Annotated in this window: 109 protein-coding genes (2 of these 109 cut by a window edge); 54 read left to right on the forward strand and 55 right to left on the reverse strand. The window is 50.4% G+C overall.

The window, feature by feature from the left end:
• Both V7P87_RS06060 and V7P87_RS06065 read right to left on the reverse strand, forming a co-directional pair.
• Window positions 1-335 carry the start of a DEAD/DEAH box helicase gene (locus V7P87_RS06060; RefSeq protein WP_333796630.1) on the reverse strand. The gene continues 970 nt to the left of window position 1, outside the view, so the window shows 335 of its 1,305 coding nt (coding positions 1-335); it begins with the start codon at window positions 333-335; its stop codon lies off the left edge, out of view.
• Window positions 336-523: 188 nt separating this feature from the next.
• Window positions 524-835 carry a DUF6172 family protein gene (locus V7P87_RS06065; RefSeq protein WP_333796631.1) on the reverse strand — a complete coding sequence of 104 codons (312 nt, stop codon included), beginning with the start codon at window positions 833-835 and terminating at the stop codon, window positions 524-526.
• A gap of 226 nt (window positions 836-1,061) precedes the next feature.
• Between V7P87_RS06065 and V7P87_RS06070 the strand changes: the two genes are divergently transcribed.
• On the forward strand, window positions 1,062-1,490 hold the full coding sequence (locus V7P87_RS06070) for a CBS domain-containing protein (protein ID WP_333796632.1): 429 nt from the start codon (window positions 1,062-1,064) through the stop codon (window positions 1,488-1,490).
• A 208-nt stretch (window positions 1,491-1,698) separates the two neighbouring features.
• Window positions 1,699-2,103 carry a hypothetical protein gene (locus V7P87_RS06075; protein WP_333796633.1) on the forward strand — a complete coding sequence of 135 codons (405 nt, stop codon included), beginning with the start codon at window positions 1,699-1,701 and terminating at the stop codon, window positions 2,101-2,103.
• Between the two features lie 183 nt (window positions 2,104-2,286).
• Here V7P87_RS06075 and V7P87_RS06080 read toward each other — a convergent pair whose 3' ends face one another.
• From V7P87_RS06080 to V7P87_RS06095, 4 genes are all read right to left on the reverse strand, one after another.
• Window positions 2,287-3,471, reverse strand: coding sequence for an MFS transporter (locus V7P87_RS06080; RefSeq protein ID WP_333796634.1), 1,185 nt, complete (start codon window positions 3,469-3,471; stop codon window positions 2,287-2,289).
• A 581-nt stretch (window positions 3,472-4,052) separates the two neighbouring features.
• Window positions 4,053-4,607, reverse strand: a complete 555-nt coding sequence (locus V7P87_RS06085; protein ID WP_333796635.1) for a hypothetical protein — start codon at window positions 4,605-4,607, stop codon at window positions 4,053-4,055.
• 376 nt (window positions 4,608-4,983) lie between these two features.
• Window positions 4,984-5,199, reverse strand: coding sequence for a hypothetical protein (locus V7P87_RS06090; RefSeq protein ID WP_333796636.1), 216 nt, complete (start codon window positions 5,197-5,199; stop codon window positions 4,984-4,986).
• 6 nt (window positions 5,200-5,205) lie between these two features.
• Window positions 5,206-6,426: a mechanosensitive ion channel family protein gene (locus V7P87_RS06095; protein WP_333796637.1), complete on the reverse strand. Its 1,221-nt coding sequence runs from the start codon at window positions 6,424-6,426 to the stop codon at window positions 5,206-5,208.
• A 172-nt stretch (window positions 6,427-6,598) separates the two neighbouring features.
• Here V7P87_RS06095 and V7P87_RS06100 point away from each other — a divergent pair, with 172 nt between their 5' ends.
• Window positions 6,599-7,507 carry a hypothetical protein gene (locus tag V7P87_RS06100; RefSeq protein WP_333796638.1) on the forward strand — a complete coding sequence of 303 codons (909 nt, stop codon included), beginning with the start codon at window positions 6,599-6,601 and terminating at the stop codon, window positions 7,505-7,507.
• 148 nt (window positions 7,508-7,655) lie between these two features.
• Here the strand turns inward: V7P87_RS06100 and V7P87_RS06105 are convergent, their stop codons facing one another.
• Window positions 7,656-10,898: a DEAD/DEAH box helicase gene (locus tag V7P87_RS06105; RefSeq protein WP_333796639.1), complete on the reverse strand. Its 3,243-nt coding sequence runs from the start codon at window positions 10,896-10,898 to the stop codon at window positions 7,656-7,658.
• 237 nt (window positions 10,899-11,135) lie between these two features.
• On the opposite strand from V7P87_RS06105, the gene V7P87_RS06110 reads away from it, so the two are divergent.
• Entirely contained in the window at window positions 11,136-13,229 is a 2,094-nt protein-coding gene (locus tag V7P87_RS06110; protein ID WP_333796640.1) for an amidohydrolase family protein, read from the forward strand.
• Between the two features lie 113 nt (window positions 13,230-13,342).
• Here the strand turns inward: V7P87_RS06110 and V7P87_RS06115 are convergent, their stop codons facing one another.
• Window positions 13,343-13,963 (reverse strand): hypothetical protein, encoded by a 621-nt coding sequence (locus V7P87_RS06115; protein WP_333796641.1) that lies wholly within the window; start codon window positions 13,961-13,963, stop codon window positions 13,343-13,345.
• A gap of 430 nt (window positions 13,964-14,393) precedes the next feature.
• On the opposite strand from V7P87_RS06115, the gene V7P87_RS06120 reads away from it, so the two are divergent.
• Both V7P87_RS06120 and V7P87_RS06125 read left to right on the forward strand, forming a co-directional pair.
• Window positions 14,394-15,476: a M35 family metallo-endopeptidase gene (locus V7P87_RS06120; RefSeq protein ID WP_333796642.1), complete on the forward strand. Its 1,083-nt coding sequence runs from the start codon at window positions 14,394-14,396 to the stop codon at window positions 15,474-15,476.
• 145 nt (window positions 15,477-15,621) lie between these two features.
• Window positions 15,622-16,110: a hypothetical protein gene (locus V7P87_RS06125; RefSeq protein ID WP_333796643.1), complete on the forward strand. Its 489-nt coding sequence runs from the start codon at window positions 15,622-15,624 to the stop codon at window positions 16,108-16,110.
• Between the two features lie 56 nt (window positions 16,111-16,166).
• Here V7P87_RS06125 and msrA read toward each other — a convergent pair whose 3' ends face one another.
• The 4 genes from msrA to V7P87_RS06145 form a co-directional block, all read right to left on the reverse strand.
• Window positions 16,167-17,468: a peptide-methionine (S)-S-oxide reductase MsrA gene (msrA, locus tag V7P87_RS06130; RefSeq protein ID WP_333796644.1), complete on the reverse strand. Its 1,302-nt coding sequence runs from the start codon at window positions 17,466-17,468 to the stop codon at window positions 16,167-16,169.
• Window positions 17,469-17,541: 73 nt separating this feature from the next.
• Entirely contained in the window at window positions 17,542-17,961 is a 420-nt protein-coding gene (locus V7P87_RS06135) for a DUF3429 domain-containing protein (protein ID WP_333796645.1), read from the reverse strand.
• 148 nt (window positions 17,962-18,109) lie between these two features.
• Complete coding sequence (gene ubiA / locus V7P87_RS06140; protein WP_333796646.1) at window positions 18,110-18,979, reverse strand: 4-hydroxybenzoate octaprenyltransferase; 870 nt, start codon at window positions 18,977-18,979, stop codon at window positions 18,110-18,112.
• A complete protein-coding gene (locus tag V7P87_RS06145) occupies window positions 18,979-19,542 on the reverse strand; it encodes a chorismate--pyruvate lyase family protein (protein WP_333796647.1) in 564 nt (187 codons plus the stop codon). Before V7P87_RS06145 ends, ubiA begins: the two co-directional genes overlap by 1 nt.
• A 239-nt stretch (window positions 19,543-19,781) precedes the next feature.
• Between V7P87_RS06145 and V7P87_RS06150 the strand changes: the two genes are divergently transcribed.
• Entirely contained in the window at window positions 19,782-20,183 is a 402-nt protein-coding gene (locus V7P87_RS06150) for a flagellar basal body-associated protein FliL (protein WP_333796648.1), read from the forward strand.
• An 81-nt stretch (window positions 20,184-20,264) separates the two neighbouring features.
• On the opposite strand, the gene glpG is transcribed toward V7P87_RS06150, so the two are convergent.
• Window positions 20,265-21,113: a rhomboid family intramembrane serine protease GlpG gene (gene glpG, locus V7P87_RS06155; protein ID WP_333796649.1), complete on the reverse strand. Its 849-nt coding sequence runs from the start codon at window positions 21,111-21,113 to the stop codon at window positions 20,265-20,267.
• Between the two features lie 6 nt (window positions 21,114-21,119).
• Window positions 21,120-21,443 carry a thiosulfate sulfurtransferase GlpE gene (glpE, locus tag V7P87_RS06160; RefSeq protein WP_333796650.1) on the reverse strand — a complete coding sequence of 108 codons (324 nt, stop codon included), beginning with the start codon at window positions 21,441-21,443 and terminating at the stop codon, window positions 21,120-21,122.
• 208 nt (window positions 21,444-21,651) lie between these two features.
• Here glpE and V7P87_RS06165 point away from each other — a divergent pair, with 208 nt between their 5' ends.
• From V7P87_RS06165 to V7P87_RS06200, 8 genes are all read left to right on the forward strand, one after another.
• Complete coding sequence (locus V7P87_RS06165; protein WP_333796651.1) at window positions 21,652-22,242, forward strand: LemA family protein; 591 nt, start codon at window positions 21,652-21,654, stop codon at window positions 22,240-22,242.
• A gap of 5 nt (window positions 22,243-22,247) precedes the next feature.
• Window positions 22,248-24,134 (forward strand): M48 family metallopeptidase, encoded by a 1,887-nt coding sequence (locus tag V7P87_RS06170; RefSeq protein ID WP_333796652.1) that lies wholly within the window; start codon window positions 22,248-22,250, stop codon window positions 24,132-24,134.
• A gap of 119 nt (window positions 24,135-24,253) precedes the next feature.
• A complete protein-coding gene (locus V7P87_RS06175; RefSeq protein WP_260655246.1) occupies window positions 24,254-24,718 on the forward strand; it encodes a hypothetical protein in 465 nt (154 codons plus the stop codon).
• 94 nt (window positions 24,719-24,812) lie between these two features.
• Window positions 24,813-24,971: a DUF2256 domain-containing protein gene (locus V7P87_RS06180; protein WP_296297727.1), complete on the forward strand. Its 159-nt coding sequence runs from the start codon at window positions 24,813-24,815 to the stop codon at window positions 24,969-24,971.
• Window positions 24,972-25,042: 71 nt separating this feature from the next.
• Window positions 25,043-26,029 (forward strand): hypothetical protein, encoded by a 987-nt coding sequence (locus tag V7P87_RS06185; RefSeq protein ID WP_333796653.1) that lies wholly within the window; start codon window positions 25,043-25,045, stop codon window positions 26,027-26,029.
• Window positions 26,030-26,155: 126 nt separating this feature from the next.
• Window positions 26,156-27,028, forward strand: coding sequence for an HDOD domain-containing protein (locus V7P87_RS06190; protein WP_296297723.1), 873 nt, complete (start codon window positions 26,156-26,158; stop codon window positions 27,026-27,028).
• A 670-nt stretch (window positions 27,029-27,698) separates the two neighbouring features.
• A complete protein-coding gene (locus V7P87_RS06195; RefSeq protein ID WP_333796654.1) occupies window positions 27,699-29,195 on the forward strand; it encodes an MFS transporter in 1,497 nt (498 codons plus the stop codon).
• 37 nt (window positions 29,196-29,232) lie between these two features.
• Window positions 29,233-31,662 carry a glucan 1,4-alpha-glucosidase gene (locus V7P87_RS06200; RefSeq protein WP_333796655.1) on the forward strand — a complete coding sequence of 810 codons (2,430 nt, stop codon included), beginning with the start codon at window positions 29,233-29,235 and terminating at the stop codon, window positions 31,660-31,662.
• Window positions 31,663-31,824: 162 nt separating this feature from the next.
• Here V7P87_RS06200 and rlmF read toward each other — a convergent pair whose 3' ends face one another.
• The 3 genes from rlmF to V7P87_RS06215 all read right to left on the reverse strand — a co-directional run bounded on the left by rlmF (window position 31,825) and on the right by V7P87_RS06215 (window position 34,239).
• Entirely contained in the window at window positions 31,825-32,790 is a 966-nt protein-coding gene (gene rlmF, locus V7P87_RS06205) for a 23S rRNA (adenine(1618)-N(6))-methyltransferase RlmF (RefSeq protein WP_333796656.1), read from the reverse strand.
• Between the two features lie 11 nt (window positions 32,791-32,801).
• Window positions 32,802-33,842, reverse strand: a complete 1,041-nt coding sequence (locus V7P87_RS06210; RefSeq protein ID WP_333796657.1) for a LacI family DNA-binding transcriptional regulator — start codon at window positions 33,840-33,842, stop codon at window positions 32,802-32,804.
• A 184-nt stretch (window positions 33,843-34,026) separates the two neighbouring features.
• Complete coding sequence (locus V7P87_RS06215) at window positions 34,027-34,239, reverse strand: hypothetical protein (RefSeq protein WP_333796658.1); 213 nt, start codon at window positions 34,237-34,239, stop codon at window positions 34,027-34,029.
• Window positions 34,240-34,402: 163 nt separating this feature from the next.
• Here V7P87_RS06215 and V7P87_RS06220 point away from each other — a divergent pair, with 163 nt between their 5' ends.
• The 4 genes from V7P87_RS06220 to V7P87_RS06235 are packed head-to-tail and all read left to right on the forward strand — an operon-like array spanning window position 34,403 to window position 37,599.
• Window positions 34,403-35,263 carry a MipA/OmpV family protein gene (locus tag V7P87_RS06220; protein ID WP_333796659.1) on the forward strand — a complete coding sequence of 287 codons (861 nt, stop codon included), beginning with the start codon at window positions 34,403-34,405 and terminating at the stop codon, window positions 35,261-35,263.
• 20 nt (window positions 35,264-35,283) lie between these two features.
• Complete coding sequence (locus V7P87_RS06225) at window positions 35,284-35,652, forward strand: DUF3019 domain-containing protein (RefSeq protein ID WP_333796660.1); 369 nt, start codon at window positions 35,284-35,286, stop codon at window positions 35,650-35,652.
• Window positions 35,652-36,344 carry a response regulator transcription factor gene (locus tag V7P87_RS06230; RefSeq protein ID WP_333796661.1) on the forward strand — a complete coding sequence of 231 codons (693 nt, stop codon included), beginning with the start codon at window positions 35,652-35,654 and terminating at the stop codon, window positions 36,342-36,344. The genes V7P87_RS06225 and V7P87_RS06230 overlap by 1 nt, the downstream gene beginning before the upstream one ends.
• Before the next feature lies 1 nt (window position 36,345).
• Window positions 36,346-37,599: an ATP-binding protein gene (locus V7P87_RS06235; RefSeq protein ID WP_333796662.1), complete on the forward strand. Its 1,254-nt coding sequence runs from the start codon at window positions 36,346-36,348 to the stop codon at window positions 37,597-37,599.
• Between the two features lie 4 nt (window positions 37,600-37,603).
• On the opposite strand, the gene V7P87_RS06240 is transcribed toward V7P87_RS06235, so the two are convergent.
• Entirely contained in the window at window positions 37,604-38,278 is a 675-nt protein-coding gene (locus V7P87_RS06240) for a DUF3334 family protein (protein WP_333796663.1), read from the reverse strand.
• A 244-nt stretch (window positions 38,279-38,522) separates the two neighbouring features.
• On the opposite strand from V7P87_RS06240, the gene V7P87_RS06245 reads away from it, so the two are divergent.
• The 3 genes from V7P87_RS06245 (at window position 38,523) to V7P87_RS06255 (ending at window position 41,897) form a co-directional block, all read left to right on the forward strand.
• Entirely contained in the window at window positions 38,523-39,995 is a 1,473-nt protein-coding gene (locus tag V7P87_RS06245) for a hypothetical protein (protein ID WP_333796664.1), read from the forward strand.
• A gap of 17 nt (window positions 39,996-40,012) precedes the next feature.
• A complete protein-coding gene (locus V7P87_RS06250; protein WP_333796665.1) occupies window positions 40,013-40,567 on the forward strand; it encodes a sugar O-acetyltransferase in 555 nt (184 codons plus the stop codon).
• Window positions 40,568-40,706: 139 nt separating this feature from the next.
• Window positions 40,707-41,897 (forward strand): Bcr/CflA family multidrug efflux MFS transporter, encoded by a 1,191-nt coding sequence (locus tag V7P87_RS06255; RefSeq protein WP_333796666.1) that lies wholly within the window; start codon window positions 40,707-40,709, stop codon window positions 41,895-41,897.
• Here the strand turns inward: V7P87_RS06255 and dusC are convergent.
• Window positions 41,882-42,826, reverse strand: a complete 945-nt coding sequence (gene dusC / locus V7P87_RS06260; protein ID WP_333796667.1) for a tRNA dihydrouridine(16) synthase DusC — start codon at window positions 42,824-42,826, stop codon at window positions 41,882-41,884. The genes V7P87_RS06255 and dusC overlap by 16 nt on opposite strands.
• A 139-nt stretch (window positions 42,827-42,965) precedes the next feature.
• Here dusC and V7P87_RS06265 point away from each other — a divergent pair, with 139 nt between their 5' ends.
• Window positions 42,966-43,145 (forward strand): hypothetical protein, encoded by a 180-nt coding sequence (locus V7P87_RS06265; protein ID WP_333796668.1) that lies wholly within the window; start codon window positions 42,966-42,968, stop codon window positions 43,143-43,145.
• A 30-nt stretch (window positions 43,146-43,175) separates the two neighbouring features.
• Here the strand turns inward: V7P87_RS06265 and V7P87_RS06270 are convergent, their stop codons facing one another.
• Window positions 43,176-44,102, reverse strand: a complete 927-nt coding sequence (locus V7P87_RS06270; RefSeq protein ID WP_333796669.1) for an endonuclease/exonuclease/phosphatase family protein — start codon at window positions 44,100-44,102, stop codon at window positions 43,176-43,178.
• Window positions 44,099-44,950: an ion transporter gene (locus tag V7P87_RS06275; RefSeq protein WP_333796670.1), complete on the reverse strand. Its 852-nt coding sequence runs from the start codon at window positions 44,948-44,950 to the stop codon at window positions 44,099-44,101. The genes V7P87_RS06270 and V7P87_RS06275 overlap by 4 nt, the downstream gene beginning before the upstream one ends.
• Before the next feature lie 166 nt (window positions 44,951-45,116).
• Between V7P87_RS06275 and V7P87_RS06280 the strand changes: the two genes are divergently transcribed.
• Window positions 45,117-45,992 carry a matrixin family metalloprotease gene (locus V7P87_RS06280; protein ID WP_333796671.1) on the forward strand — a complete coding sequence of 292 codons (876 nt, stop codon included), beginning with the start codon at window positions 45,117-45,119 and terminating at the stop codon, window positions 45,990-45,992.
• Window positions 45,993-46,043: 51 nt separating this feature from the next.
• Here V7P87_RS06280 and V7P87_RS06285 read toward each other — a convergent pair whose 3' ends face one another.
• Window positions 46,044-46,277 carry a hypothetical protein gene (locus V7P87_RS06285; RefSeq protein WP_333796672.1) on the reverse strand — a complete coding sequence of 78 codons (234 nt, stop codon included), beginning with the start codon at window positions 46,275-46,277 and terminating at the stop codon, window positions 46,044-46,046.
• A gap of 310 nt (window positions 46,278-46,587) precedes the next feature.
• Here V7P87_RS06285 and V7P87_RS06290 point away from each other — a divergent pair, with 310 nt between their 5' ends.
• Window positions 46,588-47,133 (forward strand): DUF4256 domain-containing protein, encoded by a 546-nt coding sequence (locus V7P87_RS06290; protein WP_333796673.1) that lies wholly within the window; start codon window positions 46,588-46,590, stop codon window positions 47,131-47,133.
• A gap of 100 nt (window positions 47,134-47,233) precedes the next feature.
• Here the strand turns inward: V7P87_RS06290 and fusA are convergent, their stop codons facing one another.
• The 7 genes from fusA to V7P87_RS06325 all read right to left on the reverse strand — a co-directional run bounded on the left by fusA (window position 47,234) and on the right by V7P87_RS06325 (window position 62,696).
• Entirely contained in the window at window positions 47,234-49,336 is a 2,103-nt protein-coding gene (gene fusA, locus V7P87_RS06295; RefSeq protein ID WP_416354579.1) for an elongation factor G, read from the reverse strand.
• Between the two features lie 214 nt (window positions 49,337-49,550).
• Window positions 49,551-52,259: an alpha-amylase family glycosyl hydrolase gene (locus V7P87_RS06300; protein WP_333796674.1), complete on the reverse strand. Its 2,709-nt coding sequence runs from the start codon at window positions 52,257-52,259 to the stop codon at window positions 49,551-49,553.
• Between the two features lie 3 nt (window positions 52,260-52,262).
• Window positions 52,263-53,747, reverse strand: a complete 1,485-nt coding sequence (locus tag V7P87_RS06305) for a tryptophan halogenase family protein (protein WP_333796675.1) — start codon at window positions 53,745-53,747, stop codon at window positions 52,263-52,265.
• An 88-nt stretch (window positions 53,748-53,835) separates the two neighbouring features.
• Window positions 53,836-56,574, reverse strand: coding sequence for a TonB-dependent receptor (locus V7P87_RS06310; protein ID WP_333796676.1), 2,739 nt, complete (start codon window positions 56,572-56,574; stop codon window positions 53,836-53,838).
• A 593-nt stretch (window positions 56,575-57,167) separates the two neighbouring features.
• The gene (locus V7P87_RS06315) at window positions 57,168-58,622 is read right to left on the reverse strand and encodes a capsule assembly Wzi family protein (RefSeq protein ID WP_333796677.1); all 1,455 of its coding nucleotides are present in this window, start codon (window positions 58,620-58,622) and stop codon (window positions 57,168-57,170) included.
• A 185-nt stretch (window positions 58,623-58,807) separates the two neighbouring features.
• Window positions 58,808-60,874, reverse strand: coding sequence for a M13 family metallopeptidase (locus tag V7P87_RS06320; RefSeq protein ID WP_333796678.1), 2,067 nt, complete (start codon window positions 60,872-60,874; stop codon window positions 58,808-58,810).
• 196 nt (window positions 60,875-61,070) lie between these two features.
• Window positions 61,071-62,696: a methyl-accepting chemotaxis protein gene (locus tag V7P87_RS06325; RefSeq protein ID WP_333796679.1), complete on the reverse strand. Its 1,626-nt coding sequence runs from the start codon at window positions 62,694-62,696 to the stop codon at window positions 61,071-61,073.
• 217 nt (window positions 62,697-62,913) lie between these two features.
• On the opposite strand from V7P87_RS06325, the gene V7P87_RS06330 reads away from it, so the two are divergent.
• The 4 genes from V7P87_RS06330 (at window position 62,914) to argA (ending at window position 66,868) form a co-directional block, all read left to right on the forward strand.
• Window positions 62,914-63,327 (forward strand): DUF350 domain-containing protein, encoded by a 414-nt coding sequence (locus V7P87_RS06330; protein ID WP_260655215.1) that lies wholly within the window; start codon window positions 62,914-62,916, stop codon window positions 63,325-63,327.
• 9 nt (window positions 63,328-63,336) lie between these two features.
• A complete protein-coding gene (locus V7P87_RS06335) occupies window positions 63,337-63,978 on the forward strand; it encodes a DUF1190 domain-containing protein (protein WP_333796680.1) in 642 nt (213 codons plus the stop codon).
• A 6-nt stretch (window positions 63,979-63,984) separates the two neighbouring features.
• Window positions 63,985-65,139, forward strand: coding sequence for a glutathionylspermidine synthase family protein (locus V7P87_RS06340; protein WP_333796681.1), 1,155 nt, complete (start codon window positions 63,985-63,987; stop codon window positions 65,137-65,139).
• A 406-nt stretch (window positions 65,140-65,545) separates the two neighbouring features.
• Entirely contained in the window at window positions 65,546-66,868 is a 1,323-nt protein-coding gene (gene argA / locus V7P87_RS06345) for an amino-acid N-acetyltransferase (RefSeq protein WP_296297665.1), read from the forward strand.
• Between the two features lie 45 nt (window positions 66,869-66,913).
• Here the strand turns inward: argA and V7P87_RS06350 are convergent, their stop codons facing one another.
• The 3 genes from V7P87_RS06350 to V7P87_RS06360 form a co-directional block, all read right to left on the reverse strand.
• Window positions 66,914-67,300, reverse strand: coding sequence for a DUF6768 family protein (locus V7P87_RS06350; protein WP_333796682.1), 387 nt, complete (start codon window positions 67,298-67,300; stop codon window positions 66,914-66,916).
• Window positions 67,293-67,823, reverse strand: a complete 531-nt coding sequence (locus V7P87_RS06355; RefSeq protein WP_333796683.1) for an RNA polymerase sigma factor — start codon at window positions 67,821-67,823, stop codon at window positions 67,293-67,295. Before V7P87_RS06355 ends, V7P87_RS06350 begins: the two co-directional genes overlap by 8 nt.
• A 120-nt stretch (window positions 67,824-67,943) precedes the next feature.
• Window positions 67,944-69,029 carry a glycerol-3-phosphate dehydrogenase/oxidase gene (locus tag V7P87_RS06360; protein WP_333796684.1) on the reverse strand — a complete coding sequence of 362 codons (1,086 nt, stop codon included), beginning with the start codon at window positions 69,027-69,029 and terminating at the stop codon, window positions 67,944-67,946.
• A 222-nt stretch (window positions 69,030-69,251) separates the two neighbouring features.
• Here V7P87_RS06360 and V7P87_RS06365 point away from each other — a divergent pair, with 222 nt between their 5' ends.
• Both V7P87_RS06365 and V7P87_RS06370 read left to right on the forward strand, forming a co-directional pair.
• Window positions 69,252-70,703, forward strand: coding sequence for a hypothetical protein (locus V7P87_RS06365; RefSeq protein WP_333796685.1), 1,452 nt, complete (start codon window positions 69,252-69,254; stop codon window positions 70,701-70,703).
• 247 nt (window positions 70,704-70,950) lie between these two features.
• Window positions 70,951-71,697 (forward strand): DUF4336 domain-containing protein, encoded by a 747-nt coding sequence (locus V7P87_RS06370; protein WP_333796686.1) that lies wholly within the window; start codon window positions 70,951-70,953, stop codon window positions 71,695-71,697.
• Between the two features lie 21 nt (window positions 71,698-71,718).
• On the opposite strand, the gene V7P87_RS06375 is transcribed toward V7P87_RS06370, so the two are convergent.
• Window positions 71,719-72,780 carry a metal-dependent hydrolase gene (locus V7P87_RS06375; RefSeq protein ID WP_333796687.1) on the reverse strand — a complete coding sequence of 354 codons (1,062 nt, stop codon included), beginning with the start codon at window positions 72,778-72,780 and terminating at the stop codon, window positions 71,719-71,721.
• 171 nt (window positions 72,781-72,951) lie between these two features.
• Between V7P87_RS06375 and V7P87_RS06380 the strand changes: the two genes are divergently transcribed.
• The gene (locus tag V7P87_RS06380; protein ID WP_333796688.1) at window positions 72,952-73,635 is read left to right on the forward strand and encodes a hypothetical protein; all 684 of its coding nucleotides are present in this window, start codon (window positions 72,952-72,954) and stop codon (window positions 73,633-73,635) included.
• A 62-nt stretch (window positions 73,636-73,697) separates the two neighbouring features.
• Here V7P87_RS06380 and V7P87_RS06385 read toward each other — a convergent pair whose 3' ends face one another.
• Window positions 73,698-74,339 (reverse strand): hypothetical protein, encoded by a 642-nt coding sequence (locus V7P87_RS06385; protein ID WP_333796689.1) that lies wholly within the window; start codon window positions 74,337-74,339, stop codon window positions 73,698-73,700.
• A gap of 156 nt (window positions 74,340-74,495) precedes the next feature.
• Window positions 74,496-74,780: a hypothetical protein gene (locus V7P87_RS06390; RefSeq protein ID WP_333796690.1), complete on the reverse strand. Its 285-nt coding sequence runs from the start codon at window positions 74,778-74,780 to the stop codon at window positions 74,496-74,498.
• A 251-nt stretch (window positions 74,781-75,031) separates the two neighbouring features.
• Between V7P87_RS06390 and dgt the strand changes: the two genes are divergently transcribed.
• The gene (gene dgt / locus V7P87_RS06395) at window positions 75,032-76,531 is read left to right on the forward strand and encodes a dGTPase (RefSeq protein ID WP_333796691.1); all 1,500 of its coding nucleotides are present in this window, start codon (window positions 75,032-75,034) and stop codon (window positions 76,529-76,531) included.
• 30 nt (window positions 76,532-76,561) lie between these two features.
• On the opposite strand, the gene V7P87_RS06400 is transcribed toward dgt, so the two are convergent.
• Complete coding sequence (locus V7P87_RS06400; protein ID WP_333796692.1) at window positions 76,562-77,161, reverse strand: GNAT family N-acetyltransferase; 600 nt, start codon at window positions 77,159-77,161, stop codon at window positions 76,562-76,564.
• Between the two features lie 4 nt (window positions 77,162-77,165).
• Entirely contained in the window at window positions 77,166-77,531 is a 366-nt protein-coding gene (locus V7P87_RS06405; protein ID WP_333796693.1) for a hypothetical protein, read from the reverse strand.
• 198 nt (window positions 77,532-77,729) lie between these two features.
• Here V7P87_RS06405 and V7P87_RS06410 point away from each other — a divergent pair, with 198 nt between their 5' ends.
• From V7P87_RS06410 to V7P87_RS06435, 6 genes are all read left to right on the forward strand, one after another.
• A complete protein-coding gene (locus V7P87_RS06410; RefSeq protein ID WP_333796694.1) occupies window positions 77,730-79,805 on the forward strand; it encodes a carbon starvation CstA family protein in 2,076 nt (691 codons plus the stop codon).
• Window positions 79,805-80,032, forward strand: coding sequence for a YbdD/YjiX family protein (locus tag V7P87_RS06415; protein WP_333796695.1), 228 nt, complete (start codon window positions 79,805-79,807; stop codon window positions 80,030-80,032). The genes V7P87_RS06410 and V7P87_RS06415 overlap by 1 nt, the downstream gene beginning before the upstream one ends.
• A gap of 46 nt (window positions 80,033-80,078) precedes the next feature.
• Window positions 80,079-80,396 carry a hypothetical protein gene (locus V7P87_RS06420; protein WP_333796696.1) on the forward strand — a complete coding sequence of 106 codons (318 nt, stop codon included), beginning with the start codon at window positions 80,079-80,081 and terminating at the stop codon, window positions 80,394-80,396.
• Between the two features lie 91 nt (window positions 80,397-80,487).
• Window positions 80,488-81,153, forward strand: a complete 666-nt coding sequence (locus tag V7P87_RS06425; RefSeq protein WP_333796697.1) for a DsbA family oxidoreductase — start codon at window positions 80,488-80,490, stop codon at window positions 81,151-81,153.
• A gap of 25 nt (window positions 81,154-81,178) precedes the next feature.
• On the forward strand, window positions 81,179-82,132 hold the full coding sequence (locus V7P87_RS06430; protein ID WP_333796698.1) for a M14 family metallopeptidase: 954 nt from the start codon (window positions 81,179-81,181) through the stop codon (window positions 82,130-82,132).
• 235 nt (window positions 82,133-82,367) lie between these two features.
• On the forward strand, window positions 82,368-84,149 hold the full coding sequence (locus V7P87_RS06435; RefSeq protein ID WP_333796699.1) for an AsmA family protein: 1,782 nt from the start codon (window positions 82,368-82,370) through the stop codon (window positions 84,147-84,149).
• 85 nt (window positions 84,150-84,234) lie between these two features.
• On the opposite strand, the gene V7P87_RS06440 is transcribed toward V7P87_RS06435, so the two are convergent.
• A complete protein-coding gene (locus V7P87_RS06440; RefSeq protein ID WP_442967937.1) occupies window positions 84,235-84,573 on the reverse strand; it encodes an FKBP-type peptidyl-prolyl cis-trans isomerase in 339 nt (112 codons plus the stop codon).
• 299 nt (window positions 84,574-84,872) lie between these two features.
• Here V7P87_RS06440 and V7P87_RS06445 point away from each other — a divergent pair, with 299 nt between their 5' ends.
• Both V7P87_RS06445 and V7P87_RS06450 read left to right on the forward strand, forming a co-directional pair.
• Entirely contained in the window at window positions 84,873-85,763 is an 891-nt protein-coding gene (locus V7P87_RS06445) for a hypothetical protein (protein WP_333796701.1), read from the forward strand.
• A gap of 208 nt (window positions 85,764-85,971) precedes the next feature.
• Window positions 85,972-86,430: a hypothetical protein gene (locus V7P87_RS06450; protein WP_333796702.1), complete on the forward strand. Its 459-nt coding sequence runs from the start codon at window positions 85,972-85,974 to the stop codon at window positions 86,428-86,430.
• 49 nt (window positions 86,431-86,479) lie between these two features.
• On the opposite strand, the gene V7P87_RS06455 is transcribed toward V7P87_RS06450, so the two are convergent.
• The gene (locus V7P87_RS06455) at window positions 86,480-87,751 is read right to left on the reverse strand and encodes an acyltransferase family protein (RefSeq protein ID WP_333796703.1); all 1,272 of its coding nucleotides are present in this window, start codon (window positions 87,749-87,751) and stop codon (window positions 86,480-86,482) included.
• Window positions 87,752-87,857: 106 nt separating this feature from the next.
• Between V7P87_RS06455 and V7P87_RS06460 the strand changes: the two genes are divergently transcribed.
• Window positions 87,858-88,790, forward strand: a complete 933-nt coding sequence (locus V7P87_RS06460; protein WP_333796704.1) for a LytR/AlgR family response regulator transcription factor — start codon at window positions 87,858-87,860, stop codon at window positions 88,788-88,790.
• A gap of 3 nt (window positions 88,791-88,793) precedes the next feature.
• Here V7P87_RS06460 and V7P87_RS06465 read toward each other — a convergent pair whose 3' ends face one another.
• Complete coding sequence (locus V7P87_RS06465) at window positions 88,794-89,633, reverse strand: AraC family transcriptional regulator (protein ID WP_333796705.1); 840 nt, start codon at window positions 89,631-89,633, stop codon at window positions 88,794-88,796.
• A gap of 108 nt (window positions 89,634-89,741) precedes the next feature.
• On the opposite strand from V7P87_RS06465, the gene V7P87_RS06470 reads away from it, so the two are divergent.
• The 3 genes from V7P87_RS06470 (at window position 89,742) to bla (ending at window position 91,754) form a co-directional block, all read left to right on the forward strand.
• Complete coding sequence (locus V7P87_RS06470) at window positions 89,742-90,281, forward strand: acyloxyacyl hydrolase (RefSeq protein ID WP_333796706.1); 540 nt, start codon at window positions 89,742-89,744, stop codon at window positions 90,279-90,281.
• Window positions 90,282-90,292: 11 nt separating this feature from the next.
• Window positions 90,293-90,757 (forward strand): hypothetical protein, encoded by a 465-nt coding sequence (locus V7P87_RS06475; RefSeq protein ID WP_333796707.1) that lies wholly within the window; start codon window positions 90,293-90,295, stop codon window positions 90,755-90,757.
• A 214-nt stretch (window positions 90,758-90,971) separates the two neighbouring features.
• Window positions 90,972-91,754 (forward strand): subclass B1 metallo-beta-lactamase, encoded by a 783-nt coding sequence (gene bla, locus V7P87_RS06480; RefSeq protein ID WP_333796708.1) that lies wholly within the window; start codon window positions 90,972-90,974, stop codon window positions 91,752-91,754.
• Window positions 91,755-91,845: 91 nt separating this feature from the next.
• Here the strand turns inward: bla and V7P87_RS06485 are convergent, their stop codons facing one another.
• From V7P87_RS06485 to V7P87_RS06495, 3 genes are all read right to left on the reverse strand, one after another.
• A complete protein-coding gene (locus V7P87_RS06485; protein ID WP_333796709.1) occupies window positions 91,846-92,454 on the reverse strand; it encodes a response regulator transcription factor in 609 nt (202 codons plus the stop codon).
• A complete protein-coding gene (locus V7P87_RS06490) occupies window positions 92,451-93,524 on the reverse strand; it encodes a sensor histidine kinase (protein WP_333796710.1) in 1,074 nt (357 codons plus the stop codon). The genes V7P87_RS06485 and V7P87_RS06490 overlap by 4 nt, the downstream gene beginning before the upstream one ends.
• A 97-nt stretch (window positions 93,525-93,621) precedes the next feature.
• Complete coding sequence (locus V7P87_RS06495) at window positions 93,622-94,359, reverse strand: hypothetical protein (protein ID WP_333796711.1); 738 nt, start codon at window positions 94,357-94,359, stop codon at window positions 93,622-93,624.
• A 174-nt stretch (window positions 94,360-94,533) separates the two neighbouring features.
• On the opposite strand from V7P87_RS06495, the gene V7P87_RS06500 reads away from it, so the two are divergent.
• From V7P87_RS06500 to V7P87_RS06510, 3 genes are all read left to right on the forward strand, one after another.
• A complete protein-coding gene (locus V7P87_RS06500) occupies window positions 94,534-95,640 on the forward strand; it encodes a branched-chain amino acid aminotransferase (RefSeq protein WP_333796869.1) in 1,107 nt (368 codons plus the stop codon).
• A 196-nt stretch (window positions 95,641-95,836) separates the two neighbouring features.
• A complete protein-coding gene (locus V7P87_RS06505; protein ID WP_442967938.1) occupies window positions 95,837-96,310 on the forward strand; it encodes an FKBP-type peptidyl-prolyl cis-trans isomerase in 474 nt (157 codons plus the stop codon).
• Between the two features lie 271 nt (window positions 96,311-96,581).
• Window positions 96,582-97,235: a DedA family protein gene (locus V7P87_RS06510; RefSeq protein WP_333796712.1), complete on the forward strand. Its 654-nt coding sequence runs from the start codon at window positions 96,582-96,584 to the stop codon at window positions 97,233-97,235.
• Window positions 97,236-97,260: 25 nt separating this feature from the next.
• Here the strand turns inward: V7P87_RS06510 and V7P87_RS06515 are convergent, their stop codons facing one another.
• On the reverse strand, window positions 97,261-97,866 hold the full coding sequence (locus V7P87_RS06515; protein ID WP_333796713.1) for a hypothetical protein: 606 nt from the start codon (window positions 97,864-97,866) through the stop codon (window positions 97,261-97,263).
• Window positions 97,859-98,395: an RNA polymerase sigma factor gene (locus V7P87_RS06520; RefSeq protein ID WP_333796714.1), complete on the reverse strand. Its 537-nt coding sequence runs from the start codon at window positions 98,393-98,395 to the stop codon at window positions 97,859-97,861. The genes V7P87_RS06515 and V7P87_RS06520 overlap by 8 nt, the downstream gene beginning before the upstream one ends.
• Before the next feature lie 160 nt (window positions 98,396-98,555).
• Between V7P87_RS06520 and V7P87_RS06525 the strand changes: the two genes are divergently transcribed.
• Together V7P87_RS06525 and V7P87_RS06530 are read left to right on the forward strand one after the other, a co-directional pair.
• Entirely contained in the window at window positions 98,556-100,016 is a 1,461-nt protein-coding gene (locus V7P87_RS06525; protein ID WP_333796715.1) for an amidohydrolase family protein, read from the forward strand.
• 81 nt (window positions 100,017-100,097) lie between these two features.
• The gene (locus V7P87_RS06530; RefSeq protein WP_333796716.1) at window positions 100,098-100,376 is read left to right on the forward strand and encodes a superinfection immunity protein; all 279 of its coding nucleotides are present in this window, start codon (window positions 100,098-100,100) and stop codon (window positions 100,374-100,376) included.
• Window positions 100,377-100,510: 134 nt separating this feature from the next.
• Here the strand turns inward: V7P87_RS06530 and V7P87_RS06535 are convergent, their stop codons facing one another.
• Genes V7P87_RS06535 through V7P87_RS06545 form a run of 3 tightly spaced genes read right to left on the reverse strand, consistent with a single transcriptional unit; the run spans window position 100,511 to window position 102,209 of the window.
• Window positions 100,511-101,179, reverse strand: coding sequence for a DUF799 domain-containing protein (locus V7P87_RS06535; protein ID WP_333796717.1), 669 nt, complete (start codon window positions 101,177-101,179; stop codon window positions 100,511-100,513).
• Entirely contained in the window at window positions 101,176-101,553 is a 378-nt protein-coding gene (locus V7P87_RS06540; RefSeq protein WP_333796718.1) for a DUF4810 domain-containing protein, read from the reverse strand. Before V7P87_RS06540 ends, V7P87_RS06535 begins: the two co-directional genes overlap by 4 nt.
• The gene (locus V7P87_RS06545) at window positions 101,538-102,209 is read right to left on the reverse strand and encodes a CsgG/HfaB family protein (RefSeq protein WP_333796719.1); all 672 of its coding nucleotides are present in this window, start codon (window positions 102,207-102,209) and stop codon (window positions 101,538-101,540) included. The genes V7P87_RS06540 and V7P87_RS06545 overlap by 16 nt, the downstream gene beginning before the upstream one ends.
• A gap of 336 nt (window positions 102,210-102,545) precedes the next feature.
• Here V7P87_RS06545 and V7P87_RS06550 point away from each other — a divergent pair, with 336 nt between their 5' ends.
• On the forward strand, window positions 102,546-102,929 hold the full coding sequence (locus V7P87_RS06550) for a PA2779 family protein (RefSeq protein ID WP_333796720.1): 384 nt from the start codon (window positions 102,546-102,548) through the stop codon (window positions 102,927-102,929).
• Window positions 102,930-103,063: 134 nt separating this feature from the next.
• Window positions 103,064-104,014, forward strand: coding sequence for a PA2778 family cysteine peptidase (locus V7P87_RS06555; protein WP_333796721.1), 951 nt, complete (start codon window positions 103,064-103,066; stop codon window positions 104,012-104,014).
• Between the two features lie 59 nt (window positions 104,015-104,073).
• Here V7P87_RS06555 and V7P87_RS06560 read toward each other — a convergent pair whose 3' ends face one another.
• The 6 genes from V7P87_RS06560 to ilvG form a co-directional block, all read right to left on the reverse strand.
• A complete protein-coding gene (locus tag V7P87_RS06560) occupies window positions 104,074-104,334 on the reverse strand; it encodes a sporulation protein (RefSeq protein ID WP_333796722.1) in 261 nt (86 codons plus the stop codon).
• A gap of 112 nt (window positions 104,335-104,446) precedes the next feature.
• Window positions 104,447-105,130, reverse strand: coding sequence for a hypothetical protein (locus tag V7P87_RS06565; protein WP_333796723.1), 684 nt, complete (start codon window positions 105,128-105,130; stop codon window positions 104,447-104,449).
• A gap of 470 nt (window positions 105,131-105,600) precedes the next feature.
• Window positions 105,601-107,145, reverse strand: coding sequence for a threonine ammonia-lyase, biosynthetic (ilvA, locus tag V7P87_RS06570; RefSeq protein ID WP_333796870.1), 1,545 nt, complete (start codon window positions 107,143-107,145; stop codon window positions 105,601-105,603).
• A gap of 194 nt (window positions 107,146-107,339) precedes the next feature.
• A complete protein-coding gene (gene ilvD, locus V7P87_RS06575; RefSeq protein ID WP_333796724.1) occupies window positions 107,340-109,193 on the reverse strand; it encodes a dihydroxy-acid dehydratase in 1,854 nt (617 codons plus the stop codon).
• A 229-nt stretch (window positions 109,194-109,422) separates the two neighbouring features.
• Window positions 109,423-109,689, reverse strand: coding sequence for an acetolactate synthase 2 small subunit (gene ilvM / locus V7P87_RS06580; protein WP_296297569.1), 267 nt, complete (start codon window positions 109,687-109,689; stop codon window positions 109,423-109,425).
• Entirely contained in the window at window positions 109,686-111,356 is a 1,671-nt protein-coding gene (gene ilvG, locus V7P87_RS06585) for an acetolactate synthase 2 catalytic subunit (RefSeq protein WP_333796725.1), read from the reverse strand. Before ilvG ends, ilvM begins: the two co-directional genes overlap by 4 nt.
• A 539-nt stretch (window positions 111,357-111,895) precedes the next feature.
• On the opposite strand from ilvG, the gene V7P87_RS06590 reads away from it, so the two are divergent.
• Window positions 111,896-112,219 carry a DUF1289 domain-containing protein gene (locus V7P87_RS06590; protein ID WP_333796726.1) on the forward strand — a complete coding sequence of 108 codons (324 nt, stop codon included), beginning with the start codon at window positions 111,896-111,898 and terminating at the stop codon, window positions 112,217-112,219.
• Between the two features lie 161 nt (window positions 112,220-112,380).
• Entirely contained in the window at window positions 112,381-114,405 is a 2,025-nt protein-coding gene (locus V7P87_RS06595; RefSeq protein WP_333796727.1) for a PAS domain-containing sensor histidine kinase, read from the forward strand.
• Between the two features lie 10 nt (window positions 114,406-114,415).
• Here the strand turns inward: V7P87_RS06595 and V7P87_RS06600 are convergent, their stop codons facing one another.
• Window positions 114,416-115,343: the 3' portion of an alpha-amylase family glycosyl hydrolase gene (locus tag V7P87_RS06600; protein WP_333796728.1), read on the reverse strand. 815 nt of this gene lie beyond the right edge of the window; the window shows 928 of its 1,743 coding nt (coding positions 816-1,743); the start codon falls outside the window, past its right edge — the gene reads right to left on this strand; it ends in the stop codon at window positions 114,416-114,418.

Consider the following 115,343-nt stretch of genomic DNA (forward strand, 5'->3'; position numbering starts at 1 on the left):
ACGCCACCATATAAAGCAGTGACACTCAGTGGCAAATATTTGGCATAAGCCTTTACCGCTTCAGCAATTTGTTCAGCCAGTTCGCGGGTTGGCGTTAAAATCAGCGCCCGTGGCCGTTTTTCCACTGTGGCTTTGGGGTTATCTAACATCCGCTGTAACAGTGGCACGGCAAAAGCGGCGGTTTTACCTGTGCCGGTTTGGGCTGTTACCTGTAAATCTTTACCACGGCGCGCCGGCACTATGGCCTTTTCCTGCACCGGTGTCATGTCACTGTAGCCGCATTCTTGCAGCGCACGCTGTAAGTCTGATGCTAAATCTAAAGATGAAAATTGCATAAAAAATCCTCTGTAGAATGGCTACAGTCCAAAAAGTTGGGGGCGAAATATACAGCATTTTGCCGCTGGCGCAGAGTTTTGTTTTTACCTGCCGGCGTTTTGCCACAGGATAAAACTGCTAAGGCTTTGGCGGCTAAGTAAAAAATACCGGAAGTGTTATCAAAAAACACTGCCGTTTTTTTAAGCTGTTAAGCGTTGTTGTTGTTGTCACCACCAGCACGTGGCTGATGCTGGGCAGCACGGGCCAGAATTTCAATATAAAAAGACGGCCACTGTGCAGCGAGCGCTGCGTCGATATGTTTGTTAATTTCCGAGGTAAAAACTTTTTCTGCGACATCTTTTGACGCGCCAAAACGACAATCAAAGGTCCAGTAGTCTGTGCCTTGTGGCAAAGTTTTGCGCCGCTCGCGGTTCAGGTATTTTTTAATCTCATGTTTAATTAAATCCACCAAACGGGCAGGTTGATGTTTGTCGTGGCTTAAAGCGAAGGTTTTTTTCATCGGAATTCTCAGGAAATGGTGGCAAAGCACAAGCGGCTACAAGCGCGGCATTCTACATCATTCGCCACCCCACAGCGCCAATATTCTTAGTTTTTGGCAAAGAGGCTCAGCCTAAAGCCCAAAAACTCAGCTCCAACAGCATAGCTGCCGCAGGGCTGGCGTACAAAAAACCGTGGTTTTGTATTATGGTGCAATACAGAATGACTCAGGCTGAGCAGGGGCGCAGATGCTGACAGTAGCAAAATTAATGAGTACCAACCCGGTCTGTGTTTCACCCGACGACACCCTGGCAGTGGTCAAAAGTATTTTTGATAAGGTGAAATTTCACCATATTCTGGTGGTGGAACAAGGTGCGCTGGTGGGGGTGATTTCCGACCGTGATTTGTTTAAAGGCCTGAGCCCTCATATTGGCACTGCCGCCGAAACCAGCCGCGACTTAGCCACCTTAAATAAAAAAGTGCATCAGCTGATGCATCGCAAACCGCTGAGCTTAACTGCACAACACAGTGTGATGGATGCAGTGGCACTATTTAACCAACAAGGCGTGTCCTGTATTCCGGTGGTGAACGCCCGCTCCGCCCCCATCGGCATTTTAAGCTGGCGCGACATTATGCGCGCCCTGGATAAAAGCCAGAGTAAAGAAACCGGCGAGTGATAATTGCAGCTGCTGGTGGCTATTGCCGTAAAATTTACGCCTTTTGTTGCTTCTAAGTGGGGAGCATCAGGCGAAATACAGTACTATGGGCTGAGCTTTAGCTAACTTGCTTATTTTATTAGAAAAACGAGAACTAATTGGAACAGTTATTTAGATGAAATTCTGTTTGCAGAAGTCTTTTTTTTACTGGATGACCCAGAAGGGTCCGATGTTGTTGTTTCCATTGGCAACTCTTTATGCATATTTTCGTATATTTGTCTGGGGTCCTGCCGGGGATGGTGGCATATATAAAATGAATTATTTTATTTTGCTCGCTGGCAGCGCCGCCTGTATTTATATTTTATTTGATATGTTGGGATTTTTTCTGAAGAAGGCATCTTGTGAATTAGAACTACAAAAAGACTTTGCAATAATTAACGGTGAGAAGTTTTCATATGATGAAATCATCATAAAAAATAAAAGCTCCAGCTTTAAAATCTGCCTATCTTATAAAAACAACATTTTCTGGGTCTCTGGCTCAGGCTATAAAACTGAAAATAGCCTGGAAGACTTTATTGCCGATGCTTCTAAGCTGATTACAGTAAAAACAGAAAAAGATTCAGGAATTTTATAAATTTAAATCAAACTTAATAGCACCAAAAAAAATAATTATCCTTATTTATAAATACAACTTTTTAATTGAATAACCAAAGTGCATTGGTTATCAAAAGTTAAAGTCATCAACATGAGAGTAAAACGCAAGATGTGCCCCATTCTGTGTGTTCTTTGAAAGCGGGGAACGATGAAACAACGCCAGTTAAAATTTGCTCTGATAAAACTTTGGATTAAAACGGCTTGCCATACCCATCAACAGCACGGCCATAGCCGCCAGCAATAACCAGCTGATACTAAAGCTTTGGCTAAGATCGCGGATAAATCCGGCCAATAACGGCGAAAAAGCCGCCAGCGTATAACCTATGCCCTGTACAAAAGCGGTCAGGCTTGCCGCCGCAGTGGGCTGATACTGATGGTCCATCGCGACAATTAACGACAATGGAAAGAGCCCGCCTATCCCTAAACCTAATAAAGACGCCCATAACAACCCCATAGCCGGAGCCAGCACTAAACCGGTAAAACCCAGCGCCATCAGCACTAATAACCCCAGCAACACGGGACGACGGTCTGTATTACGGCTGGCAAGCCAGGGGCTGATAAAACCTGACACCACTTCCATACAAAGTAATAAACCCAGCAGCAAACCACTTTTTTGTTCAGTCCAGCCCTGCTCGACATAATAAGCAGGTAACCAGGCGAGTACGCAGGTAAAAGCACAGGTAACCAGACCGAAAAACAAAGCTAAAGTCCAGGAGCGGCCATAACGGCGAAAACTCAGCGGTTTTTGCTCAGTTTTTGCAACGGGTAAAGCGGCGATCTGCCCTTTTTGCAAACGCCAGCACATTAACGCCAATACAGACAACAACACCCAGCCGGATAACGCCAGCCGCCAGCTTTGTGCCCAGTCTGCCCAAAAGGCCGCTAACGACGCAGTGAAGGCGGCGCCGGCGATAATGGCAGAAATATACCAACCCATAATTAACGGCGCTTGGCTGGTAAACTTTTGTTTAATCACACCAGGCACCACGGCCTGCACCATCGCAATGCCTAAACCGGCCAGGATAGCGCTTAAGGTTAAATCCAAAGCGCCAACAGCCCAATAACGCTGCGCTGTGGCCGCAGCAATTGCCAGCGAAGCCCAGAAGATCACCCGGTAAACGCCAAAACGCACCACCAGCTGATGCGCAAAAAAGATGCCCAACCCCATCGCCAGCACCGGCAACATGGTTAATAACGACGCCTGCGTAAAAGATAAATGCAGTTCAGGTTGCATCAGCGGCAATAAAGGCCCGATAGATGCCATTGAAGGTCTTAACGTCAGGGCAATCAACATCAGGCTGAGCACTAACATCCAGCTTTGGGTTGATAAGGTTTGGCTTTTTGTCATCACACTACTCAATCTGCGGCATCCGCTGCTTGCACGGGTTCCAGCTACAGCATGCTAAAAAAGGCGCGCAGATTAACATAATTATCACGAAGCAGACGAATCATCAGGCGGAAAGGGCAGTACCCACGCCAAGCTATGCATATCGCCGCACATAAACGGCGACTTTGGCAAAACAAATGTGTGTGGCCAGTGGCAATGCCAGCGCTACAGAAAAAGAAAAAACCTTAGCATCAGGGGATGAAGGCCAGAGCTCGCAAAATGCAAAGCCTGACCCTGACGGTTCTGGTGATTGATGGCGATTTATCGTAAAAGGCAAAAAACGAGATGTCCCCCGGTTTATTGCCTGCAGACATTTTTAAAAGCACAAGGGTAGCATTCTGATTAATAATGAAATTTATATTCACTAAAACAAAAGCTCTGCACGAACGAACAAACCAACCACCGGCAACTACTGCGTTCGCCCGTTCGCGCCTCCCGCGCTCACTCTTGAATGCTCACTCCGCAGTTCCCGGTTGTTGGTTTTTGTTGTGATGATTGATGGCGATTTATCGTAAAGGCAAAATGCGAGATGTGACCCTATCCTACTTCTTTTGTCGGCTTTGCCACCAAAGTATCATCATTAAAATTAATAAAAGCGTCCCCCAAGGATAAAGATAATTTACGATCCAAGATTTTTCGAATTCAGGGAGGTTGTAGCCAAGAATAACGAAAGGACTTCCAATCATCGTAACACCTGCTAATGCAGAACCTTTACCCTTCGAAGTGGTAAGGAATATAAGTACAAGCAAAAGCGCCCATGGCGCGATTTGATATGATAGTCGTTCAAATTTGTAAGATGAAAATCCTGGCTGAAATTTGAACTCCATGGGGCTTTTCTCGGCTTCTACCATAAGCCTGTTAAAATACAATTTGCTCGGAGATTTTTCAGGAAGAGTTTCTATTTTCTTTTCTAACTCCACAATTTCGTTGATTATCTTAAGCTCGGTACTGATTCTGTTTAGCTTCAAATAACCTGTGTAGGATTCATATGTCAATAAACAGGCCGCAGCCAAGAGAAACGTCAGTACAATAAATGTCAGCCTTCCCCAGGTGAAGTTTTTAAATAAACTTTCAAAAAATCCAAAAATACTTTCCATGATTGACTATTACTCCTAACAACTTAATCAACGGGAAAAACTACAATTAAAAGCGTGGTTTTTCCGTCTTTCATTCCAATATGCATCAACGCTACAGAAAAGTATGATTCGCGACAAGTGGTTACAACAGCGGCAATTTTTGCATGGTATAAAAGCCTGGAAAACCCGCATAGCTGATTGGCAACGAATCAGTGACAATACAATAAGTAAACTGAGGCTATCGAAATAAAAGATACCCATCACCCTGCCAGCGCTTTCCCTCCCCGTTTAGCCGAGCCGATAAAAATTGAAAGTTTGAGGTTTTAAGACGCCAACTGTTTGAAGCGACCGACGCTAGCGGTCGCTGAGTTTTGGCGGCGCCTCAAACTTTTGATTTTTAGCGGGCTTTCGAAGGCTTACCGGGGTCGTTTTTTGCGTCACTTTTTGTCGATACAAAAAGTGACTCGCCCGCGGGGGCGAAACCCCGCTTCAACAGCGCCATCAGCTGCAAGCTGAAAAGCGTTCGCGCCATGCCGTTGGCATCAATTGCACCGCATTGGTGGTGCCAAACAAAGCCGCCATCCGGCACATTGCCTTCGGCTAGTAAGCCCATCAGTGGCTAACCCAGTTTTAACTGCCTTAAGTCATACCCCGAAGGCTGCTGATAAACCCGCAAATCAAACTCACTAATAACAGCAAAAATATGGTCAAAAATATCACCTTGCACCGCCTCATAGTGCAACCAGGCGGTATTGCTGCAAAACGCGTAAATTTCCAGCGGAATGCCGGTAGGGCCCGAAGGTAGCTGCCGTACCATGCGGGTCATATTTTTATGAATATCAGGGTGTTGTTGCAAAAACTCGGTGAGGTAAGCGCGCAAGGTGCCAAGGTTAGTTAAACGCCGCCCGTTCAGCACCGAACTCATATCACACTGGGCGTTATAAGCTGTGATTTCCGAGAGCTTTTTCTGTAGATAAGGCTGCAGCAAAGTCGAGCGTTGCAAGCGGTTGATATCTTCTTCTGTTAAAAACCGCACACTGCTGGCCTCAATAAAGACCGACCTTTTTATCCGGCGGCCACCCGACTCGCTCATGCCACGCCAGTTTTTAAAAGAGTCGGAAATCAGCGCATAAGCCGGAATACTGGTAATGGTATTGTCCCAGTTGCGCACTTTGACTGTGGTCAGGCTCATTTCTATTACTTCGCCGTCGGCACCATATTTAGGCATTTCCAGCCAGTCGCCTAAGGCGAGCATACGGTTGGCCGACAACTGAATACCGGCAACAAAACCTAAAATCGGGTCTTTAAATACCAGCAATAAAATGGCGGTCATGGCACCAAGGCCACTCAATAACAACAGCGGTGATTTACCCAGCAATAACGACAACGCCAGAATCAGCACCAATACCGACGTCAGTAGTTTCAGGCTCTGAAATAACCCCCGGATCGGCGCCTGTTTACCCAGCCCCTTTTGTTGTAACAAAGCTTCCAGCGTATTAAGCAGCGCAAAAAAACTGGCGGTACCAAAACCTAACACCCACAGCTGGGTCAGCAGGTTTAATAAATGCAGGGTTTCAGAGCCCGGCTCCAGCCAGAAGTTGGCCTGCCACATCAGCACCACACCCTGCAGCGTAAAGGCCAGCCGGCTTAATAAATGGCTTTGCCGCCACAAGGCCTGCGCACCTGATCTGGCGGCAATAACACGCAACAAACCATGGTGTAACAGCAGATGCAGCCCCAGCGACAACAACAGAATAAACAACAACACCAGGCCATAATAGGCCAGCAGCGGGTCCAGCCATGGTTGTTGGCCGGCAAAGGTCTGCAGCAAAGATTTCATAAGGCTCCAGCATTTTTCACAAAGAATTTCAGAACTTTAACTTGATCACAGCGATAAAAACAGCAATTGCTCAGGCACCAGGCACGCGCTATTTGTTCCCAACTCAGCAGCAGCTTGCGGCTGCTGTTGAGTCTTGTTATGTTAACCCCAGTCCTTTTTACGGAACACCCAAATGCGCCAGTTCTTCGCCATTTTGTTGTTGTTCACCACCAGCGCCAGTCTGGCGAATACCCCAACCACCATTCACTGGCTGATGGTGGATTTAGCGCCATTTCGGCTGATGCATGGCCCTGAACAAGGCAAAGGCTCCAGCGATCAGATGGAACAAATGTTGATCAAACTGTTGCCGCAATATCAGCATCAAAGCCGTTTTGTTAGTTTTGAACGACGGGAAGTGCTGCATGCCGACCCCTCCGCTTTATATTGCAGCTTTGGTGTATTGGCCAATGCCGATCGCAAAGCCAAGATGCAGTTGTCTATTCCGGCCGCAGTGGTGATGCATATTGCACTGGCCACAGTGCGCGGCAGCGCCCTTAGCCAGCAGCTACAACAGGGTGGCGTTGCCGACTTACAGCAGTTATTAAGCCAGGGCAAATTTACCGGTTTGTTGGAAAAAGGCCGCAGTTATGCACCTGTCATAGAGCAGGCACAGCAAAACTCCCGGGGTTTATTGGCCGAGCGCAGTTTTATGGAAAATAACCCGGTGGATTTATTGCTGGCTGGCCGTATTGATTTTTTAATTGATTACCCGCACCGCATCAGCTATCTGCAAAGCCGCTCACGCCAGCCGTTGCTGGATTTAGATTATTACCAGATAGCAGGCGCCGAAGGCCGTGCCGCCACTTATGTGGCCTGTAGTAAACACCCTAAAGCTGCTGAAGTCATTACAGCGGTGAATCAACAGCTGCTGCAATTATGGCCGGATCCGCTGTATCAAAAGCATATGCTGAGTTGGTATGACGATGAAAGTAAAAAACAGCTGCAACAACTGATTGGCCATATTCAGCAGCATTTAGTGGATGACACTGCCAAAACATCGGCACCGGCCGGCGATGCCAAAGCCAAAACACCAAGCCAATAAAGCTTTTATATTGTGAGCACCAGTTATTTAAAGTAAAAGTCGTTTAAGGTAAAAGTCGTGTGGGTTCAAAGTCGCCTGGAGGATTCGCCGCCAGAGGACAAATCATCTGCGGCAACCCCTGTTGCCGCAGGTCTCAGTGACAACCTGCTTAAGCCCTGGCGCCCGGTAAAGCTTTGGTGCCGGCTTCGGCCACCACCACTTCGGTTTCAGCAAAAAGCGACAATAAATCCTGTGCATTGCCCTGCCATAACTGGCCTTTACCACCGGCAAATAACTGGTCGGCCAAACCTTGCTTAAACTGCTGTAATTTTTGCACTTTTTCTTCAACAGTGTTGCGGGCTATCAGCTTATATACAAAGACTGCTTTGTCCTGACCAATACGGTGGGCGCGGTCTGTTGCCTGATTTTCCGCCGCCGGGTTCCACCAGGGGTCGTAGTGGATCACGGTATCAGCCGCCGTCAGGTTTAAGCCGGTCCCACCGGCTTTTAAGCTGATTAAAAACACCGATGTTTCACCGCGCTGGAAAGCGTCAATCTGATCCTGGCGTTTTTTAGTTTGGCCTGTCAGCTTACTGTATGAAATGCCCAGATATTCCAGCTCCTGTTCAATCAGATGCAACATGCTGGCAAACTGGCTGAATAACAGAATTTTGCGGCCTTCCTCCAGCATCTCCGGCAAATTGTCGCGTAACCACTGCAACTTGGCGTTATGTTTCACCGACTGCGCCTGCTCTATCGGCACCAGCCGGGCATCACAACAGGCCTGGCGCAGTTTTAACAAGGCATCCAAAAACTCAATCTGACTGGCCGCCACCCCTTTGCGCAGGAATAACTCCCGCACCTTGGTTTCCATCACCAACCTGATACTTTCATATAAATTGCGCTGGTCACTTTCCAGCTCCAGCAATTGCAGAATTTCGGTTTTATCCGGCAATTCGGTGGCCACCTGCGACTTGGTGCGGCGCAGCATAAAAGGCGCAATTTTTTGCTTTAGTGCATAAGCCCGTTCGCTGTCCCCTTGTTTTTCGATAGGACGACGGTACACCTGCAGGAAATGTTGTTCTGTGCCCAATAAACCCGGCAACACAAAATCAAATAAGGATTTGAGCTCGCCCAGATGGTTTTCCAAAGGGGTGCCGGACAGCGCTAAACGAAAATCGGCTTTTAACAACCGTACCGACTGCGCCGCCTGACTGCCGGCATTTTTAATATGCTGGGCTTCATCCAGAATCACAGCGCTAAAACGGCTTCGCTGGTAAAACGCAATATCACGCACCAGCAGCGGATAACTGGTCACAATAATGTTGTAGTGCGACAGCTGCTCAAATAAATGCTGACGTTTGGCGCCATAAAGCTGCAACACTCTCAGTTCAGGGGTAAAACGTGCCGCTTCCTGCTGCCAGTTCCCCAATAAACTGGTGGGGCATACGATCAGCACAGGCGCTGTTAACCGGCCGGCTTCCTTTTCGTTTTGTAAAAAGCTTAACGCTTGTAAGGTTTTACCCAGGCCCATATCGTCGGCCAGAATACCGCCCAAGCCATACTGACGTAAAAAGCTCAGCCAGTTCAGGCCCTGCTGCTGATAAGGCCGCAGTTCTGCCTGCAGGCCTTGGGGTTTAGCCACTTCGCTGATGCCGGCAAAATTATGCAGCTGACTGGTTAACCGCTCCAACCGGCCAGCGTTCAGATACTGAATTTCCGCAGCGCCAGGTGGCGGTAATAACGCTGCTTTAAAGTCGGGCAGCTCCAGCATTAACGGCGATTTGCTCAGATTCAGCAGTTCAATAATGGTATCAATCAAAGGCTGAATTAAACTAACCGGCAGCGCCAGCTTGCCCTGGGGTAAACTGAGCCAGATTTGCTGGCCTGCACTCGGCAAGCCATATTGGCGCAGCCATTGGGTAATAAGTGGCAGCAGCGGCACCTGCTGGCCGTCGATATCCACTGATATGCCCAGCTCAAAACCACCCTGCTTGCCGTCTTGCACCTGCAAATAGGGCTGAGCGGCCAGAATATCTAAATTAAAATCCGGTGCCTGACTCACCCGCCAACCCTGCGCTGTTAAATCGGGCACCGCCTGCAATAAGGGCTGCCACAACTCTGGGTTATCCGGGCCTTCACCAACACCAAACAACACCGGCTGCGCTTGTTCCGGTAAAGCCACCAGGCCATAACTTAACAACTGCTCCAGTGCCTGGGTTTCATCAGCACGGCTGCGTTTAATAAATACGGTGCGATGCGGCTCTTTCACTTCGTGCTGCGCCTGCTGTAAATCCAGCGGTAACACAAAGTCACCATAAGCAAAACCCAGTTGTGCTGTTGGTTTTTTCGCCCCGCCCTGCTGCGCCTGCATCAGTAGTTGCAGCACTGGCACAGGGCTTATTTCCAACCGCTCCAGCGCCACACCTTTGGGCACAGGCAAACTGACTTTATGGAATAATTTCTGCAGCTTAGTAACACTGTCCAGCACCACGTCATTGGGCACAGGCGGCATTTTTGCCAGCAGCTTTAACTCGCGGCCGGTCAGCTCGGTGTCCAGTAATCCAATGACAAAATGGGTGGTGTCCAGATAACAGGGCGGCGTGGTGTACACCACTTCCAGCTCGGCATCGTCGCCTAAATCCCACACCAGCTGATGACCGTTTTTGCCGGCCAGCCACTGCAGTTTTAACGGTCTGGGGGCACCTTGCTGCAGCTCGTGGCGGGCTTCACCAAAATAACAACGGCCCGTTGCCATAATTTGCTGCAGCAACTGATAACCCCACTCGTCTTCCAGCAACGACTGTTCGCGGATATTTTGTGAGCGGAACTGATTAATTAACCGAAAATCGGCTTCTTCTATCCAATAAGGCACTAAATAACCGGAAAATTCCTGCGCGCCTATGGTTTGGCCTTTGCTGTAACCGCCTTTTTTATTTTGTTTTACCCGGCGTGGATACAGCTGCAGCCCGGATTGGCCATAACTTAAGATATAAAGCACAACATCTTTGAGTTTTTCCAGGCTGGGGTCGGTTTTGGCCAGCCGTTCAACGTCGCTAAACCACTGACTCAGCTGACGTAGCGGCAGCTGCTGCAGGCCAAGTTGCTGCTGCTCATACACTTGTTTTAGTTTAAGCAGCACCGCCAGCACATGTTTGCAACGACCGCCCACAGGGCAGCTGCAGGAGTCCGTTAAACGCCATTCAGCACCATGGGGTTTCAGCGATAAAAACTGCCGGTACGGCGACAAAGCCTCGCCCCATACCTGAGCGCTGATTTGCGACAGATCTTCGCTGTATTCCAGTTTGATCACTTTGCCAGCCTGCCAATAAGCGCGGGCGCGCTGAAAAGTACCGGGATCAAACCAAAGTTGCAGCGTGGCTGCACTAACAGGAAACACCACTTCAGACATGCAAAAGTTCAATTATTTCAGGCAAAGGGGGCTTATGCTACCGCAAATCGGCCGCCGGCCAAAGTCTGACCTGCGTTGCCGGCACTTTTTTTGTGATGATCTGACACAGCAGCCAATCCGTTGCCAAAGAACGGGCTGTAGTCGCCCCCAGCAAACACAGCAGCTAAAGCTACATTGTGTTTTTGCCAGCGGCTTTGTTATTGTCGTGTTTTATGTCCGCAATTATTAAGGATTTTTATGCGTCTTCGTTACCTTGCAGCTCTGCTGCTGGCCAGTACAGCGCTGCAGAGCATGGCTGGCGAACAGCGCCGTTACACTATTCTGGTCGACAACGGCGTGAAAGCCGGGGAGCAAATTGTCGATGTGGCCGATAATGGCGAACTCAAAGTACGGTTTATTTTTAAAGACAATGGCCGCGGCCCTGAGCTCAACGAAAGCATCAAGCTGAACGCCGACGGCACCATTGCCAGCTACAGCGGTCAGGGCAAATCCACTTTTGGCTCTGTGATCAACGAAAAATTTGACCGCCAGGGCGACAATGCCAGCTGGAGCACTGGGGAGAAAAAAGGCCAGGCCAAAGTGACAGGCCCGGCCCTGTATTTACCGGTCGACGGCTCGCCTGAACTGAGTTCAGTGGCCATTGCTGCTATTGCCAAAACCGGCGGTAACAGCATTTCATTATTACCTTCCGGCACCCTGACCCAACAAAAGGTTGCGTCACTGATTGTGGAAAAAGACGGGGAAAAACAGCAGGTACAACTGCTGGTACAAACCGGCGTTGGGCTGGAACCCAATCTGGTGTGGGCCACCAGCGGGGAAAACCCACGTTTATTTGCCAGCATAGCGCCTGGTTATTTAACGCTGATTGAAGAAGGCTGGCAGCACAATGCCGACACAATGGCACAGCTGCAAAAACAAACCGAAACCAAGCTGTTATCCAGCCTGGCCACCGACATTCCAAAGGATTTACCTGGCCTGACGGTGCTGCGTAATGTGCGGCCTTTTGACAGCGTAACGGCACAACTAGGTGCGCCGTCGGATCTGTTTATGCTGCGGGGCAAAATTACTGCCATAGTGCCAACCGGCACTTTAGCCACCAAAGCGCAAAACAGCATCGACGGCAAAGGCCGTATTGTGCTGCCGGGTTTATTTGATATGCATGGCCACTTGTCACGCTGGGAAGGTCCACTACATTTAGCCGCCGGTGTCACCACTTTGCGTGATATGGGCAATGACAACGCCAGTATTCAGGCCATGATCAGCGAAACAGCCACCGGCGAGCTGCTGGCACCCACAGTGGTACCAACAGGGTTCCTCGAAGGCGAAAGCCCATATTCAGCACGCAACGGTTTTGTGATCAAAGACTTAGCCGGTGCTAAATCGGCCATCGACTGGTACGCTGCTCATGGTTACCCGCAGCTGAAAATTTATAACTCTTTTCCCAAAGCCATTTTAAAAGACACTGTGGCTTATGCCCATCAACGGGGTTTAAGGGTCAGTGGCCATGTGCCGGCCTTTTTAAAAGCGGAAGATGTCATAGCTGCAGGTTATGACGAAATTCAGCACATTAACCAGTTATTGCTGAACTTCCTGGTCAAACCCGACACCGACACCCGCACCCTGGAGCGGTTTTATTTACCGGCCAAACAGGTAGCCAGCCTGGATTTACAGGGCAAAGCGGTGCAGGACTATATCAAGCTGATGAAAAACAAAGGCATAGTGGTAGACCCAACTTTGGCGACCTTTGATTTTCTGAAAAAAGTGGATGGCACTGTCGGCGAGCCATGGCAAGCCATCGTTGATCATTTACCTCCTGATGTGCAGCGCAGATACGCCGCAGCCGAGCTGGATATTCCGGATGCGGCAACAGCAGCACTTTATGCCAAGTCTTACGCCAAAATGGTGGAGTTTGTGGGAATGATGTACAAAGCCGGCATTCCGGTGGTGGCTGGTACCGACGAGCTGGCCGGTTTTACCTTACAGGGTGAACTGGAACTGCTGGTGAAGGCGGGTTTAACCCCGGCGCAGGCGCTGCAGGTTGCCACCTTAAATGGTGCCCGTTACAGCAAGGTAGAAAGCACAAAAGGTCAGATTGCGGTTGGTAAAGACGCCGACTTATTGCTGGTGGACGGGGACCCAACCAAAAATATTGGTGATATCCGCAAGCTGGCGCTGGTGATCACCCAGGGCAAAGCCATGTATCCGGCTGATATTTATCAGGCCATGGGCATCAAACCTTTTGTCAGCGACAAACCTGTGATTGAACGTGCGCCAATGCCTCAGGGCACAGCCAGCAACAGCGCCAAACATGGCCACAGGCATATGCATTAAGGCTTTAAAACGCCCAATAAAAAAACCGCCTGCAGGCGGTTTTTTATTGGGGTAATTTTTTTAACTGTGCTTTATCTGTAAACAGGGCTTATCTGCAGTTGCAAATCAGTCGGTTAAACAGAACGACGACGACGCAGTGCCAGCAAGACCAAACCTAACGCCAGCACAGACAGAGTTGAGGCTTCATCCACTGTCACACTCTGCGGCTGCACCGGCGCAGCGCTCACCTGCACATCATCGAGGAAATTCCCCACTGTGCCGTTGTTTAATGAAGTAAAACGAATGGTACTCAGCAGGCTGTTAGCGGTAAAACTGCCGGTAAATTTCAGCCACTGGCCCAAAGAGTGGTTGTTCACTGTGGTTTTAATATCACCAATGCTGAACAAAAAGGCTTCTTTATTATTGGTACGGGCGCGGTACATAAATGAAAAGTCATAAGTTTTGCCCATTTCAGTGGCAAAATTCTGATAGATCTCCCAGGCACCTTTGTTGCTGCCGTCGGCATTTAACTCTGCATGCTGATTGCCTTCAGCGGCTTTGATGCCGTTTAAGCCGTGCCAGATTTCGATATTACTACCTTCCCAGCCAGCCACCTGGGTGGCACTAAAATACTTCCAGTTGTTTTTGGCCACCACGTTGGCTTCAAAACCACCGTTAATGATCAGCGTGGCCTGAGCGGCAACAGACCAGAGAGATAAACCAACAACCAAAAATGCGGTGGTTAAAAAATTCATGTGTGCTCCGTTTTTAACAGCATCAGGTGACAAGGGGCGCGCATTTTAAACGGTAGCAGCTGGTCTGAACAGTTCTTTTTTTAACCAAAAGCTAACATCAGTAAGGTACTGCAGTTAAGTTTCTGATTGCTCGAATAAAATAAATTTTATTTTTACAAAAATGCGCTGCTGCTTGCACAGTGAGATTTTGTGCCACAACCCAGCAATCCAGATAACCTCCAATCTACCAAACCACAATAACCAATTGAATATAAATAACATTACTCTCACCCCTCCAGCAACTGCACTTTGAATAGCGGTTTTTCTCTGTGCAATTTACAGAAAATTACAACTGTAAAAACCTTATTGAAGAATTTCGTTTATTAGCCTTTAATGGTTAAGCATTAAAAATGCAACATTACAATAAAATAGTTAATAAAAAGGGAACATGATGAAACACGCTCATTATTTGCTGGGTACCCTGCTGGTTGCCGGGCTGTTCAGCACTCAGGCGCTGGCTGATGGCATTCGCGCCAGCCTGGCATTAAGCAAAACCAATTTTACCTCGGCCGAAGACATTAAAGTTCAGGTGACGCTGACCAACGAAGAAGCGGTACCGGTACGGGTATTAAAATGGTACACCCCGGCTGAGGGGGTCGAAGAAGCTTTATTTAAAGTGTCGGTCAACGGTGTGGAAACCGACTATCTCGGTGCTCATTACAAAAGACCGGCCGCACAACAAAAAGACTATATCCAGCTGAAAAGTGGCCAAAGTGTCAGTTATGAAGTGGAATTGTCTTCCCTGTACGATTTAAGCAAAACCGGCCAGTATGAGATTAGCTACCATGCTGAATCTTATACCTTATTTACCAACAACCCTGGTCAGGACAAAAAGCTGGCTCGCCTTGGTATCACTGGTATCAGCTCAGCACCTGTCAGCTTTTATCTGGAAGCCAAACAAGGCAGCATCACCACCACAGCCAAGCCAGGTGATGGCGGCGGCACTACGGTCAATGGTGTGACTTTTACCGGCCGTTGCAGCAACACCCAGCAAACCTCCATTCTGGACGGTTTAGCTGCAGCTAAAACCATGTCAGCTGATGCCAAAAACTACCTGACCAGCTACTCAAGCCCAAGCAGCTCAGTGCGTTACAAAACCTGGTTTGGTAACTACGATGCTGGCCGCTGGAGCACAGTACGGGGTAACTTTAACAATATCGACAGTGCACTGAATACCCAGCCACTGACCTTCGACTGCAGCTGCAAAAAGTCTTATTTTGCTTATGTCTACCCAACCCAGCCGTACAAAGTGTATTTATGTAACGCCTTCTGGACTGCACCAACCAGCGGTACCGACTCTAAAGGCGGCACCATAGTGCACGAGATGAGCCACTTTAACGTGGTGGCTGGTACTGACGATCTGGCCTATGGCCACAGTGCAGCTAAATCGCTGGCAATCAGCGACCCGGCCAAAGCAGTGCAAAATGCTGACAGCCATGAATATTTTGCCGAAAATACACCGGCACAGAACTAACAGTGCTCTCAAGCACAACACCGGCCTGATGTGATGATCAGGCTGGTGCACGCAGCAGGAACGGGTTATGGTAAATACAAAATCATCACCCGTTTTTTTTCAGATGCCAAAATTCATTCTGTTCTGTGTATTGCTGGGAGTTTTTATGCCAAACACCGGCCAGGGCGCCCAAGACAGCCAACAGCTACCGCTGTACTGTAGCACCAGTGCCGGCAGCGAAGCCTGGCAGCTGCAGGTGCAAATTCAGAACAAAGACACAAATCCCTGGCTGATCCTGCGTTGGCACAGCCCATTGGACGCCTGGTTTAGTGAGTTTTTACATATCAGCCAAAATGGCCAAAAGCTGCTGTATCAGGGAGCCAAAGCCAAAAGAGGCGAACCGGCCGAAGAAGATTTATTGTTGTTAGCACCGGGCGAAATCCATACCGAATGGCTGGATTTAACCCAGGCGTATCAACTTGCTATGGTGCCTGCATTGGTGCAGTTTTCGCCCATCGCCGTGATGCCACATAAACCAGGTCAGGCGCTGCGCTGGCAGAGCGACCAACAACAGCAGTTGTTGTGCCCTGAGCTGAGGTTATTACCAACAGGCGGCGCACCCCAGCCGGCGTCACCACAAACCGGCGAGCGCTAAAGCCGCCATAACTAAAACCACCAAAATTAAAGCAGCCACAACTAATGTCATAGCGGTCAACTGCCACGCGGCACAAAATCCAACACTGTGGCATTAATACAATAACGGGCGCTGCCATTGGGGCCGTCAAAAAACAAATGGCCTAAATGAATGCCGGACTTTTTCGCCCGGATTTCAGTACGCTGCATACCATAGCTGTTATCCGGTTGTTCTATCACAGCGCCTTTTACCGCCCGGCGGAATGACAACCAGCCAGTACCCGAATCAAAACGGTCACGGGTATCAAACAAGGGCTGGCCACTGAGTTTGTCGGTAAAAACACCGTCCGGGGTGTTTTTAAAAATTTCATATTGCTGGCAAAACCTGTTGTCGGTGCCTTTATCAAAGGCCACCCGAAAGGCCTCAGAATCACCCAATTTAAAATACCCCAACGCCTGATAAAACTCAGCGGCACTCATGGCGCCCTGACGACCGAACTGTTCCACGCCATTGTCTAAAAACAAAATAGTGGGAGTGGCAAAAGTGGGCGTTTTTAGGCTCAGCCCCTGCAACTGCTGCGCCCGGCGAAAATGCATCGGAATCGAACCCTGATAATGATCCGCCACCTCACGTTTAAAAATGGCGCAATAAGGGCAATACGGCGCGTCTATTACCAGAATATGCTGGCCTGTTAATAATGCGCTGTTATCGGGAGTTGTATCTGGCGTGGCTTCTGATTGAACGGCAAAACGCACACCTGTGGCATGATCGGGGCAATAACCAGCCGGATTTTTGGCCAGATAATCCTGATGATAATCTTCGGCCGGATAAAAACGCTTCAGTGCTTTAATTTGGGTTTGAATTTCACCATAACCTGCCGCTGTCAACAGTTGCTGATATTGCGCCTTTAATGCCAAAGCTGTTTGTTGTTGCTCTGGCGTGCTGTAAAGCACTATCGAGCGGTATTGGGTGCCAATATCATTGCCCTGCCGGTTTTTCTGGGTGGGGTCGTGCTGCTCAAAATAAAACTGCAGCAAGGTGCTGCTGCTGATCAGCGCCGGGTTGTAAGTCACCTGCACCACTTCGGCAAAATTATCCGGATTCATCCGCTGCTCCGGCGCCGTGATGGCCTGATAGGTCGGGCGCACACCGCGGCCATCGGCATAACCTGCTACCGCGTCGACCACGCCGGGCAAAGCTTCAAAACGTTTTTCCACACCCCAAAAACAACCGGCGCCCAGCACCAGTTGCTCCAGGGCAGCTTTGTTTTGTTCAGCCCTGACCACAGGACTGCTGAGCAGCAGACCAGCCACTGTGAGGCACAAGGCGCAGCTCTTAAATACAGCTTGAAGGCCAGCTTTTAATTTGATCTTGTTCATCTGCATTCCTGCGATCTGCTGTTGCTGCAAGATAAGACAGGCACTGTTGGCAAAAACTTTCAGCGCACCGGCGTTATTGCCGCAGCAAATGCCATATCAGCAACAAATGACAACACACCACCACCAGAGTCAGTCTGTTGCGCAGCTGCAAATACAGCGGATGATACTGCTGGTCCAGCCCAAACCAGCGCTCGCCCAGCCTTAACAGTAAAAACAGCTGCAGCTCAATCGCCAGCAAGGCGCTGTCGGGCAAGACACCGGCACTAAAACTCAGCACCGGCAGCGCTACGGCAAAAATAGCCAGGGGTTTAAAGGGCGCTTGTTGTGACCAGACAGGCCACAGCACACCAGCCATAAAAGCCAGAATAATGGCGCTGTAGCGCTGAAACATCGCCAGCGCGTCAAAGCCCGGCAGCAGCGGCCACCACACCAACGAGGTTAATAACAAAAAAGGAATTAAGCCGGCATAACCCAGCGCTTGTAATAACCGCATACTGCTCTTCGCGAAAATCTGAACCTGAATTTTATACGCAGCAACAACCCGGCTGGATTAGCTATGGCCAAACAGCCAAAAACACATAGGCAGGCAGCAGCAAAACTGCCGCAGCCTGAAGAAGAAAAACCGGAAGAAAAAACTGAATTTACTGCCAGATTTGGCCAGCCAGGATGCCGGCAAAAATCACCATACCCACATAATGATTGTGTAAAAAAGCGCGGAAGCAGCCGTCGCGGCCACGTCTTGCCATCCGGTGCTGCTGCATAAACAGCAGCAAGGCCACCACCAGCGCTACACCAAAAGGCCAGCCCAGACCGGCAATAGCACCGGCCCACTCTAAAAGCGCCAGCGCCCCAAGCTGCAGTATGGCGATGATCCACAGGTTATAACGGCCAAATAACCGGGCGGTCGATTTTACACCGATTTTTTCATCGTCGTTTTGATCCACCATGGCGTAAAAAGTGTCGTACGCCACTGTCCACAATAAATTGGCGGCATAAATCAGCCAGACCAACAGCGGCAACTGGCCCTGAATCGCCATAAAACTCATCACCATGCCCCAGCTAAAGGCGGCACCAAGCACCACCTGCGGTAAATGGGTGACTCTTTTCATAAAGGGGTAACTGGCCGCCAGCACCACAGCCACCAGCGACAGCAGGGCGCTGCGCCAATCCAGAAACAATAACAATGAAGCCGACAACAATAATAACAACACAAACAGCTGCAAGGCTTCAGTGGCACTGACTTCCCCAGTGGCCAAAGGCCGCTGTTTGGTGCGCTCTACAGCGCCGTCAAAGTGGCGGTCAGCATAGTCGTTAATCACACAACCGGCAGCCCTCATCAGTACTACCCCCAGGGTAAACACCAGCAACATCGACCACTCCGGCATGCCATCACTGGCCAGCCACAAAGCCCAATAAGTCGGCCATAACAATAAAAAAGTGCCAATAGGTTTTTCCAGCCGCATCAGTCTGCTGTAGGGGCGCCAGTTTTGCAGTGTTAATGCTAATTTCATCAATCCAGCCATCCGGTTAAAAATATTTCCTGTACCAGAAATTCATGTTGTTGCAACGAAAAATACGAGCGCCTTCCCCAGAGTTCGGTGTGCGCCGCGCCAGGCACTGCAGGCAATTGCAGCCCTTGTGGCAAACAAAGCACCTCAATACCACCACGGCTTAAACCGGGCTGGGTAAAAATGTATTCCCCCAGCGGCTGCTCACCCAACATCGCCAGCGGTTGCAACGCAGCTATGGTGCTGTCGGGTAACCAGCTTTGAGCAAAAACCGCAGGCTGACCATCCAGTGACATCAGCACTTCACGACACAAACCATGGCTGCATTGCCAGCGGCTGACCAAAGCCGCGGGTAACGGCTGATGTTGTTGTTGCAACAGCTGCAGGTGAAAACCCGGTTTGTAGGCCTTGAGCAGGCGGGTTAACGACCCCTGCGCCGACAACCAGGGCAACCAAACCGGCGGGCAAGATGCCGATTCCAGCGCACGCCAGAGCGAAGATTCAAACAAATGTTCGGGACTTAACAGCATAAACCAGTGATCAACAACAAAAACTGGCGGCATCATAACAACTTCAACCGGCTTTTTCAGCACAGCCAGTGATCAGAGTGCCTGGGTTTGTGCGTAAAAATAACCAGCTGCTCTGGCAAAGTAACAGCCTGTGATCATAGTTAATAGGCCGCACCAGCCAGGTGGCTGATTGTGGCGAATTGGCAGGGGCAATTGCTGTTTCCTGATAGCCAGCTCTGACGGCCTCAGGTACACTTGTCAGCCTCAGGAGTTCAACAAATCTCAGTGTGGTTTAGATGAAAAACATATTTGCGCTGCTGTTGTTATTGGTAAGTTCGGTTGCACTGGCCCAGCAGGCGGCACCAGCCAAGCCCAAAGTGGTTTATTACGGTTTTGATCCGGATATTGTGACCAATTACGTGACCACAGGGCAAAAAAGCCTGGGTTATGTACGGGTGACCATGGAGCTGATGATTAAAGATCAAAAATATCTGCCGATTATTGAGCACCACGAACCACTGATCCTGAACGCCATAGTGGCTACTTTTGGCAAAGAGCCGGAAGATATTATTAAGTCGCTGACCGGCCGTGAAGAAATCAGATTAAAAATATTGCGTAATCTCAATGAGTTACTGAAAAAGGAAACAGGGGTAGAAGCAGTACAGGATGTGCTTTTTACCAAGTACCTGTATCAATAACTGCAGTGCTTTTCACGATAAAAAAACGCCGGCATGCCGGCGTTTTTTTATCGTCTGGGTTTAGTCAGGATTTAGCTTGTGCTATGCAGCCTTGTGACTTTGTGTTGCAGGCCTGGATTGTGCCAAGGCCAGCAACATGCCACTGCCAAGGCCAAACAGATGCGCCCAGTTGGCGGTATTGACCCACAGCATGTCGGCAAAACCGAGCAGTAAAAACAGCAACGCCATGCCAATATCGGCGCGCCCCAGATGCAGCGGCTGCTGCTTAAAACGCCAGCCGTACACCCAGACAAAACCAATCACCGCGTAGACCACACCGGACAAACCACCAAAATTGGCGTCTTTAAATAAAAACTGCGCAGTATTACTGAGCACCGCCGCCACCAGACTGAGCCAAAGCAGCACAAAACCACCAAGTTGACGTTCTATCCGGCCAGCAAATAACCACCAGGCGAGCAGGTTAAATATCAGATGTGCTGCCGAAAAATGCAGCAGCGCAGGCGTCAGCCAACGCCAGCTGAACCACTGTTGCAGCTCACTGCTGTTGTGAAAAAACGTCAGTGTCTGATACAAAGGCAAAGGCCAGATTTGCTGGGCTACAAACACCAGCACACAGCATAACGCGATAGCTTGGGTAACCAAACCCGACATCAGCCGCATCCGCTGCCAGATATCACCAAGGCCAAGGCTTTGGCCGGCCACAGCAGGCTGATTGCGGCTCCAGGCTGCCTGACTGTACTTGTCCAGTTCCGGGTTTTGTAAAAACAGTTCCAGCTCCTGCTGCACCTGTTCTATACAGTCGGGCGCGCTAAAAATCTCCGCCCGTTGCGGGTTTTGCACCACCACACTGACATGCCAGCCTTGACTCACACAATAATCAGCAAAGGTTTGCGCCGCGCTGGCAGAATTCAGCTCAGCCAGTTTTAACATCGGCTGTTATTCCTCGCCGCGGCTAAAAGGGTAATTATGCCGCCAGCCTTCAAAACCTCCGTCCATGCTGTACACCTCTTCAAAACCCTGCTGCGCCAGATATTGCGCCGCACCCTGGCTGGAGTTGCCGTGGTAACACACCACCACCACAGGGGTATGGTAGTCATGCAGCTGGGTAAACTGATGCAGGCTGGTATTGGTCAGGTGATAGGCACCTTCAATATGACCGGCATGAAAACTTTGTTCATCGCGGATATCGGCAATCACTACTTGCTTTTGTTGTAATCTGGCAAAGGTTTCAGCAATGGAAATATGTTTAAAATCAGACATAACAACCTCAAAACAACGGATGGTTCCGGCCACAACAGGCCGGCAATGTTGAACGCCATAGTAGCCCAACCGCAGAAAAATAGCAGCCAAAGCCCTGTTGTTTTAAGGTTTTGCGCCTTGCCGCACCTTTGCTATTAATTTAATGTTAACGGTGCTAGAGTAATTTTTTGTTCGCCGCAACCATCCGCACTCAATGTAGGGAGACTTTATGAGCAGCCTTATTACCTTATTGATCATTGGCTTATTATTGTTATACGTCATCAGTATCTTTAACCAGTTGGTCAAACTGAAAAACCGTTTTCAAAACGCCTTTGCCCAGATTGAAGTGCAGCTTAAACGCCGTTATGACCTGATCCCTAATTTGGTAGAAACAGCAAAAGGTTATATGTCACATGAAAGGGAAACGCTGGAAGCTGTGATCCAGGCGCGTAATGCCGCCTTTGCCGAGTTAAAAGTCGCAGCCAATAACCCGTCAGATGCCGGCGCCATCAGCCATCTGGCCAGCGCCGAAGCCACACTGCAAGGCGCCATGAGCAAGTTTAATATGGTGATGGAAGCTTATCCGGATTTAAAAGCCAACGAAAATATGCTGCAGCTATCGGAAGAGCTCACCTCCACCGAAAACAAAGTGTCTTTTGCCCGTCAGGCCTTTAACGACGCGGTGACCGCCTATAACAGCTACAAACAGAGTTTCCCGCCTGTGATATTTGCCGGCATCTTTGGCCATCAGCAAGACGCTAAACTGCTGGAGTTTACCGACACTGTGGCCATTCAGGCCGCACCTAAGGTGAGCTTTTAATCCCGATGGCAGTGGATTTTTTTCAGGCGCAGGACGAGGCCAGACGCAACACTAAACTGCTGGTGTTTTTATTTGGCCTGGCCGTGCTGTCGCTGTTAGTGCTGACCAATCTGTTGCTCTGTATCACCCTTGGTGTGATGCAGCCTGAACAAAGTGCGTTACTGCTGAACCCACAAGATCCGCAGTTTTGGTCGGCTCTGCCGTGGAAAGCCATCAGCATCACCAGTCTGGTGCTGATTTTGGTGATCAGCATCGTGATTTTGTCGAAACAAGCCGAACTGAGTAAAGGTGGCAGAGTGGTCGCTCAGGCCCTTGGCGGCGAATTGTTGATTAAAGCCAATGCCAACGAACAACAAAAAGTGCTGCTGAATGTAGTGGCCGAAATGGCCATCGCCGCCGGTGTGCCTGTGCCGCCGGTGTATTTGTTGCCGGAAAAATCTATTAATGCTTTTGCTGCCGGTTATTCACCGGCCGACGCTGTAATTGGCATCACCCAGGGCTGCCTGGATCTACTTAGCCGCGACGAATTACAAGGGGTGGTCGCCCATGAGTTCAGCCATATTCTGAACGGTGATATGCGGATGAATATCCGGCTGATTGCGCTGCTACACGGTATTTTGTTTATTGGCCACGCCGGTTATTACCTGCTGCGTAGCAGTGGCCGCAGCACTGCAGTGTTAAGCTCAGGGCGTAACAGCAAAAATAACGGTGGTGGATTGCTTGGGCTGGCTTTGGGGTTGATGGTGCTGGGTTATCTCGGGTCTTTTTTTGGCAACCTGATCAAAGCCGCTGTCAGCCGGCAACGTGAATTTCTGGCCGACGCCAGCGCTGTACAATTTACCCGGAACCCCCAAGGCATAGCTGGCGCGCTCAAAGCGATAGGCGCTGCCAGTGTTGGCAGCAGGGTACAAAACCCCAATGCCGATGAAATGAGTCATTTATTTTTTGGTGAAGCCATCAGCCGCTGGACCAGTTTATTTGCCACCCATCCGCCTTTGGCAGAGCGGATTAAAAAAATTGAGCCCACTTGGCTTGGCCAGTTTCCCAATGCCGAACAACTACAAAAACGCCGTCAGGGCAATCACAACAACACAGCAGCCAGCAGCACAACGGCAAGCTCCACAGTACAGTCTGCCAGGCCATCACAGCCGCAGGCGGCAGCACTCTTAAATGCCTTACCCGCCTTGTTATTGCACAGCAGTCAGCACGCTCCGTCGGCACCTGCTTTGTTATGCGCCTGTCTGGTGCAGCCAGAGCAACTGGCCAAACACTGGCATTTGATTAAAGAACTGGGTCAGGACGGTTTATTGCAGGATGTGGATACCTTGTATGATCAGGTGCAGCTGCTGCAACCTTTGCAAAAACTGCAGCTGCTGCAGTTAATAGCCCCCAGCCTGAAACAACTGACCGCCTGGCAGTTCCGCGAACTGAGTGAACTCTGTCAGGCCATGGTGCAAGCCGACGGCCAGCAAGATTTGCTGGAGTCCTGTGTGCTGGCTTATCTGCAGCTGTGGATTGGTGTGCACTTTGACAGCAGCCTGCTGCATAAAAAAGACCGAGCCAGCCGTTTTCATCAGGTTCAACAACCAGCTCTACAATTGCTGAGCCTGTGTGCTGCACAAAGTACAGATCCAACATCGGCCTGGCAGGCCGGTTTGGCCGCTGTGGCGTTAGACGCCCACACAGCGCAGCCCGAAGTTAGCCCGGCACAATTGTCAGAGCTGCTGCCGGAATTAATCCACACTGCGCCTATGCTAAAAAAACAACTGGCCGAGATGCTGGAAGCGGCTGTGCTTGCTGATAAAAATACCAATGAAAACGAGGCGTTATTGCTGCAGCTGTTGCTGATGGTGCTGGAGATCCCAAAAGTACCGAGCGCCTGGTCACGCTAAGGGCTGCGACTTGCAACCGGCATCATGTCGAAAAAACCGCCAGAGCCAGCGAATTTATTCTTTAGCTCTGGCCTTGCCTTAGGTAGAATGTGCGCCCTTTAGTTAGTGGATCCACCCTGATGTCCGATCAACGCCTGTTTTTAGTTTACGACGCTGCCTTTGATGATATGGACGCCGAAGGCTGCCCGGCATTTGGTTATGTGTTGTTATTTACCGAACAGGATGTTGAAGAATACCGCTCAGGTGAAAACCCGCCTTTCCCTGCAGTGTCGCTGTTATTTACCGATCATGCCGACGGCAGCATCAGTGGTGACCTGTTAGGCTGGGCACAGCTGGATCACGAAGTATTCCGCACCTTCCCGCTGGGTTACTTTTTTATGTTAATGGAACAAGCCGCTCAGGTGGCCATTAACGCTTACCGTCAGGTCGGTCAGGTGCCGGATAAACTGATTGCGCAAAACATGCCACAAGACGACTTGATTCAGTTTGATGTGCAGTTTGGCGAATTGCAGTTGTCCGACAGCGACGCCGAATTGCAGCTGGCACAACAAATGATGGCCGGCCGCCCTTACCTCGACTCTTAACCTTTGCTGGCCCGGCCTTTTGCTGCCGGGCGCAATCCAAGCCCCCGTTTTCTCCGTAAGCTGCTGTATCTTTTATTATTCAGACAAAATTCAGATGGCCCATCACAAACTGCATTTGCCGGAAAAAATCTGCTTATGTTGTGGTAAAGCTTTTGCCTGGCGCAAAAAATGGCAACGCGACTGGCAACAGGTGAAATATTGTTCAGAACGTTGCAGAAAAAATCGCCACCCGCGCGACAACACAAATGCATAATTGTACCGACAATCACATTTAACTTTGTGTTAACGTCGAATAACCTGATTTGCAAAACAAGGAAGCTTCTGATGAAAACCACTTTTCTGCTGAGTCTGCTGATGTCTGCCCTGCTCAGTGGCGCTGTCGCCGCTGACACTGATCTGAGCCCTTATCAGCCACTGCTCGAACGTCAGCAATACCGCAAACTGCAACAGCAACTCTCTGCCGTGCCCGACTTTGCCAGCCAGCCGCAACTGCAGTTATTGCACTACAAAACCATGTTGTCACTGGGCGAAGATGAGGCCTTAGAACCGCTGTTGGAAGCACAGCGCAAACAATATCCGGCCGACGCTGAGTTATTTTACCTGTCTGCCGCCAACAAATTTAATCTGGCCCAGGCAGGCAGTTTGTTTTCGGCACCAGGCCGGGCTAAAGCAGGTCTGGCTTTGTTACAACAAGCCATTGCACTTCAACCGGATGAAATAAAATATCAGCAGGCGCTGGTAAGTTTTTATGCCGCAGCGCCCGGCATCGCCGGTGGTGATATCGACGAAGCCAATAAAGTTGCAGAAGCTATAGCCAAAAAAGATGGGGTACAGGGCGTTCTGGCCAAAGCCAAAGTGTTGCAGCAGGACGATGTAAAAAAAGCGCTGCAGCTGTTAAAAACCGCTATAGAGCAACAGCCGCAACAGGCCGAGTTATTGCAAAGTTATGCCACATTGCTGAGCATGGATAAACAGCATCAACAAGCCAGCAATTACCACCAGCAAGCTGCCGCTTTATTTACCGAACCCGGCAAACAATATGAAAGTTTGTATCAGGTGGGCCGCCTGGCTGCGGTTGAAGGTATTGAGCCTGACAAAGGCGCACAGGCGCTGAGTCGTTTTATTGAGTTTTTCCGCGACAGTGACCATCCGTCTTATGCCTGGGCTTTATTGCGCCTGGCGCAAATTCAGCTCAAAAGCCAAAACAAAGCCGCAGCACAGCAAACCATAGCGCCGTTACTGGCGAAAGAACCGGCGCAGAAAAACCTGCGTAACGAATTAAAAACCTTTATAAAACAATTAAAAGGTTAATAAGCAACGGCAGCGTTTTGGCGCTGCCCTTTTCCTGCCAATTTTTGTTTTTCTGCACTAAGCCCCACTGCAGTTCTTGCCACGAGCAGATATACTGTTTTTTTATTTTGCCTCTGGAGCTGCTGTATGGTGAAGCCTATTGATATGTCGTTGGTTGAAAATGCTTTGGCTGGTTTTACCATTCCGCCCCAACCCGACGTATTGCTGAGGATCAAACAGGAAATTGAACTGGAAGATCCGGATATCAATACCATAGCGGCGCTGATCAATATGGACATCGGCATTGCCGGTTTTACGCTCAAAGTGGTGAACTCAGCCTATTTTGGCCTGCGCCGCAAAATCAGCTCTATTGAACATGCCTGTAAATTTCTTGGTTTAAACCGGGTGATTAAACTGGTTACCAGTGTGGTGCTGCGTTTTACCTTAAGCGACGGCCGCAGCGACCCTTTTACACTCAAACTGTGGAACAGCGCGATGAATGTCGGCAGCGCCGCTATGCTGATAGCGCAGCAGCTGCGCTTGGGCAGTGACTGTGCCGACGACTGTTATAGTCTGGGTTTATTTCACAATGCCGGCATTAGTTTGATCCAGGCGCAGTTTCCCGACTACGCCAAGGTGCTGAAAGTCGGTTTGAGCAATCAGATGCTCTACACCGAGATTGAACAAAGATATTTCCATACCAATCATGAAACTCTGGGTTATCTGATAGCACAGGCCTGGGGGCTGGCGCCGGAAATTATTAATGTGATTGCCAACCATCACAATCCGGATGCGGTGTTGTTATCCACTGATTTATATGAAAAACGACTCTTTGCCATTTTAAAACTGGCCGAACACCTGACTGGCGAAGAAGCCAGCCTGTTTGATGTGACCTTAGAGCAGGAATGGCGCCAGTACGGTGAAGCTGTACTGGATATTCTGGAGCTGGACGAAATGCAAATGCCGGATTTAGGTGATTATTTATTACAAAACGGCGTTGAAAACCATTATCACCGTTAAAGCCTGGCACTGATCTGCCACTGCAAAGTCTCGCGCCACAGTGCAACAAAGGACGACCCTTTTTGCACTGCAGCGGTTCAACAGAGCGCCAGACTGCACCAGTATTGGGCAACTGCCGCTGTCTGAATACGTATTCATCTTGTTGTCACAGTCAATTCACGTTATCAAAGCAGACATTGTAGTTTTGCAACTGAAGACAAGAGCGCAAACCAAGCGCCGAACTACTTCATAACAACATGTTTTTGCAGAAAAAGCTGGCAAATAAGGCGGGTAAACCCCGCCTTATTGTTGTTTGGTCCTTTCAGCTGAAAGGTGCACTCTGCACGCAAAATCTGTCTGCTATGCTAGGGGTCTGCTGGCTCATTGTTGGGTGAGTTTTGTTCAATCGGGAGCCGCTAGCCCGCGAAAGGAGCCACGAAGCTTAGTCTTCTAAGCGAGTGGCGAGTGACAAAGGGCTGGCGTCTTCCCGGTTGAACCCCTGGGGCTGCGCCAGGCTGACATTTCTACGGTGTTAGCGCACGCTCATGCAGAATCACTGCACATCGCGAGCGCTGCCTTGTATAAAAGCCAGCCAGGCAGCAGCAAAAACATACAACAATGGGTCAGCAGACCCTAAACAAAAAAACAGCGATCCGACCACGGATACAGAGCACTTTGACGGGGAATCACAATGCAACAACAAAAGCCCAATCTCAGTTTTTGGCAAATCTGGAACATGTGTTTTGGCTTTTTGGGCATTCAATTTGGTTTTGCCCTGCAAAATGGCAACGTCAGCCGGATTTTCCAGACTTTGGGTGCCAGCATTGATGAAATCCCTATTTTATGGATTGCTGGCCCGCTGACCGGTTTATTGGTGCAGCCGGTGGTGGGTTATTTCAGCGACCGTACCTGGAACAAACTGGGCCGGCGTCGCCCTTACTTTTTTTATGGCGCTGTGCTCACCACGCTGGCGCTGTTTTTTATGCCCAATTCACCCACTTTGTGGATGGCGGCCGGCATGCTGTGGATTTTAGATGCCTCCATTAACATCACCATGGAACCTTTCCGTGCTTTTGTCGGTGACAACCTGAACCAGCAACAACGTCCGCTCGGTTTTTCGATGCAGAGTTTTTTTATTGGTATTGGCGCCGTGGTGGCATCTGCCCTGCCTTATATGCTCAGCAACTGGTTTGATGTGGCCAATACAGCGCCGGCCGGTGAAATTCCTGATTCAGTCAAATATTCGTTTTACGCCGGTGGTGTGGTGCTTTTTGCTGCCGTGCTCTGGACAGTGATGCGTTCTACCGAATACAGCCCGGCGCAGCTGCAGGCCTTTGGTGAAGCCGAAGATGAAGTTGCCCCTGCCAGCGAAAATCCGGCCCGTTATTGGCGAAGTGGCGCTGTGTTCAGCCTGATTGGCGCTGCTGCTGTGGCTTTTGTCTGGTTGTACAGTCTGGATAAACAGCTGTATGTACTGGGCGGCTGTTTACTGGCTTTTGGTTTATTGCAGTGGCTGGTCAGCGCGCAGAAAAACAAACAAGGCAAGGGCATGTTAGTGCAGATTGTCGACGACTTATTTACCATGCCAAACACCATGCGCCACTTGGCCGTAGTGCAGTTTTTTTCCTGGTTTGCGCTGTTTTCCATGTGGATTTATACCACGGCCGCTGTCACTTCGGTGCATTACGGAAGTTCAGACCCAACGTCAGCCGCTTACAACGACGGTGCCGACTGGGTCGGTTTGTTGTTTGCCATTTATAACGGTTTTGCCGCTATTGCCGCCATTGTGATCCCCTGGGTGGTTAAACGTACCTCATTACAAATCAGCCACAGCATCAATTTGCTCTGCGGCGCTCTGGGTTTAGTGTCGTTTTTATGGATCAAAGACCCGGCACTGTTGTGGTTGTCGATGATTGGCGTGGGTGTTGCCTGGGCTTCTATTTTGTCTTTGCCTTATGCACTGCTGGCCGACGCTTTGCCCAGCCAGAAAATGGGCGTGTATATGGGCATGTTTAACTTTTTTATTGTATTGCCACAGCTGCTGGCCGCTTCAGTGCTGGGCACTTTATTAAATGTATTTTTTGACGGTCAGGCCATTTATGCCCTGGCTCTGGGTGCCGCCAGTCTGGTGATAGCCGCCTTGTATGTGCTGAGTATCAAAGTGAAACGCCAGCAACACTCTATGTAAAACTGACGCATTTGCGCACAACATACGGAACTTTCTGATGAAATCGCTGATAAAACCCATGTTTCCTTTTGCTGCCCTGAGCGCAGCACTGCTGCTCAGTGCCTGCCAGCCTGCAGCTGACTCAGCCGCCACCAACAGCACAGCGCCAGGTGCGCCCGGCGCCGCCTCGACCTGGGCTTATGCCGGTAAACAGGGCATTGGCAGCTCCTACGAGCAGTATCACCAGGGCGCTTATAGCAATGAGGCAGCAACAGGGACAGTGTCCAAAGTGTGGTTTTCACTGGCACAAGGGGTATTAACCGAAACCATGGCGGGCCTTATTCATCAGGCACAGCTGCGGGAAATGCAGTTTGTGGTCAAAGGTGCCGGTTTTGTTGATGAAGAAAAAACCGCAACTGTGTCCAGCATTGATTATTTATACAAAGACGCCGCCGGTCGGCCTTTGTCTTTGGCTTATAAAGTGGTGAATAAAGCCAAAAACGGTCAATACGAAATTGAAAAACATATTTTTACCGACCCATCCGGCCAAAGCCTGGTGGTGCGCAGTTATTTCCGCCCTTTAGCCGACAATCTGCAGCTGTTTGTGTATCTGGACCCTGCACTTGGCAACACCGGCAGCAATGACCAGGCTTTTGTTAAAAACCAGATGATCCATGCCACTGAAGGCAAAGCCGCGTTAACTTTAATCAGCCAGCCGGCATTTACAAAAGCCAGCACTGGTTTTGTCGGGGTGTCAGACGGTTTAACTGAACTCAAAACCAGCCAGAGCTTTGACAATATTTACCAAAGCACAGGGGACAAAGCAGGCAATGTGGCCGCCTTAGCACAATTACCTGCAGTCAACAAAGGTGAAACCGGCCAGTTTGATCTGGTGATTGGTTTTGGCGACAGCACTGAGCAGAGCCAGCAAGCCGCTGAAGCAACTTTCAAACGTGGTTTAGACAAGGTTTTAGCCGAATATAATGGCCTGGGGGATGCCATCGGCTGGGAAGATTATCTGCAAAGCCTGCCACAACTGAACACTCTGGCCAATACGGCGATGGACAACGGCAAACTGCTGTTCACCAGCGCTATGGTACTTAAAGCTCAGGAAGATAAAACCCATGCCGGTGCGTTAATCGCGTCTTTGTCCAACCCCTGGGGTGATGTAAAGTCGGCCGAACAAAGCCAGACCGGTTATAAAGCGGTATGGCCACGCGACTTTTATCAGGTGGCCATGGCGATGCTGGCTTTGGGTGATGAACAAAGCCCCAAAGTGGCTTTTGAATATTTAACCAAGGTACAGGTCAGTGACAAAACGCCGGCTTATGTCGGCGCTCCTGGCTGGTTTTTACAAAAAACCCATGTTGACGGCACTCTGGAATGGGTGGGGATTCAACTGGATCAAACCGCTATGCCTATTATGCTGGGCTGGCGTTTATGGCAACAGGGGTTGTTGTCTGAGGCTGAGCTCAAAGACTGGTATCAGCGTATGCTCAAACCTGCCGCCGATTTTCTGGCCAAAGGCGGCAATGTCAAACTGGACTGGAATGACATTCACTTAACACCACCTTCAACCCAACAGGAGCGCTGGGAAGAACAAGGGGGTTATTCACCTTCCACTATTGCCGCTGTGATCAGCGGTCTGGTGGTAGCGGCTGATATTGCCAAAGTCAGTGGTGATGCCACCTCTGCTGAACTGTATTTAACCAAAGCGGACGAATACAGCGCCGGTCTGGAAGCCAAAACCTTTACCACCCAAGGTACGTTAAACAAAGCTCCGAGCGATGGTCAGTATTATCTGCGCATTAACAGCAATGAAGATCCAAACGATCAGAGCAAACTGGCTGATCGCAACGGCATCAGTAATGTCAACGAAAGTGATGTAGTGGACGGTGGTTTCCTGGAACTGGTGCGTTATGGCGTGCGTAGTGCTGAGCACCCGGCCGTGCTGGCCACTTTAGGTGAGCTGGACAATCAAAGCCTGCCGGATGCACTGCGCGTTAAATATGAGTTCAGCTTTGCCGGCATCGAAGGCACTTTACCGGGCTGGCGCCGTTATGGCCTGGATGGTTATGGGGAAGACACCGACACCGGCATGGGTTATGCCAAAGGCCCCAACGACAGCAATACCGCCGGCCAGCGTGGCCGCGTCTGGCCAATTTTTTCAGGCGAACGTGGTCATTATGAACTGGCTGTACTGCAACAGAAACAACAGCCACTGACAGCCGAACAGCTGCAACCACTGCGTCACAACTATGTGCAGGCCATGGAGCAATTTGCCAATGAAGGCATGATGTTGCCTGAGCAGGTGTTTGATAACGTTGGCAATAATTCGGTGTATCAGTACAGCGCAGGCGAAGGCACCAACGGCGCCACACCACTGGCCTGGAGCCATGCTGAATATATCAAACTGTTGCGTTCACTGAACGATCAACAGGTATGGGACAGATACCAGCCGGTTGAGCAGCGTTACAGCAAACCATAACTGTCATTTGACATCACCAACTCTCCCGCCCCCGGTGTCTTGTTGCGATGCAAACATCGGGGGTTTTTCTTTGCCGCTCATCGGACTGGCACAAACGTCATCGGGCTTGAGCCGTCAGGCATTAGCTGACGTGCTTTTGCTGACAGGTATCGGGTAGCACAATCAGCGCCAGCGATGCTGACGCCACAGCTGCTGCTGCGCTTCGGTTAAAAAGGTCCAGGCAATAAAACGGCTTTGTTTATTGCCTTGTGCCATCTCTACCAGATGTTGTGCTGTCACGCCGGCTTGTGTTAATGCAGCTTGTAACGGCGCCACATGTTGTTGTTTGGATACCAGACAGCTAAACCAGAACACCTGGGAAGCCACTGCTTTGCTTTGGCTGATCATGCGGCGGATAAACGCCAGCTCACCCCCTTCACACCAGAGCTCGTGCGCCTGACCGGCAAAATTCAGTGCAGCTGCATCGTCGCCAAGTCCCAGATTCTGTCTTTTGCGTTCACTGCCGGCACCGGCATCAGCCGCGCTCTGATGAAAAGGCGGATTACATAAGGTGGCATCCAGATACTCACCAGCTTTGAGCAGATGATCAAAAATATGCTGATCTGAAGTTTGCTGGCGCAGTTCAATTTTGTGGCCAAGCTGATGGGCGTCAATCAGTTGCTGGGCGTGGGCCAGTGCACCGCTGTGAATATCGGAGGCCAGCACCCGGCAACCCAGAGTTTTTACCGCCAGCAACGGATAAATTAAATTGGCACCACAACCCACATCCAGCAGTGTCAGTTGGCTGAACTTTGGTTTTTTACCCTGATTGTTGTGCTGCAGCAAGTCCGCCAGATACAACAAATAATCCAGCCGTCCCGGCACAGGCGGGCATAAATAACCTTCAGGTAAATCCCAGTGTGTCAGGCCATAATGATGCGCCAGTAACGCCTGATTGAGGGTTTTGACCGCTTTGGGGTCGGCAAAATTGATGCTGAGTGTACCTGCCGCTGTGGTTTGCAAAAATGGGGTTAAGGCCGGCAAAGTATTACACAGCGCCGCCATATCATAACCCTGCTGATGCGGATTGGCCGGATGCAATTTGGCCGCAGCGGCCTTGGCGCGCTGCGGGACAGAATGTTTTTTCATAAAAAAGCAGGTCAGATTGAGTCAGTTGGTGCGGCACCACAAGAGCGTCGCACTATGATTTTAGGTTCAATTTCGGTTTGTTCGATATTTTCCTGCGCAATCAGCTTGAGCAGATTCACCACCAGCATTTCACCAGCCAGCGTGGTGTTTTGCTGAATAGTGGTCAGTGCCGGCGAGGCAAAAGAAGCCACCGGAATATCGTCAAAACCCACCACTGCCACATCAGCAGGTACCTGCATGCCTTGTTGCTGGAGGGCGCGGATCACACCAATAGCAATCAAATCACTGGCGGCAAAAATGGCGTCCGGCTGATGGCCCGCCGCCAGCAACTTTAAGGTGGCGTCAAAACCGGCTTGTTCAGTGGAGATAGCATCATACTGCGGCACAGCTTCCGCTTTGATATTCTGCGTTGATAACGCCTGAATAAAGCCCTGATAACGCTCAAAAAATTCCGGGCTATGTTCAGACGCATTGCCGATAAAAGCAAAAGAGCTGCGGCCAAGTTTGAGTAAATGTTCACCTGCTAACCGGCCACCCTGCTGATTGTTACTGCGGATGGTAAATTCCGGATGGCCCTGCACCTTGGCGCCCCAGCACACAAAATGGGTTTTTTGCGCCAGCAGCTGGTTCAGCTTTTCTTCGTAATCAATAAAGTCGCCGTAACCTAACAAAATAATACCGTCGGCTTTTTTACTGTCTTCATATTCGGCATGCCAGTCGTCACACAGCTGCTGAAAAGACACCAATAAGTCATGGCCTCTTTTGGTGCAGGCTCGGGTGATGCTGCCCAGCATCGACAAAAAAAACGGATTAATTTGTGAATCGTCTACTGTGGGATCTTCAAACAACAATAACGCCAAAGTACCGCTGCGTTGTTTGCGCAGGTTACTGGCGTTTTTATCCACTTTGTAATTGAGCTGTTTGGCGATGGCAAAAATACGGTCTTTGGTTTCCTGATTGACCGCCGGGCTATCACGCAAAGCGCGGGAAACCGTCGATTGAGACACTCCGGCCTGATAAGCGATATCAAATGATGTGGCTTTACCTTTCATGGCTGTCCCCCGTCAAAACCCAGTGCTGACAGGGAAAGAATGCTGCTGATGATGGAGACTGACACCGCACTTACCTCAGACTTTGCCGAACTGCGAGCAGAACAGGCGCAAACACCTGTTCATAAGGAGTGCTAAGGTGCCATAACCCTGCCCCCAAAGGCAAGGCTGATGCGATCTTCGTTTGTTATCTGGCGCTGTACCAACGGCTGGATTTCAGCCTTGTTGCAGCAAGATTTTTGTCTGTTGTGTTGCTGTACTCAGGACTGGCTGCGGCTTGCAAAGGGTCTGCAGCTTGCTGCTTTGGTAAAGGCACACAAGAACCCAGCACAGTTAACAAGGCAAAAGCCAGCAGCTGATTGCGGATCACCAACCAAGGTTGTGGCTCAATTTCAGACAATGTTGTTCTCCGGTCAGTCAAAACAGAACTGCAGTGTAAAAAAATCGACGCGACAGCTCTGTGACAAATCTGCCTGCATTTTGTGAAACATTGTTATTTGCACTTAAGCTCAGCATGCACAAATGCTAAAGTGCCCGGGTATTCCTAAGATGAGCTGTAGTCTATGCGTCTGCTGTTAGTTCTCGCCTGTAGTTTACCTTTATGGGCCTGGGGCAACGAATGCCAACAAGAAACCAATGCCACGGCCGGCCAATGTACCGAGCCGGGGCAATGGCATTTTGCGCTGGCAGCAGGGGCTGGCCACAGATCCAACCCACTGAATGGGGGCCATAATTTTCCACTGTGGCTGATCCCCGACCTGAGTTATTACGGCAAACACTGGTTTTTTGACAACGGCACCCTGGGTTATAACTTGCAGCTGAATTCGGCATTACAACTGAGTCTGGTCAGCCGGCTGAATGAAGAAAGGGGTTATTTCCGCCGTGCCGACGCCAGCAATATGTTCAGTCAGTCGCTGGTCAGTGAAATGGGCCTGGCCGGTCCGGTACAAAAAATGGCGACAGCTCCCGAACTTTCTATTGATAACCTGGCCAAACGCCCGACCGCCGTTGATGGTGGCTTGCAGCTGGACTGGTTTTTACCCAATATGCAGCTCAGAGCCAACTGGTGGCATGATATTTCAGGCCAGTATCACGGTCAGCATGCCAGTGTCAGCGTCAGTACCGGCTGGCAAAGCAGCTTTGGCCATTGGCAACTGAGCAGCAGTTTGTTGTGGAAAAATGCAGATTTGATCAATACCTATTATGGTGTTACTGAACAACAGTATTTTTCCAGTTATTATCAAACCGGCTCAAGTTGGCAACCCGAGCTGAAATTGTCCTGGAGTTATCCGCTAACTCCAGACTGGTCTGCTCTGGCGTTTTACCGCCATCGTTTTCTGGATGACGCTATGACCAATAGCCCGCTGGTCAATGAAGGCCATATCCGGAGCTGGTTTGTGGGAGTAACTTACCAATTTTTCTGATGCAAGGACGTACCACTGTTGTGATCTTTTTAAGCCTGTGGAGCCTGGTGGCGCAGGCGGCGCCTCCCTGTGCGCAAATGTTGTGCTGGCAGGTTGCGCCCACAGTCTGCTTGCTTGATCAGCAGCAGAACAACTGTCAGCTGCCGTTGCAACTAGACTGGCAAAGTGCCGAGCCGCTGTCGGCCTGTGCTTATCTGAACGACCGCCGGCTCCAGTGCTGGTCCGCCAGTCAGCAGGGTCAGTTGCAACAACAACTGTCGCTGGCCGGGCCCGCAAATCTTGAATTACGCGACATGCAACAACAAGTGTTGCTGCAACAGCAATTAACAGTGTTAAGCCGCCAGCCGGAACGGCGACGCAGACTGGTAGCCCCCTGGAGTGTATTCTGATGAACAAAATTTTGTTGGTGGAAGATGATCAGCGCCTGGCGCAACTGGTACAGAGTTTCTTAGTGCAGCAGGGTTTTGAGGTGCGGCTGGAAAGCAATGGCCTGGCGGTGGAAGCGGCCTGCCGCGACTTTGCACCCCAGTTGATAGTGCTGGATCTGATGTTACCCGGCATGGACGGTTTTGCCATCTGTCGTGCTATCCGCCCCTGGTTTAAACAACCTATTCTGATGTTAACGGCCAAAGAAAGTGATATTGATCAGGTGCTTGGTCTTGAGCTTGGTGCCGACGACTATGTGATTAAACCGGTCGAACCCAGAGTATTGCTGGCGCGCATTCATGCCTTGTTACGCCGCAGCCAACCCGGCGGCAGTCAGGAAAGCACTGAACTCGAATTTGGCCAGCTGAAGCTGAGTCAATCTGCACGCGAAGCTTATTTTGCCGGTCAATTGGTTGAACTGACCAGCTACGAGTTTGATTTATTGTGGATGCTGGCGAAAAATGCCGGCCAGACAGTGCGCCGTGAAGCCATTCACAAACAGATCATCGGCCGCGAATACGACGGTCTGGACCGCACCGTGGATGTGCGGGTGTCGCATATCCGCCGCAAACTGGGCGATAACGCCGACACGCCATTTCGCATAAAAACCGTCTGGGGTAAAGGCTACCTGTTTGTTGCCGACGCCTGGAACTGAGATGCGCCGGCTGTTTTTACATTTTTATCTGTTTATGCTGCTGGTATTGCTCGGCATCGGCTGGAGTGTTGACCGGCTGTGGCAACAAAGCCTGCCGCAGCAACAACCAGGCTGGGTCAGTTTACTGGGTCAGAGCCTGGCGTCACAACTGAATCAGCCCGACGCCAGCGCCGAACAAATTGCCAGCCAGCTGCAGTTACCACTGCAGCACCTTGCCATCAATGCTATTGCCTGGTCCGAACCTGAACAACAGGCGCTCAGCCGCGGCCAACTGGTACCGCTGTTTAGCGGTAACACTGTGTATTTTTACCGCCACAGCCACGACGAACAACAACTGTTGCAGTTTGGTCCGGTTGAAATCGAAGCTGGCAGCCATCAAGGCTATTTTTTTACTTTATTGTTTTTTGCTTTGCTGGCGATTGCTGTGGCCTTGTGGTTATGGCCGCTGGCGCGCGATATTCAGCAATTGCAGCATCAGCTCAAACAGTTTGGTCAGGGCATGCAACTGCCGGAACAAAAACTGCCTGCCCATTCGTTATTAGCCCCTATTGCCAACAGTGCCCAGCAAATGGCAGAGCAAATCCGCCGGTTAGTGGCACTGCAACGCGAAATGACCCATGCCGTGTCTCATGAACTGCGCACGCCTTTGGCCCGGCTGAGTTTTGCGCTGGAAATGCAGGATATCGCCCCCGCCGACAAACAGGCCATGCTGCAGGACGTTAAAGAGCTGGATCAGCTGGTGGACGAAATGCTCGATTATGCCCGGCTGGAATCACAGACAGTGCAATTAACCAAAGAACAGGTCAACCTGGCGGAACTGGCCGATAATCTGGTAGAAAAACTGACCCCTTTACCGGGCGCTGCCATCAAGCTGCAAAAACCGGACGCCTTGTGGTTATGTTGTGACGCCCATTATCTGGAGCGGGCATTACAAAATTTGCTGGTCAATGCCAAAAGATACGCCAAACATCAGGTGCAGCTGACGCTCAGCCAACAGCAGGATCAGTTGCTCGTCCGGGTGGAAGATGATGGCCCTGGTATAGCCCCGGAACAAAGAGACAACATTTTGCAGCCTTTTGTGCGGCTTGATGAAAGCCGCAGTAAAGGCCATGGTGGTTTTGGTTTGGGCCTGGCTATTGTCAGCCGTATTGTCAGCTGGCATCAAGGCCAGATCAACATTGGCGATTCAGCATTGGGCGGGGCTTTATTTGAACTGCGGTTGCCTGTTAAACAACCGCAGGTGACAAAATCCTGAGGTGTTATAACCCCAGGTTGGATAAAAAGTCGTCATCCACCAGGTTCTCAGCATCGGCCTGTTCCGGCTGCGTTTGCTGATTGGCATTGGCCAGAATATCGTCGACATTTTCATGTTCGGCTTTTTCAAAATCATGCAGCTGAATAAACTCGGTTTTATCCATCGCCAGTTCCATATAAAAAATATTATGCAACGGCGTACTGAAGGTCACGCGCCTTGCCTGTGGCTGGTCAAGCTGGGTGTTAATTAAAATCTGCACCTGCTTGTTAATGGCCATCATTTTTGGCTGGCTCTGGTTAATAGAGGTTTGTAAATCCACCCGCACTCTGTTGGTAAAGTCACCAACAATCTGGTTCATCAGCTCGCCCATCACGTTGCCCACTTCGTCTGAAGTGTGGAACTGCGCCAGCTCAGACTCCGGCATGCCCATACTCATCATGTATTTACGGTAAATTTCCATCGCTGCTTCTGAGGTGAAGTTAATAATCACCAGGCCGGAAAAACCTCCGTCAAATAACACAAAACAACCCAGATCCGGCCGCAGGCAGGTTTTATGAATTTTCTGCACCATAGGTGAATAAGCCACCTGTGCATTGCCGGCAGCCGCCAGCACCTGAGTAACAGAAGAACACAGCGTTAACAGGATCTCTTCTGTGGTAATAATTTTATTTTTTCTCATGTAGGCTCCCAACTGGCCCGGATAACAACAATGATGACTGAAACAGATAGATCAACAGTCACATGAACGACTTAGCTTAAGACTCGGTAATCTTCAAATACTAAGCCACCACTAGAGCGCATGCAACTTTGTTGCTGAATTGTCCTCTCTTTGGCAACAAAACAGCACTTTGCGAAAAGCCGCTGTTGCGCTAAGGTGTTGGCATTGTTTATTAACCAGATGATTTGCAGAGGAAATAGCTCAGATGCAGCTGACTGTAGATCCCCATGCCGACAAATCTTATGTCCGTCAGCTGAAAAAACTGATCAGCAGTTTGTTGTCGGTCAGCAGGTTTCAGCATTCGGTATACGGCCAGGCCAGTCAGTTTTTCCAGCACCAGCAGAAAAACAAAAGTGCGCTGGTGGCACTGCACCAAGCTTGTGAACAAACACAGCGCCAGCTAAAAACGGCCAACGCCAAGACCGAAGCCAGGCTGGTGCAACAAGCGCAACAATGTCAGCAGGCTCTGCGTGCCGAACAGGATAAACAAGAGCAGAAACGCCTGAACAACTACAGCCAGCTGTATTTGTTATGTCAGCAGTTTTTGCAAATGACGGAAGGCAGCAACAGAGCTGAGACTATTTTACGTTCGTCCAAAATGCTCGGCACCCTGCAATTACTGGCGCCAAGCGAAGGTGAACAAATTGCCACTGTGCAGCAAAAATACAAACCTTTTTACAAAGCCACGCTGAGCTTAAGGTTATTGGATCATCTGCTCAGTCAGGGCATGATCAGTAGCAGTTATATTCTGCAAAAAGTAAAAGCACGTAATCCGGGTGCAGGCATGGGCGACTATTGCCCGTTCCGCGATGATGTGCAAATTCCCTTGTTGATGGCGTTGTTATTACAGGACATTGGCCACACCCACCCCGACGCACTGTATATTCTGACCGGGCCAGAGGGCAAATTGCCACGCAGCCGCGAATTAGACAGCGACGAGCGCAACCGTTTTCTCGACATTAGCTTACAGGCCAGCCTGCAGTTTTTATTGCAGGGCATAGGTGCGCCCAAATACAGAGGCAACTCCAGAGCCGAGCGCGACAACTTTGATAAAAACGAGCAGGACAAACTGGCTTTTACCGCCACTTTGCTCAGAAATGCCGGCAACCCGGGCACAGGCGTAGGTAATCTGCTGAAAATTCCTCAGGTGTACGCTTCTGCCGTGCTGCCAGGGCGCAACAGATTTGATTACCAGGCACTGCCCAAAGTAGCGCTTATTCTAAAAGCCGGCGCAGCTGCCGGGCAGTATGATGAACGTATGGTAAAGTCGCTGCTCAGTATTACCGGCATTTTCCCGCAGGGTTACGGTATTGTGTTTTTACCCAGAGATGCCAGCGGTCAGCCACAGGAAAGGTACGAATTTGCCATTGTGAACTCACTGTACCCGCCGCAGCCGGAAGCACCTTTGTGCCGCATCGTCACCCGCAACCTGCATTACCGCAACAACCTGCCCAACTGCCATATCAGCGTGGCCTCCAACCTGTATTTCAAACCGGCACGGGAACAACTGGAAGTGGTACCACAGCAGCGGTTACAGGAAATATTAAAAAAGCTGTCGTCAGATTTTGCGCCTGGCCGCTTGCGGCGGTTATTACCCCGTTATTGGCATCCGGATGAGTTTTTTGCCGACCCCCGCCATCAGAACCTGTGGAACCGCACTGAACTGTTGGACAACTGACGTTTGCCGGAATTTGAATGACCGAAAAAGAAAAAATGCTCAATCAGCAATGGTTTAATCCGCGTGATACTGAACTTGCCAAAGCCAGAAGTCTGGCCAAACAAGCTTGCCGTGCGCTAAATCAGCAGGGGCCAGAGCCTTTTAAAAAACATCAGCAGCTGGCCAGACAACTCTTTGGTGCTGTGCAGTCCTGTTATATCGAACCGGATTTTTATTGTGATTATGGTTTTAATATCAGCCTGGGCGCACGGTTTTATGCCAACCATCATTGTGTCATTCTGGATGCCGCACCGGTGCAGATTGGTGACGATGTAATGTTTGGTCCTGGTGTTCAGCTTTATACCGTCACTCACCCGTTGGATGCACAACAAAGAGTCACAGGCATGGAACTGGCCAAACCTATTGTGATAGGGAATAGAGTCTGGATTGGTGGTGGTGCCATTATATTACCTGGGGTGAGCCTGGGTGACGAAGCCGTGATTGCTGCCGGCAGCATAGTGACCAAAGACGTGGCTGCCGGTATGCTGGTGCAGGGCAATCCGGCAAGGCCAGTGCGGCAGGTCAGTGCATAAAAACCCCAAATGAGCAGTTAAACTCCGGCTACAGCTGCAGTAAATCGACAGGTTATAGCGTATAACGGCCAATTTTATGCGCTTTTTCCGAACCGTGAAGCCATTACAATAACGGCATTTTTTAAGCCGGAACTTCAGCATGTCACGCGCCAGCCCTTCTTTTGCCCTTATTCTGCTTTTTGCCGCCATTATCGCCACCACACCGCTGGCCATTGATATGTATTTGCCGGCCATGCCGCAACTGGCCGACAGCCTGCACAGCAACTCAGTACTGGTGCAACAATCCCTTAGTATTTTTCTGGCGTTTTATAGCCTCGGCATGTTGTTGTTTGGTCCCTTGGCCGATGCCATTGGTCGCCGGCCGCTGGCGCTTTGGGGTCTAACAGGTTTTGTGCTGGCAAGCCTGCTGTTAAGTCAAAGCGACAGTATTGAAGCCTTTTTAAGCTGGCGTGCGCTGCAGGCGCTTTGTGGCAGCGCTGCCACTGTGGTGGTGCCTGGTATTATCCGGGCGCTGTATCAGGAGCATACCGCCAAAGGCATGTCTTATGTGTCGATGATGATGATGCTGGCCCCTTTACTGGCACCGGCCATTGGCAGTCTGGTGCTGTTTTGGGGCAGCTGGCACTGGATCTTTATTGTGCTGGCAGCCTATGCGCTGCTGATCCTGGCATTTTCGCTGCGGTATTTACCTGAGATCAACCAAAAAGCCGAACGGCAAAAACTGAACTTTTTTGGCTCTTATCAGGTGGTGTTTGCCCACAAAACAGCAAGGCCGCTGATTGCCATTTCGATGTTTTCATCCTTCAGCTTTTTTTGTTTTTTAACTGCGGTGCCTTTTGTTTATATCGACCATTTTGCCGTCAGCGAACAAATGTTCAGCCTGCTGTTTGGCCTGAATGTGCTGATGCTGATTAGCGCCAATTTTATCAACAGCAGGTTAGTGAGCCGCCTTGGCAGCCATCAGATGCTTAAAGCCGGCTGGCTCAGTGCTTTATGTTTTGCCACAGGCCTGGTGCTGGTCAGTAGCCTGGATTTAACTCTGACTTTGACTGTGCTGATGATAGCGCCTTTGATGGCAAGCCTTGGTCTGATAGCCACCAATGCTGACGCACTGATTTTAATGGCTTTTCCCAACCACAGCGGCACCGCAACAGCGGTGATTGGCACCCTCAGATTTGGCGCCGGTGCTGTAGCAGGGCCTTTATTAGCTTTGTGGCCACAACAAAATACCCTGCCCTTTGCGCTGTTGATGTTAGCAGGTGTACTGGCCATCAGCCTGGCGCGGCTTTTTATCCTGAAGGCACCCGCTGCTGATCAGTCCAGCGCCTGAAGTTCAGCTGTTAATAAACTGACAATGTCGGTACTTTTGCGCAACAACCGCAGTTGGGCAAATAAACCGGCGGCCTCAGGATATTGCAGTTTTAAATAACTAAACCACTGTTTAATGCGGTTGCCGTAATACAAACCTTTATCTCCGGCAATTTCAAACTCGGAGTAACGCATCAGTAGCCTGAGCACCACTGGCCAGGGCATAGCCTCGCCACCATTGGCGATACGGGCGGCCAGATTGGGCTGAGCTAAAGCACCGCGGCCCAGCATAATGTCGCTGCAGTTGGATTGTTCGCGGCAAAGTGCAGCATCGGCCGGCTGCCAGATCTCACCATTGGCGATCACCGGAATATCCACCACAGTGCGGATTTGTGCTATCCAGGGCCAATAGGCCGGTGGCCGGTAACCATCACTTTTAGTGCGGGCATGCACTGTTAATTCGGAAGCGCCGGCTTCATACAAGGCGCGGGCATTGTCGAGCGTCAGACTGGTGTCGTCATAACCCAGCCGCATTTTGGCGGTCACCGGAAAGTTTTTGGGCACCGCAGCGCGCACAGCTTTCACAATGGCATAAAGCTGCTCGGTTTCGCGCAGCAGCACTGCACCACCTTTGCTTTTATTCACCGTTTTGGCCGGGCAACCAAAATTCAGGTCAACACCAGGCGAGCCGAGCTCTACAGCCCGCGCGGCGTTTTCGGCCAGCCACTGTGGCTCTTGCCCCAATAACTGCACCCGCACCGGCGTGCCGGAACGGGTTTTGCCGTCCTGTAATAATTCAGGACAAAGCCTGGTAAAAACCCTTTTGGGCAGCAGCTGATCCACCACCCGCACAAACTCGGTGATGCATAAATCAAAACCGCCAATCTCGGTCAGCATTTCACGCATCAGGTGGTCAACCACCCCTTCCATTGGTGCCAGTATGATTCGCATCAGTTTGCCTCTTCAAAAACGGCCGACAGTGTAATTACTCCGGCGTTGAAAAGCCACCGCGGTGCTTTGCTTCGGAGTTTGGCCGAATAAGGCTTCTGGGTTACACTAAGCACCAGTTTGTGAAAGGCAGAGCGGCAATATGAGTTCGATCAAAGCGTTAAAAAAGAAAATCAGTAAAAGAGCCAAACAGAAAAAAAATATTCAGGTGAAAAACTCGATCCGGCTCAAACAAGCCAAGCAGGCCGCTGAGGCCAGCAGTGCTGAGCCAACAGCAGAACAAAGTGCCGCCAGCGACAATAACAGCCAGCAATCCGAATAACACAGCGTTTGAACAGAGGGCTGCGACAACCTAGTGCCGCAGCCTGATAGTGACAGTGACCATAGCGTGGTCACTACTGTAAGCATCCAGTTGATAATCCGGCTTTAGCAAATGCTGATCCCTGATATGCACTTCAGACACCCCGGCAAGGCTGTGCGCCTGCAGAGCGTCAAAGTCGGCCGACATTAACAGATAATCCAGCACCGAACCTTTAGCGCCATAATAGTGGGTGGCAGGCCTTGCCTGTGGTGCATCTGACCACAAATCCCAACTGTCTTTCAGCTGCAATGCCGCCCTTGGCATAGTGAGTGGCTGTAAAAACCCTGACTGCAGATTGTCATTAAAATCACCGCCCAGCACCACAGGATGGCCGTGCAGCTGTTGTTGCCGCTGCACCAGCTCCATCAATATGGCCGCTTCATAACCGCGCTGGGCACAAGCTGCAAAACGTCCCAGCGTATCGCTGCCGCCTTGCTCCAGCACTGCAGTTAAAGCCCGGCGGGATTTCAGATGCACCCCATAAAAATCACAGGCACCTATACCGGGCAAATACACTGTGGCCGCTAAAGGTGTGCGGCTAAACTGAAAATGATGAAGTCCCAGCGCCTTTAATAACGCCGCATCAGGCTCAGGCAAGTGGTGTTGTTTCAGCGGATAACGCGACGCAATAGCCACCACCGGCTGCAAATAAAAATGCCCATCCACCAGCAGCGGCTCGGCCGCCGCGACAAAATGGGAATACCCCAACTCCAGCAACAATTGCCTTAGCTCATCCACACTAAAGACTTCCTGCAGCAGCAGTACATCGGGGGCTGCAGCTGCAATGGTGCGGCGCAACCAGCTGGTTTTTTGTTGCCACTGCGCCTGACTATAAATATTGTCAAACTCGTAGCTCGCCAGCGGTGGTGCGGCAAAGTTTTGTAAATTTAAGCTGCTAAAACGAAGGCTTAAGCTCACCTGTCCGACTGCTCCTTGTTGAGTTCGGCACGTAATAATTTCAGCTCCTGGCGGATTTCACGCAGCTCTTCATGCAACAGTCGTTGCTCCAGCGCTTCGGCTTGTTTATCTTCTGCCCGCTCAGCAGCATGCTCTTCTTCACTGAAGGTTTGCATGGTGTTAACGATAATGGCAATAAACAAATTCAGCATAGTGAAGGTGGCGATCAGAATAAAAGGCACAAAAAACAGCCAGGCCAGTGGGAAAGTTTCCATCACGGGCCTTGCTATGCCCATAGACCAGCTTTCCAGTGTCATCACCTGAAACAGTGTATATAAAGAATGGCCTATGCTGCCAAACCACTGTGGAAAAGCCGCGCCAAACAATTTGGTGGCAATCACGGCAAAAACGTAATAAATCAGCAATAACACCGTGGCAATAGAAGCCAGGCCGGGCAAAGAACCGAGCAGGGCCGACACCACCCTTTTCATCGAAGGCACCATCGACAACACCCGCAATACCCTGAGCACCCTTAAAGAACGCAGTACGGCAAGAGGTCCGGACGCCGGCACCAGCGCTATGGCTATGACGGCAAAATCAAATAAATTCCAGGCGTCTTTAAAAAATGACAGCCGGTAAGCAAAAATCCGCAGTAGCAGTTCCAGCACAAAAACACCAAGCAACAGCCGGTCCAGGTTATGCAACAAAGTGCCGTATTGCGCCATTAATACCGCTGAAGTTTCCATGCCAAGCAGCACTGCATTGAGCAGAATCAGCGTTAAAATCAACCGGGTAAACCAGTTTTTTTCCACCAGCTGCTGCACCTTGACCTGCAGGCTGCTGTCTTGATATTGCACTTGTAATTCCATGTTGAACTCCGTGACAAAACTGGCGCCGATTGTAGCCAGCGTTGCGGCGCTTGCCCAGCGTCATTGTGGCTTTGAGCCTTCCCTGTCAGCAGATTGCACAAAAACAGCACAACGCTTGCCAAAAGCCGGTTGCTGCCGTTTAATCGCAGGCAAACAAGGAGTTTTTATGCAACGTTTGTTACAGCTGGTGTTTGTTGGCATTTTAATTTATTTAGGTTTCAGCTTCTGGCAAAAGGAACAACCTACCCTGGCTTTGCCTGTGCTCAGCAGTGGTCTTTGCAGCACACCGCTGGGTTGGAAACTGGGTTACCTGGATCCGGCTTTTAACCTCAGTGAAGCTGAGGCAACAGCTGCCATAGAGCAGGCGGCCCAGATGTGGAATCAGGCTTTTGGTCGTACTTTGCTGCAACAGGATGCACAAGGATTCAGCATTGATTTTCGTTATGACGAACGCCAGCAACAACTGCTGAAACAACATTTATTAAAACGTAATCTGGACAGATACGATCAGGCCATTTCACCCGGCATCGAACAGCTGCCACAAAAGTTTGCCGAGCTACAGCAGCAGATTGACAGCTTTAACCAGCAAAATGCCCGCCTGCAGCAAGACGTAGCGGCGTACCGGGCCGATGGCCCAAATGCCAGTTCTGAGCGGGAACAGCTGATGCGCCGCCAACAACAATTGCAACAGGAAGCCGCCTGGCTTGATCAGCAAAAACAACAACTGATGCGCGATCAGGACTATTTAAATGAAACTATTAAACAGCGTAACGAGCTGCTGACAACAGCAAAAACGCCAACACAACAGGTGCCTTTTGAAGTGGGTTTAATGAATATCAAAGCCGGTCAAAGAACCATGACCATTTTTGCTTTTGCGTCGAATCAGGATTTAGTCGCAACACTGGCACATGAATTTGGTCATGCTTTTGGTGTGGGTCACACTGACACTGACGATTCTATTATGTATCACAGTTTAACCAGTCAGCAGACTGCATTGACGCCCACCGACATCGCCGCTTTGCAGGCGCAGTGTCATTTCTAATCACAAACTGCTTTGTACAAAAATGCCGCCATACCAGATGGCGGCAAGTATTCAGGCCAGATGTTTACGCTCGGCTTGCGCCGTAATTAAAGACAACAATCTGTCCAGATTAAGTCGCTGGTAAGGCATAGTGCGCAGCGGTTTGCCCTGGCGGGCGATACTGATGTGTTGTTCTGCCAGCGTGATCACAGCGTTTTGTGTGATGATCTGCTGACCTTCAACACGGTAAGAACAATGGGCTAATTGCAGAAATTGCAGAATACGGGGTCGCGCATTGTGTGGCATGGGCTTTTCACCTCTTGTTTGCAATAGGGTTAGCGCGGTTTCACCATCACAACCAACCACCAGAATTGACACAGCTAACCGGCACACCCCTCGGCCAGAAATTATGCCATTCCCCCCGCGGCGATACGACTGTCGCTGGCTATTCCGGTGAAATCGCTGCTTGTGTGACTGCCACAATTCAGCAGAAGTTCAGTTTTTCTGGTCTGACCTTTACAGCATTTTGACCGGACTAAGCCTGCAGATGACTGTTGTATTCTTGGGAAAATGCTGGTTATGCTGTTGTGGCTCTCTACAACAGGAAATTTAAGCTATGGATAAGGCAAATACCGAAACATTGTTAGCAAAGTTACAACAGCGTTTTGTGCAGCATATGCAGCGTCATGCCGGCATCGAATGGCCGCAGGTATTGGAACGCTTATTAGCACAACCTGCCAAACTGCAGACTTTGTGGTTGATGGAACAAAGTGGTGGCGAACCCGATGTGATTGGGCAGGACCCCGCGCAAAACTGTTTTCTGTTTTGTGATTGTGCCGCCGAAAGCCCCTCTGGACGGCGCAGTTTATGTTATGACCAGGCCGCACTTGATAAACGCAAAGAAAACAAACCCTCAGGCGCCGCTGTGGCAATGGCATCGGAGTTTGGTGCTGAGTTGCTGACCGAGCAGCAGTACCGGGCCTTACAGCAACTCGGCCACTTTGATCAAAAAACCTCCAGCTGGCTCTGTACTCCAGCAGAGATCCGCGCCTTGGGCGGCGCTATTTTTGGTGACAGACGTTACAACAGGGTGTTTGTATACCATAACGGCGCCGAGTCTTATTATGCCGCCCGCGGTTTTCGTTTATTGCTGAGAGTGTAAAGCCTGTACCCACCCTGCCATAGCGGCCGCTCTTGCCGCCAGAAACATAAAAAAAGCCCCGCGGTTTGCACCAGCGGGGCTTTTTAAAGCTAACGGCTAATTAGTTTTTAGCAGCAGCTTTCTTTTCTTTCTCTTTGGCGATTACTGCATCAGCCACGTTAGCCGGGCACGGTGCATAGTGATCAAATTCCATCGAGAACTGGCCACGACCTGAAGTCATAGTACGCAGGGTAGAGATATAACCAAACATCTCTGACAGCGGAACTGTCGCCTTGATACGTACGCCAGTAGCGCCTGATTCCTGACCAGAGATCATGCCGCGACGACGGTTTAAGTCACCGATAACGTCACCAACGTGGTCTTCCGGCGTGAATACGTCAACTTTCATGATTGGCTCTAACAGCTGTGGACCAGCTTTAGGCATAGTTTGACGGAATGCACCTTTAGCAGCGATTTCGAACGCGATGGCTGATGAGTCAACTGCGTGGAAACCACCGTCGAACAGTTCAACTTCTACGTCTAATACCGGGAAGCCAGCCATAGTACCGGTCGACATCATCGACTCGAAACCTTTTTCGATAGCTGGGTAGAATTCTTTTGGAACGCTACCACCAACAACGGTAGAGATAAACTTGAAGCCTGAGTTTGGCTCGCCCGGACGAATGCGGTAGTCGATTTTACCGTATTGACCTGAACCACCAGACTGCTTCTTGTGGGTGTAGCTGTCTTCAACTTCACGGGTAATAGTTTCGCGGTAAGCAACCTGTGGTTGACCAACGATCAGTTCTACACCGTAAGTACGTTTCAGGATGTCTACTTTGATATCCAGGTGCAGTTCGCCCATACCTTTAAGGATGGTTTCGCCAGAATCCTGGTCAGTCTCAACGCGGAACGTTGGATCTTCAGCAACCATCTTACCGATAGCTACAGACATCTTCTCCATGCCGCCTTTGTCTTTTGGCGTCACAGAGATAGAAATTACTGGCTCTGGGAATACCATTGGTTCCAGCGTACATGGGTGTTTTGGATCACACAGCGTGTGGCCAGTCTGAGTGTTGTTTTTCAGACCTACTAACGCGATGATGTCACCAGCCTGAGCTGAGGTCAGGTCAGTACGGTCGTTTGCGTTCATCTCAACCATACGGCCGATACGTTCTGTTTTACCAGTGTAAGAGTTCAGAACTGTGTCGCCTTTGTTCAGCACACCAGAGTAAATACGGATAAAGGTCAGGGCGCCAAAACGGTCATCCATGATCTTAAATGCTAAAGCGCGGAACGGCTCGTCAGCAGAAACGATAGCGTGTTCGCCAGTCTCAGCACCTTCTTCATCAGTCAGTGGCTGTGGGTTTACTTCTGTCGGGTTCGGCAGGTAATCAACAACAGCATCCAGAACTAACTGCATACCTTTGTTTTTGAAAGCAGAACCACAGTAAGTTGGGAAGAATGCCAGTTCGCGGGTACCTTTACGGATACAAGCTTTCACTTGTTCCACAGTTGGCATTTCACCTTCCATGTACGCCATTAACAGGTCATCGTCCTGCTCAACAGCAGTTTCGATCAGTTGTTGACGGTACATTTCAACGTCGTCAGCCATGTCGGCTGGAACGTCAGTGATAGTGTAGTTTTCTGGCAGACCAGACTCATCCCATACATAAGCTTTTTGGCTCAGCAGATCTACAACACCAGTGAAAGTATCTTCACGGCCGATTGGCAATGTCATGATCAGTGGGGTAGCGCCCAGAACTTTTTTCACCTGTTCTGTTACGCGGATGAAGTCAGCACCAATACGGTCCAGCTTGTTTACGAAAATCAGACGCGATACTTTTGCATCGTTGGCATAACGCCAGTTGGTTTCTGACTGAGGTTCAACACCACCAGATCCACAGAATACACCGATACCACCGTCTAATACTTTCAGAGAACGGTAAACTTCAACTGTGAAGTCAACGTGGCCTGGTGTATCGATCACGTTAAAACGGTGACCTTTCCAGAAACAGGTAACAGCGGCTGACTGGATGGTGATACCACGCTCAGCTTCCTGCACCATGAAGTCTGTGGTTGATTCACCTTCGTGAACTTCGCCCAGCTTGTGGATTTTACCGGTCAGTTTCAGGATACGTTCGGTGGTGGTGGTTTTACCGGCATCAACGTGAGCGAAGATACCAATGTTTCTGTATAAGGATAAATCTGCTGACATAGTCATCTCGATTAAGCTAGGGTTTGAAAATAGGGCGACAATATACAGGATTTTATTTTGATTTGCCCGAAAAAAAAGCAGCGGGATCACGAAATTCAGTGAAGTCCGGTGAATTATTTATGACTTCAGGCGTTTAGCGCACAAAAAAACCGCACGATCTGCCTTGTTGCAGTTGCAGGATCCGGCTTGATCCGCCAGATCCTGCTGGCAAAACTACCCATTATTGCCCGGACAACACTGCGGATTCGACCCCAGCCGGTGTTAATTCCAGCCAGATATCATCCAGCACTTTGGGCGCATCGGCGCTGGCACCGGCAAAGTTCCAGGGCGAAGGCTCAGGCTGGATCGAACGCAACATGCCTTCACCGGTTTTATCCCAGGTGGAGATATAAATGCCGGCTCCATCCCAGCTGTTGATGCCAAGCGCCTGCCCCTGATAAGACACAGTAATAACACCGGCTTTGGCGTCAACCTCCAGTTGTGGCGCCGCGCCCAGCTTGTCACCGGTTTTACTGCTGGTTGCCTTATTGGCATTAAACACCGAGTTGCCCCAGCCAAACATAAAGTGGCCAAGTTGCCAGTTTTTGCCATGAGGCATCAGGCTTTGCAAGCCCGGCAGTGCCCGCGCGCCGGGCAAGCTGCTTTGTGGTAAATGGAAAAAAATCGAAAAATGTACATTGTCAAAACCATTGGCTGGCGCCCAGAACTGACTGATCTGCGCCATTTTGACAGTCAGCTCCAGATTAGCCCCTGAGGCTTTGGCGCTCACCGCCTGAATATCCATCTGATTTTGTGAATGTTCCTGCTGCGGCTGCTGATATTTGCCACTCGGCCCTTTATCATCATTCAGCGCATCTTGTTTGCCCGCCTGCCACTTTGCTGTGGTAACACTGCTTTGATATTGCAGGCTGTCACTAACCTGATGTAACTCTGGTGCATACACCGCCAGCTGATTTTGTTGCTGCCCTAAATCCTGCACCTGCACCACAAAACTAAAGTTGCCTTGAGCATCACTGTGCTGAATTTGCGGCAATACTTCGCCGTTTTTTACCAACTGCAGTAAAACACCGGGCTGGCTGACTTTGCCTGTTAAACGAAAATCCTGGCGACAACGGGGCGCGCAAGGCACAGGCTGCAATTGAAATATCAGCGAAGGCGCTGCTTTGACTGAGGTAGCTGCTGCGGTTTTTGTTGTGTCCGTCTGCGGTTCAGGTGTCAGCACCAGCACAGCCCGCGCTGGTAACAACAAGCTCAGCCGGCCACTGGCGTCGGTGTCAACATAATCTGCGTTGTACTGATGCTGCCATAACAGCTGCCAGCGGCTTGGTTTTGCTGCTGTTTGCCCTTGCATTGAGTTAAATGGCAAATTTGCCAGCAACACTGACCTGTCCGCGGTATTCATCAGTACCACAATCTGGTCGGTTATCTGCGGTTTTGACGAATCGCTGCCAGCTGCAAAGAGTTGCTGTTTTTCCGCCTCAGGCAACCTCATCTGATAGGCCAGCACACCGGGCGCTGCGCTGTCGGCCTGCAATAACTGCCAGTCTCCCCGGCTTAAGGTTTTATGCTCAAGGCGCAGTTTGGCCAAGCTCTGAATAGTTCGGTACATCGGGCTGTCGGGCCGGAACTGATCCTCTGCCGAGCCAAAACCACCGGCAAACATCGCCTGACGGCTTTGCTCTAACAGCTGTTCATCGCCCTGATAAATTACCGGAATACCGGGAATGGTAAAAAGCAGTGCATAAGCCTGAATAAAAGCATCCACACTGCCGGCCGCTAAAAACCTTTTGGTATCGTGATTATTTAAAAATGTGGGTAATAAATGGGGGGTGGCAAACTTACTGTGCTCAGCCAGCCGGTAACCCAGGACAGCAGGCGGCCTGCCTTCGGCCAATACAGCGTTGATATCAAAATACAGCGGAAAGGCAATCACAGCATCCAGTTCAGGTTTTTGTTTGCTGCCCAGAAAAGCTTTGAGTTTTTGCTCACCGTCATTGTGAAAGGGTTTGGATGCTTCAAACACTTCGCCAAAAGTGAAAAAATGTTGTTTGCCCAGTTCACGCGCTTTGGCCTTAATGCCATCAGATGCATGTAAAAAATCAAACCAGAAGTCGTGTTCGACATATTTGGCCGTGTCGATGCGAAACGCATCTACCCCCACCTGCTCCAGCCAGAAGCGGTAACTTTGTTTCAGCGCCCGGCGCACCTCCGGGTTGCTGGTATTTAAATCGGCCAGATTCGCCAGCTGATAGCTAAATTCCTGCCCTGGCAGGCTTGGGTCCTGAATAGGCGGTGTCCAGTGGTAAATATTGGCTTTGGCGGCGACCGGATCCAACCTGTTGATCAAATGAAAAGGTGCCTGGCTGGGTGCAGCTTGCCGACCTTTTTCATACAACACAAAGTTTTTTGCGGTGTTGTTGTTGTCATAAGGGCCGTCGTAACCAAAAAAATTGCCGGTATGGTTTACCACTATATCCTGGATCAGATACATGCCTTTTTGGTGCAGGGCCTTTGATAATTGCTGATAGTCGGCCAGGGTGCCGTAATGGGCATCCACCGCCATAAAATCAGTGGCCCAATAACCGTGATAACCGCCGTATTGCACCTTCTGGCTCCACCACTGATTGGCCACTGGCGGCGTCAGCCACAACGAAGTTGCCCCCAGCTTCTGAATATAATCCAGTTTCTGTTGAATGCCCGCCAAATCGCCGCCGCTGTAATGGGCCGAACTTGCCGGGTTAAATTCACCCGCGCCCTGATCATTATTGGCCGGATTGCCATCGGCAAACCTGTCGGTTAATACAAAATAAATCACCTGGTCACGCCAGTCGGGTGAAGGGCGCTGCAAATCGGCAGGAACTGCGGATGCAGCGGCGCAGCAGCACAACCAGCTGCTGCTGCCAAACACTATCGCTTGGGGCCAGTTCATCCATTAACTCCTTTGGGTCATTCGTACGAGTGTTTCGGCGTGAGTTGGCATGGCTTTGACAATACCCTGCACTATCAGGCGCAAATTCTCCAATAACTCACTCAATTGGGCTAGGTTCAGCTTGTCGGCCAGCGGCTGATAATGCTGCGGCAACACTCGTTGCCCAAGCAACACCTGCTGCCAGGCCAGTTCAGTAAACAAATCATCTTGTTCACGCTGCAACACGGCGCTGTGGCGGAACAGTTCAATTTTACGGCTTAAGCTGTCCGGCACTGTCATAGTGCGGCAGTAGTTCCAAAACTCGCTGTCGCTGCGTTCGGTCTGGTGATAATGCAAAATAATAAAATCGCGGATTTGCTCAAACTCCAGCTGCGACTGGCGGTTATATTCGTTGCGCAGCAGCGCCATATCGCTGCCTGATGGAAAAAGCTTAACAAGTCGGATAATGCCACTTTGGATCAAATGCAAACTGGTGGATTCCAGCGGTTCTAAAAAGCCACTGGCAAGCCCGAGCGAAATACAGTTGTGCGACCACTGCTGCTTGCGTCGCCCTGTGGTAAAACGAATGGGTCTGGGTTCTGCCAAAGCTTCGCCTTCAAGGTTGGCCAGCAACTGGCTTTTAGCGGCATCGTCCTGTAAAAAGGCACTGCAATACACCAGGCCATTACCGGTACGGTGTTGCAGCGGAATACGCCACTGCCAGCCTGCCTGATGGGCAATGGATCTGGTATAAGGTACAGGCGCGCTGATGTTGGCACTTGGCACCGCCATGGCTCTGTCGCACGGCAGCCAATGACTCCAGTTTTCATAACCGGTTTTTAGTGTTTGTTCAATCAGCAATGCCCTAAAGCCGGTGCAATCAATAAACAAATCACCGGCTATCCGCTCGCCATTTTCCATCACCAGCGCAGCGATATCCCCATTTACCGCCTGCTCTACCTGGCTGATTTTGCCTTCAAGGCGCCGTACCCCGTTTTGCTCAGCTTTTTGTCTGAGCAATTTGGCATAGAGGCTGGCGTCAAAATGATATGCATAAGAAAACTGGCTAAAGGGAGTGCCTGTTAACTGCACTGCGGCGGAGAACTTACCGGCTTTGGCTGCCTGAAAAGTGGGCGAAAAATCCCAAAAATCACTGGGATGCCCTGCTGCTTTGGCCCGCAGCCACAAATGATGAAAAGCCGACAAGCCAATAGGGCTGCCGATTTCGCCAAAAGCATGCATATAACTGTCGCCCTGGCGCGCCCAGTTTTCAAACTGAATGCCCAGTTTAAAGCTGCCCTGGGTGGCCTGGATAAACTCAGCCTCGTCAATTCCCAAGGCTTTGTTAAAAAACAAAATAGGTGGGATAGTGGCTTCCCCCACCCCAACAATACCAATTTCGTCAGACTCCACCAGCGTGATCTTCACCCTGTGTCCTATCACTTTGGCCAGCATTGCCGCCGCCATCCAGCCGGCAGAACCGCCACCTGCAATCACCACTTGTTGCATACAAAGTCTCCGCTTTAACCCGATAAAAAAACCCCTGTTACAGATGTGCAGCAGGGGTTTTCTGACAAGCTTACAAAGTCACGCGCTATTACAGTTTATAGCTGATACCAAACATAAAGTTACGGCCATAGTTCTGATAATCGCGGATCTTACGGGTGTCGCCGTCACGATAAGTCACAAATGGTTCGTTGGTAAGGTTGCTGACCTGGAACAAGACTGACAAACCGTGCAGGTCAGCAAAACCAGACTGGCTGAAATCGTAGCCAATTTGCGCGTCGACCACAGTTTCGCCTAACACCATGTCATACACACGGGTCAGACTGGTACCGCTGACTTCACCTAAGAACTCTGAACGGTAACGGGCACTGGTGCGCAGCTGCCAGCCATGTTTTTCATAATACACAGTGGCGTTTACTACTTTTTCTGACAAGCCTGGTAACGACATTGGCTTAGAGTCAGATTTTTCTTTCACTTCGCTGTCGGTGTAAGAACCACTTAACAACACACCAAAACCATCCAGTGCCGGCGTTAACATCTGGCCTGTCAGTGACAACGACAGTTCGATACCATTGATATAACCGCCATTACCATTGGTTGGGGTTTTGATATAACCCTGATTTAACACTGGCGCCGGGCCTGTGTAGGCATAACCGGTAAAGTCAAACAGCTGGTCCTGGTCAAAGACGTAGTTTTCTAAGTCTTTGTAGAACACCGAAGCTGCAAAGTAACCTGCGTCATCAAAATAGTTCTCGTAGCTGACGTCATACTGACGGGCCATCCATGGACGCAGCGCCGGGTTTGCACCCTGAGCAGACCATGGCGAGCGGTTGATATCGCTGCTGGACTGATTGGCGGCGTTGTAAGAGAAACCAGTGCTGGCATTCATTTTGTCCATCCGGCCACGCGCCAGAGTACGGGCAGCAGCTACACGCACCATTTGTTGCTCAGCAACATCAAAACCTAAGTTAAAGCTTGGTAACAGTTCCCAGTATTTGTCGCCGCCTTCAACCGGCGTGGCAACCACCAAACCACTTGAGTTTTTAGTAGTGGCAAAACCTGTGGCCATCTGATCGGTATGAACCGCCTGTAAACCAACGTTACCTTTCACCGGGAAACGACCAACTTGTGATTCGATATCAGACTTCACAAAGAAAGTGGTGACATCTTCGCTGACTGTCCAGGTGTTGTTGTAACGGGCTGCGTCTGTTAATGACTCAGAAACCTCGTTATAAGCACCGCTGTTGTACAGCGCCATTGAGTCGTAGCTCAGCATGTTGCCCATGCCGATAAAGTCCAGCGAAGTTGGGGCTAACAGGAACTGAGCTGGCACAGGTGCTGACACAGGGTAATTTTTTAACGTCAGATAATTACCAGTGTCTACTTTACCTTTGTCACGCTCACTGTAATTCACACCAAATTCAACAGCACTGACAGCACCGTCAGCAAACATACGTTTGGCACTTAAACGGATAGCTTGTAATTCATCTTCAATATCCGGGGTGTTCACAAAGCCGTCCTGAGCGTCAGATGGCAGTGTGATGCCATTTGCCCAGCTGCGGGCTGCACCCAGTTTGATCAGATTGGCGTCTGAATAATCCAAAGTTGGATTAAAGGTAACAATGCCACCCGGAGTAAAATTAAAATCTAAGCTGTCTTTGGCACCATTGGCATCACCGCGGGCAGTACCGGCATAACTTTCCAGGTTAAAATCTTTGCGGTTGGCTTTGGAATAACTTAAGTCAGCTTCCAGGCTCCACTGATCGTTCACCTTGTATTCGTGGTTCAAACCCAGCGCCAGTGTATCGGCATCACGCAGGTTGACGTCGTTACGCACCAGCGATTTTACGCCTGTGTAAGTGCCGCTGGTGACCAGACCGTCCTGGATCACTGCATTGCTCAGTGGCGCGCCACCCCATAATAACGGCAGCTCGATACCCCGTAATTGTTGCTCATCCTGGAACTCAGAATAATAAGCATCAACCACAGTGCTGGATTTGTCGTTTGGTTTAAATTCAACAATACCTAAATAGCCATCACGCTCTAATTCACTGGAACGCACATAAGGTTTGGCACCGCCAATCACTTTAGAGCCATTAGGGCCATCAGCATAACCCCATGACTGCCAACGTTCTTCCTGGTTTGGTGATGTCATTTTGGCATAACCAAAAGCCACACCCACGGTGTCGTCAGCAAACTGGTCGATATAAGAGAAGCTGCCACGGTAACCGTTGGCCGTAGAACCGGCGTTTAAGGCGCCCAGGTCGTTACGCTCACCACGTAAGTTAAACACCATGGCCTGTTCACCATGCGATAACGGACGTACTGTCTGCATATCGATAGTACCGCCAATGGCCTGTGCCATAACACCTGCGTCTGGTGTTTTGTACACCACAACGTTGTTCATCATTTCAGATGGATATTGGTCAAATTCCACACTGCGGTTATCACCCACAGTCACCTGCTCACGACCATTTAAAGTGGCGGTGGTAAAATCTGGTGCCAGACCACGCACTGAAACAACGTTGGCACGACCGTCCAAACGTTGTGCGGCCAGGCCAGGTAAACGGGCGATAGATTCGGCAATACTCATGTCCGGTAATTTGCCGATATCTTCTGCTGAAACGGCTTCAACCACTGAGGTTGATTCCATTTTTAATGCTTGTGCCATTTGCAGACTGCGGCGGATACCAGATACCTGGATCACCTCAATATTTTCTTCTGCTTTGGCTTTGGTTTCTGTTGTTGCCTGTTGGTCAGCATAACTGACTGCACTGAAGCCGGCCGTCGCCAGCGCGAGCGTCAGTAAATTTAATTTATAGTGTTTCATGCCCTTCATCCCCGGTGTGGTGTTTCTGATTTTTAGGTTGTTCGCTCCACACCAACCGGTATGAAGTATGACAACCTTGCTATTTCTATGTGGATTACCTGAACTACACAACATGAATACGTATTCATACCAACGCAAACGCACGACTTTAGTGCGCCCCGCTAGGCCTTTGCCCAAAGCGGGTGCAAGCCATTATTTGCATCTGCTTGTTCAGCATAGCTTTTGTACAGAAAAATGCCGTTTGGCCGGCCAAAAATCTGGCTGATACCGCCCGCCGCAGTGTAGTTCTGGCTACAAGTCTGCAACATCAATTGACTGTCAGGCCGGTGCTTCCGGTCAAAGCACTAAGCTGGTGCAAGCAAAAGCGCAAAGAGCGCCGGCCTGTTGCTCACAGACCTCAGCAGCAGCTGCTGAATACCGGCTGGTTAAACTGCATACGTATGCAATTTATCCCAGGATCAGTGCTGCAGTGACGATAGCTACCGCAAATAAGGTGCAGCTGGCACTGCGGCCAGCTTTCACTCAGTGTATAGACAAAAACAATAAAAAAGGGCCACCGCAGTGACCCTTGCAAACAACCAGACTGGCCGTTATCAGAACAACCTTTGCCACTGCAGGAAAAGTTCGGTCTGCCAGTCACTGCTGTTGCTGGCTTTGTAAGTGGTGCGGCTAAATTCCAGCCCCCATTTGACCTGATCCGAGTCTTCACGCCATTGCTGCTCAGTGCGCCACAACAATACATTTCGCGCCGGCAACTGGGTTTGGGTCCATTGGGATGGTAAATCCACCCGGCCGCCGTCGATATTCAGCTGCAAAGCGGCAATTTTATTGTGCCAGTGGGTGTTGATATCCAGCTGCGTCAACACACCTAAGTTAAAAGCCCGGCTGTCATTGTCGTACGGTGAGCCAAAGTTACGGCCATAACGGCGATATCCGTCCTGATGCACACTGTGTTCATACATGCAGTTCCAGTCGCGATCATCACTGCAATCAATAGTGGTATCCACAAACTCTGCATAAATGCGACTGTCGATGGAAGACAAGAACACATCGGCACCCAGCTGATACACCACTTTATACAGCGCAAGTTTTTTGCTGTTAAAGTCTTCGGCAGTGGCGCTGAAGTAAACACCCAAAGGTTTATCCAGCACACTGCCGGACCAACGGGCATCATAACCGGCCAGCATATTTTCGGTGCCTTCCAGGGTGCCGCCATCAAATAAGGCATTAAACCAGTCGTTTAAACCATTGCCATAACCATCACCACCGTATTGCATCACCCAGCTAAAACCGAGTTCCAGTGAGTCCAGCGGTTTAGTGCCTAATCTGGCTTGCCATAACTTAGCTGAAGGCACAGCAGCTCTTTCGCTCAGCTGGCCAAAACTGGTGGTAAAAGTCCAGGCCGGCAACCAATCATCTGCCTTGGCAGCACTGGAATGGCGGCTAAAACTAATACCGGCAACAGGCCGGGCATTGGTGCTGACAATAGTGCTGGCGTCCCAGCTTGGACCCCAGTATTTTTCTAAAGCACCTACACTGACCACCCAGTTCCAGGCTTTAACAGCCACATAACTGCCATCGAGCCGGGTGCGCTGGCCGTCCACAGGTGCATGCACTCTGCCGACCTGCAGCCGGCCACTGAGGTTGTCGCTGTGATAACTGTATTGCAGCCCCAGCTGGGCTTCGTCACGCAAAGTGTCACCAAAACGGACAAACTGTGGTTGCTCGGTTTCACCGGCAAGACTGATACGGGCCTGACTTGGGCGTTTGTCGCGCATATAAGCAGCCACTACCCGGCGCAGCACTTCTGCTTGTTGTGGGCTTAATTGTTGTGGATCGACCGCCTGCACATCGCTGATCACGGCCTGCCACATCAAAGGGAAAGTAGTGACAGGTTGTTTGATAATACCGATATCCGCCAATAACTGGATATCTGAACGCAGCGCCAAATCGTCCGCTTCAATCCACCAGCCAGCCTGCGCCTGTAAACTCAGAGCCAGGGCCGATAAACCAAATGCCAGACGTTGCGGGAATGTAAGAGTTCTCAACCGTCAATCCTTGTAGTAGATGCCAACTTTGGCGGCGATTATAAGGCCTTGCGGCCAGAGCGCCAACCGCGTTCAACCCCTGTGCTTATTTTCGCCTTTGCTGATGCCAACCGGACTTTGCACTTTTGAGTGATATAAAAACGGAGCCAACAGGCTCCGTTTTTAAGACAATGCGACAATCGCTGTTACCAGATTTTCACCCGCTGATCGTCAGGGCGGTACATGCCGTCACCTGGTTTTACATCATAAGCCTGATAAAACTCCGGCATATTCGACAATACACCTAACACCCGGTACATACCCGGTGAATGTGGGCCTGTGATCACTTGCTGGCGTAAAGCTTCGTCACGGAACTTGGTGCGCCATACCTGCGCCCAGCCGATAAAAAAGCGTTTTTCGCCGGTAAAACCATCAATCACCGGAGCCGGTTTGCCATTCAGCGAGTTCTGATAAGCACGGTAAGCCACAGTTAAACCACCTAAATCGGCAATGTTTTCACCTAAACCTAATGCACCCTGCAGTTTTAAATCATCAATAGGGTTAAAGGCGCTGTATTGCTCCACCATCAGCTGAGTGCGCTGGCGGAATTGCTCAGCATCGGCCGGGCTCCACCAGTCACGCAAATTACCGTCACCGTCCGAGCGGCTGCCCTGATCGTCAAAACCATGGGTAATTTCATGACCAATGACCCCGCCAATGGCGCCATAATTCACGGCATCGTCCGCTTCCACATTAAAAAATGGGGGTTGCAAAATAGCGGCAGGGAACACAATTTCGTTCATGGTCGAGCTGTAATAAGCGTTGACTGTTTGCGGTGTCATGCCCCACTCAGTGCGATCAACAGGTTTGCCCAATTTGCCAATCATACGTTGATATTCACACTGGCTGCTGCGCTGCATATTGCCAATCAGATCGTCGGCGCTGATGCTCAGGCAGTTGTAGTCACGCCACACATCCGGATAACCAATTTTGGTATTAAATTTTTTCAGTTTTTCCTGAGCCGCCAGTTTAGTTTCGGCGCTCATCCAGTCCAGCTCGTTAATCGACTGCTCAAAAGCCACCCGCAGGTTTTTAATCAGCTGATCCATCCGCTCTTTGGCTTCTGGCTTAAAGTATTTTTCCACATACATTTTGCCAACCATAAAACCAAGCGCGCTGTTAATGGCTTCTACGGCACGTTCTTCCCGTGGTTTTTGTTCCTGCAATCCGCTCAGCACCCGGCCATAAAAATCAAAACTGGCCTGTTCAAAATTGGCACTGAGTAATGATGCATTATTGCGGATCAAATGAAACTTCAGGTAAGTTTTCCACTGTTCCAGCGTTACTTCCTGCTGCAATTTGGCAAAGGCAGTAAAATAGGTAGGCTGACGTACCACCAGTGCATCTTCGCTATTAAGCTGTGCCGCTTTTATAAAGGCCGCCCAGTCAAAACCAGGTGCTAAAGTGCTGAGTTCAGCCGGAGTCATTTTGTTGTAAGTGGCGTTGCGATCCCGGTTTTGTACCCGGCTCCACTGTGCTTCTGCCAGTTTGCTTTCCAGCGCAAAAATTTGCTCTGCCGCTTTGCCGCCTTCAGCCCAGCCGGCCAGTTCCCAGAATTTGGCAATCATCCACTGGTATTGTTTTTTGATTTGTTCAGATTTTTCGTCTGTTTTCAGGTAATAGTCCCGGTCCGGTAAACCCAGGCCTGACTGGCTGGCACTGACAATATATTTGGTGGAATCTTTCTGATCCTGACCGACATAAAGTGCCACTGGCGAGCCATATCTGTCTTGCTGCATCTGACCTAAGAAAGCTGCCAGCTCGGCAGGTTGTGTCAGTTTATCAATGGCCGCCAGCTCGTCCTGCAGTGGTGTTAAGCCCAGGCTGTCAATTTTGGCGGTATCCAGATAAGCACGGAACAAATCACCGATTTTCTGCTGATCTGTGCCTAGCTCTGCCGGTTTAGCCGCCGCTGCTTTAATCAACGTTAACACATGCTCGTCAGCGCCTTTGCGTAATTCATGAAAACTGCCCCACACCGATTTATCCGCCGGGATTTCGGTTTTTGCCAGCCAGTTGCCGTTTACATAACGGAAAAAGTCTTGTTGGGGTTTGGTTTGGGTATCGAGATTACCCAGTTCAATACCACTTTTTAAAGCCGCAACCGGAGCTTGTGCCTGTGCTTGTGGCGCTTCAGTTTTGCTGGCTTGTTCACAGCCGGCCAGACCAAAAGCCAAAGCGATACTTAAGGCGACTAAAGATTTTTGTTTCATCGGGATTTCCTGCATAACATCTTGATGCTGATTAAGGCCCGAGTGTAGTGAATCCGATCTGAATGTCCAGCCACGGCGGATATAAGGGGCAACAGCTGCGATAAAAGGCTGAATTTATGAACGATTCGTAAAAAAGAGCTCGAAAACGGCCGCGCTGTGCAGAAATGCAAAGCGCAGCCTGACGCCAGAGCTGCAGTTACACCTGATACTGCGCCGCCTGTAACCTTAATTTCGCCGCCAGCTCAGCTAAAGCCCCGCTGGCCTCGGCACTGTGACGGGCGCTGTGGCTGACTTCACTGATACTGCCACTAAATTCAGTGATGTTTTTATTAATATCTTCGGCCACTACGGTTTGTTGTTCAGTGGCCGCTGAAATCTGCACATTCATATCCACTATGGTACCGACCGAACTGCGGATTTCCTCCAGCACATCACCGGCTTGCTGCGCATTCTGTACGCTGTCACCGGCATATTGTTGTGATTGGGTCATAGCGTTGACAGCTTCTTTGGCTGCACCCTGTAAGGTATCGATCATATTACGGATAGATTCGGTTGCCTTTTGCGTGTTCGTCGCCAGAGTGCGAACCTCATCTGCGACCACAGCAAAACCACGGCCTGCTTCGCCGGCTCTGGCGGCTTCAATGGCCGCGTTTAACGCCAGTAAGTTGGTCTGGGCGGCAATATTTTGGATCACCAGCAGCACCTGGCTAATTTTATCGGTTTCATCGTTTAAACCGTTGATGACCACACTGGCGTTGCCTATAGCATCGGATAACTGCCGGATAGCACGGACATTTTGCGATACTTTGCTATGACCCAGCCGGGTTTTGTTATCGGCATCTGCCGCCTGCACCGACGTGGCCTGCGCACTGGCGGCCACTTCCTGAATGGCCGCCGACATCTGGTTAATGGCGGTTGCAATCAGATTAGCCTGTTGTTCCTGGGCAAAAGCTGTGTCGCTGACCTGAGCGCTGACACTGCTCATTTGCTCTGAAGCCGACGCCAGCATATGCACTGCACCACCCAGCTCAACAAAAAAGGCCTGCACTCTGCTGATAGTCTGATTAAAAGATTCGGCTGCTTCGGCTATTTCATCATTGCCGGTAATTTTTACCCGCAACCGCAGGTCGGAATCTTGCCCGACATTGTTAATCACCTGGCGTAAATCACGCAGCGGCCGCTGGATAGAGCGGTACACCAATAAGGCCAATAACGACAAACCGGCAATGGTCAGCAACATCAGCACAGTAAATAACTGCAAAGTACTGCTGTGGCGCTCTGCTGCTTCGCCGGTAAACAGCCGTGATTCATCCAGCTGCAGCTGGATCAGGTTCGCCAGCGCAGTGCTGAGCGGATCGGCCACACCATACATCTGCTGCTGAAAATCCGCATTGGGCTGGTTCAGCACTGAGCCATCGGCAATGCTCTGAAGATATCCCTGTAACTGCAATTGCCACTTATCAATCCAGGGATTGGCCGCATCCACCAGACGCTGCTCCTCAGCGGTCATCCTGGTTTGGCGATAGGCCTGCCAGGCGTTTTGGGCCGTATCAGCGGCCTGACGGATCTGGCTGCTGGCTTCCTGCACATTCAACAAACCGGCTCTGTGTTTGTGCATCGTATCCACAATGGTGACGGCATAAGCGTCAGAAACAATTTTAATTTGTTGCAGGGGTTTGATTCTGTCGTGATACAAGCTGTCCACGCCTGTGGCTAACAGTCCCATGTTATAAACAGCAATCAGACTGACCAGGATCAGCAGTAGTAACGGAATAGCCGCCAACCCGATCAAGCGGGTGCGGACTTTGATCTGATTTAACATAAACTCACCTCAATCTGGTTATCACCGCAGCAATTTCCGTGAGTCCGTTCATCTCTTTGAGCCTAGTACAAGCAGCCACTGTTGTCCGCTCTTTTCACTATGCCGTGCTTAGGTCTGGTTGCAGCCAACACAGCGCAAAACGGCGAGACAATTGCCTTTTACTGCTAAATTCAGGATGATAGCGCCAGACCCACCCGTTAAATCAAAGGAAGATCTGATGTCTGATACGCTGCTTGCTTCAATTGCCGGTTTGCCTGAGTTTTTAAGTTTCTTTTTCCTCGCTATTTTATTAATGGCTTTATTTGCCCGTTTTTACAGCTGGCTGACGCCCCATGACGAAATCGCTTTGATTAAATCCAACAATACTGCGGCTGCCATCGCTTTTGGCGGTGCTTTAGTTGGTTTTGCGCTGCCACTGTCCAGCGCTATTACTCATTCAATTTCGCTGGCAGATTGTGCTATCTGGGGTGCCATTGCGCTGGTGGTGCAAAGCCTGACTTTTGTGGTGGTGCGTTTTACCTTGCGTCAGCTGCCACAACGGATCACCAATGGCGAAGTTGCCGCCGGTGTGTTTTCTGCCTGCTGCTCTGTGGCTGTCGGCATGATCAACGCCGCCAGCATGACGTTTTAAGGAGTTATTATGTCTACATCTTTTAAACGCAGTAAAAAAGCCGCGCTGATCCTGATGGTGCCAACTGCAACCTTGTTGCTGGCCGGCTGCAGCAGCGAAGAGCCGGTGGAAACCGCTGTGTATCAGAACGCAGATGAATGTGCCGCTTATTACAATCCACCGGCCGAATGTCAGGCTGAATTTGCCAAAGCGCAGCAACTGCATGCCCAGGTTGCGCCTAAGTATCAGTCCCAGGCCGAATGTGAAGCCGATTTTGGGGCTGGCCAATGTGAAACGCCAACCAACATCCTGGCGCAAAACAACACTGCAAACACAACAGACGGCACAGCAACAGATCCAGCAGCACCAGTGCAGCAACAACAGGCCAGCTCAGGCTTTTTTATGCCGATGATGATGGGCTTTTTAGCAGGCCAGATGCTGAATCGCAGTGGTCAGGCCGCACCAAAACAATCAGTGCCAACCCAGCCTTTATATAAATCCCGTGATGATATGAGCACTTACCGCACCGCCAGCAATCAGCCGGTTGCGCGTCAGTCCGGCCCTGTGTCAGTGTTACCGTCAAAAATGCAGCCGCAGCCGGGTTCTATGGTGCGCCGTGGCGGTTTTGGTGCTCAGGCACAGCAGCGTCAGACCATGAGCAGCGGTGGTTAAGCGCGGATGAAAAAAGTTGCGATCAACGAAAGGCCAGGCTGGCGGCAATATGCCGAAAGTGTCGGTTTTGATTTTCACACCTTTGACGGTGAAGCTTATTGGGACGAAAGCGCTTATTACCAGTTCAGCCTGGCGCAGATTGAACAGGATATAGAAGCGCCGACTGAAGAGCTGCACCAGATGGCTCTGTCACTGGTGCCGGATATTCTGGCCGATGAGCAAAAGTTAAGGCTGCTGGAAGTACCTGAGCAATATTGGGACTGGCTGGCACAGTCCTGGCGTACAGCGCAGCCGCATTTATATGGCCGGCTGGATTTGGCTTATCATGGCAAAGGCCCGGCCAAATTACTGGAGCTCAATTACGACACTCCTACTTCGTTATTTGAAACCGGTTTTTTCCAGTGGGTGTGGCTGGAAGATCAAATGATGCGTGGTCAGCTGCCACAAGGCGCCGACCAGTTTAATTCGCTGCAGGACAAACTGGAACAGACTTTTGCCTCCATGCCACTGCGTCAGCCCTGTTATTTCAGCTGTATTGGCAACAATATTGAAGACAAAGGCACGGTGAATTATCTGCTGGATATTGCCACTCAGGCCGGCATCGACGGGCGTTTTTTAGCACTGGAACAACTGGGTGAAATTAACGGCCAGCTGGTGGATGCGGATAATTTTCCGGTGCAGGCCATGTTTAAACTGTATCCGTGGGAATTTATGCTGCGGGAAGAGTTTGGCCAGCATTTATTAACCTCAGACACTCAGTGGCTGGAACCTGCCTGGAAAATGTTGTTATCCAACAAAGGCATATTGCCGCTGTTATGGCAAAAGTATCCCAATCATCCAAACCTGCTGCCCAGCTTTTTTGAAAGCCCGGGTGAAGCCTCGTTGCGTTCTGGCTGGGTGCGTAAACCTTTGTATTCGCGCGAAGGCGCCAATATTGAGCTGATAGACCCACAAGGTAACAAACTGACAGTGGACGGCCCTTACACCGATGCTGGTTTTATCCGGCAGGAGTTTTATCCGCTGCCTAAATTTGACCAGAGTTACACTTTAATTGGCTCCTGGCTGGTCGGTGACAGTGCCGCCGGTATGGGTATTCGTGAAGACAACACTTTGATCACAAAAGACAGTTCCCGCTTTTTACCTCATATCATTCTGGACTAAATAAATAGCTGTTGATCTGACAGTTATCGATATCAAAGCAGCACCTGGTGCTGCTTTTTTATTGGCGAGGTAAAAACAAAAAATGCCGCCCTGACAAGGCGCATAATCATGCAGCAAAACAGGATATAACATCACCAGAAAATCCAGAGCATCAACTTGCAGCAACAATAGAGCTCCGTTGGAAAAAACCACCAGAACAACCCGAGATAAACCAGAAAATTTCTGTTGGATATTTATCCACTTTTGCTTTAAAGTACGCGCCGTTTACCCGAACCACAACAGCTTCCGCCCGCGGAGCTTTCGCTCAGCGCTGTTGTGATAATTTTCCACTACACTCAAGTTCATGCTGCTGTCATACAAAAACTGTATGACATGAACCACTTATCCAGAAGGAACCAAACAGAGCGTGCGTACCACTGAAATTGTTGATGGATTTCGCCAGTCGGCCCCTTATGTCAATGCACACCGTGGCAAAACCTTTGTGGTGATGCTGGGCGGTGAAGCCATGATCCAACCCGGTTTTCGCAGTATTATCAATGACATTGCCTTGCTAAACAGCCTTGGTATCAAGATAGTATTGGTGTATGGCGCCAGGCCACAAATTAACCAGGCGCTGGAGCAACATGGTTTATTGGCACAATACCACAACAGGATCAGGGTCACAGACGACGACTCTTTTAAACTGATTAAGCAAGTGGCCGGTGCTTTGCAGCTCGATATCACCGCCCGCTTGTCGATGAGTTTGTCTAACACCCCTATGCATAACGCCCAGATCAACGTGGTCAGCGGCAACTTTGTCATTGCCCAGCCTTTGGGTGTGGATGAAGGTGTGGATTACCACCACAGTGGCCGGGTACGCCGTATTGACGTGGCGGGTATCCGCCGTCAGCTCGATCAAAACTGTATTGTGTTGATGGGACCGGTCGCCGCTTCGGTCACAGGCGAAAGTTTTAACCTGACCGCCGAAGAAATTGCCACTCAGGTGGCGATTAAACTGCGTGCCGACAAAATGATAGGTTTTACCGACATTGGCGGTATTGTGGATGCAGACGGCGAAATTATTGCCGAGCTGATGCCCAATGACGCTGAAGTCATTATGCAGCAAATGGAGCAACAACCCGGCGCCTGCACTGCCACTCTGGCCTTTTTACATGCTGCTATCAGCGCCAGCCGCGCCGGTATTCCGCGTTGCCACCTGGTCAGTAACAGCGTCAATGGCGCTTTGCTGCAGGAGCTGTTCTCGCGCGACGGTATTGGTACCCAGATTGTTACCGAAGCGGCCGAACGGCTGCGTGGCGCCACTATCAATGATATTGGCGGTATTCTGGATTTGATCCGGCCGCTGGAACAACAGGGTTTGCTGGTACGCCGTTCCCGCGAACAGCTGGAAATGGAAATTGACCAGTTTGTGTTGATAGAACGCGATGGTTTAGTGATTGGCTGCGCCGCGTTATATCCCTTTCCGGAAGAAAACGTCGGTGAATTTGCCTGCCTGGCCGTGCATCCAAATTACCGCGACGCCGACCGTGGCACCTTGCTGTTAAAAAACATTATTCAACTGGCGCGCCAGCGTAAATACAAAACCCTGTTTGCACTGACCACCCGCAGTATTCACTGGTTTTTAGAACATGGTTTTGAGCTGAAAAACGTCGAAGATTTACCGGCGAAAAAACAGCAGTTGTATAACTACCAGCGCCGCTCCAAAATTCTGGCGTTGGATTTAACTTAACGACAAAAGGCAGCACAAAGGCTGCCTTTTTTATTGTAGTTCTGCTCAGCGCTCAGCAGCTGCCTGTGCGACAGCCTGGGTCTGCAGCTGTGCCAGCGCCAGCTCTACCCTTTTCAGTTCCCGCACTGTAGATGCCCTGTTCATTTCCAGCCAGATCCAGATTTTGGTGCCCACCTGCGCCTGAAAAGCCAGCACCAGACAAAAACCCCAAAAGTTTTGTTGTGCCGCCTCTACCGTAAAAAACTGATAAGCACAAAACACAATGGCAACCGTCAGCAGCAGCGCCAACAGATAAGCCAGGATCATCAAAGGTTTTAAACCACCGCGAAAACCGGATTGGATCAACGGCATTAAACCCTGCTCTTCCCGCATTAGTTTATCCAACTGATAGGCTTGTGCCGCCAGTTCTGCTGCGTGTTGTTTATTATTCATCATAATCTCCGTCGAGCTGTTGTTTAAGTTGCTGGCGGGCACGGAATAACCGCGATTTGACCGTGCCGGTTGGCAGGTTCAGGATCAGCGCAATTTCAGTCAGTTCACACTGATGAAAATAATGCAGCAACAGCACCAGTTGCTCAGCAGGCGCCAGGCAGGCAATGGCCTGATATAAACCAGAATCTTGCTCGGCGGGCGTATACCACAACAAGGCCTCAGTTGTTTCGTCCAGCGGCACTTGCCGGCGCTGATTGGCGCTTTTTTGCCAGTCGAGCACTTCCCAGCGCACTGCTTTATATAACCAGCTGGCAAACAGCCTTGGATCTTCCAGCCGCTGCAAACGACGGCTGAGTTTTAACCAGACGTTTTGCACTAAATCTTCGGCAACTGCATTGTTTCCCAGTAAATACGCAGCAAAATGGCAAAGTTTTGGCTGATAAAACTGATACAACAAGACAAAAGCTTCAGAGCGGCCGTCCTGCCAGGCCAGTACCAATAAATCCAGTTGTGCTTTGGTCATGCTGCCCTTGTGTTGTACTGCTGATGTGAACCTGTACTCAAGACGAGGCAGCACAGCCTGAGGTTCAGGCCCGGTAAAAAAAAATTGTTGCAGCTGTGCCCACCCTGCAGCAACAACAGCTTAGTGTTTGCCGGACAACAACACTTGCTGCACCACTTGCCGCGCCAAGGCGCGGGCTGTGGTCCATTTACCGCCTGTGACAGTTAACAGCTGCTGCTGCCAGTGCATGCTGTATTCACGACTTGCAGTGCTGGCATTGTCACTACCACCAAGCAAAGGCCGCACCCCAGCAAATTCGCGGATAATATCAGCGGCATTGCGGCTGGTGACAAAATAATGGTTATAAAGATCCAGCAGATAGGCTCTTTCGCCGTGACTACAGGCAATAGGCTCGGCCAGGCTTTGCCGCACTTCTGTGGTGCCCAATAAGGTTTGCCCCTGATAGGGCAAGACAAACACAATACGTTGCTCGCCCGGTACTTCCAGCATATGGCCATATTTACTGACCGGCGGCAGCAATAAATGACTGCCACGCACCAGATCCAGCTGCTGCTGCACTACAAGGCCGGATTGTTCCAGCAACTGATTACTCCAGGGCCCGGCGACATTCACAATACGATCAAACTGCAACCATTCGGCATTACCCTGTAATCGCAATGCGCCATTGGCTCTCACTGCGGCCACAGGGCAATGTTGGTGGATTTTCACCCCTTGTTTTTCAGCCTGTGCCGCTACCCACAAGCCGAGTTGTTGATCCTGCATCTGGCCATCAAAAAATAAATAACCGCCGGTGAGCCCCTCAGGATTTAACTCCGGACTGCAGCGCAACAGCTGCGCCGGTGTCAACCAGCGATGGCGGCCTATGCCTTTGCGTCCGGATAAAAAGTCGTATAACCAAAGACCAATTTTCAGTTGCCAGCGAGGCCTGCGGCCATCCTGATAAATTGGATACAGAATAGGTAAACGCCGGGTCAGTCTGGGAGCCTTTTTGATCCACCAGCGTCGCTCGCGCAGCGCCTCCTGCACCAACCGGATATGACCCTGTTCCAGATAACGCAAACCACCATGCAACAATTTGCTGGAAGCAGCGCTGGTCGCCTGCATCAGCGCATCGCGTTCAAAGAGTTCCACCTGATGCCCGGCCAGCGCCAGCTGCCATGCGCTGGCCAGCCCATTAATGCCGCCCCCTATCACTGCTATCCGCATCTTTGCCTCAATGTTGCTAACTCCTTGTTACAGCAAAGCAACTTTTACAGAATTTGTCGAATTCCCTTTTTTGCAGCTGACGTATTGCGGTATATTTTGTTTCTTGTGATAACTGGCATCAAACAGAAACAAGACTAGAGTTAGTGAACTCTGTGGCACAACACCGCAGCAGTCACAAAGCACGGACTTTGTTGTAGGCTTTGAGTGCAAGGACCTCAGTGGATGAATCAATCTCAGTTTGGCAATACCGCAGCCACCAAAAGCATCAAAGATCTGCTGAGCAAAATTTATGATGTGACTGCTCGCAGAGACTCGATTTACGAGCAGGCCAACCAGTATTTTTCATCACCTGAAGTGCAGGAAATTGCCCAGCTTGAACAACGCGAGCAGGAACTGGCGGAAAAACAGGAAACCTCTGGTAAAAGCAGCGGCAAAACAACGCAGCTGCTCAGCGACATTCGTCAGCAATTAAAAGAAAAGCGCCGGCTGCAACAGGATTACCGGCTGGATCGCATCCGTAATTTAAAACAAGTGGCACGCCAGCTACTGCATTTGCTCGAAGGTGACAATCCACAGGAAATCCGGCTACAGGCCGCCCGCGCTTTGGGCACTATTCAGTTGATTTCGCCGACCAAAGGCCGACAGGTGCCGCAAATTAACCAGCGGCATAAACATGCTTATAAAGCCATATTGGCGGTACTGTTGCTGGATCAATTACTGGCAGATCAGCAAATTAAAAACCGATATGTGCTGAATAAAGTGCTGGAAACCGAACAGCAAAAAGCCCAGCAAACCGACCTGCTGTATTCACCTTTTCTGGAAGAAATTCAGCTGCCATTGGTGATGGCAGTATTGCTGCAGGATATTGGCCTGCAGCATCCGGCAGCCCGGCAAATTTTGCTGGGTGACAACGGCGACCTGGACGAGTTTCGCACTCTGGCAAGTGAGGAGCGGCAGGAACTGCTGCGTATCAGTTATGAACAAAGTCAGGACTACCTGAAAAATGGTCTGGGGCTGGATACCTATATTGGTAATTCCAAAACAGAGCGGGACCGTTTTAATCTGCAGGAACAGGATAAACAACTGTTTATCAGCCATTTACTCAAAGAAGCCATTCAACCTGAAGACGGTATCGGCAATCTGTTAAAAATACCCCAAGTGTATGTGTCCGTGGTACTGCCGAGCAAACAAAACTACCGTTATGACCAGCTGCCTAAAGTGGCTGCTGTACTCAGGGCCGGTGTCGCCAAAGGCTGGTACCATGCAGCCATAGTGGACAACCTGCTGCAGATTACCGGTGACTTCCCACAGGGTTATGGTATTACCTATATTCCAAAAGACTCTGATCAAAAAGATTTAGACAGATACGAATACGCCATCGTCAACAGTCTGTACCCAGCAGAAAGCGACCAACCGGGCTGTCGGGTGGTCACCCGTAACCTTAATTACACCCATGCCGGCAACAATCTGATAGTGAAACGCGACAATAATTTATATTTTCCGCAAGCGCAGAAAAAGCTGGAGCGGATGAGCGAAGAACGCCTGAAAGAAATCCTGAGCAAACTGGTGTCAAACTTTGAAGAACGCAGCAAAATGGACTTGATCCCAAAATGCTGGGGACCGGATGAGTTTTTTACCCTGTTAAAAAATCAGAACCTGTGGAACCGCAGCTAATAAAACGGCAAACAGCTTACATTGCCGGTACGGCAGCATCACCAGACTGCATATTTTGCTTTTCGCGTCACCGCGCGCTTAAGCCCGGCGAGCCAGCACAGACTACCCAATTCGCCATGTTTAGAAAAACAATACACCTCAATAAATTAAATCATTTTATTTACATTTATTACATTGTTTTGTTGCGGTTGGCCCGAAGTTCCGCTTGAATAACGGCGTAGCCCGGCCGCACAAGGATTGTGATGTTATGTATCCGCCGCTTTTTGTATTAAAACCTGTTGCCTACAATATCTGGCTGGCTGATGGCCCGGCAGTGTCGTATTTTGGCTTACCTTTCCCCACCCGGATGACCGTTATCCGGCTGGAAAACGGTGGCATCTGGTTGCATGCGCCTGTGGCATTCAGGCCACAATTATTGGCTCAGGTACAACAACTGGGCCCGATACAACATCTGGTCACACCCAACTGGCTGCATTACGCCTATCTGCAAGAATGGCAACAGGCGTGCCCTGATGCGCTGGTATGGCTGCCGCCTGCTGTGCAACAAAGAGCCTTGTCACGCCATTTAACGCTCAAAGCGGACTATCAGCTGGGTTTTGTCCCGGATAGCCTTGCCGCTGCGGCCTGGCCCGCTGAAATACGCTTTTTACTGGTCAGCGCCGGCACCGATCAGCAGAGTTCCGATCATCAGGAAACCGTATTTTTTCATCCGCCCAGCAAAACACTGATCCTGGCCTGTCTGATTGAAAATTTTGAATTGGATAAATGCCCGCTCTGGAGCAGGCCTTTATTCTGGCTGGCTGGCAATGTGGACCCAGACGGCAAAGCCCCGCTGGACTTACGTTGGCGTTTCCGCCACCACAAAGGGGCTTTACGTAGCGCCGTGTTGCAGATGCTGGCATGGCAACCGAAAAGACTGATCCTGTCCCATGGCCGCTGGTATTCCGGGCATGTGATGGCCGAGCTGTTAAGAGCTTTTCGCTGGGTGAAATAAAGCTGCACCAGGCTGTTTTTGTTAGTCTGCTGCTTTACCCTGCATTACTTTTGCCTTGTCACCTGTGACAGCAGCTGTAGCTTCAGTTGCCGCCAGATACTGCGCCAGTGTCTGTTGTGTATTGCCCTGCATCCTTTGCCATAACCAGCGCAGACTGCGGCTATCGGCAGGTGGTCTTTCCAGCTGTGCGATATTGGTCACTTCGCCCTGGTCATTTTGTGTTAATACAAAACGGAAGTTGTAACCAGGCTCCAGCCCAAGCCGTAAATCAGTCAGCACCAGCTGCCCTGGCTGCTGTTCTAGCTGGAAAAAACCATGACTGAACCAGGCAATTCTGGCCACTTGCGGCTGCTGCTGCCATTGGCTGATCAGTTCCGGCTGACGGGGATAGTGTTGCCACTGCAAACTTTGGGTTGGGTCCAGCAACGACAGATAAGTTTCGCTGTATTGCTGCGGTTGCACCCACAACACCCGCCACAATAAAGTATTAAAAGGCGCGGCACTGACCAGCAGCTTGCCCTGCTGCGCTGGTAATTGTTGTTCAACCTGCTGCTGCACCCATTGTTGCGCTACAAGTCCAAACAGCAGGTAACCGCAGCTGAACATCAAACCAAGCTGATTCCAGAACGGATTTTTTTTCAGCAAAGTGAAGATCAGCCCGCACAACAGCAGCAAGGTATAAAGCGGGTCTATCACAAACACCGACCCTATCCCAAAGGGATAATCGGTAAAAGGCAATAACAGCTGAGTGCCGTAGATGGTGAGCATGTCCAACAGCGGATGGGTGATCAGCACCAGCCAGACGCCAAGCAATGCCCGCCTGAAACTGCTACTGCTGTCACTGATTTTTAACCAGAACCAGACCAATAAAGGCGACAGCAATGTCAGATAAAACAACGCATGGCTTTGGGTGCGGTGCAGTGTCATGTCCGAAATCGGATCCCCATGCTGGATCAGCACATCCAGATCCGGCAAAGTACCCAGCACTGCGCCCAAAGCCGCCGACTGCCAGAGGGGCTGCTTTCGGCGAAAAACTGCAATACTGACCGCTGCACCCAGCGCAATTTGTGACAACGAATCCATCTCAAACCACTCTTATTTTCCAACCTAAACAAAAACGGACTGCAACATAACATGGATCTCAGCACAGTACAGAACATGTTGTTTTTCAAGGTTGTCCCCAATAACCAAAGGCGGCACAATAAGGCTCTGTTTTGCTGCTCACTACACCTTATCCGAGAAAAGGAAGATCAGATGTTCAAGAAAACCACTTTATTTGCCGCTGTTGTTGCCTGCAGCCTCACCAGCACTCAGGCCGGTGCAGAAGTATTAGCCGTTGGTGTTAAAGCCGGAACTTTGGGTTTGGGGGTAGAAGTGGTGGCTCAGGCCAACGATTATTTTAATCTACGTTTACAACACAGCAGATTCAGTCGCCAGATCACCGAATCATCATCGGGTGGTAACAGCGATCTGGAATTTGATCTGGACCTCGACTTAGGCGCAACCAGCTTATTGGTCGACTATCACCCGCTGGCGGGCAGCTTTCGTCTGACCGCTGGTTATGGCAACAATGCCAATCAATTTGTAGGTGCCGCTGTGCCCAGTGGCAGTTATGAAATTGGCGATAATGTGTACAGCGCTGCCGATGTTGGCACCGTCAATGGCCGCATCGACTTTAAGTCAGCAGCGCCTTATCTGGGTTTTGGCTGGGGCAATGCTTTTGCCGGTGATGGTGGTTTTGCCATGAACCTCGACATTGGGGTGTTTTTACAAGGCGCCCCCCAGGTGCAACTGAGCACCAGCAAACAACTAAGCGACCCGGCTGCACAGGCCTTATTACAACAAAACCTGGACAAAGAAACCGCCAATTTTGAAGACGACACCAAAGATCTGAAAGCCTGGCCGGTATTGGCGCTGGGTGTCAGCTATTTATTCTAAACCTGGTGAATACAGGGCCTGCAAAGTTGTGGCTATGGTAACTACACCACAGCTTTGCCGTTTTAGTCATTCTGGAAGGGATATACGTTCGGCAGGTAAAGCTCACCTTTTTCTTTAAATTTTTGCTCAGCAAAATCAAAAAAGTTCCGCACGCTGACCCCATACACTTTTTGCACATTAAATTTGGGCATGAGCTGGTCAACAAAGTCTTCGGCAATATTGTGAGCACAACGGATCAGCTGTAAATCCGCTTCATCTCCGTGTTCAAAATACATTTTGATAAAGGTATGCAGCTGGGCAATACGAAACACCACTTTCATCGAACCCGGGTGCCAGAACTTAAAATCCATCTGTGGATGATTAACCAAATCAGTGTGCAGTTCATGGTCGCCTTTCCAGGCCACACAATGCACTTCAAAACCGTTTTTGGTAAACACCTTGTAAATCGACATCCGTGGTTTTTGCTCACAGACAATGTCACCCAGTTTATCTTCGGTACCACCTAATAATTTGATATTCCAGTTCTTCTTGTCGGTCAGCACATCTAAAGAGTTTTCAAACCCATATTTCAGCATGCCTTCGGCCATACCCAATGACGTCGACACTGAATGATAAAAGGCAGGAATATTGCCAAAAGTAATCTTGCGTTTGAGCCGGTTAATTTCTCTTAAACGATTTTCAACCTGTTGGATATGCTCAGCCATAACAAAAACGAACCCCGGAACTGTGCTTTTTCTCCACTATAACCAAGGCTGGAGCCAAGGGAAAGCCAGTTGCAATAATAGCGCTGTACTTGAGTTAAAACAGCAAAAAAAAACGCTTCTTGTTGGAAGCGTTGTGCACAAAGGAGCGATAACAACTTAGTTGTTGGTCACAGGCGTTGCCGAAGAATTGCGCATCATGGCTTCAGCATTTCTGTTGTCTTCTTTGATCTGAGCTACAGTGCGGCAAACGCGGGTTGCCATATGGCGGCCGGTTTTCTTTTCACTGCGACAAACTAAAGCTGAGTCATCGGTATCTTTGGTTATTTTTTTCACTTCCACTGGCTTATTGGCCTGTGCGGCTGAAGTGCTGTTTGACGCTGTTGAGCCACAACCTGCCAGCGTAAATAACGAAAAACCTAAAACTATCATTGCTTGTTTCATGGAAGCGTCCTTGTTATGACTTTTTTGTGAGGCTGTAATGTACCCAAAGAACAAAATATCAACAATCTCATTTTCAAAAAAATAACGAAAAAACCTAAAAAAGGTCTAAAATCAACCGTTTTTTCCACTTCGTCCAAAGTCGTGCCCACTGCACCAAAATCTGAACCACTGGCGCAGTCTGGCCAAATCTGTAACTATCTGACTGATCCAACAGCATTCATCTGATACCAGCCCCACAGGAAAACGCCGTTATGACCCGTTCTTTTGCCGGAAAAATTAGCCCGGTCCGACCCAAACGCAGCAAATCGGCGGTAAAAGACTATTCACCATTGTTTTTACAAATGCAGCTTGAAAGTGACAGAGGCCGGATCATCAACTCAGCTGCGGTGCGGCGTTTACAGCAAAAAACCCAGGTATTCCCATTAGAACGTAATGCCGCTGTACGCAGCCGGCTGACCCATTCGCTGGAAGTGCAACAGGTTGGCCGTTTTATTGTGCAAACCATTTTCCGCAAACTCAGCCAGCAGCAGCTGCAACAATACCATCTATCTGAGCTGGAACGCGCCTGCGAAACCTTGGTCGAAATGGCCTGTTTGATGCACGATATCGGTAATCCGCCTTTTGGTCACAGTGGTGAAAGTGCCATTAACCGCTGGTTTGCCCGTCATATCGGGCAAATTTATCCAAGGCCGGACAACAAGGATGCGGCGCTGGTGCAAAAAGCGCAGCAGGATATTGAAGAGTTATGCCATTTTGAAGGTAATGCGCAGGGCATCCGGCTGGTGGTAAGTTTGCAACAAATGAACCTGACCTACAGTCAATCGGCTTGTATTCTGAAATACACCAGACCGGCCTGGTTGCCCAAAGCCGATGTGCCAGCACATTTAAGTTACCTGATGAAAAAACCCGGTTTTTATCGTAGTGAAGCGGCTTTTATTGCCGAACAAAATCAGCAGCTGGGTATTGTTGAATATGGCCGCCACCCACTGACTTACATTATGGAAGCCGCAGACGATATTTCTTATTGTCTGGCCGATATTGAAGATGCTGTAGAAAAAGGCATTCTGAGCTTGTCTCAACTTGCCGAACTACTGAAAACTGAATTTGCCCGACAAAAAAATGCCAACAGTCCCATTAAAGGTTTAGGGGGCAAAAGTGCCAGTTTTGCTGAATTCATAGATAAAGCGCTGGCCAAGGCTACAGACGAGCAGCTGAATCCCACTTATGAATTTTTTATCCAGCTCAGGGTCAGCATGATCCATCCGCTGGTGAACCATGCCGCTGAGCAGTTTATTCTGCATCTGGATGCCATCAGCCAGGGCACTTTTAACCGCGCTTTATTGGAGGACGACAGCCAATACCATGCGATAGCCCAAACCTTTAAAACAGTGGCGCAACAACATGTGTTCAGTGACCGCGAAGTTGAATTACTGGAAGTGCAGGGTTTTCAGATCATCTCAGCTTTGCTGGATGTCTATTTACCGCTGTTAAGCTTAAACAGCCAGGACTTTCAGCGTTGCATCAGCAGTCAGGGTGCCAGAGAATTTCCGCTGGAAAGCCGGCTGGCCAGACGTTTGTCGACAAAACACAAAGTCAGTTACCAACAGGCTGTTGCCGCTTTGAATATTGCCGACAACAGTTATGCGCTGGACGAATGTTATTACCGCAGCCGTTTATTACAGGATTGGATCAGCGGCATGACAGACCATTTTGCTTTTGATGAATACCGCGCTTTGGTGTTGTGTCAATAACAGGCGGTCATAACAACACAGGCTGGCGCTCTAAGGCGCCAGCTTTTTGCGGTAATACACCACTTCCACATCCCCCAGCGGGTCTTGATGCAGTCCTTGTTTGACATAACTCAGGCCGAGTTTTTCCATCACCCGGGTGGAGGCTTTATTGTCGGGCATGGCAATAGCTGACCAATACAAAATAGCCGGATTGGCTGCGGTCACTGCTTCTGCCACAGCCCTGGCGGCTTCAGTGGCAAAACCATAACCCCAGCTGGATTGGAAAAAACGCCAACCCAGCTCAACATTATCTTTTTTGGCTGTGCCCACAAAAAAATCCATTGGCCTTATCAGCACCCAACCAATATAACGGTTGGGCAGCGGCGCATAATCAGCACGGGTCTTGACCTGCCACAGGCCAAAACCTGTTGCCGGGTCGCGGTAACTGTTCATTCTTGGCAACATCCGTTCCCGGATATCCTGCATGCTGCTGATATTGCCGCCATTGATATAACGCATGACAGCTTCGTCCTGATCCAGTTCAAACAACAAGTCTGCGTCGTTATTGTCCATTAAACGATAACTAAGCCTGGCGGATGACGGAACCGTTACCTTATCACCCTGTGCCTGCCCGCTGTCATCCTTGCTCATTTAGTTATTCCTTATCCTGTTGCTGTTGTTTTAATTGTTTTTTAAGTTTGGCAATTTGATAAATCACCAGCGCATAACTGAGTAAAAACAACAGGTAATACACCGGCATCATATCCGCTTGCAGCACCTGGCCTTGTTGCCACAAAAAATACATCTTCACTTGCGGTAATAAAATGCTGGCGAAGATCACCGCCAGTACAGAACCACTTTGCACAAAACGGACAAAATACCAAAGACCAAGACTCAGCAGCACCAGCTGCAAATGCAACTCGCCGGAATACCAGATCCCAAGGCCAAACCACTGATAAGCAACTGCTACTAAATAACTGAGCAGAAACAACACACTAAAAATACCAATGGCCTTTTGCATCCGGCACCTCAACAATTCAGGCAGAAAAACCGGCAGTATGCCTGAGAAGCACCAAACAGCCAACGCAGGCCCGGAATAGCACACAACAAAGCGCCGGGCTAAAGGCCTGACTTGATTGACAATAAAGCGCTGCCCGATACAAGATTGGCCACAAAGAATAAAAAACGAATAAAAAAACAACAAAAACAGGGAGTTTTTATGCAGCAGCGTATTGGCCATATTTTATTGTGGCTGGGGATTTCGGTGTTGGGCGCGTCCGCAGTGGGCGGCATAGCGCTGCACCGCGGTGAATCTATTAATGCCCTGTGGTTTATTGTCGCCGCAGTTTGTGTTTATGTCATTGGTTACCGCTTTTACAGCGCCTGGGTGGCAGCCCGGATTTTAATGCTGGACGATACCCGCGCCACACCAGCAGAACGGCTCAATGACGGTCGTGATTATCTGCCGACCAACCGCTGGGTGGTGTTCGGCCATCATTTTGCTGCTATTGCCGGCCCTGGCCCTTTAATTGGCCCAACCCTGGCAGCGCAATTTGGTTATTTGCCAGGCACCTTGTGGATTCTGGCCGGCAGTGTGCTTGGCGGTTGTGTGCAGGATATGTGTGTGCTGTTTTTCTCCACCCGCCGTAATGGCCGAAGCCTTGGCCAAATGGCGCGTGACGAGCTGGGGCCCATTGGCGGCGCCGCTGCACTTTTTGCCACCTTGCTGATTATGATTATCCTGATTGCCGTATTGGGGCTGGTGGTGGTGAACGCAATGAAACACTCGCCCTGGGCCACTTCGACTGTGATTGCCACTATCCCTATTGCCATTATTGTCGGCATTTATATGCGTTATATCCGCCCGGGTCGGGTGCTGGAAGGCTCTTTGCTTGGCGTCATTTTGCTGCTGCTTTCAGTCGGCGGTGGTGGTTGGGTAGACCAACAACCTGTGCTGCGTGAGCTGTTTAACCATCCGGGTTTGCCTTTGGCTTTTGGTGTCATTGGTTATGGTTTTCTCGCCGCTGTATTGCCGGTGTGGTTATTGCTGGCCCCACGGGATTATTTATCCACCTTTATGAAACTCGGCACCGTGCTGCTTTTGGCCGCCGCCATTATTGTGTTGCAGCCAGAGATTAAAATGCCGGCTTTGACTCAGTTTACCGACGGCAGCGGGCCTATTTTTGCAGGATCCATTTTTCCATTTGTGTTTATTACCATCGCCTGTGGTGCCATTTCCGGTTTCCATGCGCTGATCGCATCCGGCACCACACCAAAACTGCTGAGTAATGAACGGGATATCCCGATGATTGGTTATGGTGGTATGGCGCTGGAATCTTTTGTTGCGGTGATGGCGTTAATTGCCGCCACAGTGCTGGAACCTGGTATTTATTTTGCCATCAATAGCCCGGCCGGTATTGTCGGTGCTTTACCCAGCGAAGCAGTGGCTACTATCACCAGCTGGGGTTTCCCTGTGACCGTAGAGCAAATGGACGCTTTAGCCAAAGCTATGGGCGAAGCCACTTTATTTGCCCGCACCGGCGGTGCACCTTCATTGGCTGTGGGTATGGCCAGCATTTTTGCGTCGGCTTTTGGCGAGCACTTATTAGCCATCTGGTATCACTTTGCCATTATGTTTGAAGCCGTGTTTATCCTGACCACACTGGACGCCGGCACCCGGGTTGGCCGTTTTATGCTGCAGGATATGCTGGGTAATCTCTGGCCCAAACTGGGCCGTACCAGCTGGTATCCTTCGGTGATTGTCAGCAGTGCTTTGGTCGTCGCGGGCTGGGGTTATTTTTTATATATAGGCGTGATCGACCCCAACGGTGGCGTCAATATTCTGTGGCCGCTGTTTGGCATTGCCAACCAGATGCTGGCCGCCATTGCCCTTTGTGTCTGCACCGGCATTCTGATTAAATCCGGCAAGTTAAAGTATGTCTGGGTGACAGCCCTGCCACTGCTGTGGTTAACCATTCTGACCAGCACAGCAGTGTACGAAAAAGTGGCAAGCGACAATCCAAGGCTTGGTTTTTTTGCTGCCGCTGACGATCTGAGCCAAAAACTGGCCAGTGGTGTGTTACCCCCGGAAAAAGCCGCAGTAGCACCCCAGCTGATTTTTAACCAGCAGCTCGACGCCTGGCTTGCCATGTTATTTGCTGCGCTCTTGTGGATCATTATTTTAGATATGCTCAGAATGGCCAGCCGCCATCTGCGTGGTTTGCCTGTGGCTGAGTCTAAAGAAACACCTTATCAGCAGACCAGACTGGAAACCCAACAGGGAGCAACCGCCTGATGCAACTTGCCACAGCACGCAGTGTCTGCCGCCAACTTGGCCAGGCGCTACGCTTAAAACTAAAACAAGGCTGGTCTTTGTTGCGGGAACTGAGCGGTGATGATGCTTATGAACGTTATTTACAGCATCAGGCGCTGCATCACCCGGATGAAACACCTTTGTGCCGCCACGCTTTTTTTAAGCGGGAGCAGCAGCAAAAATGGCAGGGAGTCAAACGTTGTTGTTAACACCTGGCGCTTTGCACAACCCTCATCTTAAACCCGGGCACTGCTGATGGCCGAACTGCTGCAACAGGCCGTTGCCGCCATTTTTATGCTTTTAATGCTGGGTCTTGGCCTGGCACTGGCGCTCAGCCCCTGCATTATTTTGTGGTTAACGGCCAGGCAATTTTTGCCAAAACTCTGCCCCTGGCACTGGGCGAAACCCACGACCCTGTGCCTGGTGCTATCGCTGCTGGTGATTTTTGCGCTGAATATCGAACTGGAATCGGGTTTGTTGTCGATGTTTAGCCAGGTCTTTATCTTGTCTTTGGGCTGGACCTTGCTGTTGTTGCCACTGGCGCTTGTAAGCCAGTGGTGGCGTCAACGCTGAAATTCCTGCGCTCTGGCGCAACCTTATAGCAGCAGCGCCAGCGCATGGTTATGATCAGCCCCTTCGCCATCACCACAAGATTGGAGCGCCGATGAAAACTATCCGGATTGATCTGGTATCAGATATTGCCTGCCCCTGGTGTGCCATCGGCTTTGCCCGGCTACAACAGGCGTTTAAAACCCTACCAGAACTGCAGCTACAGCTGCACTGGCGTGCTTTTGAACTGAATCCGGATCCAAATCTGGTGCCGGAGCCGATTTTACCGGCCCTCAGTAAAAAATATGGCCAAAGTGAAGAGGCGATGCGCCAGTCACAACAAAACTTAATGGCCATTGCCGCCGATCTGGGGCTGAATTTTCAAAAGATGCAGCAGCGCTACACCTGCAACACTTTTGATGCTCACCGCCTGATGTATTGGGCAAGCAGCTTTAACCGGCAGGACCAACTGGCGTTGGCCTTGTTTGAAGCTTATTTTGGCGAAGCACAAAATATGGCCGAACCCGAGGTGTTATCACATTGTGTTGCCAAAGCCGGCCTGGACAGCGCAGCAGCCAAAACACTGCTGGCATCGGAACAATATGCCGCTGAAGTGCGCGCAGAGCTCGAGCAAGCGCGGCACAATGGCATTCATTCGGTGCCGGCTTTTATTATTAATCAACGTTATTTAATTTCCGGTGCACAGGAGCCCGCTGTGCTGGCACAGGCACTACAACAAATTGCCGACGAGCAGCAGTCAGCAAATTCATCATCCAGATAACACACTTATATTTCAGAAGGTTCAGATGACAACAACCCGTGCACTTTATGCCATTGGCACTCCGGGCCAGCCCTGGGGTGATGCCGAAAAAGCTTTATGGTTAAGCCAGCAACAGCAAAAACGCAGTTACCAACAGGATGTGATCACCCCTTTAACCCGGCTGTTTGCCGATAAAACCGAGCTGGCAGCACAGGCTGAGCTGTTCCAGTACGGCAGCCTGGATTATCAGGCACTTGGCCTTGGCAGTTATCCGCTTTATGCCGTTGCCAGCAAAAACTGGCAGGCCGATAAAGCTACAGTGCTGGTGACAGGCGGTGTGCATGGTTATGAAACCAGTGGGGTGCATGGTGCTTTAGATTTTATCCGCAACAAATTTGCGCTCTATCAGCCGCATTTTAATCTGCTGATTTTGCCTTGTATCAGCCCCTGGGGTTACCAGACCATCAACCGCTGGAACCCGCTGGCGATTGACCCAAACCGGTCTTTTACGGCCAATAGCCCGTCGCAGGAAGCTGCTGCCGCTATGGCTTTAGTGGCCAGCAAAGCACCACAGGTACTGGTTCATGTGGATTTACATGAAACCACAGATTCAGACAACAGCGAGTTTCGCCCGGCCAAAGCCGCCCGTGACGGTGTGGTGAATACCAACTGGAATATTCCGGATGGTTTTTATCTGGTCGGCGATACCGATAATCCACAACCGGACTTTCAGCACGCCATTATTCAGGCCGTGGCCAAAGTGACTCATATCGCGCAAGCGGATGAAAACGGCTGCCTGATTGGCGAAAAGTTACAACAATTTGGTGTGGTGAATTACCCGAAAAAAGCACTGGGCCTTTGTGGTGGCATGACCAATGCACTGTATGTCACCACCACTGAAGTCTATCCGGACAGCCCCAAAGCCAGTCCGGCGCAGTGTAATCTGGCACAGGTCACCACCATCTGTGCCGCGCTGGATTTTGTATTAAACAGAGCCTAAACCCGCTTTTTGTCGCAATGCCTGTAACAGGCATTGCAGAGGCCGGTTAGCAGCCGGCCTCTGCCTTTAGTGTGGTAAATCCCCCCTCAAAAGAACCCGGAAAGAGCCCCAACCCAAACCTTTGGTTTGGCCGGATTGAACTATGCTGCGGTATCAGTTTCTATTAAAGCGATCAGTGCAGGTTCAGCCTGGCTTGTTATAAAAAACCGGATCGGCTTGTGCTTTGGAGGCAAAAATGAAAGTGATCAAATGGTTGCTGCTGGGTTTGGTCAGTGCCGTCCTGCTGCTGACGCTGTATCTGACCTTTTGGTTTGATCTGAACGATATTAAACAGCAGCTGATCAACAAGGTTGCGGCACAAACCGGTCGAACCCTGCAGATCCAACAGGACATTGGCTGGAGTCTGTATCCTGATCTGGCGTTGGAACTGAAAGGGATCAGTTTGTCGCAGCCTGAGGGACTGCCCGGCCCCGCCATGCTGCAGGTGGCTGAAGCGCAGGCCGCTGTTGCGTTCTGGCCTTTGCTGGACCAAAAAATTCAGCTGAAAAAACTCCGGCTGCATCAGGTGGATATTTTTATTACTGAACAAGGCAAACTCAATAGCTGGAGCGGCCTGAATCAAAGCGCCGGCAACACCCCCACAGCGCCCATTTCAGATACAAGTTCAGAGCAAGCTGCCACCAACCCTATGCTGCAAAAACTGCAACTGGACGCGCTGGAGCTCAGCCAGGTGCAACTCAGCCTGCAGCAAAACGGCAAAAAACCACAACAATTCAGTCTGCAGCAATTCAGCATGCAGCAGTTTCAGCCGGGTAAAGCAGCACCTGTCAGTTTTCACCTGACAGTGCCGGACCAGCTGGATGTCAAAGCGGGGGCCATGCTGGCGTGGCAACCACAGAGCAAAACGCTGCAGCTGGATAAATTTCAGCTCAAAGGGCATGTGGCGGCACAGCCGCTGCAACTCCAGAGTGTGCTGATGCTGGATAGCCAAACTCAACAGCTGAAGTGGCAATTCAAGGAACTCAAAATTGCCAACAGCCAGGGCAGCGGCGACTTGAGTCTGAATTACGCTGGCAAAATTCCGGCGCTTAATGCCCGGCTGACGCTGGATCAATGGCAGCTGCAAAGCGCTGAGCAAACCGCAGCCGCCAATTCAACCCAAACCCCAACACAACAACCGGACCTGAGTTTTTTCAGCCAATTTGATATGCAGCTGAAGTTAGAGATCCAGCAGCTGCAACTTGCCAGGCTTGCGCTCAGCAACAGTCAGCTGCAATTGCAGAACAAACAGGGTCTGCTCAGCCTGAAACAAGCCAGCGCTAAGTTATATCAGGGCAACATCAACGCCAGTGGCTTTTTGGATACACGTAAACCGCTGGCTGCTTATCAGCTGGATGCCAAACTCGCAGGCCTGGATATGCTGGCGCTACTAAAAGCCGCTGCCGACATGGAGTTATTAAGTGGCACCGCCGCTTTGCAACTCAAAGCACAGGGCCAGGGTTTACTGCCGGATGACGTTAAAACAGCGTTAGTGGCAACAGGCGATTTTCAGGTGACAGATGGTGCTATCAACGGCATTAATATTCCGGCGCAAATCCGCAGTGCCCGCGCTGCTTTAAAAAATGAAGCTGCCCCGGATGCCGGTGAAGCGAAAAAAACCGACTTTTCCAGCCTGACCGGCAGTTTTACCCTCAGTAAAGCCGTGCTGGAAAACCACGACTTACAACTGGCGGCACCGCTATTGCGTTTATCGGGCACTGGCAATGCCAATTTGAGCACTGAACAACTGGATTACCAGTTAAAAACGGCGCTGGTCAATACACTCAAAGGTCAGGGTGGTAAAAGCAAAGATGAACTGGCCAATATTGAAATTCCGCTCAGAATTAGCGGTAGTTTTACCAAACCTAAATATCAGCTCGACACCAAAGCGCTGTTTGAACAACATTTAAAACAAAAAGTGGACACACAAAAAGACAAACTAAAAAACAAACTACTGGAAAAACTGGGCGGTGGTTAAAGCGGCTTTTGCTTTAGCCTGAGGCTGCGGTCAAAAGCCGCAGCCCATCAGGTTTCAAACGGGATAACAAGTTCGTGCGCAACCCTTAATCGTCACGCGTCAGTACTTCCAGCAAGTCGATGTCAAAACTAAGGTCTGAATTGGGCGGGATCATAGTGCCGATTTGCCGCTCGCCATATGCCAGATGGGCCGGCACCCAGAGCCGGCGTTTGCCGCCTACTTTCATGCCCTGCAAGCCCAGCACCCACCCCTGGATCACCCGGCCGTTACTCAGTACACACTGAAAAGCCTCACCACGGCGGTACGAAGAGTCAAACTCAGTGCCATCTGCTAAAAAACCGCGGTAATGGCTGGTAATTAAAGCGCCTCTTACTGCCGCTTTACCATCCCCCACCACCAGATCTTCAATTTTTAATTCATCCATCAAAGGCTCCTTAAACCGGCCGGAAAACGCCGATTATAACCTGCACTCAGTAGCGACTGACCAGCACAGACCACAACTTTCACCGTCTGGCAGCCAAAACCGTAGCCTGTTGCGCAGCGCCGCTGTCCGCGCTGGTTGCCAGCACAACCTTCAGGATCAGAGCACTATGGCAACCTGGTTGCTACCCCTGGAAAAAGTCGCTACTTTTTTCAGGCGCTGTTGCCAGACTGTGCTGCTGATGAACCTGATTGCAGCAACAGAGTAAAGCGCCCCTCAAACTGCTATGGACGGAGGTTGTGATGAACAAAGTTGCTTTATTGGCGATTCACGGTATGGGCTCAACCCAAAGGGGATTTAGTCACGAGCTGGTGCAGGATTTAACACGCAAAATGAACAACCACTTTGCTGAATTAGTGGTGTTTAAAGAAGTGTATTACCAACATATTTTGCAGGACAACGAAACGGAAGTCTGGCACAAATTGGCTGGCAAACTGCGCTGGGACGCGCTGCGACAGTTTATTTTGTTTGGTTTTGCCGACGCCGCCGGGCTTGAGCATCGTAAAGAGTTACCAAACAGCGCTTATCTGCAGGCGCAGCTGGAAATAGCACGTTCTTTGTATCAGGTCAGCCAACAGCTGGACAACACAGATAAAGTGGTAGTGCTGGCGCATTCACTCGGCTGTCAGGTGATGTCCTGTTATTTGTGGGACGCAACTCAGGCAGCAGCCAACCCGGAAAACCCCAAAGTTGCCGCCGGTATCTGGCGTCATATTCAGCAGCACGCTCAGGCGATAGCCGGAAAAGACCAGCTCAGCCCGGAAGACATCCAATTTTTGCAGGGCAAACGTCTGGCTTTGCTGGTGACCACAGGCTGTAATATTCCGATTTTTGTCGCCGCCCATAAACAATCCGACATTGTACCTTTTGCCAAACCCAACAAAGATTTTGTCTGGCATAACTATTACGATAAAGATGACGTTTTAGGCTGGCCGCTGGCCGAGTTATCACCCGCTTATGGCGAGCTGGTGACAGATATCCGTATCAATGCCGGTGGTGGTATTTTAGGTTGGATCAGTAAAAGCTGGAACCCTATGTCGCATGGGGAATATTGGGAAGACAAGAATCTGCTTAAACCTTTAGCCCGGCAGCTGGAAACACTGGCGATGACCGGCAAACTACCACCGCACTAATTCATGTGTTGAGCTTTATACATGTGAAAGCCAGTAGAACTGTAAGCATTACTTTGAAAGCCCGCCAGCACGGGCTTTATTTTTATCTATCCCGCCGCTGGTTAAACAGGCCTGGTTGATCTGGCCGGCATTTTTTGGCACCGTTTTTGGCACAACTATTGCTAACAAAAAATTCACTTCTTACAGCGCCGGCCAGGGACAGAGGGTGATGAAAACCAACATCAGTTTATTTGATACGCTGCAACAAATCCGCAGTCAGCAGCACAACCGCCAGCAAAGCCTGCTGGCCAGTTATCAGCAAAAAGATAAAACCAAAGAGCCGGTGACCACACCGGGCAAAACACCAACAGAGCCAGCCAAACCGGTGCAAACTCATGCCGATTTTAGCCAGATGAGCGCCAGACAACTGGGTCAGTGGCTGCAGCAAGGCCTGAAAAGCGGCAAAATTGTGCCGGAGCAGGAAGCTGTGTTTAAAACGCTGATTTATTCCGCTACGGCCGGAGATGCCAATAACAGCGATAAAGCATTCAATTTCAGCGAAAAAGCACAACAAGGGCTGCAAAGTGCCATACGCCGCAAAGACAGCAGCGCTATGTTGTTCTGGGGCAATGCAGTACAAAACATGAAAAAATATCAGGGAGAAAAATTGCCGCAGCCAACTGCTTAAGCTTGTGCTGCGGCTTCCATGCTCTCAGGCGCTTGCCAAAAGGCGCTGGCTAGCCGGTTTTGACGCTGTCTTTACCAGTAAACATCTGTTCTGAATCTGTTTTTTGCCCGACATTTTTTGCCGTAGCTAAACCACAACACCAACTCAGCAGCGGCACAACGCGGATCAGCCAATAACCCAAAGCACAACCCGTTATAGTCAGTAGCAGCAAAAGCCATACTTCCAGCCCGGCCGGAATAGCCAAAGGCTTTAACCAGCTGGCAAACACCACAATTAAAGTTTGATGTAGCAGATACCAGGGCAGAATAGCAGGGCTGCCATACCGATAGATGGCACCTTTGCGGTCTATGGCATTGACCGGCCGGTTTAAATAACGGCCGGCATAACCCAGCACCAGCAACAACCAGCACCAGTGATTCAGCGCCACCACTGCGGCATAACAAAGCCGTACCAGCAGCAGCTCGTCGAACTTTGAGGCGTAAGGTTCAAACACATCATGTTTATCCAGAATAATCAATGCATAACATAACAAAGCCAAAACGAAAAACAGCCTTCTGTGACGCACCAGTGCAGCCCACCATTGTTGCTGTTGGGCCAGCAGATAACCTGCCACAAACACCGCAAAATATTTAGCATGGTTATACCAGTCATCCAGCAGCGCATGGGTGGTTGGAAAAACTTGCCGCAGCCAATACCAGCTGATACCAAGCAACAACAACACCATTAACAAGGCATAACGGGCGGGCAGTTGTTGCACAAAACGGCTTTTTGCAAAACGATTCAGTGGTACCCGACCTAACAACAGCAGCATGCTGTAACACCAGACATAAGGCAAAAACCACAGATGGTTCCAGGTCAGCAGCCCAATAGGGCTATGGTGCTCTGGCAATAAGCCGGTTTGTGGGTTGATATACTGCCACCAGAATTGCAGGTAACCGGGTTCTATCAGCTGCTGGCTCAGCGCTTCAAAATACACCTGCGGCACCACCACCACAAACATGCCAAACAGCAAAGGCATAAATAAACGGCGGCTACGCAGCTGGAACAAACGAGCGCTGCCGATGTGCTGCTGCGCCAGACTGAGCGCCATAGCGCTGAGTAAAAACAACAAACTCATCCGCCAGGGGTTGGTTAAAATCATTAAGTCCTGCAACCAGCCATAGGTTTGTGTACTTTTTACATGCCAATCCCAGTCGGCCACGTAGTACATGCCAATGTGATAAAAAATCAGCACAGCAAGCGCCAGAATACGCAACCAGTCTAAATCGTAACGGCGTGCGCCTGCCCAGCTGCTGTGTTTTGGAAATACTGTTTCTGTCATTTGATAACTCCGGTTAAAGTAACCAGCGCAGTCTGCCCAACAACACAGCAGGCCCCAAGGCACCGATGTGTTGGTGGTGGTTTTCAGGGATAACAGGTGGAATAGTGTGACGAAAAATACGCAAGCCAGCTTGCTGGCGCGCTTTGATCAACATCCGTTGTGGTATAGCTATCTGCTGCTTGGGTGTTATCTGCTGATCAATAACAGCATTAATGCCACGTCGGTCTGGATGGAACACAGCCGTAACCCACTGAACACAGTGCAACTGTGGGAACCTTTTTTATGGGAATACAGCAGTGCGCTCAGCACTTTATTGTTATGCCCGTTTTTACACTGGATGTTCAGCCGTCACCCGATGCGGCTGACTCATCTCAAGACGCTGTTATTGACGCATCTGCTGGGTTCTTTGGTGTTTAGCGTGGCACATGTGACTTTGATGGTTGGGTTTCGCAGTGTTGCTTATAGCCTGGCGCAACAGGATTACGGCTTTGGCCCTGTGCTGCGGGAATTTTTTTACGAATACCGCAAAGATGTCTGGGGTTATTTATTCTTTTTTGGCCTTTTTCAGCTGCTGCAGTTTGTGTATCGCAGGCTCAAAGGCGAAGCCAGTTTGATCCAGACCGGCGATGATACAGAGGCATCAGCCAGCCCGGCAGCAGACAACAAACCCGCAAGCATTAGTTCGGCCGCAGCGCCCCGCCACTTTCTGGTGAAAAAACTGGATAAAGAATTTTTAATTGCCATTGCCGATATTGAATGGCTGGAAGCCAGTGGCAACTATGTGAATTTACACAGCAAAGGCCGTATTTACCCGCTGCGCGCCACTTTAAGTCACACTATGGAACAGCTGACCACTCAGGGGTTTAGCCGTATTCACCGTAGTTTTGCCGTGAATCACCATGCTATCGACAGCATCAGTTATCAACCAAGCGGCGACGGTGAAATTCAGCTGAAAAACGGCCAGAAACTGGCGTTATCGCGCCGCTATAAAGATGACTTCAGGGCCGCTGTGCAAACTGCAGCCTCATCAGCGCTCTAGGCCTCAGGCAGCCTGCTCAGCTGTGGGTTGCAGCTGATGCAGCCATTCTTTTGGCGACACACCAAGCCGCTGGCGAAAAGCACGGTGAAAAGCTGCCACACTCTGATAACCAACGGCCGGGGCTATTTGTTTCAGCGAAGCACCGGCCAGCAATTCTTTGCGTGCCAAAGTTAAACGCCAGTTCAGCAAATATTCGGCCGGTGTCTGGCCCACCACTTTGCGAAAATGTTCGGCAAAACGGGCCCGCGACATGCCCGCTTCCAGCGCCATGGCCTCTAATGTCCATTCCAGCTGAGGCTGACGATGAATGGCATCAAACACAGCTGCTAATTTTTTATCGGCCAGACCGGCAAACAACCCAACCTGCACTAAACCTTGCGCCATGATAAAACGCAATAACAAAATCAGCAGATATTCGGTTAACCGCTGCAAAGCAGCGTCCCGGCCACAGTATTGCTGCTGGTTTTCCTGCCAGATCAGCTGGATCAGCGCACGCAATGAAGCACACTCAGACAGTGGGATCACACTACAATCCGGCAAAGCCGCCAATAACGGATTGCCGGCCACTTCACCACAATCCAACGTTGCGCAATACAACAATAAGGAGTGCTGATGCTGCACTTCAAACTGATGGGCATCACCACGTGGCATAAAAATCAGGCAGGGTTCGGTCACGGCAATCCGCTCGCCATTGAGCAACAACGCCCCTTGCCCCGCTTCCACCAAGTGTAAATAAGCCTGGCCGGATTGAGGGCAAAACCGGGTTTTCTGGCAACTGCTGCCATGAAAATACACCGCAGCTTTTGGCGAAAAATGTGCAAGTAACGGGGTTAACCTATCCATTTTGATACTCTCTGCAAGTTAAATGGCACTTTTAGTTACCAATAGTTCCTGATAATAGCAGCCATCACAGAAGCTGCCAAGCCAGTGATGACTGGCAATGAGGAACACATGAAAGGCGCATACCCAACTTATTTGCTGTTGTTGCTAACCCTTAGCCTGACACTATTTAGCGCTGCAGGTCGCGCCAATACCCAGGCTATTGCTGTGGATTACCTGCAAGGAGAAGGTGATGTTCAGGGATTAAAGCTGGCTTACCAGCAACAGATGCCATGGCTACAGAGTATCAGCCCAAAATTAACAGTACTGCTGGAGGCCAGCGCTAATTTCTGGCGTTATGGCCCGGCCAATAGTTCCGACAGCAATGCAGTGCTGGCGTTTTCGCCTGTGTTGCGCTACCCGCTGGGTGAACAATTGGGCCTGCGTTGGGATCTTGAATTTGGTATTGGTGTGTCCTTATTGGATGACACCCGTTTTGCCGGTAAAAACGTCAGCACCCATTACCAGTTCGAAGACAGATTGGGCCTGGTGGCCTGGTTCAGCCCGGAACAGTCGGTGACACTGAGGTATTTGCATTATTCAAACGCTGGTTTTAAAAAGCCAAACCCTGGCCTTGATTTTATCAGTCTGTCTTACGCCTGGTACTTTTAACGGAGCCCGGCATGAAAACCAAAGTGTTATGGCTGTTGTTATTACTGCTGCAAAGCCCGCTGCCAGGCTCGGCCTGTGACCATAAAAACGCTGCCGGCCACAGCGCAGACAGATTCAGCACCACTTCTCTGCAGCAAAGGTTGCAGCACCCGGCTTTGTTGCTGGATCTACAGCTCAAACAAGTCACGGCGCTGTTAACTCTGGCGGCTCAGCAAGGCCATGTCCGTGTGCACAACACACCAGAGTGGCAATATCGGCTGCAGCAGCTGGAGCAACAATGGCAGCTGCTGTTTCAGCACAATGAATCCAGAGCGCTGAACCAAATTTATAACCAGTTTCAGATTGAAATTCAGTTGTTACAACTGGCCCCTGCCGAGCGCAAAACCACAACGCTGCTCACACATATCCAAACGCTGGAACAACTGCGACTGCGTTTGGCTTTGCTAACCGGTAATGCCAAAACCACCAACAGTTAAGCTGCAACACCACAGTGACTTCTGACACCTTTACACTCAGTTCAAATACAGGGGTTCACTGGCAAAACCATCACCACAAGCTTATTGCCGCTTATTTTTTGACCTAAAACAACAGTGCGCCAACTGGTATTTGCATTTGGCCGTTATCTGCATTTAACTGCAAAGACTGACACCGGCTCACCAGCCCTGACCACTGATTTATATGGAGATGATGATGCGTACCTTCAGCCTGCCTCTGCTTGTTATATTGTTTGGCCTGTCGCTGACAGCACAGGCCCAAACCACCTTATCCAGCCACCCTTATGACAAAGTGCAGCAAATATCCCCTGAAGTGCAGGTTGAACAGCTGGCACCTGGCTTGTGGTTACACCGCACCGAACAAAAACTCGGTAACGGCATGCTGTTTACCGCCAATGGCCTGTTATTGGAAACGCCACAAGGTATCTGGATGCTGGACACCGCCTGGGGTTATTACCCCACAGTGGATTTATTGCATTGGATAGACACAGTGCTGCAAAAACCGGTGGTCAAAGCCATTGCCACTCATGGTCACGATGACAGGGTTGGCGGCGCTGCCGCACTTGCTGAGCGTAATATTCCGTTGCAGGTCACAGCGCAAACCGCCGCTTTAGTGCAGCAGCGTACCAAAACTGAGGATCTGCTGCTGCCGGTGCAAGCTGTGGTCAATCTTCAGGTCGCAGAAAAATATCAGGACGGCCCAGTCGAGTGGTTTTACCCGGGCGCCGGCCATACCAGCGACAATATTGTATTGTGGCTGCCACAATACCAACTGCTGCTGGGCGGCTGTGCGGTCAAAGCGCCCCGTTATCCTGGCCTGGGTAATATTGCCGACGCCGATGTGGCAGAGTGGCCACACAGCTTACAACGGATCCAACAGGCTTATCCGGACATCAAAATTCTGGTACCGGGCCATGGCGATGTGGCTGATGCCGGGTTACTCAGTTACAGCCTGGGTTTGATGAACAAAACCGAATAAAGCAGTAATTTCAGTTGAGGGCGCAGCACAAAGTAAAAAATTTTTGCTGCTGCGCTCTGGCTGGCTCCGGCCACGCAGCTCTTAACAACAGCTACAACCAACCCCGCTGCTGAGCAATACGGGCAGCGTCAACGCGGTTGGCGGCATTAAGTTTATTGATAGCGTCCGACAAATAATTACGGACAGTGCCTTCGGCTAAAAACAATAACTGTGCAATTTCAGCCGTGCTTTTGCCTTCGGCACTAAGCCGCAGCGCGCGCCGCTCTTTATCATGCAGCGGGTTATCCTGCCCCAGCGCCAACATCGCAAGCTCAGGCGCTATCACTTTGCCACCGGCCATAATTTTCTCTATGGCCGCCAGCAGTTCAGTGGCAGGGGTGTCTTTTAGTAAAAAACCATCCACCCCGGCCTGCATGGCCCTTTTGACATAACCGGCACGGGAAAAGGTAGTCAGGATCAACAGCTTACAGCGCTGTTTTTGCCCTGCTTGCTCCTGCTGCAAAAACTCAATCAGCTCCAGCCCTGTCAGACCCGGCATTTCAATGTCGGTTAACAACAAATCAAATTTTTGCTGGCGTAGCAGCTGTTTGGCTTGCTGACCGTCTTCGGCTTCCACCACCTGATGTTGCCCCAGCAACCTTAATAAAGTGGCAAGGGTGCTGCGTAAAATAGCCTGATCTTCAGCAAATAAAATATTCATGTAACACCCTGCCCGCTGTCTGCTTGTTGTGACGGCCAGCTTAAAATAAAACAGGTGGGCGCCAGTTGCCATTGTAAAGCCCCTCCCAATACTTTGAGACGCTCGGCAATGCCGGTTAAACCATGGCCTGGCGTTATGGCGGTACAAACCCCGTCATCCTGTAACCTCAGCTGCCAACCGCTGTGATCTTTACTGGCCCTGAGCCATAACTCTTTGCCATTGCTGTGTTTAAGCACATTGGTGCACAGTTCAGTCAGGATCAGCTCCAGTTCCTGCGGGCTGTCTGCGGCCAAAGCGGCAAAATCAACATCCACATGACAAATCCAGCCACTGCTGCGCAATTGTGCTAATAAAGCCGGCAGCACCACGTCCAGTCCCTGCTGGCGATACCCGCTGATAGTGTCACGCACCAGCTGCAAACTTTGCCTGGCCACTTGTTGTAATTCTGCTAATTGTTGCTGCGCTGCTTGCGGTTGTTGCCGCTCCAGCCACACTTGGGTCAGCTCTGCTTTGAGCGCTATGGTGGCCAGACTATGACCCAGCACGTCATGTAAATCGCGGGCAATACGTTCGCGTTCCAACTGCCTGGCCATTTGTTGTAATTCGGCATGGCTGCGCTCTTGTTGCAGATGATTATGCAGGCGCATTTGTTCCACCAGGCCGGACACACTGACACCAAGCACCACCACCAGCGCATACCCCTGTAACCAGAGAGACGGATACCACCACCAGAACCAGGCTGCCTGCCATAACAGCAACAGTACAATCGCCAGCAGATAACGGCCGTTGTTAAGCCAAAAGCCTATAAAAAAACCAATATAAGCAAACATCGCCATGCTGCCGGAATTCATCGGCGTCACCGCAGTGGCAATCAGCCACATCGCCAGTAATAAGGGCCAGCGCTGCTGCTTGTTACCGGTTGCAATCCGGTGATACACCACAATAAAAGCCAGCAATGCCAGCACAATACCGGCCCATTGCCATGGGCCCGTGGCTTGAATAAGCAGTGGCGGTAAAAAATAAAAACCGAGGTAAATCAGATAACCCCAGCGAAGTGTTCCTGTTAGCATGCGGCACTCTGCTGTTTATTCAATTCGGCATCCCCTTGATGCGGCACAACAGGCAACTATTGCTGTTGCCTGTTGCTTTTGACCTGAGATTGGCCTGTTAAGACCCCTGCAATAACTGTCTGGCCCAGCCATAATCCGGCTGCTGGCGCAAAGCTTCAGTCCAGTCGGCTTTGGCCCCTGCGCTGTCACCGGCTTCTTTTTTCGCTAAACCGCGCCAGACATAAGCCTCAGCTTTGCCCCAACAAATGGCAACACAGGGTCTGGCAAAAGCCTGTACTGCGGCTTCGGCTTGCACTAAGGCCTGTTTTTTATCGCCACCAAATAAACTGGGCGTTTGATAAGCCAGAATGGCGGCGGCTAATAACACGCGGGGATTGTCAGCCTGCATTTCTTTACTTTTAGCCAGTGCATCCCCCGACAGCTTGCCATAATAAGCGCCTTTAATCGGATAATAACCAGCCTGCATGCCGCGGGTCAGCGCTAATAGCGCCAGTGCTTCCGTGGTTAAATCGGTATCCGGCTCAGCTTTAAGCAGTTGCTCTAACCGCTCAGCTGCCGCTTGCAGCGCAGGCTTTAACAGCGTCTCGTCACCACGCACCGAAGCGGTAACAGCCAGCCGGTATTGGGCATAGGCAAACTGATAATCATCCTGCGCTATGGCGCTTTGTTGTTGCAGTGCGGCCAGATCCAGCCGCTGTGCCGCAACATCAATGGCGGTCAAATCGGTAGCCGCGAGCGCTGGCTGACTAAGGACAGCCAGCATCAACAGCGGACGCAGCACCTTGCGCATAGCCGGCATCTGTAACTGAGAGTTATTGTGTGGAAAGTTCATCATTGTTGCTCCGTTAAAACGCCACCCTGGCGTTGTCGAAACAATGATGCCGCTCTGCCTGCCGTTAAGTTAGTGTCAGACATCAGCAATGTCGAGTGACAAATGTCAGCTTTTGTTAGCCAGACAGACGGCTTGATGCTCAGATAGTTGATGCCGAAAGCAACAACTGTCAGTACAATGAGGCAACAAATTTTACTCAGACCATGTGATGCACAGAGCCAGCGGCCTTGTGCTGATGGTCTTTGCCTTCGCCGGCCGGGCCGGCAAACTAATCAGCAACAGGAAGAAAAAATGGCAGCATTTGGTAGTGTATTTATGCCTGAAATGGCAATGGCCCAATTTGACGGTAACACCTGGGGCAGCAGCGCTATAGTCAGCGCCAACAGCATCAGCCTGCATCCGGGCGCCCATGTGCTGCATTATGCCAGCACCTGTTTTGAAGGTTTAAAAGCCTTTCGCCATGACGATGGTTCAGTGGCCATTTTCCGTATGGATAAAAACGTTGCCCGTATGCTGCAAAGCACAGAGTTGTTGTCGTTACCAAAGTTTGACCCGGCACTGTTAAGCCAGATGATTGTGGACATAGTGCGCCATTATGCAGCCGATGTCCCAACACCTCCGGGCTCCATGTATATCCGCCCAACCCATATCGGCACTGAACCTGCCATTGGTAAAGCCGCCACACCAACCTTAACCTCTATGTTGTATGTGTTGCTGTCGCCTGTGGGTGACTATTTTGCCGGCGGCAGCCGCGCTTTGCGTCTGCTGATGGAAGACAACGCGCGCTGCGCGCCGCATATGGGCATGATTAAAAGTGGCGGCAACTACGCCAGTGCACTGCAACCGACCATGCAGGCCAAAGCCAAATATCAGGCCGATCAGGTGTTGTTCTGCCCGAATGGCGATGTGCAGGAAACCGGCGCAGCCAACTTCCTGCTGATTGACGGCAACGAAATTATTACCAAAGCACTGGATGCTTCTTTCCTGCATGGTGTCACCCGCGACAGTATCCTGACGTTAGCCCGCGATTTAGGCATGACAGTGTCTGAGCGTGAGCTGACAGTGGCTGAACTGCTGGAACGTGCCGCCAAACCAGGCACAGAAGCAGCGCTGTCCGGCACTGCAGCGGTGCTGGCCCCTGTTGGCACGCTGATTTATCAGGGCAAAGAAATTAAAGTAGGTTCAGGCGAACCAGGCCCAACCACCAGCAAACTGCGCCAGGCACTGAATGATATTCAGTGGGGCAGAGCCGAAGATAAACATGGTTGGTTAACCAAAATCTAAGTACTCGTCAGTACCTACAGCAACAAAGCAGGCGCTGCCTGCTTTTTTATTGCCAGCTCCCAGGGCTTGCAGCGCAGAGCGGGTTTTGGCTGTTTAACGTTCCGCTTCTCCTGAGTCAAAGTGCAGGCAGAGTTATTTTGACCGCAGGCCACAATAACCCTAAGATAAAGCTCTTTTGCCTACAATCGGATTTATGATGAAAATTGCGTTAATAATCTTTGTGTTAGCTTGTGTTGTTTATTATTTTTACAGCAGTGCCAACAACGGCAAAGCTGCGGCGCTGAATGTGGAACAAGGCTCGGCTTTTCTGGCTGAAAACAGCAAAAAAGAAGGGGTGCAAACCACCAACAGCGGCCTGCAATATCTGGTGTTACAACAAGGCAACGGCGACAAACACCCAGGCCCAGCCAGCACTGTGACAGTGCATTATCATGGCACTTTAATAAACGGCACAGTGTTTGATTCGTCGGTAGAACGTGGTGAAACCATCAGCTTTCCGCTAAACCGGGTGATCCCGGGTTGGACCGAAGGGCTGCAGCTGATGAAAGCAGGCGACAAGTTCCGCTTTTTTATCCCGTCGAATCTGGCTTATGGCAGCCGTAATGCAGGCAAAATTCCACCGGGCTCCACACTAATTTTTGATGTTGAACTTTTTGCCATCGAAGGTTAAGCCTCAGCAATCACAAAGGGTCGGTGTCAGACTGGCCTGCTGTATAATCAGCGGCCAGACGGCAACAGCACCGCCAATTTTCCGCTGCTGGCATAAGGTTATTTTTCGTTTAAATACAACCCTTTTGCCAACTACCACAGCAATAGCACAACATAAAACCGGTATTTTTGGTTGACCCCAAGCCCGGATCAGGCTAAAAAGCCCGCTGCCGTTCTACAAGCCTGCCGCCTTTGGCAGCATGGTTTGACGCATTTTCTACGGAGCCTTTTGCATGTACGAAGCATTAATTGCTATCTGGCATCAAGACTACCAACTGCTGGTCAGCCACGGCGCCATTGCTATGGTGGTGTTATGCCTGGTCCTGATCTTATTTTTAGAATCTGCTTTTGTATTTTTGCCTTTACCTGGCGATAGTCTGGTGCTGCTGAGTGGCGGTTTGGTCGCATCCGGTGTCATAGGTCACGAAGTGACTTTATTGTATTTACCGCTGGCAGCCGGTCTTGGCAGTCTGTTGGCCTACTGGCAGGGTTATGCCTTGGCTCACACCCGCTTTATGCATCATATAGAACGGATGGTACCGCAGGGCAGCCTGCCGCGCGCCCATGATCTGCTGGAAAAACATGGGTTTATGGCGATGTTTTCGTCCCGTTTTGTGCCTTTTGTCCGGGTATTAACACCCATGCTGATGGGCATGACCGGCATGAAACTGCCCAAAGTGGCGCTGGTGAGTTTTTTTAGTGCTTTTTGCTGGACTTTCGCCCTGAGCCTGCTTAGCTCCAGCCTGATGAAAGTGCCGCAGCTGGAGCAATATCATCATCTGCTGACCAAAGCGCTGATTATGATATCTGCCGTACTTTTTGTATTGGCAGTGCTGGCCCTGGGTATTCGCTGGTTTAAATCACATCGAGCGAATAAAGCGGAATAACACCAGCTGCACAGGGCGGCAGAACTTAGTTGTGCCGTCCTGCATCCGGCTCAAAATCAGCAACCAGCTCACTCAACTGAACCAGCTCCTGATTTTTATAGCCAATACGTTGTTTTAACAGGTAAATACCATAGAGACATAACGGCAGCGCAATCAGGCTATAAAACTTCAACATCGCCGCCGGCACTAATGCCGGTTGCCAGAACCACAGGCCCCACAACACCAATACAAACAGCACCAGCAGAGCACAGGCCAGCTGATTATAACGGTAATACAACAACGACAGCTGACAGCTGCGTAGCCGAAATGCCAGCACACCACTGCTGCTCCAGTTGTCATAAGCCAATAAAGGCCGGTGCACATGCCAGCTGACATACAAACTCATCAGCACACCAATCAGCAAAAATACGGCGGCAATATAACTGAACCAGTCCTGCATTGATGTCACCAACCACAAGGCCGTGCCGGCCATAGCCGCAGCCCCCAGCCATTCACCGACCAGCAAAACCCATTGTTGCCTTTGACGTTGCCTCGCCTGGGTTAAATCTGCGGCAGTGGGCGCAGTAGCAGCCGCCACCGGCTGTTGCTGCCAGCTTTTGCTTAAAGCGGCAAAATCAAACTCATTATTCATCTTGCATCAACTCCATCAATTCTGTTTTTGCCCGGTTCAGCCGCACCCGCACTGCACCATGACTGATTTGCAGCACCTGTGCAATTTCCGGTGCGTCCATATCTTCCATCGCCAGCAAAATCACCTGCCGGTTGGCCGCCGACAACTGCCGCACCGCCCGCAGCAGTCTGTTATTTTGCTGCTGCTCACCAATCTGCTGCGACGGGCATTCGTCCAGCAACTGCGCTTGTGTTTCATCATCCAGCGGCTGCCATTTATGTTTTTGTGCCCTGGCAATGTGGTCCACTGTCACGTTATGCACAATACGAAACAAATAAGCCCTGGGGTTTTCTGCCGTCTGCAGCCGGGCGGCCGACTGATGTAACGCCAGGTAAATATCCTGTTTTAAGTCCTGCCGCGCTGCGGCATCGGCTTCACAAGCCAGCAGAGTGCGGCTTATAGCGCCCTGATGTTGCTGCCACAGCTGCAGCAAAAACTGTTCAGCTGTTTGTGCCTGCCGATCTGCGGTTGTGGTGGTGGTTGCGGTCAAAATGTTTTGCCTTCCTGTTGCTTATTTTTTCCTGCGCACCTGATGAGTCTGTGCGTTGCGCTCAAGTGTTACACAAAAAAATAATCTGTAACAGCCAGAACAAGATCAACGACTTAAGGAGCAACAACAGAATATTTGTCATCACAGACAGGAGCATAGAATGAACAACTTATTTCGTTTGGCACTGATCCCGGCACTGATCTGCAGCCTGACCGGCAAGGCGGAAGAACAGGTGGCCCGTATGGACACAGTGCTTTATCACAATGCCACTTTAATCAATCCGGCCAACCAACAGCGTACGGAAAACGGCTGGTTGCTGGTGCAAAACGGCAACATTATTGACCAGGGCCAGGCCAATACTGCTGACTCTTTGCCCAAAGCCAGCCAACAGATCAATTTAAACGACCAGTTTGTCATGCCGGGCTTAATTGACGTGCATTTACATCTGACCTCAGGCCCACACCGAGTGGAAATGGTGAACGGCGCCCCAGCGATCACAGTGAAAGGCCATCCGGAAATCACTCAATATCATGCCATCAGCACCTTAGCCACAGGCGTCACCACGGCTTTTAGCCCGGCTGGCGAACCCGAAGCCAATGCCCAATATGCCAGGGCGCAACAACAAGGGCAGTGGCTGGGGCCCAAGTTGTTTTATGCCGGTTATATCTTTGAACCTATGCCTATTTTGGGCGGCTCGGTGTACCCCAAAGACGAAGCAGGCTGGCAAGCCGAAATAGCGCGGCAAAAAGCGCTGGGGGTACAGGTGATCAAACTGTATTTTGGCCTGGGCCAGGCAGAAGTGGCGATGGGGATTCGGCTGGCGAAAGCGGCGGGCTTAAAAACCATTGCCCATCTGGATCAGGTGAGCTGGCAATTTGCCGCCGACCAGGGCATCGATATGTTAACCCACGCTCTGCCCACCAGCGCAGAATTGCTGACAGGCCCAGCGCGCCAGGCTTATCTGGCATCCCGCAAAAACCCGATGAACCAAAGGTTTATCTATGAATGGTTTGAGCATGTGGATTATGACAGCAAACCTATGCAGCAACTGCTTCAGACGCTGGCCCGCCAGCAAACCCGATTGGATTTAACCCTGGTGGTCAATGAACTGTTTTATTTTGCCCGCGAGCTGGAGCGCCTGTACCCGGAAGATCAGATGTGGGTGTTTCACCCACAAAGCCGCAACAGCTGGCGTGGTTTGATGGCGGTGCCAAGTTACGACTGGACCAAAGCCGAAGTGGCACAAGCGCAACAGCAAATGCCCAAGGTACTGCAACTGTTTAAACGGCTGTATGACGCCGGGGTGCCTTTAGCCATTGGCACCGATCTAAGCGCCAGCGGCCCTTTTTACCTGCGCGAGCTGCAATTGAGCAAAGCCGCTGGCCTCAATAACTGGCAAGTGTTGCAACTGGCAACCCTAGGCGGCGCCAAACATCTGGGCCTGCAGAATCTGGGGGAACTCAAAGCAGGCTTTGCGGCGGACTTTATTGTGTTAAGCCAGGATCCAACTCAGGACTTAACAGCGCTAAACAGCATTCAGACTGTGGTGCAAGGCGGTAAAGCCCATCAGGTGGCAGAACTGCGCGCGCTGTTACCTGCATTAAGCCAGACCAAACTTTAAATATCTCAATTAAAAACATTAAAAATCAACAATTTAATATAGAAATCCTGGCTATCAGCCAATCAACAGAAGGATACAATGATGGAAACTCTCAACAGCTTGATCGACCCTCTGATGCAAATCTGGCAACAGGCCGACACACCGTTTTTAATGTTGTTTGGCGCATTTTTTCTGCTGGTCTGGTTTTTACCCAGCCTGCTGGCACTGCTGTTTAACCGCAAACATGCCGGCAAAATTGCCATGCTGAATATTCCGGCCGGTCTGTCCTGGATAGCCTGGGGCGCTTTATGTGTCTGGGCTGTCACCGGCAAACTCAGTGAGTCGATGGCGGCAAAAGCCAAATTGAAGGTTCAGCAATAAAACATCAGATGAAACACAGAAGCCGCTGGCTCAGCACCGGCGGCTTGTTACTACCGGCTGCTTTTTACTGCCAGCATAGGCGGCCTGCAGTCACAACCGCTGTGGCTCTCAACACTATATTTTTAGTACCAGCATTATTTTGGCGGTTTGTCCTTGCCATAGTGGGGCGAGCGCGGGCCGTATAACAGGCCGGTTGGCGATTCAGGAGAGAACAACCTCACCGACGCAGTAGAGGCCACCGCAAAACTGGTATCCAGCGCTGTTTCCAGAATTTGCGTCACAGCAGCCTCAACCAGCATACCAACAATACCACCCCCATTGCCGCCATTTTGTTCGCTGCTGGCGGCGCGGGCTTTACCCTGCCATAAAATTTCGTTGCTTCTGTTGTCCACCAGTTTTGCCTGCACGACCACCACGGTATCGCTGGACAGTACAGTGTAAGAAGTGCCGTATTGCTGCACTTCGATATACATCACAGCATCAGCACCAAAAATGTCGTTCAGTTTTTTGGGTGACACAGCGTGGATATCTTCGGCAACAGTTAAACCATTGTTTTTGAAGGTTTCATCCACCAAGGCCACCGGAAACACATAATAACCAGCTTCCGCCAATGGCACTGTAACATTGGCCAGCACCGCATAGGGGGCTATCACCTCGTTAGTGTGGTTCACAGGCGGCAATACCAGAATAGACTTAGGTTTGTTTTGTTTAAAAGCGCTGTAATCCATAGCACTGCGGCCACCGGCACAACCGGCCAATATAAGGCTCAGCACACAAGCTGCAAAAAACTGAAACTGTTTCATGATTTACCCGCTTTGGCATTTTTCAGCAAAAAGTCGATAAAACGCGCCGACTCCGGATACAAGGCTTTTTCCTGTTGCAAATAGCGCATGCCGGTGTCCCGTTGGCCACTTTCAATATAGAGGTAGCCCAGATGCGCATTCAGCCCCGGGCCTGCCGGCTTGTTTTTGGCGGCACTTTTGGCCAGTGTTTTTTCCAGTGCTTCAATTTCGCGCTGCAGCGAAACATCTTCATTTTTAAAATGGCTGTAAAGGCCGTCCTGATAAGCACCGTAATCATATAAAGGTTGGGTGCTCTGGCAGCCACTCAGTGCTGCTAGACTCAGCAGCACCAGGATTTTCAGTTGCATCAGCACCAGCCTCACTGTGGTTGCCACTGGTTATTCTGGATGCCGGCAATCAGGTTATTCACCGCTTCACGCATGGCTAAATCCAATACTTTGCCGTTTAAAGTAGCGTCATAACTGGCGGTGCCGCCAAAACCCAGCACTTCCCGGTTTGCCAGGCTAAATTCACCGGCGCCCATCACAGAAAACACTACAGCTGAAGTTTCCACATCCACTACGTTTAACGCTACTTTGGCATAAGCCACCTGCTCTTTGCCTTTGCCCAGCAGGCCAAACAATTGCTGATCGCCGGTTTGTTTACGGCCAAACTCAGTGACATCACCGGTGATCACATATTTAGCGCCAATCACCTGCTGTTTGGCACCGGCAAACTGCGCTTCCTGCTGCAACTCGGCCATATTGGCGCGGTCCATCACTATAAAACGATTAGTTTGTTGCAAGTGGGTTAACAAAATGGTTTTTGCCTGAGAACCCAGCTGGTCCACTTCAGCGTTAAAAATGCCATTCTGAAAGTTAGAGCGGTTTTGAAATTTACCAACCACCAATTTACTTTTCTGTCCCTGGTAAGGTTGGTAACTGGCATTTACTTTGGGTGCTTCAACAGTGCGGGAAGATTCGGTGGCGCTACAGCCTGCCAGAACAATCAATGGCAGCAACAATATAAATTTGTTTAATGTACTTTTCATATTACAGTCCTTGCTAAGGGAAATCAGAGGGGATGATAACAATAGGTATACATTTAATAACCTGCAATTTTTACCCCAGCTGAACAAACCGCGTCGTTTTTCTGCTGATAAACCGTCAGCTCTGGCAAAAAGCACTGTTTTTTTAAGGTACAACCCGCAATCAATATCGGCAACAAGCTGTGGATATACAAGCAACAACCGTCAGTCTGAAAGTTGCACAGGGCCACACAATCCATTACTCTCGCTGCAGCGCACCACTGGCGACGCCGGCCGCATGATGCTAGGCTCTTTTCGAAAAGTTTCTTTAAAAACAATCTGGTTAAGGATAAAGACCTCATGAAAAAATTATTAAAAGTCGGCGTGGTTTGTTCGCTTCTGATGGCCAGTGCAGGTTTATCCCAGGCAGTGGCCGGCGCTTACAGTTCAGATCAAGTGATTGCCAGTCAACAGTTTCACTACAACAAACAGCAAGTGTTGTCTTTTGTCAGCGATGCCGCAGTACAGAACAAACTGATTGAATTGGGTGTAAACCCGGTGGATGCACAACAACGTATTGCCAATATGACCCAGGAAGAGCTGAATGCGCTGAACAGCCAGCTGAACGAAATGCCGGCCGGCGGTATTGTTGGCACCATAGTGACAGTGTTAGTGGTGGTGGCAGTGCTGGATCTGATGGGCCTGACCGACGTTTACCCTTTTATTAACCCTATCCGCGGTTAATGCAGCAGTTGTTATTACAACATACCGGCCTGCTGGCCGGTTTGTTGTCTGGCTGGTTATCCAGGCTGCGCTGTGACTGTTGCAGTGCACACACCAAACAAAACCTCCTGTTAAGACTATCTGTTGGTTGCTTAGTGGCAGCCACTTTATTGCTGCTAACCGGCTGCCAAACACCAATACAAACCCAACAGTTGCTGGACAGTCCGCCCAGAATTGCCAAACAGCACCTGATCAACAATGTGCCTTTTTATCCACAACAACAGTTTTTTTGCGGCCCGACCACATTGGCCGAAGTCGCGGGTTTTTATGGCCTGCAGCAAAGCCCGGAGCAGATAGCCCCCAACACCTTTATTCCTGAACTGGCCGGCACCCTGCAAATTGAAATGACAGCCGCCACGCGGCAACTGGGGCTGCTGGCTTATGCAGAGCGCAGCAATATGCAACAGCTGTTACAACTGGTGGCTGAAGATATCCCGGTGATTGTGCTGCAGAATAATTCGATAAGTTTATGGCCGCAGTGGCATTACGCCGTGGTGATTGGCTATGACTTCGCCAGCGGGGAAGTGATTTTACACAGCGGCATCACCAGGGAATACCGGCTGAACTTCGCCACCTTTGAGCGCACCTGGCAACGTGGCAATTATTGGCTGCTGCTGATGCTGCCGCCTGATAAAAGCAGCACACAACTGAACCCTTTTGTATACAGCAAAGCGGCGCAGGACTTATTAAACACCCAGCAAAGGGCCAGCGGCGTGGCGGCACTACAAAACGCCACCCAACAATGGCCGGACTATTGGCTGCCGTATTTTTTATTGGGTAATTATTATGTTGCCAGCCAGCCTGAACTTGCAGGCCACTGGTTTGCCAAAGGCCTGCCTTATGCAAAAAGCCAGGCGCCTTATCTGAATAATTACGCCATGCTGTTAAGCAGCCAGGGCTGCCCGCAACAGGCAGAACAGATGATTACAGCGGCGTTAAATATAAGCCCGGCCGATCCACAACTGCTGGACAGCCAGGCTCAAATTCACAAAGCGGCCAGGGCACCACAACACAAAGTATTACAGTGCCCGCCTTTAGGGGATTAGCCTGTTGTAGCCCGTTTTCACAGCAAAACTGTGTTTTGTGCGGGCTGATAACAACGGGCCTAACCCAGCACTGCACGCAGCGCTTGTTGCACTTCAGCGCTTGAGCTTTGTGGTGATAAACGTAACGTGCGGTAACTGTCACCGCGGAAACTGCGGTCTACTTCCACCACCAGCAGCATCGAAGCACCGTCGGGTAAAAACGACAACTCCACTTCTTTAATACCCGACAACCACTGCCGCGGCCTGAATTCAAATTCCTGATAACAACCCACAGTGCTGCGTTTGCCCGGCACTTGTAAATAGCCTTTTTCCACATCCACTTTTTGTAGCTGCGCAATTATTGCCGGTTGTTGGGTTCGCCACCGTCAGGTTTTACTAAGGCTGCGGCACTTTTTAATTTTTCACTTTAACAAAGTGGCAAAGACCAACCATTTATTCAGCTGCTGGCCAAAGATCATTATTGTTATTTTTTACCAAGTAAAATGTATAACCGCCATTTTCATTTTGTTTGATATCGATACCCCAACCCGTCATATCCTTTGTTTCTAGTTTTTCCTGGATTTCGTTCAGAGTATTTTTATTGTTCGTTTCACCTGTCAGCACACAGACCTTAATATTGCATTGCAGTTCCTGATTGATCAGAAAATCCGAGAACAGTTTTGTCTCGTTGTACAAACCATTTTCGTAACTTGTTGACCATTCATTCTTTTCGCCTGTTCTGCTTAATTCCCTGACACCCTCAACATAATATTCGTCGTATTTCAGCGCAGATTTTACGCCGGTAAAATACATCGGATTGTTGGCAACAAACTCCGTTAAATCAGCACTGAGTTGGCTTTGTTGTGCATTGTTTGTTTCTTCTGCTGCAGCATCTGATGTGAGGTACGTAGCTGCTTGTTGCGATTCAGGATTTTTAGCCTGAGGTTGCTCAGGTAACGGTTCACTTTGCTTAGCGTGTTGTGCCGTTTGGGTGGAGGTTGGTGCTATTGCTGTCTGCACCGCAGCCGATTGCTGGCGGATATCGGCACAATCTGCTTCTTGATCGAAAACGGAAAGCAAATAACTCGCCGCAACACCAATTACAATACCGGAAAATATTGATTTGATATATGCCACTACATTCGTCCTTGTAAAACCCGACGATGTCGGATGTTGTATGTTCCGTTACATAAGCTCATTGTTAACCCGACACATGTTGTAACTCAAGCATTTATATAACAGCGAACCTTAAGTGCAGATGTTGATCTTTGCCGATCTGGATAGCCGCATATAACCAGCAACCAACAACCTGCAGCAGCGGAGTGAGCATTCAAAAGTGAGCGCGGGAGGCGCGAACGGGCGAACGTAGTTGTTGCCGGTTGTTGGGTTCGCCCCAGTCGCGCTTTTTATTGCAACAGTAGCAAAACCTAAAAGCACGTCACCAGCAAAAGCACACAGCCAAGGCTTTAGAATTCAGCAATTAAACAAAGCCCCTCGCCAAACAGATACTAAAAAGCGCAACCTGGGTTGCGCTTTTTACTCTCTATATCAGCAGCTTTGCCGTAATTTCACCACTATTGGGCAATCACCGCGCCATCACCGTGTCATCACTGGGCCGTTAAAAACGTTTTATAAGACTTATTCCCCGTCACCAACTGATATGGATACCCCAAGGCATCCAAATGCCCTTCAATCTCGGATGGGTCGGCAATTTCAAAGCCCGCCAATACATCACCAGTAGCAGCGCCATGGTTGCGATAATGAAATAAAGTGATATTCCACTTTTCGCCTAAGGTATTGAGGAAGTTCATTAAAGCGCCCGGGTATTCCGGGAAGTTAAACTGATACAACTGCTCGTTCACTAAACGCGGTGGCATACCGCCCACCATATAACGCACATGCAGTTTGGCCAGTTCATCATCAGATAAATCCTGATAGTCGTAGCCCGCGTTGGAGAGCGCCTGATTCACCTGTTGCAGCTCTTCCGCGCCGTTTCTGAGCTTAATGCCAACAAAAATATGCGCTTTATTGTCACTGGCATAACGGTAGTTAAACTCGGTAATAGCACGGCCGCCCAGGGTTTCGCAGAAACGGCGGAAACTGCCTTTTTCTTCCGGTATCGTCACGGCAAAAACCGCTTCTTTTCTCTCGCCCAGCTCACAACGTTCTGACACATAACGCAAAGTATCAAAATTGAGATTGGCACCGGAAAGCACAGCGGCAAAATTCTGGCTATGGTCGGCCTTAGCAGCGTATTTTTTTAAACCCGCCAGCGCCAAAGCACCGGCTGGTTCCGCTACCGCACGTAAGTCTTCAAAAATATCTTTAATGGCGGCACAAATTTCGTCGCTGGAAACAGTCACCACATCATCACAATAGAGCTGCGCCAGTTTAAAGGTTTCGTTGCCGATGCGTTTTACTGCTACACCGTCGGCAAATAAGCCTACGCGCGGCAAAGTCACAGGCGCACCGTTCAGCATCGCCACTTCTAAACAGTTGGCGTCATCGGGTTCTACCCCTATTACCCGCACATTGGGCAACACCGCTTTGATATACACCGCCATGCCCGCCAGCAAACCACCACCACCGACCGGAATAAACACCGCGTCGAGTTTGTTGTGCTGGGTCAATAATTCTTTCGCCACAGTGCCCTGACCGGCAATCACATCGGCGTCATCAAAAGGCGGAATGTAGACAGCGCCCTGAGTGGCCGCCAGTTCAATGGCAAAACGGTTGGCTTCGTCAAAGGCTGTGCCATGCAACATCACATGGCCACCACGGGCCTTTACCGCCGCCACTTTAATTTCGGGGGTGGTAATGGGCATCACAATAGTGGCATTCAGGCCCAACTTGCTGGCCGACATCGCCACCCCCTGGGCATGGTTGCCAGCGGAGGCGCATATTACACTCGGCGCTGCCGCGCCTTTATCAGGAGCAGCCGCGGCGCTTGCTTTATGGGCTTGCGCCACTTTATGCAGTTTATGAAAAGCGCCCCTGAGCTTAAAAGAATACACCGGCTGATGATCTTCCCGCTTTAACCAAACATGATGACCAAGGCGCTGCGCCAGTTTTGGCATGGCTTGCAGCGGCGTTTCTACCGCCGCCTGATACACAGGCGACAATAAAATTTCCCGTAAATACTGTTGTTGCAACGCCTGCGCTTCACTGTCGTTGATTGCGCTTGTTGGATAAGCCGGGTTGCGGCTGCTGGCTGGCGTATCGGCCTGCCCAGCGACTGATTCAGCAGTTGCCGCAGCGCGCCCGGCGTTCACCACAGCCTCAGCCGCTGTTTCCGCCAGCGGCTCCCCTGTGGTCTCTGGCACTACAGTTTTTAAAACGGCCTGACTCATAATTCATCCAGCTTTGATAAATCCCGCACTGCACCTTTATCGGCGCTGCTTGCCAGCATGGCGTAGGCTTTGAGCGCCGGGCTTACTACGCGCACCCGGTCCACCGGTTTCCACGCCAGTTTGCCTTTGGCTTCCATCGCTTCACGGCGCTTTTGTAATTCAGCGTCACTGATGCGGATTTGAATGCTGCGGTTTGGAATATCAATATCAATGCCATCGCCGTCTTGCACCAGCGCAATAGCGCCGCCGCTGGCCGCTTCCGGTGACACATGGCCAATGGATAAACCCGAAGTGCCGCCGGAAAAACGGCCGTCGGTAATGAGCGCACAGGCTTTACCCAACCCCATCGACTTTAAATAACTGGTTGGATACAACATTTCCTGCATACCAGGGCCGCCTTTTGGCCCTTCGTAACGGATAATCACCACATCACCGGCCACTACACGGCCTGCGAGGATCGCTGAAACTGCATCGTCCTGGCTTTCAAAAATACGGGCCACACCATAAAAGGTCAGGTTGTCTTTATCCACACCAGCGGTTTTTACAATACAGCCATTCGGTGCCAGGTTGCCGTACAACACAGCCAAACCGCCATCCTGCGAATAAGCATGTTCTTTACTTCTGATACAACCTTCTTTGCGGTCATCATCCAGAGATGGATAACGGCAACTTTGTGAAAATGCCTGGGTGGTGCGAATGCCAGCAGGGCCTGCGCGGTAGAAGTCTTTTACCGCTTCGTCCTGGGTGGTCATAATGTCGTAACGCGCGAGCACATCACCGAGCGAGCTGCCCGCTACATGAGGTGTGTCCGGGTTTACTAAGCCAGCACGTTGTAACTCGGCCAGAATAGCAATGACGCCACCAGCTCTATGCACATCTTCCATATGATATTTTTGCGTGGAAGGCGCCACTTTGGATAAATGCGGCACAATACGCGACAGCCTGTCGATATCCTTCATGCCAAAGTCTACTTTGGCTTCAATAGCGGCGGCCAGTAAATGCAGCACTGTGTTGGTAGAGCCGCCCATGGCGATGTCCAGCATCATGGCGTTTTCAAAAGCGGTTTTATTGGCAATAGAACGTGGCAGAGCGCTCACATCATCCTGTTTATACCAGCGGTTGCATAACTCCATAATGCGCTCGCCAGCACTGATAAACAGCGCTTTACGGTCGCTGTGAGTGGCCAGCATAGAACCATTGCCTGGCTGGCCTAAACCTAAAGCTTCTACCAGACAATTCATTGAGTTAGCGGTAAACATGCCCGAGCAGGAGCCGCAAGTCGGGCAAGCGCTTTTTTCAATTTTTTCGCTGTCTTCGTCACTCACATTGGGGTTAGCAGCCGACACCATAGCGTCGACTAAATCCAGTTTAATAATTTGATCCGACAGCTTGGTTTTACCTGCTTCCATAGGCCCGCCCGACACAAAAATGGCCGGAATATTGAGCCGCAGCGCGGCCATGAGCATGCCAGGGGTGATTTTGTCGCAGTTAGAAATACAGACCATGGCGTCGGCGCAGTGGCCGTTCACCATATATTCCACCGAGTCGGCAATAATTTCGCGCGAAGGCAGGCTGTACAGCATACCACCGTGGCCCATGGCAATGCCGTCATCGATGGCGATAGTATTAAATTCTTTGGCAATGCCGCCTGCGGCTTCAATGGCTTCGGCCACCAGTTTGCCCAAATCGCGTAAATGCACATGGCCAGGCACAAATTGGGTAAAAGAGTTCACCACGGCAATAATGGGTTTACCAAAGTCGGTGTCTTTCACGCCGGTGGCGCGCCATAAAGCGCGGGCACCCGCCATATTGCGGCCTTCGGTGGTGGTGGCTGAACGTAATTTAGGCATGCGGTTTACTCCTGCATTTCTTTTATAAATAGGCTGACGTTTGTTTAAGGCGCGTCAGCAAAAAGTTATCCCCTTTATCCTTGAGTTGCAGCTCGCTGAAACTTTAGCGATTTTGGGGTTATATGGTTCAGGGCCACTTGGTTGTTATCCACATCATCCTTGTTTGCGCGAGGTGATCCGGATTTTTATTATCGCCAGCCCATCTTGGGGCTGGTCGTATTTTTATTTCTTAAGCACTTAAGGCTGAATTGACCATATCGGCCGTTTGCAGCTCCAGCTGCTGTACATCGTATAACTTATTCAGCTGCGCCGTCAGCAGGCTGATAGGTTTGTCACTTTGAATATTCAGCGTGACCAGCAAACCACTGTGGTCGGCCAGCGGTTTCATTTCCATGCCACACAGCTGAAAACCACGGTAACGGGTCACCTGTAATAACCGCTCCAGTGCAACAACTTCCAAACCGGTTTGAATCGTTAATCTGTGTTGTGCGCTCATTGGGCGGCCTCCTGTGTTGGGGTTGTGGTGATCATGTCCTGGTTGGCAGCGCCTGGTGGCACTAAAGGCCAGACGTTGTCGTTTTCATCAATTTTTACATGTAATAAATAAGGGCCGGGCCAGGTGAACATGGCGTCCAGCGCGCCTGCCACTTCGTCTTTGCGGCTGATGCTGTGGCCCGGAATGGCAAAAGCAGCAGCTAAAGACACAAAATCCGGGTTGTCGGATAAATCGGTTTCGCTGTAACGGCCGTCAAAAAACAACTGTTGCCACTGGCGCACCATGCCAAGGCGCTGGTTGTCGATCACCACAATTTTTACCGGCAAACGAAAACGTTTGATGGTGGCCAGTTCCTGCACATTCATCATAAAAGAGCCGTCACCGCTCACCACAATAGAGGTGTCGGTTGGGCGGGAAATTTTGGCGCCAATGGCGGCTGGCAAACCAAAACCCATGGTGCCTAAGCCGCCACTGCTTAAATGATTACGCGGCGTGTTAAAACTCATATGCTGCGCCACCCACATCTGGTGCTGGCCTACATCACAGCTCACTACTGAGTTGTCGGGCATCCGCTCACTCAGTTGTTTTAACAGCAAAGGGGCATAAATGCGCTCACCCGGATGGTCATAACGCCAGCCATGTTGTTGTTTCAGTTGTTGGCAATGTTGTTGCCATGGCTGGATGGTTGTTGCCACGGCAATTTGCAGCAATAACAACTTTAAATCGCCTAACATGGCGCAGTCGGCAAAACGTAACTTGTTGATTTCGGCTGGATCTATATCGATATGAATCACTTTGGCTTCAGGCGCAAATTTTTTCAGATTGCCGGTCACCCTGTCATCAAAACGGGCGCCCAAACAGACTAATAAATCACATTGTTGCACTGCTAAATTGGCGGCCTGAGTGCCGTGCATCCCCAACATACTTAAATAATAAGGGTTGTGTTTATCCACAGATCCCATGGCTTTTAAGGTGGTCACACTTGGCATGCCTGTGGCTGTTAAAAACTGGTTCAGCTCAGCCAGAGCGCCGGCCATATGCACACCACCGCCAATATAAGCCATTGGTTTTTTGGCGTTTTGAATCAAAGTGCGCGCCAGCTGCAGTTGTTGTTGTGGCAAAGCTGAGGCTTGTTGCGCACCGGCCAGCTGCAACGGTGGTTGGTATTCCACCGCCGCTAACTGTACGTCTTTGGGAATATCCACCAGCACAGGGCCTGGCCGGCCGCTTTGGGCCAGCGCAAAAGCCTGACGCAAAGTGTCGGCTAAGTCATTGACATTTTTAACTAAAAAGCTGTGTTTGGTCACAGTTAACGACAAACCCAGTACATCCACTTCCTGAAAAGCGTCGGTGCCAGCAACGGCTTGTGACACCTGGCCTGTGATAGCAACAACAGGCACAGAATCCAGCAAAGCGTCGGCCAAAGAGGTGATTAAGTTGGTCGCACCAGGGCCAGAAGTGGCCATACAAACCCCGGTTTTGCCAGAAGCGCGGGCGTAACCTATGGCAGAAAAAGCGCCGCCTTGTTCGTGACGGCACAGGTAGTGTTTGACCGGGCTTTGATAGAGCGCGTCGTAAATTGGCATAATAGCGCCGCCCGGGTAGCCAAAAATGCTATCCACGCCGTGTTCTGCTAACAATTTAACTACCAATTCTGCGCCCGTCATAACTCCATCCTCTTGTGCTTTTGTGCTGCTGTAACAAGGCGTTTTTTCGCTTGTTGTCACGGCCGTTATCCAGCTTTGTTCGCTTTTTGCCGGGCGAACAACCCGCTGTTTTGCATTTTCCGGGAGCCTGAAACGACAAAACCCCCGGACCTTGCGGTGCGGGGGTTTTGCTGGTGTCTGGTTTTTTCTACTTTCTAAAACCCAAACGGCAGCCCCCGCGGCGACTAATAATCACCACGACGAGGACCACAATAATGTTCAGGTTGGTTGTAAAATTCATTTAGCGAATAACTCTGTCGGTTATCTGTTACAAAAAGTGCCCAGCTGTGCTGGTGCGAATGGCTATTAGAAATAGCCGTCTGAAAGTCTTAAGTCAATGCTTTTTTTTCGTTTAGGGCAAATTAGCGGTAAAAACGGCCATCACTCTACAAATGCACAGCAAATAACCAGCCATTTGCGGGACAGATGTAAACAAAAGCCCGCTTTAAAAGCTGGAGCTCCACCCACTGCCTTGCCGCTGCGGTGCTGGCAAGCTACTGATGAATTCAGTAGACTCAAAAATATCTGAAGCCACCAGAGCTGTGTCAGCCCGCAACAAACCCATGGATCAACTCGAGCTATTTGACTTACCCAACCCCTGTATTGGGGTGTGCCAAAGCAATAACCGCGGTTATTGTGTGGGTTGTTTGCGCTCGCGGGAAGAACGGTTTAACTGGCATCAAAAACCTGTGGCCGAACGGGCCCGTATTTTAAAACTGCTTGAGCAACGCCGCGCCCGCCGTGACGCCGCCCGCCTGGCTGGTAAACCCGACAGCAGCCTGGAAGCAGACGACACCCCTTTTACCCCGGATTTATTCAGTTAAGCCAACTTTGTGCACTGCTGATATTACGCCCATCTTGAGTCGATAGTGCGGTAATAGTGCGGCAATTTTGCCGGCAACACATTGTTTTTTAATTGTACAGTTGCAGTTGTGCAGCAGGCTGCATACATTGAAACCATAGGTTTTTTTGTTGAGCGTTGCAGTTGCCCGAAACCAGCCCCAAGCAGCACCCTTTTTATACTGATCTGCAGCAGCGACTGAACCAGATCCGCCATCAATTTGCCAACAGCGTCTGGCGTGGCCTGGCTTTAGTGGCCGCTATTGGCACGCCCATTTCGCTGTCCAGAGCCTGGTTTAGCGGCTGGCTGCCGGTTTACAACATTCAGCTCAGTGTTGCACTGCTGGTATTGCTGCTTTATGCGCTGCTCAACAGGCTGCCACTGCAGCTGAAAACCGCTTTATTGATGCTGATTTTCTGGACCGTGGCAGTGCCCGGCGTGATGACTTTTGGCATGGCGTCTGCCGGGGTTTGGTGGCTGGTGGCCAGTGTGGTCGTGGCTTATGTGATGTATTCGGCCCGGCTGGCTTTTGCCATTCTTTGCCTGAGTTTTGCCTTTCTTGCACTCACCGCCCTTGGTTTTATTCAGGGTTGGCTGGTCATGCCGCTGGACGCCAACATCTACCTGACCGAGCCAATGTCTTGGGCAACCTACCTTATTGTAAACGCTATTGTTTTTTTAATTCTGGTCCGTGCTGGCATCAGTTATAGCCAAGCGCAGCAAGCCATTAGTCAGCATCAGTACCGGCAATGGATTGACGACCTACCCTTGGGCCTGGTGGTGCAGGACCAGCAACAACAACCCTATTATTACAACAAAGCCGCAGCGCGGATGTTAGGGCCTTTGCTGCAACAACAACCTGAGAGCGCTGTGCTGCAGTTTTTCCACCATGCCAGCCACAGCCCTTATCCGCCACAGGCTATGCCGGCCGCCCGGGCTTTGTTGGGCGAAACCAGTTATGTCGACGATTTGGCGGTTGGCACTGGCGGGCCACAACGGCGGTTACAGGCCTGGGGTCGCCCTGGTTATGACAGCAATGGCAAACTAGCCTTTGGTATTACGGTGTTTGAAGATATTACCGAACGCAAAATGGCAGAAAGTCAGCAGCTGGAACAAGCCGCCCGTACCAACGCTATTTTGCAACATATACAGGACGCCATCATCACCCTGAGTGACAACGGCTTGGTACTAAGTGCAAACCCGGCGGTTCAGCACATTTTTGGTTACGCCGAAGATAAAGTGACGGGCCAGCCTTTGTCTTTGCTGGTGCCGGCCTGGCAACATTTAACCGCAGTCCAACTGCTGGCACTTTGCGGCAGCAGTCATGAAAGTGAAGGCCAACATGCCGATGGCCATCTGTTCCCACTGGCACTTTCGCTCAGCCAAATTGCCGGCCAACAACCTGCGGTTTTTGTGGTGATGCTTAGTGATATTTCTGAGCGCAAACGGCTGGAGCAAATGAAAAACAATTTTGTGTCTACGGTCAGCCACGAACTACGCACGCCACTGACGGCTATCCGCGGTTCACTGAAGTTATTAACAGCCAAGGTGCTGGGAGAATTGCCACCTCAGGTGCAGGACTTGCTGCAGATTGCCGAGCAAAACAGTCAGCGCTTATTGCGGCTGATTAACGACATTCTGGATATGCAGAAAATTGAAGCCGGGCAAATGCATTTTGTGTTTAAGCTGCAGAATATTAAACCTATTTTGCAAGCTGCTGTGCAGGAATTGTCTAGTTATGCGGTGCAACATCAGGTGCATTTTGTGCTCGAAACTGAGTTAAACGACATTCAGCTTGTAGTGGACGCTGACCGGCTGATGCAGGTGTTGGCAAATTTGTTGTCAAACGCTGCCAAATTTTCACCACCAGGCTCAGATATTAAACTAACCGCTGCTTATCTGGACGAGCACTGGCTACGCCTTGCTGTATCAGACAAAGGCCCTGGTATCAGTGCAGAATTTCAACAACGTATTTTCCAGCCTTTTAGTCAATCGGATGCGTCCAACCAACGCAGTTATGGCGGGACAGGCCTTGGTCTGAGCATTAGTAAAGCCATCGCAGAACAACATGGCGGCCGTTTATCCTTTGACAGCAAAGCAGGAGAGGGCACAGTGTTTTATCTCGATTTACCCTGTGCCACCAAGTCGGTCAATACAGCTGCAACTTAATCAGCGAACTTTAGTTTTGCCAGATCCTTAATTGCCAGCCATCCAGTGCCGGTATGGTCAGTTCGTTGTCGCTCCAGACCGTTTTTAAGTTGTCATCCTGTAACAGTTCAGCCGGAATTTGCTGGCTTTTGTCGGAGATATTCAGCAAAAAGACGGTTTTTTTACCCTCCAGCTCACGCACCAGCTGCAGCAATTTTCCCTCTGCCAAAGCAGTGGCCTGATAACTGCCGGCCACCGACAATTCAGTGCGCTGTTTTTTCAGTTGGATCAGTATTTTATATAGGTTCCATAACGACTTGGGCTGTTTTTGCTGATCGGCAACAGTGTTGTCACCACTGAGTTGCTCAGTTAAAAATGGCAACCACCAGGCAGTGCCCTGCTGTGGCGGGAATAACTCAGCCGACTGCACCCAGGCTTGTTTTGCTGTTGTGAAACCGGCCTGATGCGATTTATCCCACAGCATAGGGGCCCGGCGCTGAATATGTTCAGCATCTGAAGCCTGGGTCAAGCCAATTTCTTCACCGTAATACAGGTATGTGGTACCAGGTGATGCAAATAACATCGCAGCCGCCAGTTTAGCTTTGCCCTGATGTGCATTCAGTTGCCAGCCCAGTCTGGGTTGGTCATGGTTGGTTAAAAAGGGGCTGAAATACCCCATAGGCACAGCGGCTGCCACCCGCTCGGCATAATTGGCCTGCAATGGCTGTACAGCGACCGGGTTTTGCCCCTGGAGATCCTGGTTATTTTTATTGTTCATGGTGCCAAACTCGGCTTTCACTGCGGTATCGGTTTGCAGCAGCGCCAGCACCTTATAGCCAAAATCAAAATCAAAACCGGCGTCCAACGCTTTGCCATTGCCATAATATTTGGCGGCGACCGGCAAATCAGCCCAGGCTTCTCCAACCAGCAGGGTGTCTGGGGCGATAGAGCGCACATAA

Source organism: Rheinheimera sp., from assembly GCF_036782235.1.
Classification (GTDB): Bacteria; Pseudomonadota; Gammaproteobacteria; order Enterobacterales; family Alteromonadaceae; genus Pararheinheimera.

Coding starts and splice junctions, on each gene's coding strand:
- glpG (WP_333796649.1), bottom strand. CDS start 21,113: ATGTTAAAACTGGCTGAGCTGAATTCTGCCAGCGCGGCGCAAACCTTT.
- V7P87_RS06230 (WP_333796661.1), top strand. CDS start 35,652: ATGAACAAAATTTTGTTGGTGGAAGATGATCAGCGCCTGGCGCAACTG.
- rlmF (WP_333796656.1), bottom strand. CDS start 32,790: ATGAAAAAACATTCTGTCCCGCAGCGCGCCAAGGCCGCTGCGGCCAAA.
- V7P87_RS06100 (WP_333796638.1), top strand. CDS start 6,599: ATGCGCCAGTTCTTCGCCATTTTGTTGTTGTTCACCACCAGCGCCAGT.
- V7P87_RS06190 (WP_296297723.1), top strand. CDS start 26,156: ATGGTGAAGCCTATTGATATGTCGTTGGTTGAAAATGCTTTGGCTGGT.
- V7P87_RS06535 (WP_333796717.1), bottom strand. CDS start 101,179: ATGAAACAGTTTCAGTTTTTTGCAGCTTGTGTGCTGAGCCTTATATTG.
- V7P87_RS06085 (WP_333796635.1), bottom strand. CDS start 4,607: ATGGAAAGTATTTTTGGATTTTTTGAAAGTTTATTTAAAAACTTCACC.
- V7P87_RS06330 (WP_260655215.1), top strand. CDS start 62,914: ATGTCTGATACGCTGCTTGCTTCAATTGCCGGTTTGCCTGAGTTTTTA.
- V7P87_RS06475 (WP_333796707.1), top strand. CDS start 90,293: ATGAAAACCAAAGTGTTATGGCTGTTGTTATTACTGCTGCAAAGCCCG.
- V7P87_RS06370 (WP_333796686.1), top strand. CDS start 70,951: ATGTATCCGCCGCTTTTTGTATTAAAACCTGTTGCCTACAATATCTGG.
- V7P87_RS06110 (WP_333796640.1), top strand. CDS start 11,136: ATGCGTCTTCGTTACCTTGCAGCTCTGCTGCTGGCCAGTACAGCGCTG.
- ilvG (WP_333796725.1), bottom strand. CDS start 111,356: ATGACGGGCGCAGAATTGGTAGTTAAATTGTTAGCAGAACACGGCGTG.
- ilvM (WP_296297569.1), bottom strand. CDS start 109,689: ATGAGCGCACAACACAGATTAACGATTCAAACCGGTTTGGAAGTTGTT.
- V7P87_RS06065 (WP_333796631.1), bottom strand. CDS start 835: ATGAAAAAAACCTTCGCTTTAAGCCACGACAAACATCAACCTGCCCGT.
- V7P87_RS06135 (WP_333796645.1), bottom strand. CDS start 17,961: ATGCGGTTATTACAAGCGCTGGGTTATGCCGGCTTAATTCCTTTTTTG.
- V7P87_RS06185 (WP_333796653.1), top strand. CDS start 25,043: ATGAAAACCACTTTTCTGCTGAGTCTGCTGATGTCTGCCCTGCTCAGT.
- V7P87_RS06515 (WP_333796713.1), bottom strand. CDS start 97,866: ATGAATAATGAGTTTGATTTTGCCGCTTTAAGCAAAAGCTGGCAGCAA.
- V7P87_RS06490 (WP_333796710.1), bottom strand. CDS start 93,524: ATGCTAACAGGAACACTTCGCTGGGGTTATCTGATTTACCTCGGTTTT.
- V7P87_RS06170 (WP_333796652.1), top strand. CDS start 22,248: ATGGCAGTGGATTTTTTTCAGGCGCAGGACGAGGCCAGACGCAACACT.
- V7P87_RS06145 (WP_333796647.1), bottom strand. CDS start 19,542: ATGATGCCGCCAGTTTTTGTTGTTGATCACTGGTTTATGCTGTTAAGT.
- V7P87_RS06350 (WP_333796682.1), bottom strand. CDS start 67,300: ATGAATAATAAACAACACGCAGCAGAACTGGCGGCACAAGCCTATCAG.
- V7P87_RS06290 (WP_333796673.1), top strand. CDS start 46,588: ATGGATAAGGCAAATACCGAAACATTGTTAGCAAAGTTACAACAGCGT.
- V7P87_RS06280 (WP_333796671.1), top strand. CDS start 45,117: ATGCAACGTTTGTTACAGCTGGTGTTTGTTGGCATTTTAATTTATTTA.
- V7P87_RS06445 (WP_333796701.1), top strand. CDS start 84,873: ATGAACAAAGTTGCTTTATTGGCGATTCACGGTATGGGCTCAACCCAA.
- V7P87_RS06505 (WP_442967938.1), top strand. CDS start 95,837: ATGAAAATTGCGTTAATAATCTTTGTGTTAGCTTGTGTTGTTTATTAT.
- V7P87_RS06470 (WP_333796706.1), top strand. CDS start 89,742: ATGAAAGGCGCATACCCAACTTATTTGCTGTTGTTGCTAACCCTTAGC.
- V7P87_RS06105 (WP_333796639.1), bottom strand. CDS start 10,898: ATGTCTGAAGTGGTGTTTCCTGTTAGTGCAGCCACGCTGCAACTTTGG.
- V7P87_RS06125 (WP_333796643.1), top strand. CDS start 15,622: ATGCCAAACACCGGCCAGGGCGCCCAAGACAGCCAACAGCTACCGCTG.
- fusA (WP_416354579.1), bottom strand. CDS start 49,336: ATGACTATGTCAGCAGATTTATCCTTATACAGAAACATTGGTATCTTC.
- V7P87_RS06335 (WP_333796680.1), top strand. CDS start 63,337: ATGTCTACATCTTTTAAACGCAGTAAAAAAGCCGCGCTGATCCTGATG.
- V7P87_RS06510 (WP_333796712.1), top strand. CDS start 96,582: ATGTACGAAGCATTAATTGCTATCTGGCATCAAGACTACCAACTGCTG.
- V7P87_RS06250 (WP_333796665.1), top strand. CDS start 40,013: ATGACCGAAAAAGAAAAAATGCTCAATCAGCAATGGTTTAATCCGCGT.
- V7P87_RS06235 (WP_333796662.1), top strand. CDS start 36,346: ATGCGCCGGCTGTTTTTACATTTTTATCTGTTTATGCTGCTGGTATTG.
- dusC (WP_333796667.1), bottom strand. CDS start 42,826: ATGCGAATCATACTGGCACCAATGGAAGGGGTGGTTGACCACCTGATG.
- V7P87_RS06245 (WP_333796664.1), top strand. CDS start 38,523: ATGCAGCTGACTGTAGATCCCCATGCCGACAAATCTTATGTCCGTCAG.
- V7P87_RS06175 (WP_260655246.1), top strand. CDS start 24,254: ATGTCCGATCAACGCCTGTTTTTAGTTTACGACGCTGCCTTTGATGAT.
- V7P87_RS06275 (WP_333796670.1), bottom strand. CDS start 44,950: ATGGAATTACAAGTGCAATATCAAGACAGCAGCCTGCAGGTCAAGGTG.
- V7P87_RS06410 (WP_333796694.1), top strand. CDS start 77,730: ATGCAGCAGCGTATTGGCCATATTTTATTGTGGCTGGGGATTTCGGTG.
- V7P87_RS06165 (WP_333796651.1), top strand. CDS start 21,652: ATGAGCAGCCTTATTACCTTATTGATCATTGGCTTATTATTGTTATAC.
- bla (WP_333796708.1), top strand. CDS start 90,972: ATGCGTACCTTCAGCCTGCCTCTGCTTGTTATATTGTTTGGCCTGTCG.
- V7P87_RS06455 (WP_333796703.1), bottom strand. CDS start 87,751: ATGACAGAAACAGTATTTCCAAAACACAGCAGCTGGGCAGGCGCACGC.
- V7P87_RS06210 (WP_333796657.1), bottom strand. CDS start 33,842: ATGAAAGGTAAAGCCACATCATTTGATATCGCTTATCAGGCCGGAGTG.
- V7P87_RS06325 (WP_333796679.1), bottom strand. CDS start 62,696: ATGTTAAATCAGATCAAAGTCCGCACCCGCTTGATCGGGTTGGCGGCT.
- V7P87_RS06305 (WP_333796675.1), bottom strand. CDS start 53,747: ATGCAACAAGTGGTGATTGCAGGTGGCGGTTCTGCCGGCTGGATGGCG.
- V7P87_RS06405 (WP_333796693.1), bottom strand. CDS start 77,531: ATGCAAAAGGCCATTGGTATTTTTAGTGTGTTGTTTCTGCTCAGTTAT.
- V7P87_RS06420 (WP_333796696.1), top strand. CDS start 80,079: ATGGCCGAACTGCTGCAACAGGCCGTTGCCGCCATTTTTATGCTTTTA.
- ubiA (WP_333796646.1), bottom strand. CDS start 18,979: ATGAAATTAGCATTAACACTGCAAAACTGGCGCCCCTACAGCAGACTG.
- V7P87_RS06340 (WP_333796681.1), top strand. CDS start 63,985: ATGAAAAAAGTTGCGATCAACGAAAGGCCAGGCTGGCGGCAATATGCC.
- V7P87_RS06310 (WP_333796676.1), bottom strand. CDS start 56,574: ATGAAACACTATAAATTAAATTTACTGACGCTCGCGCTGGCGACGGCC.
- ilvD (WP_333796724.1), bottom strand. CDS start 109,193: ATGCCTAAATTACGTTCAGCCACCACCACCGAAGGCCGCAATATGGCG.
- V7P87_RS06365 (WP_333796685.1), top strand. CDS start 69,252: ATGAATCAATCTCAGTTTGGCAATACCGCAGCCACCAAAAGCATCAAA.
- V7P87_RS06390 (WP_333796690.1), bottom strand. CDS start 74,780: ATGAAACAAGCAATGATAGTTTTAGGTTTTTCGTTATTTACGCTGGCA.
- V7P87_RS06300 (WP_333796674.1), bottom strand. CDS start 52,259: ATGAACTGGCCCCAAGCGATAGTGTTTGGCAGCAGCAGCTGGTTGTGC.
- V7P87_RS06465 (WP_333796705.1), bottom strand. CDS start 89,633: ATGGATAGGTTAACCCCGTTACTTGCACATTTTTCGCCAAAAGCTGCG.
- msrA (WP_333796644.1), bottom strand. CDS start 17,468: ATGAACAAGATCAAATTAAAAGCTGGCCTTCAAGCTGTATTTAAGAGC.
- V7P87_RS06400 (WP_333796692.1), bottom strand. CDS start 77,161: ATGAGCAAGGATGACAGCGGGCAGGCACAGGGTGATAAGGTAACGGTT.
- V7P87_RS06150 (WP_333796648.1), top strand. CDS start 19,782: ATGAAAAACATATTTGCGCTGCTGTTGTTATTGGTAAGTTCGGTTGCA.
- V7P87_RS06360 (WP_333796684.1), bottom strand. CDS start 69,029: ATGCGGATAGCAGTGATAGGGGGCGGCATTAATGGGCTGGCCAGCGCA.
- glpE (WP_333796650.1), bottom strand. CDS start 21,443: ATGTCTGATTTTAAACATATTTCCATTGCTGAAACCTTTGCCAGATTA.
- V7P87_RS06070 (WP_333796632.1), top strand. CDS start 1,062: ATGCTGACAGTAGCAAAATTAATGAGTACCAACCCGGTCTGTGTTTCA.
- V7P87_RS06550 (WP_333796720.1), top strand. CDS start 102,546: ATGAAAAAATTATTAAAAGTCGGCGTGGTTTGTTCGCTTCTGATGGCC.
- dgt (WP_333796691.1), top strand. CDS start 75,032: ATGACCCGTTCTTTTGCCGGAAAAATTAGCCCGGTCCGACCCAAACGC.
- V7P87_RS06545 (WP_333796719.1), bottom strand. CDS start 102,209: ATGAAAAGTACATTAAACAAATTTATATTGTTGCTGCCATTGATTGTT.
- V7P87_RS06320 (WP_333796678.1), bottom strand. CDS start 60,874: ATGAAACAAAAATCTTTAGTCGCCTTAAGTATCGCTTTGGCTTTTGGT.
- V7P87_RS06530 (WP_333796716.1), top strand. CDS start 100,098: ATGGAAACTCTCAACAGCTTGATCGACCCTCTGATGCAAATCTGGCAA.
- V7P87_RS06430 (WP_333796698.1), top strand. CDS start 81,179: ATGACAACAACCCGTGCACTTTATGCCATTGGCACTCCGGGCCAGCCC.
- V7P87_RS06195 (WP_333796654.1), top strand. CDS start 27,699: ATGCAACAACAAAAGCCCAATCTCAGTTTTTGGCAAATCTGGAACATG.
- V7P87_RS06200 (WP_333796655.1), top strand. CDS start 29,233: ATGAAATCGCTGATAAAACCCATGTTTCCTTTTGCTGCCCTGAGCGCA.
- V7P87_RS06500 (WP_333796869.1), top strand. CDS start 94,534: ATGAGGCAACAAATTTTACTCAGACCATGTGATGCACAGAGCCAGCGG.
- V7P87_RS06090 (WP_333796636.1), bottom strand. CDS start 5,199: ATGGGCTTACTAGCCGAAGGCAATGTGCCGGATGGCGGCTTTGTTTGG.
- V7P87_RS06495 (WP_333796711.1), bottom strand. CDS start 94,359: ATGATGAACTTTCCACACAATAACTCTCAGTTACAGATGCCGGCTATG.
- V7P87_RS06240 (WP_333796663.1), bottom strand. CDS start 38,278: ATGAGAAAAAATAAAATTATTACCACAGAAGAGATCCTGTTAACGCTG.
- V7P87_RS06095 (WP_333796637.1), bottom strand. CDS start 6,426: ATGAAATCTTTGCTGCAGACCTTTGCCGGCCAACAACCATGGCTGGAC.
- V7P87_RS06450 (WP_333796702.1), top strand. CDS start 85,972: ATGAAAACCAACATCAGTTTATTTGATACGCTGCAACAAATCCGCAGT.
- V7P87_RS06080 (WP_333796634.1), bottom strand. CDS start 3,471: ATGACAAAAAGCCAAACCTTATCAACCCAAAGCTGGATGTTAGTGCTC.
- V7P87_RS06075 (WP_333796633.1), top strand. CDS start 1,699: ATGTTGTTGTTTCCATTGGCAACTCTTTATGCATATTTTCGTATATTT.
- V7P87_RS06415 (WP_333796695.1), top strand. CDS start 79,805: ATGCAACTTGCCACAGCACGCAGTGTCTGCCGCCAACTTGGCCAGGCG.
- V7P87_RS06375 (WP_333796687.1), bottom strand. CDS start 72,780: ATGGATTCGTTGTCACAAATTGCGCTGGGTGCAGCGGTCAGTATTGCA.
- V7P87_RS06485 (WP_333796709.1), bottom strand. CDS start 92,454: ATGAATATTTTATTTGCTGAAGATCAGGCTATTTTACGCAGCACCCTT.
- V7P87_RS06180 (WP_296297727.1), top strand. CDS start 24,813: ATGGCCCATCACAAACTGCATTTGCCGGAAAAAATCTGCTTATGTTGT.
- V7P87_RS06115 (WP_333796641.1), bottom strand. CDS start 13,963: ATGAATTTTTTAACCACCGCATTTTTGGTTGTTGGTTTATCTCTCTGG.
- V7P87_RS06220 (WP_333796659.1), top strand. CDS start 34,403: ATGCGTCTGCTGTTAGTTCTCGCCTGTAGTTTACCTTTATGGGCCTGG.
- V7P87_RS06380 (WP_333796688.1), top strand. CDS start 72,952: ATGTTCAAGAAAACCACTTTATTTGCCGCTGTTGTTGCCTGCAGCCTC.
- V7P87_RS06285 (WP_333796672.1), bottom strand. CDS start 46,277: ATGCCACACAATGCGCGACCCCGTATTCTGCAATTTCTGCAATTAGCC.
- V7P87_RS06525 (WP_333796715.1), top strand. CDS start 98,556: ATGAACAACTTATTTCGTTTGGCACTGATCCCGGCACTGATCTGCAGC.
- V7P87_RS06590 (WP_333796726.1), top strand. CDS start 111,896: ATGAATTCAGTAGACTCAAAAATATCTGAAGCCACCAGAGCTGTGTCA.
- V7P87_RS06385 (WP_333796689.1), bottom strand. CDS start 74,339: ATGGCTGAGCATATCCAACAGGTTGAAAATCGTTTAAGAGAAATTAAC.
- V7P87_RS06355 (WP_333796683.1), bottom strand. CDS start 67,823: ATGACCAAAGCACAACTGGATTTATTGGTACTGGCCTGGCAGGACGGC.
- V7P87_RS06435 (WP_333796699.1), top strand. CDS start 82,368: ATGAAAGTGATCAAATGGTTGCTGCTGGGTTTGGTCAGTGCCGTCCTG.
- V7P87_RS06120 (WP_333796642.1), top strand. CDS start 14,394: ATGAAACACGCTCATTATTTGCTGGGTACCCTGCTGGTTGCCGGGCTG.
- V7P87_RS06265 (WP_333796668.1), top strand. CDS start 42,966: ATGAGTTCGATCAAAGCGTTAAAAAAGAAAATCAGTAAAAGAGCCAAA.
- V7P87_RS06440 (WP_442967937.1), bottom strand. CDS start 84,573: ATGGATGAATTAAAAATTGAAGATCTGGTGGTGGGGGATGGTAAAGCG.
- V7P87_RS06425 (WP_333796697.1), top strand. CDS start 80,488: ATGAAAACTATCCGGATTGATCTGGTATCAGATATTGCCTGCCCCTGG.
- V7P87_RS06255 (WP_333796666.1), top strand. CDS start 40,707: ATGTCACGCGCCAGCCCTTCTTTTGCCCTTATTCTGCTTTTTGCCGCC.